Origin of the sequence: Paraburkholderia lebeckiae, from assembly GCF_050436225.1 — a bacterium.
Taxonomy (GTDB): domain Bacteria; phylum Pseudomonadota; class Gammaproteobacteria; order Burkholderiales; family Burkholderiaceae; genus Paraburkholderia; species Paraburkholderia tuberum.
Window position 1 is genome coordinate 918,461 of record NZ_JBNDLU010000003.1, and the last position, 99,161, is coordinate 1,017,621.

The following is a 99,161-nucleotide window of genomic DNA, read 5'->3' on the forward strand; positions in this document are numbered from 1 at the left end:
GCGTCGGTCCACATCATGATGCCGGGGTAGGGCAGGCCGACTTCGGCCTGCAACGCGGCGCGCTGGGCGTCGAACGCGCGGTCGAGCGCGTCGGCCGCGAGGCGCGCGGCCACGTCCGGCGCGAGCCGCACGCCGAGCGGGCAGGTGAACTGCGGCGGCTGCACGAGGATCGACGGCGCATCGCCTTTCGCTCCGGCACGCTGCAGCGCGCTGACCGGCTTGCCGCCGCCGCCCGCGCGCGCGCCTTGCTTCTTCTGCAGCCGGTAGCCGGTGAACGCGAGGATCGCCGCGAGCAGCAGGAACAGCACCATCGGAAAGCCGGGCACCAGCGCGAAGCCGACCAGCAGCAGCGCAGCGAAGTAGAGCGCGCGTGCGTTGCTGGTGAACTGCCGGCCGATGTCCTCGCCAAGCGAGCTTTGCGAGTCGCCGCCCTCGTCGACGCGCGTGATCATCACGCCGGCCGCCACCGAAATCAGCAGCGACGGAATCTGCGAAACCATCGCATCGCCGATCGACAGCACCGAGAAGCGGTTGGCCGCGTCGCCGGCCGACATCCCGTGATACGCGACGCCGACCGCGATGCCGCCGATGATGTTGATCAGCGTGATCATCAGGCCGGCGATCGCGTCGCCCTTCACGAATTTCATCGCGCCGTCCATGCCGCCGTGCAGCTGGCTTTCGACCGCGAGGCGCGCGCGCTTCGTGCGCGCTTCGTCGGGCGTCAGGATGTTCGCGCGCAGGTCGGCGTCGATGCTCATCTGCTTGCCGGGCATCGCGTCGAGCGTGAAGCGCGCGCCGACTTCCGCCACGCGCTCCGAGCCCTTCGCGATGACGATGAACTGCACGACCGAAATGATCACGAACACCACCAGCCCGACCACCAGGTTGCCGCCGACCACTAGCTGGCCGAAGCTCTCGATGATGGTGCCGGCGTCGGCATGCAGCAGGATCGACTTGGTGGACGCGATGTTGAGCGACAGCCGGTACAGCGTGGTGAACAGCAGCACCGACGGAAACGCCGACAGCGTCGCGATGTGGTTCACGTACATCGTGGCCATCAGCAGCACGACGCTGATCGTGATGTTCACGGCGAGCAGCGCGTCGATGGCGGCGACGGGCAGCGGCAGGATCATCAGCGACACGATCATGATCAGCAGGATCGCGATGCCGGCTTCGCCGGCTGCGGGCATTTTCAGTTTCAGGGTCGACATGGCGGGTTACTCCGTGAGGGCCGAAGAGGCCGATGCGGCGGATTTGGGGGGCGTGGCGGGTGGTGCGGGCGGTGAAGGCGTTAAAGCCGCTGACGCCGCTGAAGGCATCGAAGGTGTTGAAGGTGTTGAAGTGGTCGAAGCAGTCGAAGTAGTCGAAGTGGTCGATGTGGTCGATGTGGTCGATGTGGTCGAAGCCGCCGAAGCAGTCGAAGCCGCCGAAGACAGCAACCCCGACGCTGCCGCTGCCGCGGCAGAAGCCACAGGACCGCCAGCAGCCTCGCCCGCCCTCGTCACCGGCACCGCACTACGCGCCGGCTGACGCGGCGCGAGCCCATCGACCCAGCGCAGAATCGCCGCGACCACCTCGAACAGTTCCTCGGGAATCGGCTGGTTTTCCGGCACCTTGTGCAGCATGCGCGCGACGGGCGGGTTCGCGACGATCGGCACGCCGAGTTCGGTCGCATGGCGGCGCAGCAGCAGCGCTTCGCTGTCGACGCCGCGCGCGAGCACCACCGGCAGCGGGAATTCGGCCGGGTCGTAGCGCAGCGCCACCGCGTAGTGCACCGGATTCACCACCACCACGGTCGCGCGGCCGATGCCGCGCTTCGGCCCTTCCTGCGACAGCTCGCGCGCGAGCCGCTTGCGCTCGCCCTTCATCTCCGGATTGCCGTCGCTTTCCTTGTGCTCGCGCTTTTGCTCGTCCTTCGACTGGCGGTTGCGGCGAACGAACAGCCACTTCTGCAGCCGGTAGTCGAACGCGCCGATCACGACGAACACGCCGAACGCAACCGCCACGACATGCATCAGCACCGACCACAGCACCGCCACGAGTTGCGCGATCGAGTGATCGAGCGCGCTCGCCACGACCGGCAGCGAGCTTTTGATGGTCTGCCACATCACGACGATCAGAATCGCCGCCTTGATCGTCATCTTCAGGAGGTCGAGCAGCGACGTCAGCGACACCATGCGCTTGAGCCCCGAGCCGGGGCTGACCGACGCGAGCTTCGGACTCGCGGCGGCCATCGAAATCTGCATGCCGGTTTGCGGCAGCAGCGCCAGCACCGCGGCGAAGAACGCGAGCGCCGCGATGCCGATCAAAAGCTCGATCGCATGCAGCCCGATATCGGAGAGCGCGTGCAGCAGGTCCTGCATCGAATGTGCGCCGGCGGCGAACACGAGTGCGTCGTTGAGCACCGCGCGCAGCATGTCGGCGATATGCGCGGCCCCGCCCTGCAGCGCGACGAACACCGCGCCGAGGCACGCGACCTCGACGAGATCGCTGCTTTTCGCCACCTGGCCTTCCTCGCGGACCTTCCTCAGTTTCTTCTCTGATGGCTCTTCGGTTTTTTCGTCGCTCATGGTCGGGCGTCCTTCGCGTCGCGGCGCGCACACTGCGCGGTCAAGCGCGCAGCGCTCACGCGGCGAGGCGACGCGGCCACGACATGCGGCCGCCTGTATGCCACCTTAGCGATGCGGCGACGCGCAGCACCCGGCCGATGCGAAGCGCGGACGCCGCGCGCGAAGCGGGCCGGCCGACTCGCCGGCGCACACGAAGGCGCCCCTCATGGCTTCGCAATTCGGTGTGCGACTTCGTGCACGGCGCAAGACGCCCGCGGCCGACTGCGTAAGGTGGCAGTCATGACGCAAACGTCCGGCCGCGGCGACGCGTACGAAGGCCGGTGCTGAACCGAATCTGGATTGTCTGGGAGAAAGGGATGGACGTTCTGAAGCAACCGGGGCGGTGTCCGCGTGAGGCGCTTGGCGTGGTCACCGACCTGGCCGCGGCCGCTTTCGCCGCCGCGGGCGGGGCGGCTGCCGGCGCGCCGGACGTCGACGACCTCGAGCAACTGGTCGACGCACTGCACGTGCTGCGGCCGGACAACGCCGACTTCGCGTTCTTCGACGGCTGGCTGCAGATGCTGCGCCAAAACTGGGACGAGGCCGAATGGATCTTCCGGGATCTGGTGGCGCGCTCGGTGTGCGTGCCGGCCAGCCACGGAATGCTGCTGCAATGCCTGAAGGCGCGCAACGTGTTCGGCTGGCAGGACGAAGCGCGGCGCATCGCAGACGAGCAAGGCGACAGCGACGTCGGCCGCCTCGCTCGCACGCTGCTCGCGGCCGACGACCTGCAGCGCGCGACACTCGAAGCCGCCCGCACCGGGCGCTTCGTGCCGCCCGAATCCGCGCTCGCGCTCGAACGCGACGGCGACTCGCCGGCCGCGTCGGGCGCGGGCTTCGCACCCGCCGTCCATGAACTGCCGCTGACCCTGCAGTACCTGCGCATCTGACGAGAAACGCGCCGACCCTCGACCGGAGAATCGCCATGAATTCCACGCTCGCCTCGCATCTCGAACAGGAAATCAGCCGCGTGCTCGATACGGGAACGCACGGCGCCCCGTCGCAGTCGGCCGCGGAACGCTTCCAGGCGCTGCTCGCGCAGGCGCCGGACTCGCTGCCGCCGGAAGGCACGCAGGGGCTGCACGCCGTGGAGGGCGCGGGCCATCCGCCGAACATCGTCACACGCGCGGTCGAGGAACAGGCCGACTACTACCGCCAGGTGCCCAACGACGTGCTGTACATGAGCCAGCATCTGAGCGCGCTGTCGATGGAACGGCTCGCCGCTGCAGACATGACGATCCAGCTCGAAATCGCGAGCCTCAACGCCGACCTGCAGGTGAAGATGGCCACCGTGCAGTCGTCGAAGGACGCCGTCCAGACCCTGATGAAGAACCAGTGACATGAAACGAGATCCTTTAGCTGCTGCGCGCCGCAACCGCTGGCTGCGCATCGTGCCTTGCGTCGCGCTGGTCTTTGCACTGAGCGCATGTAAGAAAGAGCTGTACGGTCAACTGAGCGAAAACGACTGCAACGAAATCGTCGCGGCGCTCCAGCAATACGGCGTCGAAGCGCAGAAGGCCACGCCGGACGGCGGCAAGACCTGGTCTGTCGACGTCGACGACAAACAGATCGTGCGCGCGATGCAGATCCTGCATGCGCGCGGGATCCCCGAAAAGAAGTACGACAGCCTCGGCTCGCTGTTCAAGAAGGACGGACTCGTGTCGACGCCGACTGAGGAGCGCGTGCGCTTCATCTACGGCCTGTCGCAGGAACTCGACGACACACTCTCCAAGATTGACGGCGTCGTCGTCGCACGCGTGCAGATCGTGCTGCCGAACAACGATCCGCTTGCGCAATCGGCGCGGCCGTCGTCGGCTGCGGTCTTCATCAAGTACCGGCCGGATGCCGATGTCGACAGGCTCACGCCGGCCATCAAGAACCTCGTCGTGCACAGCATCGAGGGGCTGACCTACGACGAGGTCAGCGTCACGTCGGTGCCGGCCGATCCGCTGTCGATCGACACGCCGCCCGCGCGCAACGACGGGCTGCTGATCTACGGGGGCTGGGCGCTTGGCGCGCTGCTGCTTGCCGCGGCGGCCGCGTTCGCGGTGCTGCGCGGGCGCGTCGCCGGACCGGACGGCGGCCTCTTCGCGTTGCTGCGAAAGCGCGCGGGCAAGCGCGAGGCCGCGGGCGGCGGCGCCGACCCGAAGGTGGCCGCTTGAGCGCGGCGCGATCGGGTGGACGTGCGCGACGACGTGCGCGACGACGTGCGCGAGATGGGACCGGCATGACGACCGGACGATGAAACGAGGGTCGTGACCGGCCATCCGGCAGCACGGCGATGACGGCAGCATGGAGTATCCAATGGACGGCGAGCAGGAAGACCTGGCAGTGGACGGTACGGCGCTCGCCGAGGCGGGCGACGCGCTCGATGCACGCGACGCACACGACGCACACGACGCACGCGACACGCCCGACGCCGCCGCGCCTTCGCAACCCGCGCGCGACGCGCACACAGCCAGCGAATCGTCCGACGCGGCGGCCGCCGAAATCGCCGCCGCGCTGGCCGCGCGGCTCGTCGCGCACGATCGCTTGCGGCGCACGGTGTTCGAATGGATGCACGCCGAGCGGCTGGCGGCGTTGCCGTATGCGGCGCGCCTGGCGGCGCTCGACGGCGCGCGCACCGCGGCGCTGGCCGACGCGTGGCTCGCCGACGCGGGTCTTCCGGTGCCGGCGCTGCGGCGCTTCGCGACGCCGGACGCCGCGCTGGTGCTGCTGCCGCCGCCTGCGCTGCTGAGGGTGTTCCGGCTGCGCGCTCTGCTCGATTTCGCCGATGCGGTGCAAGGCTGGATCGACCGGCCACGCCGCGCGCTGCTGAGCGAGTGGCTGGGCGCATCCGGCACGAAGCTGCTGCTGACGCGCCGCCGCGAACTGGGCGGCGAGTCGTCGCTCGCCGCGCGTTTTGCGCGCGCGCCGAGCCTCGACGCGAGCGCCGGCGACGCGCTGGCCTGGCGCGGACTGCGGCTGTTCTCGCGCGAATGCGACTGGGATGCCGATGCGCCGCTGGCCGTGCTCCAGTTCGCGCTGCCGCCGAGCGCCGCAGCCGCACCGATCGCCACGCCGACGCCGACGCCGGCGTCGCGCGCGCACCCAGCGACGCGTGCCGCAAACGGCGCCGCCGCGCGCGCACCGAGCCTCGCTGTCTTGGCCTGCCTGCCGGCTTTGTTCGCGGAGGCGACATGGTGATCTGGCTACGCCATCCACAGTTCGAAGGCGCGAATGCGGGCGCGGGCGTCGGCGTCGAAGACGGCGTCGTGCGCGCGGCCGACCTCGGCCGGGTCGTCGACATCGACGCGGCGCTGCAGGCGATGCGCGAGCAACGCGAAGCCGAATTGGCGGCGGCGCGCGCAGAAGCGCAGGCGCTCGTCGAAGCGGCTGAGGCGCGGGCCGCCGAACTGCTCGCGCAGGCCGACCAGCAATACGAAAGCGCCGAGCGCGACGGCTACGAAGCGGGCCTGCGCGCGGCACTGACCGACTGGCACGAGCGCGTCGCGCATGCGCCGGAGGCCGACGGCCGCACGCTCGACCAGCACCGGCGCGATCGCCTCGCGGAACTCGTCGCGCTGGCGGTCGAGCAAATGATCGCGACGAGCGATCCGGCCGACGTGTTCCGGCGCGCGGCCGCCACGCTCGAACAGATCGTCGCGGACGGCAGTCCGCTCGACGTGCATGTGCATCCGGCCGATCTCGATGCGGCCCGGCGTGCGTTCGGCGACATCGCGCGCGGCTGGCGCGACGCAGGCTGCGCGGTGCGGCTGCGCGTGCACGCCGACGCGGCGCTCGACGCGGGCAGTTGCGTGTGCGAGAGCGACCTGGGAACGGTCGACGCGAGCCTGTCGCTGCAACTGGACGCGATGCGCGCCGCGTTGGCCCGCGCGGTCGACAGCACCGCCGACTGGAACGCCGTCACCGCCGACCGTTATGCGGCCCCTCACCCGGAGGAAATGCTGGATGACCATTGACCTGCTGGCCCAGCCGCCGCGCGAAGGCGCGGACGACGCACGGGAGGCCCGCCGCTTCGCCGGCCTCGCCGACGCGATCGAACGCGAGCTGCGCGCGCGATCGCGCCCGCCTGCGTGCGGCAAGATTCAGGAAGTGATCGGCACGCTGATCAAGGTGGCCGGCCTCGAAGCCACGCTCGGCGAACTGTGCGAATTGCGCTCGCCGCAAGGCGAGCTGTTGCAGCGCGCCGAAGTGGTCGGCTTCTCGCGCGAAATCGCGTTGCTGTCGCCGTTCGGGCGGCTTGGCAGCGTGTCGCGCGAAACCCGCGTGATCGGCCTGAAGCGGCCGCTCGCGCTGCGGGTCGGCGACAAGCTGCTCGGGCGCGTAATCGATAGCCTCGGCGAGCCGGTCGACGGCAAGGGCGAGCTGGAATGCGACGACTGGCGGCCGGTGATCGCCGACCCGCCGAATCCGATGGACCGCCCGGTGCTCGATACGCCGCTGCCGACCGGCGTGCGCGCGGTCGACGCGATGATGACGCTCGCCGAGGGCCAGCGCATGGGCATCTTCGCGCCGGCCGGGGTCGGCAAGAGCACGCTGATGGGGATGTTCGCGCGCGGCGCCCGCTGCGACGTCAACGTGATCGCGCTGATCGGCGAGCGCGGTCGCGAAGTGCGCGAGTTCTGCGAGCAGATTCTCGGTCCCGACGGGATGGCGCGTTCGGTGGTGGTCTGCGCGACGTCGGACCGCTCGTCGATCGAGCGCGCGAAGGCCGCGTACGCCGCGACCGCGGTCGCCGAATATTTCCGCGACCGCGGGTTGCGCGTGCTGCTGATGATGGATTCGCTCACGCGCTTCGCGCGGGCGCAGCGCGAGATCGGCCTCGCGATGGGCGAGCCGCCGACGCGGCGCGGCTTTCCGCCGTCGATCTTCGCCGAACTGCCGCGTCTCCTCGAACGCACGGGCCGCGCCGAGCGCGGGTCGATCACCGCGCTCTATACCGTGCTGGCCGAGGACGAATCGGGCGGCGATCCGATCGCCGAAGAAGTGCGCGGGCTGCTCGACGGCCACATGATCCTGTCGCGCGAGATGGCCGCGCAAAACCGCTATCCGGCCATCGACGTGACCGCCAGCCTGTCGCGCGTGATGACGCAGGTGGTGAGCCGCGAGCACGTCGCGCTCGCCGGCCATATCCGGCGCCTGATGGCGCGCCACCACGAAGTCGAATTGCTGCTGCAGGTGGGCGAATACCAGGCCGGCAGCGATCCGCTTGCCGACGAGGCGATCCGCAAGATCGACGTGATTCGCGGATTTCTCGGCCAGCCGACCGACCTTCTGGTCGACTTCGACGAGACGGTCGGCCTGCTCGGCCAGATCGCGCAAGGTTAGCCGGGCGCCCGATGAAAGACCGCCGTTTGATCGCCCTCGAACGCGTGCTGTCGCGCCGCCGCGCGCACGAGCGCAAGCTCAACGCCGCGCTGGCCGCGCGCCGCGACCAGGTGCTCGCGCTCGAAACCGAGCTATCGGCGCGAAGCGAAGCTGCGGGCCGCGAAGCCGGCGAACTCCGGCGTCAGGACGGCGACATCGACGCGATGATGGCCGGCAGCACGTTCCGCGCCGATCAGTTGCTGATGCTGCGCGAGTACCGCGCGGTGGCGGCGGAACGGCACGCCGCGCTGGCCGCCGAGGCCGAACGCGCGCGCGGCGCGCTCGCCGACGGCGAAGCGGCGGTGCAGGCCGCGCGCGGCGAGATTCTGCGCAACCGCGCGCGGGTCGACATCTACGCGAAACGCCGCGACGCGCTGGTGCGCTCGCTCGCGCTCGCGCTGGAAGACGACGCCGACGAGGAAGCCGCCGAGAATCGCCGGCCTCAGCCGCGGCCGTTTTGAGCCGCGCCCGAGCACAACACCCGTTAGCAACCCAGAACGTTTACCGAACCGTCAGCGATAGAGCGATGAGCGAGATTACTTTCGAAACCCTGATGTCCGGCCACCATCTGGTCGGGTACTTGACGCTGCTCGCGCTGTGCAGTGAACGCCTGATGGTGCTGATGGTGGTGTTTCCGCCGACCTCGGACAACGTGCTGAGCGGCCGCGTGCGCACCGGCCTCGCGCTGCTGTGGAGCAGTTTCGTCGCATGGGGGCAGGGCAGCGCACTGGAGAACAAGAGCGCGCTGATCCTCGTCGGGATCGGTTTGAAGGAGGCGTTGATCGGCATCGCGCTCGGCTTCGCGGCGTCGACGGTGTTCTGGGCCGCCGAGAGCGTCGGCACGTATGTCGACGACCTGACCGGCTTCAACAACGTGCAGATGACCAACCCGAGCCAAGGCCAGCAGACGTCGCTCACGTCGACGCTGCTCAGCCAGTTTGCGATTGCCGCGTTCTGGCTGCTGGGCGGCATGACGTTTCTGCTCGGCGCGCTCTATCAGTCGTATGCGTGGTGGCCGCTCGCCGACCTGACGCCGGTCGCCAGCCACGTCCTCGAAAGTTTCGTTTTGCAGAAGACCGATTCGCTGATGGAGATCGTCGCGAAGCTCGCCGCGCCGATGATGCTGATGCTGCTCCTGATCGACATCGGCTTCGGCTTCACCGGCAAGGTGTCCCAGAAGCTCGATCTGCATTCGATGGGGCAGCCCGTGAAGGGCGCGCTGACGATCCTGATGCTGGCGTTGATGGCGGGCGTTTTCATCGACCAGGTGCGCGATCAGCTGTCGCTGAGCGGCATTGCCGACGACGCGCGCGCGCTCGCAGGCGCACATGGCGATACGTCGACGCATGCGCGTTGACCTGTCGGCCGTGGCCATTTCGATCGACGGCTGTTGCACGGAGAAATCTGGATGAGTGAGCTGTTGGACTACGTCGACCATGACGTCGTGGCGGGGATGATCGATGTGCTGTGGGCGGGCGCCCATCTGGACGCGTTGACGGACCTGCACGATCTGCTCGGCGCGATCGGCGTGCTGCGGCCCGATGCGGTCGCGCCGCGCGTGGCGATCGCGTGGTGGCACGTGCGCGCGCGCGCGTGGGACGAAGCGCTCGCCGAGCTGAGCCGCACCGAACGGGAGGTCGACTTCCCATCGCTCGGCAGCGCGCTGATGGCGGTCTGCCTGTACGCGCGCGGCGAGCCGGCCTGGCGTGCGTACGCGCACGCGGCCGTGCGCGCGGGCGACGACCCGACGGCGTTGCGCACCGCGCAGGCGCTGCTGGACGCGCCGGGGATCGCGCGCGAGCGGGCCGGCGCGCCGCAGCGGCGGCTGCGGCTGGTGCACGGCGCGGCATGAGCGTGGAAATGGGCGTCTCGTGCAGCAGACAGCGCCGGTTCGCGTCGCGTTCGTTTCGTTCGCATCGGCGCGGCCGCGCAACGCCGGATGCGCGAGACTGGCTGCGATGAACGAAATGCCCCGGCCGCCGGTCGCGAATGCGGGAACGGGTACGGGAACGACAGCGGCGCGCTGCCGCGCGGGCATGGCTTCCATGGGCGGGACTTAGGCAGGCGAGGATATCGTGAGTGATACGGAATGCAGGGATGACGTTGCGGGCGGCTTGACCAAGGTGCTGTGGACCGCGTCGCAACTCGACGACGAATCCGACTTCGACGATCTGCTCGAAGCGATTCGCGTGCTCCGGCCGCGGTGGAGCGGCGTCGGCACCGTGATGGCGTGGCGCTATGTGCGTCGGCGCGCGTGGATCGACGCGCGGCGCGTGCTCGAAGACGACGTGCCGGAGGCGAGGCGCTCGGGCCTGCATGCGGCGTTGATGGCCGTCTGCCTGTTCGGCCTCGAAGATCCGCTGTGGCACAGCTACGCGCGCAGCGCGGCCGAGCAGCAGGAGAACCCCGACGCGGCAGGCATCGGCAATCGCCTGCTCGAACAGGCGGCGCGCCTCGAAGGGCGCAACGCGCCGCGCGTCGAACCGCGCGCGCCGGCCGCCAGCAGTGCGCCCGGCACGCACGACGGCGGCGGCTTCACCGCACCGATGTCCTGGATGCGAGCCTGACGCTCGCGTTGCTTGCTGCCGGCGCAAGATACGAATTCGCGAGCGGCTGCGGCCGCTTCGCGCATCGCGCGGTCGTCCGAAACGCGCGGCGATCCGGCAGCATTTCTCGTCCTGCCTGAGGTGTCGGCGCCGGCGAATTAACGCCGGCTCGCCCGCGCCATTCCCTCCGATACGCCTCACATAACGGCGGCGTGCAGCGCAAGCCCGATGCGCCGCCGCGCACATCGCGCGATGCCGTGCGATTGCCGTCGAACGTCCAGTTGTTCTGCGCTGTTTTCGCGTTGGTGCTGCTTTCGCGTTTCCGCAGCAATGTTCGCGTCGGCGCCCGGATGGGCTTCGGGCGGCTCCTACACTGAACCCGTCAACGTCTCATCGACGAGGTCGGGCGAGTGCCCGGCGGTTGTTTCTCGACACATCCCACGTCACTTCACTGCACAGGAACGAACATCATGTCCGGTATGAGCACGATCAACGGCAACTACGGCCTCCAGGCCACCGACTTCCTGCCCAATGGCGGGATGACCGCCAACGGCGGCAATTCTGGCGCGACCGAAGTCATGGAAGAGATCATTGCGATGCTGAGCCACGCGCTGGCGCAGTTGCAGCAGGGCGGCCAGGGCGGCGGCACGTCCAGCGGCGGCACGCCGACGACCGGCACCACCGGCGGCACGGGTGGTACGGGTGGTACGGGCGGCACGGGCGGTGCAACGACGATGAACCCGCAGAGCGCGTCGGGTGCGCTGGCCGGCTACATGGGCACGAACGGCAACGACTCGCTCAACATGAACGATCTGTACAAGCTCGCGCAGGGCCAGGCGGCCGGCGGCAACGGACAGACGCCGTCGCCGGCAGTCCAGCAGGCCGCGCAGTACATGATGTCCAACCCGGGCGTGTTCAATCAGATCGAGACGCACGACGTGGCGGGCGCCGACGGCAAGTCGGGCATCGCCAACTTCCAGAACGCCGCTCAGGGCGATTTCCCGATTTCCGCGCCAGGCAGCACGTCGACCACCGGGTCGAGCGGCACGTCCCCGTCCCTGCCGACGGCGACGACGCCCGCCACTACGCCGACGAGTACCGGCGCGAGCACCCAGCCTGCGATGAACCAGCAGACCGCATCGGGCGCGCTCGCCGGCTACATGGGCACGAACGGCAACGGGTCGCTCGACGTGAACGACCTGTACAAGCTGTCGCAAGGCCAGGCGGTCGGAGGCAACGGCCAGAAGCCTTCGACGCAGGTGCAACAGGCGGCCCAGTACATGCTGGCAAACCCGAGCGTGTTCAACAAGATCGAGACCAACGACGTGGCCGGCGCCGATGGAAAGTCGGGCATCGGCAACTTCCAGAACGCTGCGCAGGGGCTCGTTTGAGCAACCGATAGCGAAGCGCGGGGCGCATTGCTGAAAGGCAGCGCGCCGACGCTTTACCAAAGCAAGCGGCCGTACGGCGAACATCGTCGTACGGCCATTTTTTTGCGGCGGGGGGCGGGCGGCATCGAAGCGCCCGTCGTTCACGCGCTGGCAGTGATGACTAACGGTTGAATCGGCGTGCTAATGCTGTGCGTTGCGCGGTTGCGCTGCGCCAGGTTAAATGGGAATGCCAACGCTGTGGAGCGCGGTTGCGCGCTCCACAGCGTTGTTCCACCCCGCCTACGGCCCGACGCGGTGCCGCATCGCCTCGTCGAGCGGGCTCCATTCGATCAGCGTGACGAAGCCGTCGGCGGCCGCGATCACCACCCAGCGGCGGTACTCGTGCACGACGGTGCCGGGCGCAAACTCATGCGCTTCCTGCCACGCGGTGGCGCGGCGCACGAACACCCGCTTGCCGTTGAGCGGCGCGATGCATTCGATCAGGCCGCACGCGCGCACCGTCCGCATCAGTTCGGCGACCGGGCGCGTGTAGTCGAGCGTGCGCTGCGCGTCGGTCAGACGTGGCCAGTAGCTGCCGCCGCTTTGCGGCCGGCTGTCCGCCCACAGCGCGGCGAAGTCGGCGGCCACGCGGCTCGCGAGCCGGCGTGCCGACATCTGCAACTGAAGCTGCAGCGTTTCGTGCCACACGTCGGCGTCTAGCGCGAACGAGTCCTCAGCGAGGATGTCGCCGGTATCGAATTCGGCCGCGATGCGATGGCAACTGACAGCCCACGTGCGGCGGCCTCCGAGAATCGCCTGCATCAGCGGATGGGGGCCGCGCCCCTCGGGCAGCGGCGCCGGATGAAAATTGATCGCGTGACGCAGATAAGGCTGCCAGTCGGGCACGCGCCACGGATAGCCGGCGACCACCAGCACATCGCAATGCGCGTCTGCGAGGCGGCGCAGATCGTTTTCGTTTAGCCGCGACATCTGCACCGGAATGCGTGCGCGGTGCGCGCGGGCCACCACTTCGTCGTGGAAGTCGAGCCGGTGATCGACCGGCACCGTGAACAGGGCGACCGGCTCCCAGCCGGCCGCGACGAACGCGTCGAATACGCCACACCAACAGTCGAAGCCGACAAAAGCAAAACGCATGACAGGACGCTCCCGGACAATGCATCAGATGACGCGGATGCCGCGAGCGTAGCGCGCGCTCACGCGTGCGTTGCGCGCGCATCCGAAGCGCGGTGCGGGCGCGCGAAGCGGCGTATGCTTTCGCACGCGGTGCCGCGAGGTCCAGCCGAAAGTCCGCCCGAAGTTCGGGCCGAACCCGCCGCACCACGCGGCCAGGCATTCACGACCGTTTGCCGAGCTGCTGCTTGATGCCGGCCTCGGCCGCCTGGTTCGGATCCGACTTCTTCAGCCCGGGCTGGCCGATCATCGCAGCGACCGCGTCGCGGTGATTGGGCGTGGCCGGCACGCCGTCGCGGGCATCGCGCGTCGCGAGTTCGGCCTTGGCCATTTTCGCGAGCAGCAACGCGGCGTCGCCGTCCGCGTACCCGGTGTCGGTCAACAGCGTATGCGACGCGACGATGCGCGGGTCCGTCGCTACCGCTTCGATCGCGCGCTTTTCGCGCCGCGCGCGCGTGAGCCCGAGTTCGTCGGGCACGGCGGCCAGTGCGCGCAGCATGTCGCCATCGGCCTGCCCGAGTCCCCCGCCGACGATGCTGCGAATATGCCTGGCCACGAGGTTCATTTCGGCTTCCCTGTAAGCCTTGCCCTTGCCGGTATCGATGTGCCGGCCGGCCGCGAACCGCGTCCCGAAGCTGCGCTGTGAAGCCACCGCACGCTCGGCGTTGTCGTACAGGTGGCGGTAGACGCCGGCCACTTCCGCGGCCGAATACTGGTGGCCCGTGTCGCGCTCGATCTGCTGCAGGTCCCGCTCGAAGCGGCCCGCGTCGCGCTTCACGCGCCGGTCCACTTCGGCGGCCTTTTCATCGCGCAGGTTCTGGCGTCCCTCGACGAAGGGCTTTTTCAGGTCGAGCGCTTCGCGCAACGCGTTTGTCGCGTGGCCGCTCACCACCATCGGCAGCAGCGCGCCGTGCGAGCCGCCGATCAACAGCCCGCTGCCGACGAGACCGATCGCCGACGTCGTCGCCTGGTACAGCGCGCCGTTGCGGCGCTTGCCCTGGTTCTCGGCGATGCTCATCACCGTCAGCACGTCGCGCGCGTGTTGCGTGAACGGATGCGCGTCGTCGCGCGCAATGCGGCCGAGCTTCGCGCGGTCGTATTCCCATTTGCCGCCGCGCTCCGTGAGCAACTGGTTTTCCGGCAGGCTCGGATCGTGCCGGGCCTCGGGCGTGGCCGGGTCGGGCGTCGGATTGGGCGTCGTCTTGCGCCGCGCCGCTTCGGCGGCGGCATCGCGGAACTGCTGCACGTCAACGGCCAGCATTTGCCCGAGCTTGTTCGCATAGCGCTGCTGGACCGTGTGCGCCGCGATGGCCGTGCTGCCGTGCGCGGGCAGATTGACGAGATCGGTGAGTGGCGCCGTGTCGTAGTTGAAGTGACCGTGCACGCCGGTGCTGATGCCGTTCATCGCGTCCTTCAGCGGCCTTTTGCTTGCGAGCCGGGCCGGCGTCATGCCCTTGCGGTGCACGCCGAACTTATCGGCGAGACGCTTGATGAAGGCGCCGCTGTCGCCGCGCGCCGGCACGAATGCGCCGATGTCGTCGATCGCATCGCCGGCAGCGGATGCGATTGCTTTCGCGGCGCGGCGCGGCAGCGTCGGTGCGTTCGGCTGCGGTGGCTCGGCAGTCAGACGGAGCGCGGTCAATATCCAGTGCGCGCGCTGTCCGCGCGGATGCCCGGTGTCTGCTGCGATCTGCCGGAGTTTTTGCGTGTCGTAGCGGGCGATGCCGTCGCGGCCGCGCGTCACGTAGCGGTTCTCCGGGTTGCGCAGATCGTATTTGGCCTGCGCGGCGCGCTGCTCGTCCACTGTCAGGTCGGCCAGCATGTCGGGCGACAGCGCGCGGCCGATGCCGTCGCGAATCGCTTCGTCGTGCGCGTCGGCGTCTTCGCGCAGCAACCCGCTCAGCTGCTGCGCATTGCGTTCACGCAGCCGCTGCTGCGTGACGGGACCGTGGCTCGGTGCGGGCGCAACCGAATCGTCTGCGGGCGGCGTCGATGCGGTGCTGGCGGAGTGGGTCGACGCCGCTGGTCTGCCGGTGCCGCTGAGGTCATTGGACGAAGACTCAGCCGCAACGCTCGGCGACACCTGCGCAAGCGGCGGCGCCGACCCCGAGCGCGTCGCCGCCAGGTCCGGCATCGACAACCGGCTGACGGGCGTGCGCGGCGCAGCGCCATCGGCCTGCGAGGCCGACGCGCGTCGCGCGGGCTTCGGCGACGCGTTCAGATTGTCGAAGATGCCCCGGCCGGACGGCGCGGTCGGCGGCGTGCGTGGCTGCTGAGCCGGCGCGACGCTCGACTCGCGCGGCGCGGTATCGAGCGGTTCCGGTGACGGGCGCGCAGACGTCGACGCGATGGAAAAGTTCGAGGACATGTCGGTGCGCTGAGTGATCGATCGATGCCATCGACTATCGTCGATTCGTATGACGTTACGATGTTCAACAGTCAATTGGCGGCAATCACGTATCGGTCATCGAACGAGACACGCGCGCGTTGCATCGCGCTGCAGCGAGAGAGGGAAAGGGCGGGAAAAAGAAAAGACCCCGCGTGGACGCGACGGACGCGGCATGACGAACGACGCGTCAAAAGCGCAGCGTTACGCGGACCGCGTGAGCTTAGCCGCGCGACGACGCCACGTGCGAATCGGCATCGGCGATCGGATGCCGACGACGCCGGCGCGGCTGCTTCGACAGCCGATGAACGATGCGTCCGTCTCGCGTGCCGACCACGGGCCAGCCGTTGCGACGCATGAATTCGAGGCACACCGCGTTGTCCGCCGCGACCTCGACCAGCATCTCAGCCTTGAGCGCGAACAGCCATTCGAGCGCCGGGCGCAAGAGCAGCGCCCAGCGCCGGTGCCACGCCGGCAGCACAGCGATATGCGCGGCTTCGCCGTCGAACACGATGCCGCCGATCGGATCGCCGTCGTATTCGAAACCGATCGACGGACAGTCGCGATAGCGCGCGATGAAGTATTCGCGCGTCACGATGCTCAGTGCGTGCGCGTCGCCGGGCCGTGTATAGCGGCTCGCGTCGGCGTCGTAGTAGACGCCGAGGTCGACGCGCGGGGCGAGCCGCAGATGCTTCATCGCAGCAGCGCGTGAATGTCGTCGGCTTCAGAGCAGCCGAGCAGATTGCGCATTGCGCGGCGCACGTGCGGACTGGGGTGGTCGCGTCCGGCTTCGGCATAGCGGTGCCAACCCGGATCGTTCAACCGTCGCAGGCAAAGCGCCTTTAGATGCGGGCACTCGTCGTCGGGCAGTCCGTTGACGAGTTGCCACGCGTCGCGCGCGTGGCCGCGCTGGATCGCGATCAGCACCGGGAAAATCAGCAGCTTGCGCGTGTGCGGATAGTCGGTGTTGAGCGTGTCGAGCAACGTCTGCGCGTCGTCGAGGCGGTTCGCGCGGAGCGCGTCGACGAGCGCCTCGGCAAGCGGCGCTGCGCCGGAAAGGGTGGACGTCTGCATCGCGTGGGCCGTCGCGTCAGACCTTCAGGAAGCCCGGCTTCATCCCCGCGGGCAGCTTCTCGCAGAACTCCTTCGTGCCGGCGAGGTCTTCGAGGCTGATGCCGTCGTCATCGCCTTCCTCCTCGTCCTTCCCGCTCTTGATGCCGCACTCTTCGAGCGCGCCATCGAGCAGATTGTTGGCCGCGCTCGATTCGAGTCCTTCCGGCGTCAGCTCGACCGCGCACGACGCCGTCTTGATGCCGCCGGTCACGAGGTTCTTGCCGCCCGCCGCCATTTCCTTCGGGTTCAGCGTCAACGCGCCGGCGGCGAGTTCCGCGCCGCCTTCGACCATCTTGCCCACGCCCTTGGCGACGCCTTCGACGGCCTCGCCGATGTCCTTGAAAACGCCGTGCACTGCTTTGTCGAGGAGACCCATGAGATTCACCGTTTGCCGATCAGTTCGATTGCGTGCCGGCCGGATCGCACGGCACGCCGGCTCCATGCCGGACGCCTGCGGGCAATGGTAGGCAAACGGCGATGCGGCGCCGCTGTCCAAGCGAAGACGCGGCGCGCGGTGCGAAGCGGCGGTGGAGCGGCAATGAAGCCGGCCCGAACGAGGAGCCGGCAAGATCGCGAACCGTATACCGTCGATATGATTGCCCTGACCACTACGGTACGGACGTGTAGAAACTGATCTTGCCGCCTGCGTCGTCGATGATTGCAAGGAGTCCGCATTGCGAACATGTCGCAACCACAGGCCACTGAGCGACGATGCGGTCCAAAAGAATCCCAACATTTCTCGAGTTGGCCGCGACGTCAGTAAGCTCTTCGGGGACGCGCAACCGCAAGCCGCGTCCTTCATATAGGTTCTTGCGGATCACCGCGCCGAATCGACATTCAAATTTGCTTGCCATGAACGGCGACGAGGGTATGCTTTGCTTCGACAGGTATGCCAGCCAGCGCTCGCTTGGCGCAGGTCGGACCTCCGTCAAGATGCCTTCGCGAGGCGCTTACAGCGGCCTTGCCTCGCTGGCGGGTCGCGCGCATCCTGCCGTCTCGCCCAACGCCAAGGAGACAGACATGCCCGTGCCCAAGGTCAAGCTCTCGGACTCCGCGGCGTTCCGTTCGGTCCTGTCCGAGCAGGAGTGGAACAACGTCTCGAACCTGTTCGCCACGCGCGGCAAGGCCTGGCCCGAGCACGAGACGCTGCTGAAGGAGCAGGCGTCCGAACCCGACGAGTCCGCGTTCCATTCAATCCCGCGGCATGGTCCGCAGACCGGGTGGGAATCCCAGCTCATCCGCCTGGTGACCGGCCGCACGCCGGACCAGCCCGAAGACCCGATGGGCGTGAAGGACGCGGTCGAGAAGTACCGCAGGAAGGAAAGTCTGCCGCTCAGGGAGCGCGGCAAGATCCGCTACGCGAAGGCCAATTCGGTCGGCGCCTTCCTTTCGCCCGAGGTGGAAATGGCGGCCATCACGCTAGCCCGTGCCAAGGCGGATCCGCTGATGAAATACCGCTACGCGGAGACCACGGCTGGGAACGCCACCCAGTGGCAGCCCTTCGACTACATCGATGTCGTCGTGAGGCCGCCCTACGGGCTGGCCGGCGTCAGCTTCTATCGCAGCAAGAACGCGACGAAGCTGGTCGAGAGCGATGCCGTGCAGGCGATCGAGGACTTCGTCAACAGCCGGCGCATCACCCGCAGTGCGAGCGCAAAGCAGAGCGGGCGCACCTGGGAGCGCACGCGCGACATCCTGCATGGGATGGACGAAGAGGGCCGGGAGAACTACCCACACTACCGCATGGCGGCCAAGCGCGACTTTGGGTTGCGCTTCACTAGCATGCAGGACCTGCTCGACCACCTGGAAGTGAGCGCGATCTGGATGAAGTACGTCAACGTCGCGCTGCGCCTCATCGGCAATGCCTGGCTCGTACACACGGCCTATGCGGTAGGCGGCGTCTCTTATGTCGCCACCGGCGACGCCGTCGGCGACGTGAAGCAGACGTTCGCGGCCAAGCTCAAGTGCGAGCCAACGGTGAAGTCGGGCAAGTGGACCGGCAAGCTCAAGACGACCGAGACCGGACCCGAGGTCTTCATCAATCCCGCCAGCCTGCTGTAAGGGGGCGGGTCGCCCGCCCCCCTGCACGCGCAGCCTGGACGCACTCGTCGACTCCCCCGCGGCCACGAGGCCCGGGCGGCTCGAGCCACGTTGCGGACCGCGGCGTATCTGGTGCACCACGTCATCCCGCACACCCTGGCGCAAATTTCTGCACGCACCAAGCGGAAACGCGGCGCTGCGAACCGGCCGGCCGCGCCGCGGAGGGCTGCGACGCGCCCGGGGCGGTGAGCCCGGCGAAACCGTCGCGGGCATGGCGGCGGTTCTGCGCGAGCACAGCTTGCATTCGGTCTGCGAGGAGGCGATGTGTCCGAACATCGGCGAGTGTTTCGCGCAGCGCACCACGACATTCATGATCATGGGAGGGATCTGCACGCGGCAATGCGCGATCTGCGTGCCCACGACGTCGACGTGCTGACAATCGGCCAGTATCTCGCGCCGTCGCGGTTTCACATGGCGGTGCGGCGATACGTGCCGCCCGCGACTTTCGACATGCTACGCGACGAAGGTTTGAAGATGGGGTTCATGGAAGTGGCGTCGGGGCCGCTCGTGCGTTCGTCGAATCACGCGGATCGGATCGCGGGAATGCTCTGAATGCATGTGTGCCGGACCTTTGATGGCGCAATCCGATGAATACCTCCCCGTAACCTCGGCTTTTCGAACGATTGACCGCCGGGGAAGTGCTCGACAATTCGTAGGTATGCGAGGCGAGTCCCAGCGCGGGGCCGCCTCCCGAACGACGAAACGGTATTCGTCACCAAGTGCACTTTGTCGAGGCAGGCATGTCAAGCAACATTACGATCACGGACGAGCTCGTCGCTGAAATCGCAAACCGGATGGCCGAAGAGGGCGAGAAGGTGTCTCCGGTAGCCATCTGGTCCGAAGTCCATACAGGCTCGGTGGTCGCGGTGGCAGCGGCATTGCGCAAGTGGCGTGAAACGCGCGCCCCGCGGGTGCCGCAGGTCGTCGAACGTCCTGCGTTGCCGGAAACCGTGACCGACACCATGCGCGATGCGCTCGACCGGCTGTGGAGCTCAGCGCAGGATGAAGCTGAACGCGCAGTGGCGCGACGCCTCGCAGCGATGCGCCAGCGTGTCGACGACGCCAGCAACGAGCGCGACGACGCGCTCGCGGAACTGCAAGCCACCGTCCAGGAACTCGATGCGCTGCAAGTCCAACTGGATAAGATGACGAGCGCCTACGACGAGAAAGTCGACGCAGTAGCCGGGCTCGAAGAGGACATTGCGCTCGCGGTGCAACGGACCGACGCGGCGGAGAAGCGCGCGCAGGAACTTGCAGAGCGCGTTTCGCTCCTCGAAGCGGAACTGCAGAGCGCGGAACTGTCCGCGGAGCGCGGAGCGGTTTCGCACGAGGAGACCGACGCCGTGGGCGAGGGCGAGGTGGCGAACGAGTCGGCTGGGTCAGTCGTCGAAACGCCGGCCGACGAAACGGAGCGTGCGGCGCTGGAAGCGGCGCATTCCGAAGCGGTCGCTCGTCTTCAGAGCGAGCTCGAAGCGATTCGCGCGGAACTGCAGGCCGAGCAGGAAGCGCACGCGGCCCGCCAGGAAGAGGTCGCGGGCGCGCAGGCTGAACGGAATGCCGCCGCACTTGAATTGCAGAATGTCCAGACGCGGATCGCCAGCCTGACCGATGAGCGCGATGCGGGCGCCTCCGAAATCGCGAGACTTTCGGCCAGCCTGTCCGAAGCGCAGGAGCGTGCCGACGCGGAGCAGCAGCGCGCGGCCGAACTGGCCGAAAGCGCGATGGCGAGCGAGAACGTCGCGGGCCTGGAGTCGGCGTCGCCGGTCAGTGCCGACTCTCAGCAGCTCGAGGCATTGAAGGCGCAGATGACGCGCGACGCGGACGCGCATGCCGCCGCAATTGCCGAAGCGCGGGAGACCGTCAGGAAATGGTCCGACTACTCGAACGCACTGAAGCAGCAACTGGCTCAGGCGAATGAAAAAATGGTGGTCGTCCTTGCCCGCGGCGCAGGCGAAGCGACATTGAGCCGCCGGCTTGCCGCTGAACTGGCCCAGCTCAAGCCGGAGCATGAATTGCTGCGCAAGGAGATTCAGCAGCAGGTGATCGTCGAAACGATCAGCGGTCAACTCGAGAAACAAGGCTACCGCTACGACGAGAAGACGGGTGCGGTGTCGAAGCTGAACACCGAAAGCTCGCCAGCGTGACGGGATCGTTGATGGGGTGGGAAGCCGGTGCCGTCGCATCGCGATGCAACCGTTCTCCTGGGTCGTTACCGGTGCACCCATATGCGACTTGCTGTCGTCGATCGAAGCACCGGTCGCAAGCTCAGTCAGAAGAAGTGCTGCACGCCAACGCGCACCGACGCCTGATCGCTGCGCGACGACGGCGACAACGAGAGCAGCGCCGCTTGCGCGCCGCCACCCGCGTGCTGATAGGTCAGCTCGGCGTAGAGCATGGTGCGCACCGAAAGGTGATACAGGTTCGAGAGACCGGCGCTCGTGTAGGTCTTTCCGTCGAACCACGTGCGGTAGCCGCCGAGCAGCACGGTGTCGAATGGCGTGACGTTCCAGTCCACGCCTAACTCAGTTGTCGTAGCACGCGTTGAATCCGTATCGCTGGCGATTTTCACCGTATCGACGACAGCGTGAAACGCCCATTGGCGATTGGGTATATACGTGCCGGCCACACCGAAGATCTCGGTATTGCGCGCCTTGAATGGCGTGCCGCCGGTAAGGTCCTGTCCTAGGAAACTGGCGTAGCCAAGCGACGTATTGAAGGCGTACGACTTGTTGCGGGTGTCGCTGTATACCGCGCCCAGTTGCAGCGCCGAGGACTTGTAGAGGAGCGCGCCGCCAACATAGCGGCCCTGTCCCGTCGAAGGATCGGTGAAGCCGTACATCGCGCGCGCCGACACTCCATGCCACGGATTGCTTGCGTACTTCACAGTGTTGTTCACTGGGGTGACCGCATCGTTGTCGATGTTGGCGGGGCGGTACAGCAAGTAGTTGTACTGGACAGCGCCGTTCGCGTTGGGCAGAAGCACATCGTCGGTCAGATCCCACTGCCTGCCGAGTGTGAGCGTGCCCCAACGGTTGTCGGAAAGCCCGACGAAGGCCTTGCGGCTGAACAGTACGCCCGAAGTGGCGAAAGCGCCCGTATTCGAGAAGAAACCGTTCTCCAGCTGGAATACGGCTTTCGATCCACCCCCTAGATCTTCCGAGCCTTTGAAGCCGAACTGGTCGGGCACGCTGATCGGCCCCATGACGACTTGCGAACTTCCCTTCGCATTGGTCACGTAGCCAACGCCTTCATCGATGCTGCCGTACAGCGTGACGCTGCTTTGCGCATGTGCGGACGATGCTGTCACACCCATGCACAACACCAGACAACTCAACGAAACATAAGGGGTACTGATTGCGGATGCGAAAGGATTAGGTAACGGTCTCATGCCGATGGCAGGTAGGGGAAAAGAAGAAGGAGGAGATCAGGTCGCAGGCCGGTTTGCACCGGCTCTGCGGCGTGTCATGCGTGGCGCGGCCTGCACAGAGCGATGGCGAGCGCGGCGACGAGGGCCGATGCGGCGAAGGCGATGAAATTCAGGCGCACGTCGAGATGCGACGCGGCGAACCACGCGCCGAGCATCGGCCCCGCCATCGCGCCGATCCGGCCTATGCCGACTGCCCAGCCCGTCGCGCTCGCTCGTGCGAACGGCCGGTAGAAGCTTGCGATATAGCCGAGCTGCACCATCGCCACCCCGATACTGCCCAGCCCGGCGAGCGCCACCAGCGCGTAGTTCGTGAACACGCCGCCCCTCACCGTCAGTCCGCAGATCGCGAGCGCGCCGATCACGTAGCCGCCGACGATCGTCTTGCGCGGGCCGAGCCGATCACCGACGCGGCCGATCAGAACGCCGCCGATCGCCGAGGAAAGCATGAAGACCGCCAGAAACGACAGGCTCGAGCCGAGGTCATAGCCGAGCTTGCGCATCAGTTGCGGCAGCCAGGTGCCGAGCCCGTAGATCACGAGTACCGCGGCGACTTGCGCGAGCCACAGACAAAGCGTCGACCACCAGTTGCCGTGCGAGAACACCTCGCCGAACACGACGCGCAGCGAAGGCTTGGCCACCGCCTCGACGGGAATGCTGTCGAGCGACGCGATCGACAGGCCGAGCCGTTGCGCGAGCTCATCGGCCTCGCGTCGCTTGCCGCTCGCCATCAGATAGGCGAGCGACTCGGGCAGCAGCTTGATCAGCACGGGAAGGGCGAGCAGCGGCAACGCGCCTACCGCGACGACGAAGCGCCAGCCATGCGACGCGAGAAACGCCATCCCGATCACAGCGGAAACCAACGCTCCGATCGCGTAGCCCGAATACATGATGGCGAAATTGAGGTTGCGCTTGGGCCCCGGCGAGTATTCGACTGTGAGCGCCGCCGCCGCGGAAATGACGCCGCCGAGGCCGAGTCCACCGATGAAGCGCATCACGCTGAAAATGAACGGCGTGGGCGCAACGGCCGCGCCCAGCATCGACAGCGAGAACAGCGCCACGCACGCAATCAGCAGACGTTTGCGGCCCATCAGGTCGGTCAGAACGCTGATGAAATACGAGCCGAACAGCGTGCCGAACAGCGCCGCGCTACTCATCGCGCCGACTTCGATCGGCGTGAGCTTCCACACCGGGTCGGCGAGCATCGACGGAACGATAGTGCCCATGACGCCGATGTCATAGCCTTCGGTCACGATCGTAAGGAAACAAAGGGCCAGCACGCGGCGCGTGGTGCGCGCGGGCGGGTCGAGTGCGAGTGCGAGAGGACTTTCGGAGATGGCCGCCATGGGATGACTTTTTCGAACGAACTACCGGAAAGATCAGGCAAGCACGATGCCAGTCCCTCGTGGATGACCTCGTGGCCGAAAGCGCGGATCACGTGTCTATCCGCGCTTTGTGCGGCTTGCCCGCCCGGCGCAGGCGGAAGCTGTTGTCTGCGCTCGAATACAGAATGACATTCTATTTTCGAGGCGTCAAAGATTTCAAAATAAATTTAGGCGTGGTTCGGGAAAATCCTGGGTCGAGGCCGCGTCGCCCGCTCAGCTTACGTCATGTCGCGGCGCCTCACCCAATAGCAGCGTGGTCATGAGCGCGGTGATGCGCTGGATGTCGCGGTGATCGCCGATACGCTGATTGATCACGAAGCCGTCGAACGCCATCCAGATCACGTGAGCGAACAGGTCGCCGCCGAGGGCCGCGACGCGCTCGGCGGGCAGCGCGTCTTTGAGGAGTTGCGTGAGGAAATTCTCGACCGATACGAGCAGATTGTTCGGTTTCGCGAGACCCGCGGGCGCGCTCGCGAGTGCGTCGATCAACGAGTTCGCAAAGGCGTTGTCGGCGGCCGGGATGTCGTCCCAGATGCCCACCAGGATGCGCTCGATCTTCCTGCGCGGACCGTTGAGCAACGCCACTTCGCTGCGCAGCCGATGCAATTGCTCGATCAGCCAGGGCTCGTAGATTTCATAAAGGATGACGAGCTTGGAGTCGAAGTACACGTACAGATTGGCGACCGTGGTGCCCGCGAGACGGGCGATTTCGGTCATCGTCGTCGCTGAATAACCCTTTTCGCTGAAGGCGTTGAACGCGGCCGTCAAAATGGCTTCCCGCTTGACGGCTTTTTTGATTTGCGGCACTTGAGGGCTCTCTATCGGAAGGGCGGTGGTCGGTTCGGGGCATTCTATCAAGCCGCCACGCCCACGCCGGTGCGTGTCGGACGCTGCCGACCGCGACTTCCATTTCGATACGGCCTTGCTGCTGAAAGAGGCTGCGTGCGGCTTGCGCGATCAACTCATGCTTCCCGTGTTTCATTACATCGCTCCCGTCCGGATTCGCGCGGACATGCCCCCGCGTTTCGCGAAATCAGCAAAAGACACTTGACGATCAAAATTTTTCAAAACAGAATACTATTCATTAATAAACGACATTCGTTTTTGAGGTGAAGCTATCGTGCCCACGACCTTGCTGTCCCCCGAAGTCCCCGCGCCTGCAGGCACGCTGACCGGCCGGTATCCCGAACTCGGCTCCGGTCCGATCCCGGTCGAGCCGTACATTTCGCCGGAGTACTACCAGCGCGAGAAGCAACACATCTTCAAGAAGACGTGGCTGCAGGTCGGTCGGGTGGAGGAGATTCCGAAGCCGGGCGACTACTTCGTGAAGGACCTCGCCGTGTGCGACACGTCGATCATCGTGGTGCGCAATCGTCAGGGCGAGATCCGCGCCATGCACAACGTGTGCGCGCACCGCATGAACGAGATCGTCTACGACAAGTGCGGCAACACCCGCAAATTCTTCTGCAAGTTTCATGGCTGGGCCTACGACCTCGACGGCAAACTCACGGGTGTGCCCGACGAGAAGTGCTTCTTCGGTCTCGATCGCGAGCAGTTCGGCCTCTCGCGTGTGGCGTGCGAAGTGTGGCAAGGCTTCATCTTCGTGAACATGGACCCGAATCCACCGGTCTCGCTCGCGGATTACATGAGGCCGATGTTCGGCGACATCGAGGGCTATCCGTTCGATAAGCTCACCGCTGGCTTCGGCTGGCAAACGGTCGTCAACTGCAACTGGAAGCTCGCGCTCGACGCGTTCCAGGAGGCGTATCACGTCGCCTATGTGCACGGCAATTCGATCGCGGACGCGATCGACAAAAGCGACAACGAAAGCATGCCGCCGCTCGACGCGCTGTGCGGCGAATTTCATCGGCGGCTCTCGCTGGCGGGCAACCAGAAGTCCGTCTATGGCAACCCGAAGGCGGTGACCGAGGGCGGCGCCGCCGCGCAGAACGCGTTGTCCGAGCAGGGACATAAACGCCCGATCGCGGCGGCGGCATTGCGCGCGGGTATCGGCAGCGCGAAGCACGCGTTTGCGCTCGATGCGCTGCCGTCAGGCGTGAACTGGACCAGGAGCCCGAACTGGCTGTTCGACATGAACATCGTGTTCCCGGACTTTTATGTTTCGCTGCGTCCGAACTATTGCCAGGCGTACAACTTCCGTCCGATCTCGCACAACCAGACGCTCGTCGACGCACGCGTGTACTACCCCGAAATGACGACGCCCGGCGGCCGCTTCTTCCTCGAATACATGAAAGTCGCGCTGCGCGACGTGCTGCTCGAAGACTTCAGCACGCTCGAACGCACGCAACGCGCGGCCGAAACGGGCGCGAAAAAAGTGATGGTGTTGCAGGACAACGAACTGCTGGTGCGCCACGCGTATCACGTCGTCGAACGGATGCTGGCGCAAGGCGTCGCGGCCGATGCGACGGTTTAACCAGGAATCGAACATGAGCACCGCAATGCCTACCCAGCCGGTCAATATCGTCAGCAGAAAAGCGCCCGCCGCCCGCACATTGCCCGCGGGTTTCGAGTCGCTCGCGCCGTTCATCGACATCTGGGCGCTCGAGACCGAAACCGCACGCAACTCGCAACGCCATGCGGTTGGCATGGAAGCCATTCTTGCGTTTCGCGACGCGATCCTGCCGCAGGTCGACGACGTCGTCGCATATCTGAACGGCTACGCGCTCGCGACGCTCGACGAGCATCCCGAAGCGATGACCTTGATGTACCTGCTGCTGTCGCTGGCCGAGATCGCGCCTGCAATCGAGTTTTACAACCAGCCGGCCGTCATCGACGGATACGAGTCCGCGCGTTTTCGCGCCGACGAGACTTTTGTCATGCGTCCGCTGCCCTGAGCGTTGACGCGATCGGCCGGTGCGTCCGGTCTGAACCTGAAGGAGACAGCAAATGGCGAAATGCCGCGTGTTTGGCATCGATCACGGCCTGAAGACCGTGGTCGAAAACGGCCTGTACATGAAGACGATGATCGGCGCGACGATGAGTGTTGCGGTGATCAAGTTCGTCGAGCAGGAGGGCACGAATCTGCCCGCGAAGGCGCACGATCACGGCGAGGAAGCGTCGCTGCAGGTGCTCGGTTCGTGCTCGATCTTCGAGGTGCGGCCGGACACGCCCGACGTCGAGCGCACGCTCGCGCAAGGCGACGCGATGATCATTCCCGCAGGCCTCAGTCACTACGGCAAGAACTGCTACGGCGCGCAAGGCGTGAGCATGCGCTTGAACGTGGTGTCGCCGCCGCGCGCGGAATATGGCGCGCAGGACGACACGCCGTATTACCCGCTCGCCAATCGATGATGAGGGACGCAAATGAATAATCGCGCTGACAATCTGGCCGGCGACATCGCGCAATGCACGGCAGTTCAGGCGGGTGAGCGCTGGCGCGATCCGCACGCGGCGAGCCAAACGGTGCGCGCGCAAGGCGCGCTGTTGAGCACGGAGTTCGCGGTGTTCGAGCCGAGCGAAGTGCGTGACGAGGCAGCGGGAGCGCGCGGCGAGGAAGTCGTCGCGATTCTCGAAGGCCAGTTCGAAATCGATGCGGCCGGCGAACATTACCGGCTCGTCGCGGGCGAGGCGATCCTGATTCCGCCGCGCGAGCCGCGTCGCTTTACGTGCATCGGCGCCAAGGGCGTGCTGTATCGCGCCGGCACCAGTGTGTGAGATCCAATCATGAAGCACGATCCATTTGAACCGGATGACGTGAAGCACATCGTCGTCGTCGGCGCGGGCCATGCTGGCGGACGCGTCGTGCAGCATCTCGTGTCGCTGGGCTTCGCGGGGCGCATCACGCTCGTAGGCGATGAGCGTCATCCGCCCTACGAGCGGCCCGCGCTCTCGAAGGAATGGCTGACGAGCGAAACCGAGCCGACGCTCGCGGCGTCGCCGCTCGTTCTGGCGCCCGCAGCGTTCTGGGAGCCGTCGGCGTTGCGCGATGCGCGCATCGACCGCCTGCACGAACGTGCGGTCGCGCTCGATGCGACTGAGCGCGTGCTGACACTCGCGAGCGGCACCCAGGTGCGGTTCGATCGCCTGGTCGTGGCGACGGGCGGCGCGCCGCGCGACGGCGCGATTCCCGGCGCGAACCGGCCCGGCGTACACCTGCTGCGCACGGTCGACGATAGCCTCGCGCTGCGCCGCGCGCTGCGCGAGAGCCGTGGCCTCGCCATCATCGGGGCAGGCGTGATCGGCATGGAAGTGGCGTCTTCGGCGCTCGAGCTCGGCGTGCCGGTGACGGTGCTCGAAGCGGGCGAGCGCGTGCTCTCCCGCTGCCTGTCCCCCGTGATGTCCGAGTGGCTGCTGCGCGAGCATCGTGCGCGCGGCGTGCGGGTGGAACTGGGGGTCGCCGTCGAGTCGATCGCGGACGCAGCGCAAGCGGCGCAACTTGCCACCGACGGCACGCGCTATGTCGTGCGTTGCAAACTCGTCGACACCGCGCAAACGCGATCACGCGAAGCCTTCGACGTCGCCGCCGACACGATCCTGATCGCGATCGGCGTCGATTGCGCGCCGGCGTTTCTCGCGGGCACGGGGCTCGCGGGACGCCAGGGCGTCGACGTCGACGAAACCTGCCGCAGTCCGCATGCGCCGTGGCTTTACGCGGTCGGCGACGTCGCACATGTGCTCGATGGCGAGAGAGAGCGCGGTGGTCTGCGTCAGGAAACGTGGCGCAATGCCGAGAACCAGGCGCTCGCGGTCGCGCAGACCCTGATCGGCCGCGCGCAGGGGTATCGCGAAACGCCATGGATGTGGACCGATCAGCTCGGCAACAACATCCAGGTCGTCGGCCAACCCGATCCGCGCGACGAGGTCGTGCTGCGCGGCGAACCGGGCGCCGGACCCTGCGCGGCGCTGAGCGTGCGCGACGGTCGCATCGTCGCGGGTGTGCTCGTCAACGCGGGCCGTGAGCGGCGCTTCCTCGAAAAGCTTGTCGCCAGCGCGATGCCCGTGGACGTCGCGCGCCTCGCGGACCCCGGCACGTCGCTCAAGGAGCTTGCCGCATGAGCGCGATCTCGATGGGAGTGGCCGACGCACGTACCCGCAACGACACGCACACATACAGCGGCGCGCAGATGGCAGCGCTCGCGGCACGCGTCGAACGGCTCGAAGCGATCGAAGCGATTCGCGCGCTCAAGGCGCACTACGGCGCGCTCGCCGACGCGAAGTACGGTGGCGACTACCGCAAGCTCGACCGCGAAGCGCTCGCGGACATCGCACGCCAGCAAGCGGCCTGCTTCACCGGCGACGCCGTCTGGGCGGGCGGCAACGGCTTCGGCGGCGACCTCGTCGGACGTGAAGCGATCGAGCGCTGGTTTCTCGACTCGCCGTGGCGCTTCGCGATGCACTACTACGTCAGCGAGACGCTCAAGGTGGATGTCGCGCGCGGCGTGGCGCAGGCGAACTGGCGGCTGATGCAGGTGGCGCTGCGCGAGGACGCGGACACGCGCGCAGGGGCGGTGTGGCTGGGCGCGGTCACGACCGAACACTACCGGCGCGACGCGGCGAGCGGCCTCTGGTTGATCAGTTACATGAAATTCGAAGCGCTCCACATGATGACCCTGGCGGATGGGCCGCTGCCGATCGCCAGCAATTTCGCGGACCTCGACGCGCAGCGCGTCGACCGCACCGAGGACAATCAGTCATGACAGAAGTCATTGCGTCGCCCTGTGCGACCCGTACGGATTCTTGCCGCGGTACTGTCGCGCTCGATATCGCCGAGCACGCGTGCCGCGTGCTGCAGAACATACCCGTCAACGCGGAGTATCGTCACATGATCGTCGCCGCGCCGATCGGCGCCGCGCTCGCGCAACCGGGCCAGTTCTTCCATCTCGCCTGCCCGCCGGGCGCCGCGGGCACCTCGTTTCTGCGCCGGCCGATGAGCGTCTACGGTGCCGATCCGCTGCGGCACACCGTCGAGTTTCTCTACAAGGTGCAGGGTATTGGCACGCAAGGGCTGGCGACGTTGCGGCCAGGCGACACGCTCGATGCGCTCGGACCGCTCGGTCGTGGCTTCGAATTGCCTGAAGAGACGCGCCATGTCTTGCTGCTGGCGCGCGGGGTAGGCCTTGCGACGCTCGCGCCACTCGCGGCGCATGCCACCGCGCGGGGCGCGTGCGTGAGCGCCGTGCTAAGCGCGCGCAGCCAGTCCGTGGTGATGTCCGCCGAGCGTTTGCGCGTGGCGGGCGCGACGGTTCATATCGTCACCGACGAAGACGGCAGCAGCGATCCCGCGCGCGTCGAAGCGCAACTCGAAGCGCTGCACGCCGAAGCGCCGTTCGACTTCCTGTCCACCTGCGGCTCGAACCGGCTTCTGATGCTGCTCCAGAAGCTCGGCAAGTCGTGGGGCGTGGCGGGACAAACCGCGATCGAGCAGCACATGGGTTGCGGAATCGGCTCGTGCTATGCGTGCGTGCGTCCATTCCGCGCGCATGCCGATTCCGACCGTCTGACCTTCCGGCGCGTGTGCTGGGAGGGCCCCGTGTTCGATTTGCAGGAAACGACATCATGGTAGATCTGAGCGTCAAGGTGGGCGGACTCACGCTCGCCAATCCCGTCATGCCCGCGTCCGGCACTTTCGCGGACGGCAACGCGCGCGTGTTCGATCTCAATTGCCTCGGCGCGATCGTCACCAAGACGATCACCGCCGACATTCGCGAAGGCGTGCCGCCGCCGCGGGTCGCCGAGTTCAAGGACGCGACGCTGTTTTCGATCGGCATTCCGAGCAAGGGCGCCGACTATTACATCAATACGACGGTGCCGTTCTACCAGCGCTATACGCCGCCGATCGTGGGCAGCATCTCCGCGAATTCGGCGGCCGAGTTCGGCGAGCTGGCGGGGCGCATCGGTACGAGCGGCATTGCGGCGATCGAGGCGAACGTGTCGTGTCCGAACCTGAAAAAGAACGGCAAGGCGTTCGGCATGGACCCCGAGGCGACGTATCAGGTCGTGCGCGCGATGAAGTCGAGCACCCGCGTCCCCGTGTGGGTCAAGATGACGCCGAACGCCGGCAACCTGGTCGAAGTCGCGCTCGCCGCGCAAGCCGCCGGCGCCGATGCACTCGTGTGCTGCAACGCGATTCTGGCGATGGCGATCGACGTGCGGACCTTCAGGCCGCGCGTCGCGAACGTGATGGGTGGCCTGACCGGCGCCGCGACCAGGCCGATTCTGCTGCGCATGGCCCACCAGTGCGCCGAGGCCGTCGAGATTCCCGTGATCGGCTGCGGCGGCATCAGCACGGCGGAAGACGCGATCGAGTTCATGCTCGCGGGCTGCGCAGCGGTCCAGGTCGGCACCGCCAACTTCATTACGCCGAATGCGATGCCGCGCGTGATCGACGGGCTGCGTGCGTTCTGCGAGCAGCGCGGTCTCGCGCGCGTCGCGGACCTGATCGGCGCGATGCAGCGTCATGACGTGATCAATCTGCAAAAGGACTATGCGCTATGAAGGTCATTCCTATTGCCTCGATATGCGGGCGCACGGTTCGCGCGCCTGCGCACGCGCCTGAGGCGGCGCTCGCGAGCGGCGGGGCGCCGGCGCTATCGATGGCCGCCGACGCGTGGCGTCTGGTCGGCGAGCTCGATCGGTGTTTTGACGGTAACGATTGTCTGGGCGTGACGATCGACGCCGTGAAGGTCGGCTTGTTTCGCGTCGCCGGCGAAATCCATGCGCTCGACGATATCTGCACGCACGGCAACGCGTTGCTGAGCGAGGGCCTGCTCGACGGTCATGAGATCGAATGTCCGTTGCACGCTGGCCTCGTCGACGTGCGCACGGGCAAGGGCACGACCGCGCCGATCGTGCGCGATACGCGGCGCCATGAGGTCCGGATCGACGGCGGCAATCTCTACGTTCGGCTTCGCCGCTGAGACGATGAGCTTTTTATCGACTGCAACCAAAACCGCGCGCGGGCCGAAAATCGCCGTGATCGGTACGGGCGGCACATTTGCGATGCACGCGCGTGGCCCGTTCGACTGGGTCGAGTATTCGGAAAGCGGCGTCGTGCATCCGATCGACACCCTGCTCGCGACGCTCGGCGAGCTCGCGCCCGACGTCGAACTGCTACCCGTCACGTTTCGCAGCCTCGGCAGCGTGGCGATCCAGCCGGCGGACTGGGTGGAACTTGCTCGGCTGATACGGCACACGGCGCTCGCCGATCCGTCCATCACAGGGTTCATCGTGACCCACGGAACGGCGACGCTCGAAGAAACCGCGTGGTTCCTGCAACTCGTGCTCGACATCGCGCGGCCGGTGATCGTCACGGGAGCGCAGAGGCCCGCAAACACCGCGGGCAGCGACGTGCTCGCGAACCTGCGCGGCGCGATTGCGGCAGCGCGCGATCCGCTGAGCGCGGCACACGGCGTGCTGGTCGCGATGGACGGCTGGCTGTTCTCGCCGCGCGACGTGACCAAGGCGGCCAGTTTCGAACTGAACGCGTTCGAGTCGCCGGGCTACGGTCCGCTCGCGCGCATCGAGCCCGACGCGCGTGTTGCGTGGCGGCGCGGTGCGATTGCAACGCGTCGCGGTAGCGAATCCGCATGGTTCTCACGAGCGCTGCTGGAAGCGGATGCGCCATTCGCGCTGCCGCGCGTCGATATCGCGATCTCGTATGCGGGTGCCGACGGTGTGACGATCGACGCGCTGGTCGCGGCAGGCAGCGCCGGCATCATCAGCGCGGGACTGGTGCCGGGACGGCCGGCAGCAGCCGAGGCGGCCGCATATCGAAAGGCGGTTGAGGCCGGTGTCGTGGTCGTGCAGTCGAGCCGCGCGGCGCGTGGCGTGGTGCCGCCTCAGGCGTTTCTGGCACGCGACGGCGTAGTCGCGGGCGGCGATCTCGCGCCGCACAAGTTGCGCATTGCGTTGATGCTCGCACTCACGTTCGATGGCGATTCGCGAGCCGATTTCGCGCAACGGCGCGAACGCATTCAAACCATTCTGCTCGCGTTGTGAACGCTTCGGCACGCAAGGAGGCATTTCGAATCATGCAGTTCTCTTACCTCGTGACCTGGGTGCATCCGGACCCGGCGGCATGCATCAGCGCCGACGACCTCGAACGCATCGCCGCGATCGTCAACTCGACGCCCGCGCTGCGCCGCTCCCGCCTTTACACGCCGGAATCCGCCGACGATTACTACACGCGGGACGGCGCGTCGCCGATCTTCGCGATGCAACTCGACTACGACTCGGTGTTCGATCTCGAAGCGCCGATCGCGGCAGGCGGCCATTTGCAGGCGCTCGCCGCGGCCAATTTCGCGAGCCTCGCCGGATGCCGCGTGGAGCAGCAGGCGATGCTGCGCCGTCCGTTTCCGGTGGCCGATGCCGACGCGCGCGTGCCAGCAGGCAGCCTGCCATGCCAGTTCCTCGTGCACTACCCGGGCCACGCGCTCGACTTCGACGAGTGGATCAACTACTACCTCACGCATCATCCGCAGATCATGTTCGACTTTCCGGGCGTGCGCGAGATCGAGATTTTCACGCGCATCGACTGGCTCGACGCGATGCCATGGACGCGCGTGCACTACATGCAGCGCAACAAGCTGATGTTCGACAGCGCACGGGCGATCACCGAGGCGATGCACTCGCCGGTGCGCCACGCGATGCGGCAGGACTTCGAACGATTTCCGCCGTTCGAGGGCAGCAACATCCATCATCCGATGGCGGCGCGCACGACCTTCTTCGACTAACGCGATTCGCAAGGGGCAAACATGAGCATCGGGTTCGGTCATCTCGCGCGTATCGGGCATCTGTACCCGTCGGGTGGACTGTGCGACTTCGAGATTCAGGCGATGGCGCCCGACGGCGTGCAATTCGTCACGACGCGTTTGCCGTTTCGCGACACGTCGATCGAATCCGATCGCACGTTGATCGACGACATCGAACAGCACGCGCAACTGCTCGCCGACGCGAAGGTCGACCTGATCGCGACGAATTGCACGGCCGCAGGCGTCGTGAACGGCCCTGACGCGATCAATGCACGGGTGACGGCAGCGACGAACATCGCGGCGGTCACGACGATCGAGGCCGTGCTCGCCGCGTGCGACGCGCTGGGGGCGAACAAGCTGGGACTCGTGACGGCTTACGGCGAACGCGTCGTCGCGGCGGAGCAGGCATTTTTCGAGCAACGCGGGCTGAGTGTCGTCGCCGAAGCGAGCCGCGCGTGCCGCACGCCTTTCGAGCAGGGCACGGTGCAGCCCGAGGTCTGGTCCGACATCGCGACGCGACTACCGGGCGATTTTGACGCATTGCTGATCAGTTGCGCGGGCATTCGGGTGAGCAGCGTGATCGCTTCGATCGAGACGGAAATCGGACGCCCGGTGATCAGCAGCAATTCCGCGCTGTTGTGGTACTGCCTGAGGAAGCTGAACATCTCTGCGAAGTCGCCGGGATATGGCGTTCTGTTAAGCGATTGAGACGGTCCCTCTGCTGGCCGCACCACTTTCACGGTTTCTCCCGTTGCCTGCTGCACCTGGCGCGCCAGGGCGCGATATCGGCCGCATCTCGCGCGTGGCGGAGCACCTCGAATATGGAATGGTGGGCATCAATACCGGCCTGATTTCCAACGAAATCGCGCCGTTTGACGGCGTGAAGCAGTCGGGTCTCGGCAGGGAGGGCTCGCACTACGGGATCGATGATTACCTCGTGATCAAGTACCTGTGCATGGCGGTTTGACGCCGGTCCGATACTCAGCGTGCGGCACGGCCAGGCGTAGAATTGCGGGCGCGGCGGCGAGTCCATTCGTCGCCGGACCGGAGACCGATGGCTGATGGAAATCAAGTGGATCGAAGACTTCATCGCGCTCGCCCGCTATCAGAGCTTTTCCCGGGCGGCGGAGTTTCGCAACGTCACGCAATCGGGTTTCAGCAGACGGATTCAATCGCTCGAACAATGGGTCGGCGCCGATCTCGTCGATCGCAGCGGCTTTCCGCCGACCCTGACCCCGGCAGGGCAACTGTTTCGTGACGCGGCCGAAGACATCCTCGACAAGCTGTTCGACACGCGCGCCATCATTCGCACCGAACAGCGCATCGCCGGCACGAGCCTGCAGATCGCAGCCGGCCACACGATCGCGCTCAACTTCCTGCCCGCGTGGCTGCGCACGCTGTCGAAGCATGTCGGCGAAGTGCGCGCGCGCGTGATTCCGGCGAACGTGCACGATTCGATACTGATGCTGGTCAACGGCAACTGCGAGCTGATGTTCGCTTATCACCATCCGCAGCTGCCGTTGCATCTCGATCCGACCAGGTACGAATGCGTGACCGTGGGCGTCGATACTTTCATGCCGGTATGCAGGCCCAATCAGCGGCTTGCGCACGTGTACCGTCTGCCCGGCGTGATCGAACATCCGATGCCGTTCATCGCTTATACGGAGACGAGCTACTTTGGGCGCTGCTTCGCGTTGCTGATGGAGCAGAGCAAAGCGTCGCCCGCCTTGCATCTTCACTATGAATCCGACATGGCCGAGGTCGTGAAGAAGCTCGTGCTGGAAGGCGAGGGTGTCGCCTGGCTGCCGAAGAGCTCGATCGCCGCCGAACTCGACAGTGGCCAGCTTGTCGCCGCCGGCCGCTCCGAATGGCAACTGGAGCTGGAGTTGCGCGTGTATCGCGACCTCACGAACCGCACTGAACTGCTCGATACGCTGTGGCGGCATCTGCGGGCCTCGTCGGGGTCAGCCGAATAGCGCTGATAGGGTTATCCCGCGTTATGCGAAACTTGCATAGCCGTATGCAACACTAGCATTCACGTCTTTTCTGCCGTCTCTAGAATTCCGTCCAGTCACAAATAATCTCAGGACGGAGACACATGAAGAATCGGCTTACCCTCTACATCCTCGCCGGCATGCTGCTCGGCGTGGCCGTCGGTTATGTCTGCCATCGCACGGCGGCCGATGCCGCGCAGGCGAAGGAGATCGCCGGCTACTTTTCGATCGTCACCGATATCTTCCTGCGGCTCGTGAAGATGATCATCGCGCCGCTCGTGTTCGCCACGCTCGTGTCAGGTCTCGCTGGCATGGAAGGCACGAGCGACGTGCGCCGCATCGGTCTGCGCTCGATCGCGTGGTTCCTGTGCGCGTCGCTGTTCTCGCTCGCGCTCGGCCTCGTGCTCGCGAACCTGCTGCAACCGGGCGCGGGCTTGCACATGACCCAGACGAGCGCTGACGTGGCCACCGGCCTCAACACGTCGAGCCTGAACTTCAAGGACTTCGTCACACACGCGTTCCCCACCAGCATCGTGGATGCGATGGCGCGCAACGACATCCTGCAGATCCTCGTCTTCTCGGTGATGTTCGGCATCGTGCTCAGCGTGATCAAGTCCGACCCGCGCGTCGCGCCGCTGATCGCGGGCGTCGAAGGGCTCGTGCCCACCATGCTGAAACTGACCGACTATGTGATGCGTCTCGCGCCCGTCGGTGTGTTCGGCGCGCTGGCATCGGCGATCACGGTGCATGGCCTCGACGTGCTGACGACGTACGGCAAGCTCGTCGCCAGCTTCTATACGGGGCTCGCGCTGCTGTGGGCGGCGCTGATCCTTGCCGGCTACGCGTTTCTCGGCAAGCCGGTCTGGGCCTTGCTCAAGGCGATCCGCGAACCCGCGATGCTGGCATTCTCCACCGCGAGCAGCGAGGCGGCGTATCCGCGCCTGACGGAGAAGCTGGAGGAATTCGGCGTCGACAAGAAAGTGGTCGGCTTCACGTTGCCGCTCGGCTATGCGTTCAATCTCGACGGCTCGATGATGTATCAGGCCTTCGCCGCGATCTTCATCGCGCAGGCGTTCGGCATCGACATGCCGATCGGCACGCAGATCGTGATGCTGCTCGTGCTGATGGTGAGCAGCAAAGGAATGGCGGGTGTCGCGCGCGGCTCGGTGGTGGTCGTCGCGGCCGTGGCGCCGATGTTCCATTTGCCGCCATCGGGCGTCGTGCTGGTGCTCGCGATCGACCAGATTCTCGACATGGGGCGCACGGCGACCAACGTGATCGGCAACAGCATCGCGACGGCAGCCATCGCGAAGTGGGAGGGCCAGCGCGTGACGCGGCAGGAACGCAGCACGGCGATGCCGACGGCTTCGTTCGGCCAGCTCGAAGGCGAGACGAAATGAGCGGCATGGACGCAACGGCTGCCACGAGCGCGCGCAAGTTCGGCGTGGTGGGCGGGCTCGGCCCGCTCGCGAGCGCGGACGTGTTCTTCAAACTGATCAAATCGACACCGGCCACGCGCGACGCCGAGCACTTCGATGCGATCTTCGAGCAGCAGCCGTTTCGCAGCGCCGATGCCGATAGCGAGACGTTGACGCAGCGCAAGCTGTACGTCTTCGATCTGATCAGCAGCTTCGAGCAGCGCGGCGTGACGACGGTCGTGCTGCCGTGCTTCCTGAGTCACACGTTCATCGACGAGCTGAAAGCCAATTCGCCGCTGCAGATCGTCGACATGATCGATGCGGTGCGCAGCCACGTGCGCAGAAGATTTCCCGCGGTGCGCCGCGTGGGCGTGCTCGCGTCGGCGCATACGCGGCGCAGGCGCCTGTTCGAGCAGTACTTCGCGGCGCCCGAGTTCGAAGTGATCCACCCGCGCAACGGCGAAGGCATCGATTTCGTCACCGAGGCCGTTTATGGCGAGGATGGCGTGAAGAGCGGCAATCTGCGTGGCCGTCCGGCCGAGTTGCTGCGGGCGGCGTGCGAGGACCTGATCGAACAGGGCGCCAACGTCATCGTGCCAGGGCTCACCGAGATCGCGCTGGTCGCGGACGAACTCGGTGCGTTTCGCGTGCCGCTCGTCGATTCGAATCTGGCTTATGCGCAGTACGTGGTGTCCGGCCAGTACCACACGCCCGAGACGATCTTCAAGGTCGGCGTGGTGGGCGGCGTGGGTCCGGCGGCCACCGTCGATTTCATTCACAAGATCGTGCGCGCGACGCCCGCGCGGCGCGATCAGGACCACATCAAGCTGCTCGTCGAGCAGAACCCGCAGATCCCGGATCGCACGGAGAATCTGATCGGCGATGGACCCGACCCGACCATCTCGCTCTATGCGACCTGCAAGAAACTCGAAACGGGCGGCGCGGATCTGATCGCGATCCCGTGCAATACGGCGCATGCCTTCGTCGAGCGGATACAGCCTTATCTCGGCGTGCCGATCGTCAATATGCTGACGGTGACGGTGCGTTATCTGCGCGAGTCGTTTCCCGCGCTGCGCTCGGTCGGCGTGCTTGCGACTTCCGGCACGCTCGCGAGCGGCGTCTACGAAAAGGCGCTCGAATCGCACGGCTTGCGGCAGGTCGTCCCGGCACCCGCGCTGCAGGCGCGCGTGATGGACGCGATCTACGGCAAGGAAGGCGTGAAGGCCGGATTTACGGCGGGGCGGTGCCAGCAAGACCTCGCCGCGGCGATCGACGGGCTTATCGCCGACGGCGTCGAAGTGATCGTTCTCGGCTGCACGGAACTGCCGCTGCTGATTCGCGAGCCGTATGTGATCGGCGCGAACGGCGCGCGCGTGAACGTGGTCGATCCGACCGACGTGCTCGCGAAGCAGTGTGTCGCCTGCGCGACAGTGCCGCCTCGATAACCCAACCGCATCACCCAGTCAATGCGACGGACCTGCACACGAGGTGTGCCGGATGACCCCGCTCGCCTGTCGATTTCAGAACCTGAGAGGTAATCATGCTTGCACCGACCGAACGTATCGAACACGACCTTCTCGGCGATCTCGCCGTGCCCGCGACCGCGTACTACGGCGTACACACGCTGCGCGCGCTGCAAAACTTTCCCATCACGGGTATTCCGATCTCCGTGTATCCGAACCTCGTCAACGCACTGGCGAGCGTGAAACAAGCCGCCGCGCTCGCGAATTACGATCTCGGCCTGTTGAGCGCAGTGAAGATGCAGGCCATCGTGCATGCATGCAGGCAAGTGCGCTCAGGCACCGCGCACGAGCATTTCGTCGTCGACGTGATTCAGGGCGGCGCGGGCACGTCGACCAACATGAACGCGAACGAGGTCATCGCCAATCTCGCGCTCGAACATCTCGGGCAACAGCGCGGCGAATACGCGGTTCTCCATCCGAACGAGGACGTGAATCTCGGCCAGAGCACCAACGACGTCTATCCGACCGCGCTCAAGATCGCCACTTACGCGGGCATCATGCAACTGGTCGACGCGATGGGCGTGTTGCGCGCATCGTTCGAACGCAAGGCGGTGGAATTCGGCAACGACCTGAAGATGGGCCGCACGCAGCTTCAGGACGCCGTACCGATGACGCTCGGCCAGGAGTTCAGCACCTTCGCTGTGATGCTCGGCGAAGACGAAGAGCGGCTGAAGGAAGCGGCCCAGCTCATCTGCGAGATCAATCTCGGCGCGACCGCGATCGGCACCGGCATCAACACACATCCGGGATACGCGCAGCTTGCATGCAGGCACTTGAGCGAAATAACCGGTATCGCGTTGACCACGTCGCCGAATCTGATCGAAGCGACGCAGGATGTCGGTTCGTTCGTGCAGCTCTCCGGCGTACTGAAGCGCGTCGCCGTAAAACTCTCCAAGACCTGCAACGATCTTCGCCTGCTTTCGAGCGGTCCTCGCGCGGGCCTCGGCGAAATCAACCTGCCGCCGGTGCAGGCGGGTTCGAGCATCATGCCGGGCAAGGTGAATCCGGTGATTCCGGAAGTCGTCAACCAGATCGCGTTCGAAGTCATCGGCAACGATGTGACGGTGAGCTTCGCCGCCGAAGCGGGGCAGCTCCAGCTCAACGCGTTCGAGCCGATCATCGCGCACAGCCTGTTCAAGAGCGTCGCCCATTTACGCGCAGGGTGCCTCACGCTCGCGTCGAAATGCGTCGACGGCATTACCGCGAATCACGAGCGGCTGCGCGCGATCGTCGACAGCTCGATCGGCATCGTGACCGCGCTGAACCCGTACATCGGCTATACGCACTCGACCGAAGTCGCGAAGGAAGCGCTTGCGTCGGGCAAAAGCGTCGCGCAGATCGTGATCGACAAAGGGCTGTTGAGTCAGGCGCAGCTCGACGAGATTCTTCAACCCGCCATGCTGACGCAACCAAGAAAGTTGTCGTCGGCGGCATGAGCGACGAAGGTTGTTCCGGTCACAGGTCGCGTGCATACGCACGCGACTCTTTTAAACGATGGAGGAGTGAAAGATGAACGGCAACACGATCAATCGAAGAGCAAGGCGGCTGTGCGGTTCGGCGGCACTGCTGATCGCGGCACTTGCCGCGGGTACCTGCGCACAGGCTGCCGACGCGCCATCGCAACAGGCAAGCGCCGTCACGGCAACGCCGCGTGTTCTGGTGCTGGCCACCGGCGGTACGATCTCGGGAACCGCCGATCCCCGTTCGGCGATCGGCTACAACTCGGGCAACGTGAAGGGGCAGGAACTGGTGCGCGGCGTGCCGGGCATCGAGAAGCTCGCGAGCATCAGCGCGGAGCAGATCTCGAACGTCGGCTCGCAGGACATGAACGACAAGATCTGGTTGCAGCTTGCGCGGCGGATCGACGAGGTCTTCGAGCGGAACGAGGCCGACGCCATCGTGATTACGCACGGCACCGATACGATCGAGGAGACGGCGTTCTTCCTGAGCAACGTGCTGCGCTCCGACAAGCCAGTGGTGCTGGTCGGCTCGATGCGACCGGGCGGTTCCGCGAGCGCCGACGGTCCCGGCAATCTGTACGAAGCCGTCGAAGTGGCGGCGAGCCCGCAGTCGATTGGCCGAGGCGTGATGGTCGTGATGAACGACCAGATTCACGCGCCGCGCTGGATCACCAAGACCAATACCACGGCGGTACAGGCGTTCGCGTCGCCGAATGCCGGCGCGATCGGTTATGTCGATCCGGCCAGCGTGCGCTTCGTGATGCCGGCGGTGCAATCGACGCGCGCTGCGCTGAGCCTGCCCGCGAGTGGGCAATTGCCGCGCGTCGATATCGTCTACGCGCATAGCAACATGGATGGCCGCCAGATCGATCATGCGATCGCCGATGGCGCGAAGGGCATCGTCGTCGCCGGCGAAGGCGATGGTGACATGTCGAAGGAAGCCCTCGCGGCGCTCGACCGCGCGGCGGCAAAAGGCATCGTGGTGGTTCGCTCGACGCGCCTGGTGTCGGGGTTCGTGAACCGCAACGTCGAGGTGGACGACGACAAGCGCGGTTTCGTCGCATCGCTCGATCTGAATCCGCAGAAGGCGCGATTGCTGACGCAATTGCTGGTGGCCAACGGCGTGACCGATCCGGTCAAGGTACAGCAGGCGTTTAGCGGGACGTGGTGACGGGTTGGGGGCGCCGCCGGTCAGGGGCGCTGCCGCTTATAAAGCCGCGCGTAATGCCTCGTCGGCAACGGCAAGACGCAACGCAATGGTCTTCACGAGAAACCGATGCAACTGTTGCGCTGTCGCCGGATCCTGCTGTTCGAGTTCGAGCAGCCGGGAGATCGACAGGCGGTACACGCGCGTCGGTGCCTCGGCAATCACATCCGCGCTGCGCTGTTGCTGCGTGTACACCGCCATTTCCCCCACGACCGTACCCGGGCCGAACGAGCGCAGACGCGCCGAGCGGCCATCGGCGAGCGGCAGCGAGATCGCGACACGTCCTTGCTCGACGAAATACAGCGCGTCGCCTGGCTCGCGATGACGAAACAGCGCCTGCCCCGAAAGCAGATCGTGCACCTCCAGACACGCGATCAAGCCGTTCAACGCGCCGGCCGTGAAATGCGGCTCGAGCATCGCCCGCAGATCGCCGCCATGCGCGATCGCGAGCGAGTTCGACGCAAGCAGTTTGTCTTCGATCCATTCGAGACCCGCATCGAGCGTATCGAATTCATGAATCTTCAGATTGAGCGTGCCGGTCTTCACGAGCAGATCGCGCGAGCGCGGCGGCAGCGCGGTCAACACGAGGTCCACGCTTCTTGCGGCGCAGAGCTGCCTGAGTTTGACGAAGCTGATGGATACGGATGCATCCATGCCATGTGTCGCCGCAAAGTCGAGCACGACGAAGCGGACCTGCGACGGATTCCCGGCGCCGAATCGCTCGCGAAGGCGCTGCAGAATCGAATTGGCCGTGCCGAAGAAGAGAAACCCTTGCAGGCACATTCCGCATACCTGGGGGCCGATTGCGCGCAGAGCCTGGGTGTCTTCGATGCTGCGCTCAACATTCGAGGTCCGCGCGCGCAGGTCGAACTCCATGCGTATGCAGCCGACCCGACCGTAGAGCAGCGTGAACATCACACATGCTGCAACGACGCCCGCCCCTACGCCGACGATCACGCCATACGCCGCGATAGTGCCGAGAATCACGGGCACGAGCAGATACTCATACCAGTTGAGCTTGGTCCAGGCGCCCGCGAGCCAATGCACGAGCAAGCGCAGCCCCATGAAGAGCTGAAGGCCGACCAGCACCGGCACCGGAAAGAGCGCCACGATGCCCGGCGAAGTGGCGAGCACGACCACACACGCGAGCGAGGCGAACACGCCCGCCACCCTGCTCGTCGCGCCCACCCGCGCGTTGAGCATCGAGCGATTGAACGACTGGTAGCCGACCATGCCGCCCAGCAGTCCGCTCGCGAGATTGGCGAGGCCGGCGGCGCGCATCTCGCGATTGAGGTCGACGTCCTCCCCGGTGGCCGCGCCGATTGCCGTTGAATTCATCAGGATCGTCACGGCCGACACCGAGGTCACCACCAGACTCTCGGGAAGATGCGCGCCGACCGCCGACCAGTCGATGCCGCCCCGTCCGAGCCTCGCGGCCAGGTGCAACTCCGGCAGCCCGGATAGGTGCAGCTTGACGCGGGGCAGCAGCAGACCCATGCCGCGCGCGTCGTCGATCGAAACTCCGGCAACCTGCAGCAGAACGTAGAAAAGCACGACGCCGAAGGCCAGCGTGAGCGGCAGCGCGGCAATGTGCTGCCACGTGCGCATCAGTACCGTGGCCAGCACGCCGACGACCAGCGCCGGAACCCATGTGAGCCAGTGAAGGTGCGTGAGCAACGCGAGCGTGTGCCACTGCAGCGGCTGGCCCGTCAGCACGCGGAACGCTCCGGCGAGCAGCAGGTAGCCCGTGCCCGCGAGAAATCCGCCGAGCACCGGATAGGGCAGGAACTGCAAGGAGCGGCTGCGCTTCGACGAGCCGATCGCATAGAGCACGATGCCCGTCATGAGCGAACAGAGCGCGATGGCGATCAGCACAGTGAGGATCAGCGTCTGCGGTGAACCGCCGTCCGCGCGCACGCTGCTGGCCACCCCCGCCGCCACGCCCGCGAGAAAGGCTGCGGCGTTGCTGTCGGGGCCGCCAATATTGACGCGCATCGAACTCGTCAAGGCGATCACGAGCGCCGTGACGACGCAGCTCACGAGCGCGGTGGGCACGCCCAGCATCGCGTAGCGGGCAAGATCGGCGCTAAAGATCATCGTGCCGAGGCTCATCGCATAGCACAGCATGACGAGCGCCGAAACGGCGCCAGCCGCCACGTCGCCTGGCAGACCCGCCAAACGCGAGCGCAGCGGAATCTCGGAGACGGAAATGGTCTTGCCCGGCTTCACGTGGATTCCCGGTCGAATGCAAGGGCGCCGTGAGGCGCGCCAGCCAGTATCCTGCGCGGCTCGAACGGCTGTCAAACGCGATGCAGCGTGCTTATCGGACACCTACACTGGTTATTCATCGGCCCCGTACCCGGCGTGCTCCACGCAAAGGCCGTGCAACTCCGGGCCGTTCACGCCAGCGGCCGGCACGCGCGCTATTCGTCTGAGCTTTTGCCGCGGGGCCACGCATCGGAGGCGGGGCGACGAACATGGATATCGAGAAATGGCTGCGGGACCTCGGGCTCGAGCAGTACGCCCACGCGTTCGCGGCAAACGACATCGACATGTCGCTGCTCGCGCAGCTGACCGACGTCGACCTGAAAGAGCTGGGGGTACAGTCGCTCGGCCACCGTAAGCGCATTCTGGCCGCGGCGGCAGGCGCCCTAACGGCAGCCGCGCCGCTACCGCCCCAGACGTCCGCCGACACCGACGTGCCCGCGGACGAGCGCAGGCAGGTCACGATTCTGTTCGCCGATCTCTGCGGCTACACGATGCTGTCCCGCTCGCTCGATCCCGAAGACTTGCGCGCGCTGATCGGACGCTACACGGCGCTGGTCGACGGGATCGTGCTCGCCTATGGCGGCACGATCGACAAGCACATCGGCGACGCGGTGATGGCGCTGTTCGGCGCGCCCCGCTCGCACGAGACGGACACGCTGCGCGCCGCCCGTGCCGCTCTCGACATTCACGACGGCCTGGCGCGGCTGGCCGCGCAGACCGGGCGGCCGTTGCAGGCGCATATCGGCATTGCGAGTGGCGAGGTCATCGCGGGCGCGCTGGGCCGCGCCGACGCGCAGGACTACACCGTGCATGGCGATCCGGTGAACCTGGCCGCCCGGCTCGTGGCAGCCGCGGCCGCCGGCGAGACCTGGATATCCGACGACGCGGCGCGCACGCTCGGCGACGCCGCCAGTTGCGAAGCAATCGGCGAGCGGCGCTTCAAGGGCATCGACACGCCGGTGCGGGCATGGCGGCTCGTCGCGCTTGGCAGCGAGCCCGTCAGGACGAGCCGCAGCCGCTTCGTCGGACGCGAAGCCGAGCTCGAACAGTTTCACGGCATCCTTCATGCGTGCACGGCAAGGCGAGCAGGGCATGTCGTTCATGTGCGAGGCGAAGCCGGGATCGGCAAGACGCGCCTCGTCGACGAGATGCGCCGCCATGCGCAGGCACAGGGCTTCACGCTCCATCGGACCCTCGTGCTCGATTTCGGCGTCGGCAAGGGCCAGGATCCGGTGCGGACCATCATTGGAAGCCTGCTCGGATTACCGGCTGGTGCATCGAGTGAAGCGCGGCAGGCCGCCGCCGCGCAGGTCGCGACCCAAGGTATCGTCAAGGCCGAGCAGATCGTGTTTCTGCACGACTTCCTCGATCTCCCGCAGAGCGCCGAATGGCAAACCATCTACGAGGCCATGGACCACGGCGCGCGCAAGCGCGGCAAGCAGGCGCTCGCCGTGAGGCTGACCGAGGACGCTTGCGCCCATGCGGCCACGCTCATCGTCGTCGAAGACCTGCATTGGGCCGATTCCGAAGTCATCGGTTACCTGTCGGCGTTCGCGTCAGGCATTGCCAACGGCACGGGCCTGCTGGTCACGACTTCGCGCGTGGAAGGCGATCCGATCGATGCAGGCTGGCGCGCACGTTGCCGTGACACCCCGTTCGCCACGATCGACCTCGGACCGCTTCGCAAGGACGAGGCCCTGAGCCTGGCGGGCAATTTCATCGATGCGACCCAGCGCGTCGCGCTCGCCTGCATCGAGCGCGCGGCCGGCAACCCGTTGTTTCTCGAACAACTGCTGCGCAACGCTGAAGAAGGCAGCGGCGGCAACGTGCCCGCGTCGATCCGCAGTCTCGTGCTCGCGCGGATGGACCGGCTCGCGCCCCGTGACCGCCTGGCGTTCCAGGCGGCCGCCGTGATCGGCCAGCGTTTCGACCTCGCGCTGCTGCGACAGCTGGTGGACGATCCTGGCTACGTCTGCGACGGCCTGCTCGTCAATGCACTCGTGCTGCCGGAAGGCGAGGACTTCCTGTTCGCCCACGCATTGATCCAGGAGAGCGCCTACTCGACGTTGTTGCGCGCGCGCCGCCGTGAACTTCATCTGCGCGCGGCCGAATGGTTCGCACAGAGCGATGTCACGCTGCACGCCCAGCATCTCGACCGCGCCGAAGACGAGCACGCGCCGCACGCCTACCTGGGCGCGGCGGCCGCACAGCGTGCCGCCCATCGTTTCGAAGCCGCGCTGCGGCTGGCCGAGCGCGGCATCGAAATCGCGCAGTCGGAGGCGGACCGCCATGCACTGAGCTGCTGCAAGGGCGAACTTCAGCGCGACCTGGGCGACATCGCAGGATCGATCGTGACGTATCGCACCGCACTCGCCGCCGCGGCCGACGACGCCGCCCGTTGCGACTGCCAACTCGGGCTCGCGGAAGGTCTGCGTGTCAGCGAGGGTCTCGACGAAGCACTCGGCTTACTCGCGCAAGCGCAAAAGATCGCGGAGCGAGACAACCGGCTGGCCGAGCTTGCAAGCCTCCACTATCTGCGCGGCAACATTCTCTTTCCGCTCGGCAAGATCGACGCCTGCAGCGCCGAGCATGAGCGCGGTCTTGCCTACGCGCGACGCCTCGGTCTGCCCGAGGCAGAGGCTCGCGCGCTCGGCGGCCTGGCGGATGCGGCGTATGCGCAGGGGCGCATGCGGACCGCGTTCCATCATTTCAGCGAATGCGTAGCGATGAGCCGCGAACACGGGTTCGGCCGCATCGAGGTTGCCAATCTGTCGATGCAGGGCTTCAGCCGCATTTATCTGAACGACGCGAGTCAGGCTCGCGAGGACGCAATCGCCGCCGCCCGCGCCGCCGAGTTGATCGGGCAGCCTCGCGCGCAATTGCTGGGGGAGACGCTGGGGGTGTTCGCCTGCCAGGAACTGGGCGATGCGCAGGCGGCCAGCAAGCATCTGGTGCAGGAAATGCGTGTGATCCGGCAATTGGGTGCGCGCCGCTTCGAAGCGCAGAATCTGGAGATGCAGGGTCGCCTGTTACTGGACGAAGGATGCCGTAGTGAAGCGGTGAAGGCGCTGCGCGAAGCACTCGCCATCTCACGCGAGGTAGGGACTCAGTTTTCCGGGCCAAAGGCCTTGAGCGCACTGAGCCGCGCGGTTGACGATAACGGCGAGCGTATGCGGCTACTGGCTGAAGGCGAGGCGCTGTTGCGCCTCGGCGCGGTCGGCCACAATCACCTGTGGTTTTACCGCGACGCCATCGAAGCGATGCTGGGGGCGGGCGATCCTGCTGGCATGCTGCACTACGTGGACGCACTCGAGGCCTATACACAGCGAGAACCGTTGCCGTGGTCCGAGCTTTTCGCGGCGCGTGGCCGTGCGCTCGCACTCGCGCTTCAGGCGCCGCTCAGCGAAACCACACGACATGAACTCCTGCGGCTGCGAGAGGCGCTGCAGCAGGCCGGCTTTCGCAATTACGTGAGCGCGGTCGAAGCGGCCCTTGCGGCTTGAGGCACACGCGTAGCCGATCCTCAGCGTGGCGCGGAATCGTCGTCGGGCGGGTCCTTATGGACGACCTCCATGTCGATGGTGCGGCCGTCGTCGCCGTGCGCGACCGTCTGCCGGCGCAACGCGCGCATCTTCCACCACAGATACCCGACGGCGATCGTGCCGACCGCGAACAGCACGGCGAACAGCACGATCGACAGCATCGCGGCCACCACGAACAGGATCGCGCTCAGGGCGACGGTCAGCAACCGGCCGAACCAGCCGGGGCCGCCGATCCGGATCCCTTTCTCATATGTCACCCGCCGCGGCGGCGGTCTGTCGTTTTGCATCGCTCGTCTCCCGGCCGCCGTCCGGCGGATGATGCGGGTAAGTCCTCATGCGTGGTCATTATGCAGGATGCGAACCGCTAACGTCGCCGGCGCGGCTCAGCGTATAGTCGACTGACGTGATTAAGAAGCCCACGCGTTGGCTCGTTTAACTTCGGTAGTAAGTTGCCGCTCGCCAATGCCGACAGGCGTGGTGTTTAGCGTGCAGGCCTTCTCTGTCTACCCGGTTGCACCCTGCCAGGGGACGTTATGAAATCCGCCGGTTTTCAGTTACCTCGGTTGCCCGCGTGATCATGCGACGCCTGCATCTGCTCGAAATCGAAGACCAGCCGTGGTGCCCACGGGCGATCCGTGACGGCGGGACGGACTGGCTGCATTTCCTGGCCAATACCCACAAGGGTTTCAACGTCATCGCGGGCAAGCTGCGCGAAGCGATGCGGCGGGTCGGCAACGACCGGATCGTCGATCTATGTTCGGGCGGCGGCGGCCCGTGGCAGACGCTTGCACCGTTGCTCGCGCAGTCCGGACGCGTGACGGTGCAGCTGACCGACTTCTATCCCAATCGCGCCGCGTACGAGCGCGTATCCGCCGGGGCAACCAGCCGCGTCGCCTATGTGAGCGAACCGGTGGACGCGATGGACGTGCCATCGGGATTCGACGGCGTGCGCACGATGTTCAACGCTTTCCACCATTTCCGGCCGGACGATGCGCGGGCGATCCTCGCCGACGCGGTGACGAAGCGCCGCGCGATCGTCATCGTCGAAGGTGCCGACCACCGGCTGCTCGGTGTTGTGTTCATCCTGGTGATGCCGCTGATGATGCTCGCGCTGACTCCGCTGATCCGACCGTTTCGCTGGTCGCGACTAGCGCTCACTTATGTGCTGCCGGCTATCCCGCTGCTGTGTCTGTTCGACGGCATCGTGTCGATGCTGCGCATCTATAACCCCGACGAATTGCATGAGATGGTGGCGAGTATCCCGGACCAGCAGAGCTTCGAATGGGACATCGGCACACTGCCGGTGCAGGGCTCGCCGATCGGTCTGACTTACCTTGTGGGCGTTCCACGGGGACGCGCCGACTGAACGCAAGCGGGCGCCGTCGGCAGCGGCGGGCCGATCACTTGCCGGCCAGATGGTCAGGTGTCTGGTTGCTGCCCGCCGGCAGCTCGCCCATCGCCTGAAACAGCGTCGCCGTATCGGCCAGGCGCCGGCCGATCAGGCGGATTTCTTCGAGCCTCGCTGCTTCGTACTGCTGCTCGCCGCCGCGGGCGGATGCAGCGGGCAGCGCGCCGAGCCGGTGACGTGACGTGGCATCGTCGAACGCCTCGCGTGCCTCACGGGCAGCGCCGCTCGCGGCGTCGAGCGCCTGCGCGTCGTGTTCGAGCGACGCAAGCGTGTCCGCGACGTTTTCGAACGCCGCCAGCACGGTCTGCTTGTACTCGAACACGGCGGCCTCGTAGGTGTCGATTGCCGCGCGCCGCTGGGCGACGAGCGCGCCGCCATGAAAAAGCGCCTGCGACATCGTCGCGGCGATGCTCCAGATCGCGCCTGCGCCCGACAGCGCGAGCGGCCAGTTGAAGCCGCCTTGTCCCATCGAAGCGTTCAGCGTCAGGCTCGGAAACAGCTGTGCCGTCGCGACGCCGACGTCGTCTGCGGCGGCTTTCAGCGCCGACTCGGCGGCCGCGATATCGGGCCGCGCGCGCAACAGGTCCGATGGCAGCACGACGGGCAGGTCCTGCGGCAAGTGCAGGCTCGCCAGTTCGGGCTCGGGCGGCGCCGCGTCGGGCGTGCGGCCGAGCAGCACCGCAAGCGCATGTCTCGTCACCGTCAGCCGTTGCCGCAGATCGGCCACGCTGACCTCGAGCGCGGCGATGCCTTGCCGGGCAGTCGACACGTCGCCGCGCGTCAGCGATCCGAGTTCGTAATGCCGTTCGGTATCGTGAGCCTGATCGCCCGCAAGCGCGATCAATCGCTCGGTCGCGTTGATCTCGGCGCGCAACATCGCCGCCACGATCGTCGCCGTGACGATGTTGGTGGCCAATGCGCGGCGCGCGGCTTCGCGTTGATACGCGTCGATCTCGACACGCGCTGATCGGGCCGCGTTGGCTTTACGCACCGCGCCGAACAGATCGAACGTATATTGCGCCTGGACTACGCCGATGAACTCGTTGTAAAGCAGCGTGTTCGGGCCGCCGGGGACCGGAATGCCGAGATCGCGCCCGCGCGAGGCCTGCCCCACCAAATCGACCGACGGCAGCAGCGAGGCGCCGATCTGCGCCCGCAGTTGTTCGTGCGCGGCGGCCAGGTGCTTGTCGGCGGCAGCGAGGGTCGGGCTGTTGCGCAAACCTTCTTCGACGAGGTCATTCAACGCTGTCGATTCGAACAGCCGCCACCATTGCGGCACAGGCTGCGCGCCGGTGCTGAAGTGCTGCGCGACACCGAGCGCGGCGACCGTTTGCGCGGGCTGAGGCTCGACGCCGTAATGGGCGGGAGAGGGCATCGCGGGCGGCTCGCCGCCCGGACCGAACGAGCATGCGCCAAGCGCGATCGTCGCGGCCGCGCCGAACGCCGCGCGCCAACCGTGGATCGCCGCTGCCCGCGCTCGACCCGGCGCGCCAGTGAAATGCGGCGCGCTCGCGAGCGCCGGCCCGTCGACGGGGTTGCAGTCTGTGCCCACGATCAGCTCCACGTATATTCGATTGTCGGGGTCGCGGTTCGCACACCGCGTTCGAAGTGCCGCACCTTGAACGCGGTCGCGTACAGCGCGGGAACGAAGAACAGCGTCAACACCGTGGCGCCCGTGATGCCGCCCATCAGTGCGGTCGCCATCGGTCCGAAGAAGGCCGATTGCAGCAGCGGGATCAGCGCGAGCACGGCTGCCGCGGCGGTCAGCATGATCGGGCGGAAGCGCCGGACCGTGGCACCGACGATCGCATCGAAGCGCCCCTGGCCCGCGGCGATGTTGCGTTCGATCTGATCGACCAGAATCACCGAGTTGCGCATGATGATGCCGGACATCGCAATGACGCCGAGCATCGCCACGAAGCCGAACGGCTTGCCGAACAGCAGCAGTGCTGCGACCACGCCGATGAGCCCCAGCGGCGCGGTGAGCAAGACCATCAGCACGCGCGCGAAGCTGCGCAGTTGAATCATCAGCAGCGTCAGCACCACGACGAGCATCAGCGGAAGCTGCGCGATCACCGACGCCTGCGCCTTGCCGCTGATCTCGCCCGCGCCGCCGGTCTCGATCCGGTAGCCAATCGGCAGCGACGCGCGTAGCGGCGCGAGCGTCCGATCGATCGCCTGGGTCACGTCGATATCCAACGCGTTGCCGCGCACGTCGGCCTGGACCGTGATCGTCGGTTGACGGTCGCGGTCCCAGATCACCGCGTATTCGAGTTCGTTGTTGAGGTGGGCGAGCGCACCGAGCGGCACCGGGCCGTTCGGCGTCGGCATCGCGAGGTTCACGATCTCGTCGGGGTCGACCCGCTCGCGCTGGGGCGCGCGCAGATCGACGCTGATCAAGCGGTCGCGGACCCGGTACTGCGTGAACGTATAGCCCGACAGCGTCATTGCGAGGAAGCTCGCCACGTCTTCCGAGGTGACGCCGAGCTCGCGCGCCTTCTGCTGATCGATCTCGAAGCGCACCGAGCGTTCGCCGGGTTCGTCCCAGTCGAAATGGACGCCCGTTGTGCGGGCATCGGCTTTCATCGTCGCCGCGACCTTTTCCGCGATCTCCCGCACGGTGGCGAGGTCGCTTCCGCTGACGCGAAACTGCACCGGATAGCCGACCGAGGGGCCCGTCTGGAGCGGCGAAACGCGCGCGCGCACGGCGGGAAAGCTGTTTGGCAGCGTGCTCGCGAGCCAGCGTTCCAGCTTTGCGCGGTCGTCGACGGACTTCGCGGTGATCACGAGCTGCGCGAAGTTGGGCTGGGGCAACTGCACGTCGAGCGGAAGGTAGAAGCGCGGTGCGCCCGCGCCGACGAAGTCGACCAGATGATCGATCTCGGGCCGGCCGGCCAGCGTCTTTTCGAGGCGCGCGGCTTCGCGCAGCGTCGCTTCGAACGACGCGCCTTCGGGCAGCCGCATGTCGACGAGCAGTTCAGGCCGCTCGGAGCTCGGGAAGAACTGTTGCGGCACGAGCGCGAAGCCGGCCAACGCGGCAACGAACAAGGCGGCCGTGACGCCGAGCACGACGAGGCGCCGCTTCACGCACCACGCGATGCAGTCGCGCAGGCGGTCATGAAAGCGGGTGGCGCGCGGCGCCGCCACCGGGGTCCGGCGCGTCTGCGCGTCGTCGCGCCGGCGGAGCTTGCGAAGCGCGCGCCGAGGCGTCTCGCGTGCGGTGTCCTTGCGTTCGGGTAGCAGGTGATAGCCGAGCAACGGAATCAGCATGACCGCCGCGAACCACGAAGCGATCAGCGCAATCGCGGACACCTGAAAGATCGAGCGCGTGTATTCGCCGGTGGCCGATTTCGCCAGCGCGATCGGCAGGAATCCCGCCACCGTGACGAGGGTTCCCGTCAGCATCGGAAATGCGGTACTGCTGTAGGCGAACGCCGCGGCCCTCGCGCGGCCCCAGCCCTGCTCGAGCTTCACGGCCATCATCTCGACCGCGATGATCGCATCGTCGACGAGCAGGCCCAGCGCGAGGACCAGCGTGCCGAGCGAGATCTTGTGCAGGCCGATGTCGAAGCCGTTCATGCATAGCGCGGTGACCGCGAGCACGACCGGGATCGAGATCGCCACCACCACGCCGGCGCGCCAGCCCAGTGAGATGAGGCTCACGGCCAGCACGATCACGATGGCTTCGGCGGCGGCCCGCAGAAAACCGTTGACCGAATGCGAGACCGCGTGCGGCATGCTCGACACCTCGACGAGTTCGAGCCCAGCGGGCAGACGCGCACGCAATTCCGCTGTCTGCGCATCGAGCCGCTTGCCGAGCTGAATCACATCGCCGCCAGCCTGCATCGTGATGCCGATGGCGAGCACCGCGCGGCCGTGGGTGCGAACCTGCGAGACCGGCGGATCGTCGTAGCCGCGCCTGATCGTGGCAATGTCGCCGAGACGAACCAGGCGGTGATTGATGTCGATCAGCGTGTCGGCCATCGCCTTCAGGTCGGTGAACTGGCCGCTCGGACGCACGTACACGCGGTCGAACGCGGTGGTCAGCGTGCCGCTCGGCGTGACCGCGTTTTGCGCGTTGATCGCCCGCGCGAGCTGTTGCGGCGTGATACTGAGCCGCGTCAATTGCGCGTTGGGAATCTCGATCGTGATGTGCTCGTCGGGGTCGCCGAAATAATCGACTTTTGCGACCCCGGGCACGCGCAGCAGCACGCCGCGCAGTTCGTCGGCATAGTCGTGCAATTGCGCCGGCGAGAACCCGTCGCCGGCGAGCGTATAGATGTTCGTGTAGACGTCGCCGAACTCGTCGTCGAAGTAGGGCCCCCGCACGCCGGGCGGAAGCGTATCCGCGATGTCGGCCATCTTCTTGCGTACCTGGTACCACGTCTCGCGCACTTCGTTCACCGGCGCGGAGTCTTTCATCGTGAAGACGATCAGCGATTCGCCGGGACGCGAGTAGCTGCGCAGATAGTCGAGATGAGGCGTTTCCTGCAGCTTGCGGCCGATCCGGTCGGTCACCTGCTCCTCGACCTGGCGTGCGGTCGCGCCGGGCCAGAAGGTCCGGATCACCATCGCGCGGAACGTGAACGGCGGGTCCTCGGATTGTCCGAGCCGGGAATAGGCGAGCACACCGAACAGCGTCGCGAGCACGACGGCGAAGATGACCAGCGCCTGGTTGCGGATCGCCCACGCGGACAGATTGAAGCGGCCGGTATCGTCCGCTGCCGGCCGCCGCGGTCCGCCCGCTCCACCGGGTCCGCCGGGTCCGCCCGCTCCGTCGGGTCCCTGACCGAACTGCGCTCTCATGATGCGAAGTCCTCGGGATGCAACGGCGCTACCGCGCGCACGGTTTCGCCCGCGCTGACGGTATGCACCCCTTGCAGCACGACACGCTCGCCGTCGTTGAGGCCTCGCGCGACCGAGATCGTGCGGTCGTCGTAGCGGCCAACCTGGACCCGGCGCAGTTCCAGCGCCTGGTCGCCCGGCCGAACGACCCAGACGGCCGGCGCGTTGCCGTCGTGAAAGAGCGCGCTGGCGGGCAGCGTGATCGGGTCGTCCGCTTGCGCCTCGCCGGCCGCGGCGAACGTGACGGTGGCCGTCATGCCGAGGCGGACCTCGGGGCCTGGCGCATCGAGCGTCAGTTTCGCGCGATAGGTGCGGCTGCCGGGGTCCGCGGCCGGCGACAGCTCCCGCACGTGTGCCGTGAAGCGTCTGCCCGTGGCGGCCGGCAGCGAGACGCTGGCCGCGCTGCCGATCGCCAGCGCGTTCAGCAGACTCTCGGGCACGTCGCAGAGAATATCGACCTCGCCGGACCAGGCGAGATGGTAGACCGCTTGTCCCGCCGCGACGTTCTGCCCGGTATCGGCGTCTTCGGCGGTGATGACGCCGGCATGGTCCGCCGTGAGGACCGTGTACTGCGTCTGATTCTTCAGCAGCGCGAACTGTTGTAGCGCCTGATCGCGCTGCGCGGCGGCCGCCACATACGCATCCTGGGTCTGCTCGAGCTGCGCTGTCGAGATCAGCTGTTCCTGCGCCTGCGCCCGGTCGCGATCGAGTTGCTGCTCGGCGAAGGCGAGCCGATGCTGCGCCGCCATCAATTGGGCCTGCGCGCTCGCGAGGCTGCGTTGCGCGTCGTCGGCATCGAGCCGCGCGATCGCCTGGCCGGCCGTGACCGTATCGCCGAGCCGCACCTTCCGCTCGATCAGCTTGCCCGCGATGCGAAACGACAGCGGCGTCGCATAGCGCGCGTTGACTTCGCCCGGCAGCGTCGCGAGCACGGGCTTGCTGTCCCGATGCACGACCACGGCGATGACCGGGCGCGGCAGCGTCACCTCGGCTTCTTTCGCGTGACAGGCGGCGAGCGTGAGCGCGCCCGACACCGTCAGCATGATCTCGCGCCAGCGCATGCTCACGAGTGTTCCTCCAGCTCGCCGGCTTCGAACTGTGCCTTGGTCCGGCGGCGCTGCACCTTGCCGCTCGAGGTCCGCGGCAAGCTGCCCGCCTGCACGATCGCAACGTGACCGACCTGCAGGCCCGCGCATTCGGCGACCTTATGCGCGATCGCACGCCGCAGCGCCGTGGCCTCCGCCGGCTTGCCCTCGGCACAGACGACCAGTGTCTCGTCGCCGTCGCGCATCACGCTGAACGCGATGACACCGCGGCTTTGCACGCTCGGCAACTCGGCCACCGCCCATTCGATGTCCTGCGGATAGAGGTTCGAGCCGTGAATGACGATCAGGTCCTTGCTGCGGCCGCAGATGTAGAGCTGGTCGCCGGCGAGGTAGCCGAGATCGCCGGTCTGCAGCCAGCCGTCGCGGTACGCGTCGGCGCTCGCGTCGGCCTGGCCGTAATAGCCCACGGTGATGCTGGGCCCGCGCGTGACGATTTCGCCGACGCAGCGTTCGGACAACACTCGCCCGGATTCGTCGACGATCCGCAACTCGTGGCCGGGAAAGCAATGGCCGCAGCCGACCAGTTCGATCGTGCGTAAGCCGTTGTCACGCGCAGCCGGTATCGCTCGACCAAGCCCCAGCGCGGCCGCGTAGACGACATCGGTGACGAGCGGCTGGCCGTGGTCGTGAAACGTGATCGCGAGCGTTGCTTCGGCCATCCCGTAGCACGGTAGCAGCGCTTCGGCACGAAAACCGGCCGGCTCGAAGCGCGCGCAGAACTGGCGCAGCGCTTGCGCGTTGATCGGCTCGGCACCGCAGCCGGCGACGCGCAGCCGCCGCAGATCGAGGCCATCGAGGTCCTGGTCGCGGGTACGGCGAGCGGCGAGCGCGTACGCGAAGTTCGGCGCGAAGCTGATGGTGCCGCGATATTTCGTGATCGCCTCCATCCAGAGGCCGGGCCGGCGCACGAACGCTTCGGTTGCCAGCAGCACGCACGGCAAGTCGCAGATCAGCGCGCCGAGCACGCTGATGAGCCCCATGTCGTGGTGCAGCGGCAGCCAGCTGACATAGACGTCCTGCTCGCGCAGATCGATGCCGCGGGGTCCGAGGAACGCTGTCGCATTCGCGACCAGATTGCGATGCGTGACCATCACGCCTTTCGGCAGCGACGTGCTGCCCGACGTGTATTGCAGGAAGCACAGGTCATCGGGATGCAGCGTGGGCAAATCGCACGCGGGCGACTCGCCGTCGAGCAGCGCTTCAACGGTCACGATACGTTCGAGGCCGGTGTCGACGGCGAGCACGTCCTCGATGGTCTCTCTTGTCGAGTTCGACGTGAGCAGCATCCGGGCGCCTGCCGAGCGGACGATGTGACTGACGGTTTCGGCGTAACGTGTGCGGGTCCTGAAGTTCAGGCTTCCGCGCGGAAATATCGGTACCGGGACGAGACCGGCGAACGAGGCGCCGAGGAAGCTCAGGATGAACGCTTCCGGGTCGAGGACCACGAGCGCGACGCGGTCGCCCTTGTTCAGCCCCAGTGCCACGAGCTTTTTCGCGTGGTTGCGCGCCTCGCGTTCGAGCGCCTCGTAAGGATAGTAGTGCTCGTCGCCGTGCGCGGAGACAAAGCGAAGGCCTCGAGCGTCGCCGCGCGGCAGCGCTGCAACGGCATCGACTAGCGTCTGGTTCATGGTGACGGGTCCCCGGTCAATTAATCGAGATTCAGCGATCGAGCGAAGCAACGGGCGTCCAGTCGCGGATCGGCTGCAGACGGCGGCGCAGCAGCGCGATCACCTCGTCGTCGCTGCGCACCGGCGCGCCCGGCAAGCGCACGAAATGCGTGGCGAGCTTGCGGTGCTGGCGCGTGACGAGCAGCAGCCAGATCTGCGCGATGTCGATGCGATCGAACACGACCGCGTCCTCGCGACCGTACTTCTCGAGGTTCACCGCGAATTCCTTCGTGAGCTCGCTGAAGTGCGTGCCTTTGCGGACGTGGTGGTAGATGTGATAACCGGCGTTGAAGACGCGCGCATTGAAACGCGAGTCGATCGTATTGGTGCTGCTCGTGTACGGGTTGTCAGGCTGATCGGGGTCGATGAACGCGTGCTGGACCCAGTTGCCGATCATCATCATCAGCCGCACGAACACGAACGGAAACACGAACACGACGAGCGTCGCCCGCAGGTTCCAGTACGCGGCGGCGGCAACCGCCGCGTAGAACGCGACCTCACCCACGAGCAGTTGCCTGATCAGCTTCGTATTGCGCGAGCGCCACAGATAGACGGACAGATCGAGCGGCACCAGCGCGGCGAAGCGCAGGTAGTAGTGCAGAAAGCCGATGACGCTATCGCGCTGAAACCGCATCGTGGAGCTCAGGTCGCGTGGCAGGTTGTCGTCGATGTGATGCATGCCCATGTGATGGACATAGAACGTGCCCGGCGTCTGACCGAAGAACGGACACAGCACCCAGTCGAGCAGGATTTCGAGCGCCCGGTACTGCTTCCTGAAGAGCCGCCGATGCAGCGTGCAGTGGTAGCTCATCGTGAAACGGTCGCCGAACGCGTTCCAGACGAGCACGTATGCAACGCCCAGCCACCAGGGAAAGCGGCCGAGCCAATACAGCACGGCTGCGGCGGGAATGAATATCAGCGCGCACTGGAGGTAGAGCCGCAGATGCGGCAGGTCGCGACGATCGTTGAGCAGGCGGTACATGGTGGTTTCCTTCAGGGGCGGTTTCAGTGGTCAGCGGGCGGTCAATTCATGTCAGGTCGGCTCGGGCAGTTCGATCACGCCGCTATGGCCATCGACCTTGAGCTGCATGCCCGACTGCACGCGCGTGGTGAGGCCCGGAATCTGGACGACGGTCGGGATGCCGATTTCGCGGGCGACGATCGCGGCGTGGGTCAACGGACTGCCACGCTCGATCAGCAGGCCGGTCGCCGACGCGAATACCGGAACCCAGCCGGGGTCGGTCCGATAGGTGACGAGGATGCCGCCGTCGAACTCGTTCGCTTCGCGCACGACCTTCGCCCGTCCTTCGGCGAAGCCCGGCGAGCAGGGCGTGCCGCGCAGCGTCGCGCCGGCCGCGTGGGCAGGCGTCGCGCGCAACGCGGCGAGGTTCGCCGGGTTGCTGAGCCAGGCCGCCACCGGGCCATGCGTGACGAAGCGTGGCGGCAGGTCAGCCATGTCGCGATAGCTGGCATCATCGCGCTTGCGCTGCTCGATGAGCGGGCGCAGTTCGCGGTGGGAGACGGTGCCTTCGAAGCACCCGCGAATTTCCTCGAGGCGCAGATGGAAGATGTCGCGGCCCGTCGCCAGCACGCCGTCGGCGGCGAGACCCTCGCCGATTGCGCGGAACATCCGGCGCGCGACCCCGAACGCGCGCGAACGGCAAAAGCGCACGGTCTCGCGCGCCCGGATCGCGGCGCGCACGCGGCCGCGCGCGCGTGCAAAAATCCAGCGCTGTAGCGGATTGAGCCGCTCACGCAACAACGCGTCGATGCGCGCTTCTGTGGCGCTGCGATCGATCGACGCGGCACCATGCGCGAGCGTGGCCTTCAACATATCGAACAGCACGCCCGGGTCTTCGCGTAGATCGGGCTCTTCGAGCTTCAGTTCGTTGTTGCTGCGGTACGCGAAGTCGGCGAGGTAGCGCTCGATGTCGGCGACGATCTCGGGCGCGCCGCATCCGCGCAGCGCCGCATACGCAACGGCAGACGGCGTGTTGCGGATCAGCGCTTCGACCTGAGGCTTCGCCCGCACGGCTTGCGCAATCGCGCTCAGCCTGCGGACCGGCTCGATCGACTCGATGTCGTCCATGCCGCCGATCACCGCCACTTCGAGCCAGTCGGGCGCACCGGGCATCCACCGCTTGATCAGCCGCCGGACGACGCCGTAACTGAGACCGATCGCCGATTCGAGCACGATCATCATGCCCCAGCGTGCTAGCAGCGCCTGCTCGAAGCGGCAGTAGTGCGCATAGACGGCGTCGGCGGGAAGCGAGCGATAGTCGAGCGCGTTGAACTCGTCGTAGACCGGATAGAAAAACGCGCGGAAGCGCTCGACGTTGCGCTCGAGACGCGCGAAGTGCCACGCGAACTTCGTGCCGCTCAAGGCCCGGATGCAGGCGAGTCCGGCGCGCGAGCCGGTCTTGTACGGCGCGATCAGCGCGGCGAAGCTCGCCAGATCGAGCGGCTCGTCGACGCCCATCTGGACTTCCATCATCTTGCGTCCGAGGTCCTGGAACGGCGCGAGCCCGGAAAGCTTGTACCAGTGCAGCAGGTTGTAGTACATGCGCCCGTTCAGGAACGCGAGCGTCGAGCCGAGGAAGCCATCCATCTCGCGCCGCTGCTTGTGCGGAATCGCGAGCAACTGGCAGAACTCACGGAACACCTGCGCATAGACGTGCTGCGCGAAGGTGAAGGTCAGTTGCGTCGTCACGCCGGGATAGTTCTCGACGATGTTGGAGTTGTCCCACAGCTGAAATTCGCCGGTCCGCGATGGGGCCGGTGCGATCGGCGTGGTCACCGGGCGCGCCTGCAGAATCCACAGCTGGTGCTCCGCGATACACCATTCGATATCGAGCGGCTCGCCGAGCTCGCTTTCGAGCCTGCGCGCCGCCGCCACGACGCGCTCGATTTCGTCGCTAGAGAGGGCCGCTGCGTCGCGCAGCGCGGCCGGCACCTCGCGGATGTGGCGGCCGTCATGACGCTCGCGTTTTTCACCGATCACCACCTGCCTGGGCTGTCCGGTGTGGCGGTCCACGGTGATCGTGTCGGCGTCGACCGCGCCCGACACGAGTCCCTCGCCGAGCCCGTAGACAGCGCTCAGCACGAGCTCGTCGCGGTTGCCGTTGGCCGGGTTGATCGTGAACACGACGCCGCTCGTGTCCGCCTGAACGAGGCGCTGCAGGATCACGGCCATTCCAGCGCCGGCGATATCGAGTCCGTGCTGATGCCGGTAGCGCAGCGAGCGCTCGGAATACGCGGAAGCCCAGCACCGGCGTACGTGTTCGAGCGTCGAGTCGAGCCCGCGGACGTCGAGGAACGTGTCGAACTGGCCTGCGAACGAGAAGCTCGCGCTGTCTTCTTCGATGCCGGACGAGCGCACCGCGAGCGGTCCGTCTCCAATGATGTCGTGCGCGCGTGCGATGTCGCCGCGCAACGCGGCGCTGATGTCGCACGTCAGCACGGCCTCGCGGATCGCGCTCGCGATCGCGGCGGCGTTCTCAGGCGTGAAGTCGCGCAATAGCGCGGCGATGGTCTGATCGAGGCCGCCGTCGCGGCGGAATTCCGCGAAGCAGTCGGTGCCGAGAATCGCCCAGTGCGGCACCGCCACGCCGAGGTTCGCAAGCCGATGCAGCGATCGTCCCTTGTTGCCGGCGAGCCGCTCGATCGTTTCGGCCGGACTCGCCGCGGTCAGGATCAGGCGTGGCGATGCTGTCGGGGCGGCGCAGCTTTCGGCCGATTCGAATTCGCCGCGTGCGCGCGTAGTGGTGTCGAAAGTCATTGAGGTCCCCGTTGCTCAGGTGCTCGACGAAGCGAGCAGGTCTCTTGCTTCCTCGGCTGTACCGCGCCCGCCGTGAGCGGTCTGCGGGAAGCGCGCGTGCAGATGCGCGCCGAGGATGATCCAGTCGTAGGCGGCGTGGATCGTTCCGCGCCAGCCCGACGCCGTATCGAAGCTCGCCGGAAACTGCGGGTCGCCGCCGAGGTCGCGCAGACGCTGCGCGAGTTCATCGGCGAGCGCGACGTAGCGCTGTGCGTCGCGAGCCGATCCGATCGAGCACTGTTCGAGTTCGCGGATGCCGTCGATCAGCGCCGCATCGAGCGGCAGCAGCCGGATCGCGTCGAGCGTCGCTTCTTCCATCGTCGACTGCGGGGTCACGCCATGCGCGCCGAGCGTGACCATGCAGGCGGTCTGCATCATCCGTTGCAGCGCGTACTCGAGCACCTTCCATTGGCCGCGCTGGAGTGCGCCCTGGGCATCCTCGCGCGCGTTCTCGAGACCGATGTTGGCCCAGATCATCTCGAGACCCGCTTCGGCGAAGCGCCCGGCGGGCATCGGCAGCAACTGGGCACCGCTCGCGCGGCCGCCCGCGAGGCGCGCGCCGTCGATCGAAATCAACGGCGCGCGCGACACCGGCGTCGATGTCGCCTGCTGACGTGCGTGGATTTCTCCGCTGCCCTTCCAGCGCAGGCTGACGAGACCCAGCCGGCTGAAGTCCGCGATCAGCGCGCGCTGCCGGCTCGCCGCTTGCGCCTCGTCACGGCTGGCGATGGCCGTGCATGGCGTGTCGAAGGTGATCGCTCGCCAGGCCCGGGCCGCTTCGTCGTCGAGCGCAAAGACGTCGCTACCTCGCAGCACGTGGACCCGTTCGCCGATTTGCCAGGTCGTCGTGTCCTTGCCGGGGCCAATCAGCACGTTGTCGGCCATGAGGCTCACACCGTTGACGCCGAACTCGCGGATCAGCGCGACCCCCGCTGCGAGGAACCCGCTTTCGGCGCCATGCTCGCGCGGCGCGTGCAGCAGGCTCCACAGACGGCCGGCGCGGCCGGCGTCGACGGCCGCGCGTTCGAGTTGCAGCGACAGCCATTTCGGGCTCATGTAGCACTCGCCGAGGCGCGCCACGTGACTCTTCGCCGCATGAAACGCGGCGGTCCTGATCCAGGCGCGTGCGTAGTCGGGCTCGCCGAGCGCGAACATCGCCACCGCATAACGGCCGGTCTGACGCGCGAAATCCTCGAACCACAGTGCCACCGCCTCGCAGAGCGCCTCGCGGCCAAGCTCCGCTTGCAGCGTCTCGATCAACGTCCGGTTGTCGATCGGCAGCGCGCCGATAAAGCGCTGGCACCGTTCGAGCAGATTCCACGACAGGCGCGCGACCGCGCGCCGGCCTTTGCCGAGCGCTGCGCGAACCTGCGCGAGTTCGCGGCGCAGCCGCGCCGGACTCAGCAACCTGACCTCGACGCGGCGGCCGTCGATGAACAGGATGTAGGGCATCGTGGCTGGCTCTAGTCCGCGATCGACGATCGCGACGAAGTCGACGTCGGAGCGCTCGTTGCCAAAGCCTTCGGCGATCGAGCCTTCGAGAAACACGGCGCTCGGTGCCCGCTGTTCGAACTGGGCGCCGAGCGCGGCCCGCGCTTTTTGCCAGAGCTCGGCGAGCATCGGATCAGTCATCAACATGGTTAGGCTCCCTGAGCGTCAAGCCGTGCGCGGCACGAAGTAGCCCGCCGCGATCCCGTAACGAAAGATCCTGCGCAGCAGCGTTTTGCCCGTCGCCCGAGGCAGGGCCGGCAGGATCGCGGCGGTCGCATCGCGTGCAAAGCGCACCTGGCGCGTCAGGTACGACTCGTACAGTTTCACGACCTCGTCGTAGTAACGCCGCTCGAGCGGTTTCATCGCGGCGGCGTCGAAGACATGTCGCGGCACATAGCGAGGCACGTGAAACGAGGGAAACTCCGCGCAGACGTCATTGATTTCGCGCAGCGTCGTCGGCGTGCCCGAGGTCAGATGCAGCGTGCGTCCGCGTACGAGCGGAAACTTCGCCAGCGCTTCGACGACGCAGTCCGCGACCCAGTCGATCGGCACGATGTTCAGCGTCGCGCCGTAGTCGCCCGGCATCGTGCGCACGAGTCCCGCGGCCGTCAGGCGCACGACGGTGTACAGCGTGTCGAACTTGCGGATCACGCCGCTCGCCGAGTCGCCGACGATGATCGACGGGCGCAGCACCGCCGCCGGCAGACCGCTGCGCATCGCCGCTCGCACCGACTGTTCCGCGCGGTACTTGCTCTGCTCATACGGGTTGCCCAGACGCTGACCGAGTTCGAGATCGTCCTCGCTGAACACGCCGGGGCGCTCGCCGCAGACATAGGCGGTGCTCACGTAGAGCAGCGGAATCGGCGCGTCGCCGCTACCTTGCGCGAACTCGACGATGCGCTCGGTGCCGCGAAAGTTGATCGCGTCGTAGACCTCGGGCTTGCGCCCGAAGCTGGTTAGCGCGGCACAGTGGACGATCGCGCCCGTTGCCGCGCGCAGTGCCTCGTAGGTGTGTGGATCGAGCCCAAGCCGGGGCTCGGCGACGTCGCCCCGCACACATGCGAAGGTTCCGGCAGCGGGTGTGTGGCCGCCGTATGGTGTTGCCGCGAGCGGTGTGCCGTCGTTGCGGACAACCGGTCCATCGGAGCGCAAGAATGCGACGACCGGGTACCCCATTGCCGTCAGCCGGGCGATCACTTCGGCGCCCAACAGACCTCGCGCACCGGTGACGAGAACGTGCTTATCCATCGTGGGTGACCATCCAGGGTTGCGTGTCATTTAAGGAGAAGCCCGGCCAGCAGTCCGAGCTCGACGGCGACGATGAAGCGGGTGCCAGCCCAGCGTGACCGGCCCGGTCTGCTCGCGGGGCCCGGCCAGCTCGCGTTGAGCCAGATGAGCCATACGAGCGGCAGCGTTGCGGCGTAGATCGAATACGTTTGCGACAGGCTTGCCAGGCGCGAGAGCGACACGTTGATGCCGAGCGCCAGAATCAGCAGGGCATTCAGCGCGACCCGAATGGCGCGCGCCGACAGGAGATAGGGCTGCAGTCCGGTGGTGCCGACCTTGCGCGAGAACTTCCAGAATTCGTAGCCGGTCCACATCGATCCCGCTACGCACACCACGACGTAGAAACTCAGTTCGCGCCCAGCAACGTCGCGCCACAAGAAAAAGCCGTACATGAAGATGGCGAAGGGCGCGCCCTCGAAAACGGGGAGGCACAGCAGCGGGTGGGTCGGGAGCAGCCGCTTGAAGACGAACGGCGCAGCGAAGGCCAGTGCGGTGGCGGCAGCGGCGGCCGTCCTCGCGTGCCCCATGCCGGCGTTCAGCGCAACGAGCAGGATCGCGCTTGTCGCGAGGCTGGCGACGAGGCGTGTGCGTCGCGCCTCGCGTCGCGCTAACAGCGCGTGCCCGGCGGGATGGTCGCGTTCGAGGTCGTCGAGGTCGTCGATCAGGCGAAGCTGGACGAACAGCAAAAAAAACGACGCAAGACCGGCCAGCAAGCGCCAGCCCGGTTCAATGGCGACGCCGGCTATCCGTCCGTATAGCAGCAGCGAGCAGACGAACGCGCCGGCGATCGGCACCGCCTCGGCCGTTAGCGGCATGCGACCGAGCGTGTTGCCGAAAGCGGCTGCCGCGGCGGCAAGCCGGCCACGTCTCGCATGCGCGGTGGCCAGCGAAAGGCGCGGGCTCATGTGCGCATCCCCTCATTGGCGTCTATATGGACCGCCGCGTGCCGGATGCACAGGTCCACTAGCGAGCCGACCGTGAAATACGCTTCGGCGCGTTCTTCGTTCAACGCTTCTAGAGGCAGACGCTCGATGCCAAACGCCTGCTCGATTGCGACCACGGCTTCGACGAGCGACAGCGAGTCGAGGCCAAGATCGGCGATCAGCGAACTGTCGAGGTGAATCTCAGTGTTGAAGTCGCGCTGATGCTCGCGGCAGACGCGCAAAAGCTGCGTGCGTACGACTCCGAATACGGTGTTGCGCGTCGACGCATTTTTCGATGTGCTGGCCATGCTGGGATCCTTTCTGTTCACGCGTTGCTCGACTCGGCGTAGCGCCACGGCAGTGTCTGGCCGCCGGCCAGGATGCCCTGTGGATGCGCGAGCGCGACAGGCTCGATCGCCAGCTCCAGGCGGACGGTTTCGAGTGGCCGCTGCAACGCTTCTTCCCAGCGGTAGGAAAGGGGAATCCGCGCGCGCTTGCCACGCAACCACGCGCGGCGCAGAAAACGATGGACCCAGAAGTTCGGCCACCACGGCGCAGTTAGCGCGGTGCCGAGCAGACCGACGATGCGCGCGCGCATCGGTTCGAGCCCGCAATCGAATGCGAGAAGCGAGGTCTCGCCGGCCCAGTCCTGGCCATAGCCCGTCAACACGTGCAGCAGGTCATGAATGCAGCCGCTGCGCTCGATGAACCACTGACGGTCCGGGCCGGGGAGGATTTCTTCGAGGCCGGCGGCCAGCCGGCTCGCCTGCAGCAGACCATCGGCGCTGTAGCCGCTGTGCCCCATCATCGCCATGTAAGCGCGGCCGAACGAGCCCGGCGGCAAGCGCAGCAGCGTGTCGGAATCCGCGAGCGTGCCGAGCAGTGACGGCTGCTCGGCAATCAGCGCGCCGGCGCCGCGCTCGCCGAGAAAACGCTGGTACATCGCCTCCATCTGGCCGCCGTCGAGCGCGATCATCACTTCGTAGGCATGCTGAATATCGTCTACGTTCGCCCTCAATGCCTTGATCGCCCGCAAGGCGCGCGGCCAATCGATGTGGCGTCGCGCCAGCGCGTCGTCCTTCAAAGTTGCTGTCATCTGCGGCTCCAGGCAAAGATCAAGAGGGCGAGTCACGAGTGGCAATCGACCGGTGCCTCGCGATTCGGGTTCGGATACGGCAAGAAGGAATCGAGCGAGGCCGGCCACCAACTGTGGATGCTTTTTGCAGGGTTCATGCCAGCCGTGCGTCGGCAGCACGAAGGTCGTCCTCATTCCCTGCAAGAACGGAACGAAGTGCCCAGATCTCAAAAGGCGGCGCGGGTATCGCGCCGATTGAAGCGAAGTCTGCGATTTGTCGACGCACATTCGGGGCGAGCCCGTCGCAGCCTGCTGGATGTCGGCGCCGGGCCAACACGTGAAGCGCATCTGTTGGTTGCAGATCGTCTGCGGGACATTCGATGCCGGGTCGGTTCGCATGCCGACGTCCAAACGTCTAAACGTGCGAATGTATCGCGCTGCCTTTTGAAATCTGGCTGCCTGCTTGCGTCATTGCTTCTGACGAGGACTCACGTCGCGCTGCAAGAGAGTGCCTGGCACGAACCGTGCGCCAGGAGCGCGAACAATGAGTGGTGCGTATTGATGGTCGCGAAACGTATCGCTTGGGAATACTCACGAGGATGGAGGTAGAGCAATGAATCAGGCATGGAAGGCGAAAGCGGGGCAGTTCCTGCCGGGCGCGAATCTGACTGTGTTGCCGCACTGGGAGCGCGACGCGGTACCGAGCTACGATCGTGCCGAGGTCTCGGTGCCAGGGCGCCTTCACTTCGCGGTATTCGACTTTATGCAAATGGCGCCTGGCTTCGGCGGCGGCGGACTCGGCGTATCGACGAGCACGGTCGGACACCGGATCACGGTCACGAAGACGACCAACGGCGAGGGCGGCTGCGACGTCCCGAGCGGGCGGCACATGCTCGAGTTGTTCAAGCGAGCCGTCGGCTACGCACGTGACGACATCCGCGTCGATCGGGTGCGCAGCATCCAGCACCAGCACAGCGGCTTCGGCTCGAATGTCTCGTTCAATACCGCGACGCTCGCCGGCTTGAACGCGTTGTTCGGCTCACCGTTTTCGCCGCACGACATGTGGGAAATGATCACCCGCAACTACGTCGAGACCGCGAAGGATGACGAGCACGTGTATTTCGGACTGGAGACCGGCGTCGGCGAAGCGTGCCTGTTCTTCGGCGGTCTGGTCTGGGTCGACGAGAAGCACGGCAACGGCCGTTTTCTCGGCAACCTGAGTTCGGAAAACCTGTGGGTGACCACCGCCGTTGGCAACTACGACACGCTATCGACCGAAGCGCTGCGCGCCCATGGCGAAGGCGCGGACATGTCCGGCACCACCGAGGCGGGCTTCGTGCCGACACATTTTGTCGAGTGGCAGAAGCGCTACGGCCTCGCGTGGCGCAACTTCATCGAGCAGAAGTTGCGGCCGGCACTGCATCGCAACGACCTGTTCGCGTTTTTGAAGCACGGCTGGGAACTCAACAGCATGAGCAACATGAAGGTGCTCGAAGGCATTTTCCGGACCGACGTGATGCGTGAGTTCGACGAGACGATGCAACGCGAGGGCGCGGTGTACGCGGGGATGAGCAGCGCGGGTCCGGGCTTCTATGCATTCTCCGACTGCGAGGACAAGGCGAAGCACCTCGCGGCGGTGATGATGCATCGGTTCAGTGAATTCATGAGCGAGATGACGGTGGCCCGCGCGGGCCAGAAGCTGTCCATCGATGTCGCCGTCTAGGCGCATTCCTGCGAGCCCTCGCGAACCTTTCCACCGAGACCGATCGAACATGGCCAAGCGCGTCACCTTCGTCAACACGAACCAGATCAAACCGGCGATTGCGCCGATTGCGTTCGACTACCTGTCGGCGCCGATGGAGCGAGCCGGGTTCGAGCTAGATTTGCTCGACCTGTGCTTCTCGGACGATTGCGAGGCGGCCATTGCCGAGCACTGCCGCACCGCCGCGCCGGATTACTGGGGGGTGACGCTGCGAAATACCGACGACGTCTATTTTTCCAGCGGCTACAGCTTTCTCGACAGAATCAGGGACATCGTCGCGCTGCTTCGCCGCGCGCGCGCGGTTCCGGTCGTGATGGGCGGCGCAGGCTACTCGGTGATGCCGGAAAAGCTGCTTGCTTACCTCGACGCCGACTTCGGTATCGTCAGGGAAGGCGAATTCAGCTTTCCCGAGCTGCTGACCTGCCTCGAAGAAGGCAGGAGTTTCACGCACATACCCGGCGTGGTCTACCGCGATACGGCCGGGGTGCGCGCTACGCCGCTCGCCCCGAACGCATGCGGACCGCTGGCCAGCATCGGGCCTCACAAACGCGAACTGGTCGACAACCCCCACTACTTCGCCAAAGGCGGCCAGATCGGCATCGAAACGAAGCGCGGTTGCAATCGCTCCTGCATCTATTGCGTCGAGCCGCTGATCAAAGGCCGCACGGTGCGCATGCGCGAACCCGATGATGTCGTCGCCGAGATGGCATCGCTCGAAGAACGCGGGGTCAACGTCTTTCACATCAACGACTCGGAATTCAATCTGAGCGTCGCGCATCCTCTTGCGCTGTGCGCGGCCATCATCCGGCACGGGCTCGCCGGCAAAATCCAGTGGTATGCGTACGGTATGCCGCGGCCGTTTCCCGATGAACTCGCGGCCGCGATGAAAGCAGCCGGTTGCGTCGGCATGAACTTCGGCGTCGACACCGCCAGCGAAACGATGCTGAAGATACTGCGCCGCACCTTTAGCGCCCACGACATCGAGCATGCGGTCAATACGGCGAAGCGCCACGGCCTCGAGCACATCATCGAGCTGCTGTTCGGGCGCGCCCGGCGAGACGCAGGAAACCGCGCGCGAGACGATCGAGTTCATCAAGCGGGTCGATCCCGAGCGCGTTTCGGTGACGGTCGGGCTGAGGATTTTCCCCGGCACCGAGCTCGAGCAGATGATTCGCCGCGAGGGCCTGCACGTCGGAAATCCGAATCTTCACGGCCATATCGAAGGCAACGACCATCTGCTGCATCCGGTGTTCTATCTGCCGACCGCGTTGGGCCCGGACCCGCAGCGATTCATTGCCGATCTGATCGGCAATGATCGGAGGTTCTTCGGGACCAACGCGAGTCTGTTCAACTACAACGCGAACGACGCGCTGGTCGAAGCGATCGCGCAAGGCGAGCGGGGCGCGTATTGGTCGATCCTGAACCGGATCGAGAAACGCTTCGAAGCGGCCCGCGACGCTCGCGGTTGTCACCGCACGTCCGCGGACGGCGGCGATGCGGATTGGACGCCGATCGAGGTTGTGCCGATCGAGCAAAGTGCCTGATGCAGTGTGCGATGCCCGAAGCGGTCAGTCATCCAGTGGCCTGCGTACTTTCAACCCAGGAGGAGTGCATGCTTTTAGAAAACAGCCAGCCTGAGCCGTACAGGATCAAGATGGTCGAGCCGATCAGGCTGATCGACTGCGAGCAACGGCAGGCGCGGCTTGTCGGCGCCGGGTACAACGTCTTTCGCCTCGAAGCAGACGACGTCTACATCGATCTGATGACGGACAGCGGCACCTCCGCGATGAGCGCGAACCAATGGGCAGGCATCATGACCGGCGACGAATCATATGCCGGTTCCCGCAGTTTCACGAAGTTGACGCAGGCCGTGCGGGACATGCTCGGCTTCGACTACGTATTGCCAACCCATCAGGGCCGGCCAGCCGAGCACTTCCTGTTTCGGACCCTCGTGCGCCCAGGCCAGGTGGTGCCGTTCAACGCGCCGTTCGATTCGACCGAGGCACACGTATCGATTGCCGGCGGGACCGCGATACCGTGCGTCGCCGAAATCGGCTACCAGCCCGCTGTCGAGCACCCGTTCAAGGGCGACGTGGATGTGCAAAAGCTGCGCAACGTGATCGAGAGCGAAGGGCGCGACAATGTTCCGCTGATCATGGTCTCGCTGACGAACAACGCGGGCGGCGGCCAGCCGGTATCGATGGCGAACCTGCGCGCGGTGAGGGCGTTGGCCGATGAGTTTGCGATTCCGGTCTACTTCGATGCGGCGCGCTGCGCGGAGAATGCTTACTTCATCCAGCAGCGCGAGAGCGGCTATGCGAACCGGTCCGTGGCGGAAATTCTGAAGGAGCAGTTTTCCTATGCCGAGGGCTGCACGTTCAGCTGCAAAAAGGATGCGCTGGTCAACATCGGCGGCTTACTCGCGACACGGTCGCGCACGCTCTATGAGCAGGTCGTGCCGCTGCTCGTGCTGTACGAAGGTTTCGTCACCTACGGAGGGATGGCGGGCCGCGATCTCGAAGCGCTCGCGATCGGTCTGCGCGAGATGGTCGACGACCGATACCTGCAACACCGCGTAGGTCAGGTCGAACGGCTAGGGGACACACTGCTTGCCGGTGGCGTTCCGATACTGAGGCCGACCGGTGGACACGCGGTGTACGTCGATGCGGCCGCCTTCCTGCCCCACCTGCCGCGCTCGCAGTTCCCGGCCGAGGCGCTGGCTGCCGAGCTTTATCTGGAGGGCGGCGTGCGCGCCGTCGGTCTGGGCTCGTTGGCGTTCCTGAAAGAAGATCCGTCGACGGGCATGGTTAGCGCCCCGAGGCTGGAACTGCTGAGGCTGGCCATTCCTCGCCGCGTCTACACCGATAGCCACCTCGCGGCGGTTGCCGCCGCGTTGATCCGGGTCTACCAACGACGCGATGCGATCCGGGGAATGCGCATCGTCTCGGCACCGTCGATGCTCAAGCACTTCACCGCGGTCCTCGCGCCGATCGAGGCCCGTGACGAGATGCTCGCGGAGTCTCGGGAAGTTATCGTCTGAGGTGATTTCATGTCGAATGGTGTCTTCGAAACGCTCGAGCTCAAACCGCATGCTTATCCGGGGGTTCTGGTCACGTTGTGCGGTGTGGATGGGGCGGGGAAGTCGTCACTGATGGAAAGGCTCGAAAGCGCGTGCACGCGTGCGGGGCTCAACTGCGTGACGACGTTTACGCCGACCCGTCGGATCCGCAAAGATGCGGTGTTCCGGGATATGGTGGACAGCCACTGGCATACATCGGGCGCCGGTTCCGGACTCGACGTAAACCGACGGCGCGTCGACATGCTGGGCATTCTGCTGTCCATCATGGGAGACCTCGTCCAGCATCTGGCCGACACGATCGTACCGGCACTGGAACGCGGCGACGTCGTTTTCTGCGACCGCTACGTGTTCACTTCTCAGGCTGAAATCGGCACGCGTTCCGATCCCGCTGAGACTGCGCCTGTGCTCCGCAGCATCGCTGGTCATTTGCTGCGTCCCGACGTCGCCTTTGGTCTGAACGTTTCCGGCGTGACTTCACACCGTCGCGTGCGGGCAAGGAACGACGAGAACGACCAGCCGCCGCCGATGAGCTTTCTGACGCGTCAGGTGGCGGCCTATCGCGCCGTGTTCGAGGTCAACAGCGTTGTCGCGCTGGATGCGGAGCGGAGTCTCGACGAGACGTTCTGCAAGGCACTCAGTCATCTCGTGGCTATCGACCGTATTGCGGGGCGGTTGGGCTCTGTCGGGGCAGAACCTCCTACACGAAGCTTGGCGGCGTGCTGAGGCTTCGACCTGCGCCCGAGAAGCCGGATTCGGGCATCGAGGTATGCGACAAAATGCGCGTCTGGATACGCGCGTCTGACCGCGATCGCCTTGGAGCTTTGACCTTCAGGAGCAAAATGACCGTTGAACCGCACGCACGCATGCGGGGAATAGTGGGCACCGGAATGTGACGGGCGACGCTCGCGCTCATCGGGCTAGGCCGCCAACGGGACAGCGCCCGTACATTTGATTTCATCGAGGCAAACGCTGGACTTGACTCCGCTCACACCCGGAATGCGCATCAGCGTATCCAGCAGAAACTCCGACAGCGCTTTCAGGTCGTGCGCCACGACCTTGAGCATGTAATCGATATCACCCGTTACGACGAAGCATTCCTGAACCTGGGTGAGTTCCGAGATCATTCGCTTGAACTTGGACAGGTCGCGGACATGGCCTCGCTCCATCGTCACCTGGATGAAGGCCACTACGCCAAAGCCCAGCAGCTGCGCGTCGAGCCGCGTCTCGTAGCGTTTGATCACACCCATTTCCTCGAGCCGGCGATGCCGCCTCAGCGTTTGCGCGGGCGACAGTTTGATCGCCTCCGCAAGTTCGAGGTTGGAGATGCGCCCCTGGGACTGAAGAATCTCCAGTAGACGCACGTCGATACGGTCGATGTCGATTGCCTGCACTTTTATTTCCTCGTCCTCCAGTGAAATGAAATATTAATGCACAAATCAGGGTTTGTCTGCGTCTGCAAGGAAATCCAATTGCGTCGATAAAAATTTACACTGAAGCCAGATGGCGCTGCGACGACGCCGGCAAATGCGTTGAGAGCATGGTCCGAGGTCGCTACCTGCGTGGCGATTGGAGAAATTTTCTTTCATTTTTCCGACACCCGGCACCACTCGGTGCCGGTTCCTCGCCACAAATCATTCACCCTCTGCTGAACCTGAGAGATCATGGCCGACCTGTTTGACAATCCAATGCAACTCATGGGCTTCGAATTCGTTGAATTCGCCTCGCCCGTACCCAATGTCCTTGAACCGCTGTTCGAGCAGATGGGCTTCACACTGGTGGCTCGCCACCGTTCGAAGGACGTGCTGCTTTACCGCCAGGGCGAAATCAACTTCATCGTCAATCGCGAGCGCAACAGTGCGGCGGCTTACTTTGCCGCCGAGCATGGCCCGAGTGCGTGCGGCATGGCATTTCGCGTGAAGGATTCGCACAAGGCCTACGCCCGCGCGCTGTCGCTAGGGGCTCAGCCGATCGAAATCGCAACCGGTCCAATGGAGCTGCGATTGCCCGCAATAAAGGGCATTGGCGGCGCACCGCTTTATCTGATCGACCGCTTCGAAGACGGCAAGTCGATCTACGACATCGATTTCGAGTTCATCGAAGGTGTCGAGCGGCGGCCGGCCGGTCATGGCTTGCGCCTCGTCGACCACCTCACGCACAACGTCTATCGCGGCCGCATGACGTATTGGGCCAACTTCTACGAGACGCTGTTCAACTTCCGTGAGCTGCGCTACTTCGACATCGAGGGCGAATACACGGGTCTCACGTCGAAGGCGATGACGGCGCCGGACGGCAAGATCCGCATTCCATTGAACGAGGAATCTGGCAAGGGGAGCGGGCAGATCGAGGAATTCCTGATGGCCTTCAATGGCGAGGGCATTCAACACATCGCGTTCCTGACGGACGATCTGATAACGGTTATCGACAATCTGCAGATGGCAGGCGTGCCGCTGATGACGGGGCCCAACAGCTACTACTACGATGCGCTCGAGACGCGCTTGCCGGGCCACGGTCAACCGGTGGGCGAATTGCAATCGCGCGGCATCCTCCTCGACGGAACGACGGCAGACGGATCGCCGCGCCTGCTGCTGCAGATTTTTTCCAAGCCGCTGCTTGGCCCTGTCTTTTTCGAATTCATCCAGCGCAAGGGTGATGAAGGTTTCGGCGAAGGCAATTTCAAGGCGCTGTTCGAGTCGCTCGAACGCGATCAGATCGAGCGGGGCACGCTGAAGGTTTGACGCGCATACAACCCCGTTGATAGCCGCTTCAACAATACCTATTCCAGCAAGACAACGGCACCGGCGCCACAAGCGTCGGCTGTGAGGCCTCGGCACGTTTCGCCTGCCCGACCAGAGCAGGCGAAAAGCGAGGCGTGGCGTCCGAAGCACCAACCGCAGGACACAGGAGACAACATCGTGGCACACCAGCAACAGGGCACGCTACAGCGCGGCCTGAAGAATCGTCACATTCAGTTGATCGCGCTAGGAGGCGCAATCGGCACCGGCCTCTTTCTCGGCATCGCGCAGACCATCAAGACGGCAGGACCGTCCGTGTTGCTCGGGTACGCGATCGCGGGCATCGTCGCCTTCTTCATCATGCGGCAACTCGGCGAAATGGTCGTCGACGAGCCCGTTGCGGGGTCCTTCAGCTACTTCGCAGGCAAATACTGCGGCCAATTCTCCGGCTTCGTGTCCGGCTGGAACTACTGGGTGCTGTACGTTCTCGTGTCAATGGCAGAACTGTCGGCCGTTGGCATCTACATGCAGTACTGGTGGCCCGGTCTGCCCACGTGGGTCTCCGCGCTGGTCTGCTTCTGCGTCATCAACGCGATCAACCTCACCAGCGTGAAGTCGTACGGCGAGCTCGAGTTCTGGTTCTCGATCGTCAAGGTCGCGGCGATCGTCGGCATGATCGGCTTCGGCGGCTACCTGTTGATTTCGGGCCATGCAGGCCCTGACGCGGGCGTGGCCAATCTCTGGCGCCACGGCGGCTTCTTTCCGAACGGTGTGTCGGGCCTCGTGATGGCGATGGCTGTCATCATGTTCTCGTTCGGTGGACTGGAACTCGTCGGCATTACGGCCGCCGAGGCGGAAGATCCTTCGCACACCATCCCGCGCGCGACCAACCAGGTGATCTACCGGATCCTGATTTTCTACGTCGGCGCACTCGGCGTGCTGCTGTCGCTGTATCCGTGGGAAAAAGTCGTCGCGGGCGGTAGTCCGTTCGTGCTGATCTTTCACGCGATGAATAGTAACTTCGTCGCCAACGTGCTCAATGCGGTGGTGCTCACCGCCGCGCTGTCGGTGTACAACAGCGGCGTCTACTGCAACAGCCGCATGCTTTATGGCCTCGCAGGCCAGGGCAATGCGCCGCGCGCTCTGCTGAAGGTGAACGCCCGCGGGATTCCGCTCGTCGCGCTGGGTGTTTCCGCCTTGGCGACGGCCACCTGTGTGGTGATCAACTACCTGATGCCCGGCAAGGCATTTCAATTGCTGATGGGGCTCGTCGTCTCGGCGCTCATCATCAACTGGGCAATGATCAGCATCATTCATTTGCGATTCCGCGCTGCGAAAGCGCGAGCCGGTGAGACGACCGTATTCCGCAGCCTGGGTTATCCGCTCACCAACTATCTGTGTCTGGTGTTCCTTGGCGGCATTCTGGTGGTGATGTGGCTGATACCGGATCTGCGCATGTCGGTCTACCTGATCCCCGTTTGGCTCGTTGCGCTGGGCGTCGGCTATCGCTTGCGCAATCGACGCGCGGACGCCTCGGTACCGGTTGGTGTGCCGATGCGCTAGGCACCGCGTTTCTGCAACCATTTGGCCTAATCCAGGGAACCAGCATGTTTGAACACATCGATGCCTATGCGGGCGACCCGATCCTCACATTGAACGAGAACTTCGCGAAGGATTCGCGCGACCATAAGGTCAATCTGAGCATCGGCATCTATTACGACGATCAAGGCCGCTTACCGGTGATGCAAGCGGTACGCGAGGCCGAAGGACAACTACTCGCCGAGCTCGGTCCAAAGCCGTACCTGCCGATGGCGGGCTTCGCCCACTACCGCGATGTCGTGCAATCGTTGGTGTTCGGCGACGACTCGGCGGCGCGTACCGAGGGGCGCATCGCGACTGTGCAGACCTTGGGCGGCTCGGGCGCGCTCAAGGTCGGTGCGGATTTCATCAAGCGCTATTTTGCGGGCTCACGGGTATGGGTCAGCGATCCGACGTGGGAAAACCACCGTTTCATCTTCGAGCGCGCGGGATTCGAAGTCGACACGTACCCGTACTACGACGAATCGAGCGGCGGGCTCAAGTTCGAAGAGATGCTATCGGCCATCGACGGGCTGCCGGCGCGCAGCATCGTCCTGTTGCACGCGTGCTGTCACAACCCGACGGGCGTCGATCTGAACGACGCGCAATGGGTGCAACTGATCGAGGTCATCAGGAAGCGGACCGTGCTGCCATTCATCGACATGGCGTATCAAGGCTTCGGCGCGGGCATCGACGCGGACGCATTTGCGATTCGTGAACTCGTGCGCCAGAACGTGCCGGCGTTGGTGGCCAATTCATTCTCGAAGAACTTCTCGCTGTATGGCGAGCGGTGCGGCGGACTGTCGGTGATTTGCGAGTCGCCGGATGTTGCCGGGCGCGTATTGGGTCAATTGACGAGCGCCGTGCGCGCGAACTACAGCAATCCGCCGACGCACGGCGCAAAGATCGTAGCGCGTGTGTTGACGACACCGGCAATGCGGCAATCATGGCAACAGGAGCTTGCATCGATGTGCCGGCGCATCATGCGTATGCGTGCGGAGCTCCATGAACGCCTGCGCGGTAAGGTGCCGGACACGATGCTCGCGCGCTACCTCGAGCAGCGCGGTATGTTCACGTACACGGGGCTGTCGGCAGACCAGGTCGACACGCTGCGCGAACGGCACGGCGTCTACTTGATCCGGTCCGGGCGCATGTGCGTCGCCGCGCTCAATGACAACAACGTCGCGACGGCTGCGGAGGCCATCGCGAGGGTCATCTCGCGGGCAGGCGATTGAGACTACTGCCGCAAGCTTGAAGCCGCGGCTGGACACGCGATCAGTCCGGCTAACGTGCGCGCGATGGCGGATCGGTTCCAGACCGACGTCGAAGCCGTCGCTTGCGCTCTCGAGGCGGTGCGCGGCATGGAATTCGTCTTTTTCAGTTTCGTCGCGCGCTCGCGTTGCCGCTGTGCTTGAGCGTCGGATCGAGCAACGAACCCTTGACGTCGAGCGAAGACGCTTGCCCGAGCTTCGCGTAGTCGTTCTCGAGCCATACGTCCGCCACTTCGCGGCCACGCTCGAAGAGCGTTTTGAGCAATGACCAGGACGTGCTGCTCTTGGAAACAAAACCGAACTTCGCGAGAAAATCGTCGTCGCGAATCAGGTGGAACCTCACGGGCTTGAAGCGGCTTTTGCGCGCCGCTTCCTCGCCGACCGAGTCGAGCACACGGTTGACCGCTTCGATCGCGTTGATCTCCAGTACGACGGACGCGTTGAAACCGATTTCATTGAGCCGGTCGAGAATGCCGCGCGCGTCTTTAGGCGGCATGTCGTGGCGCACGAACGGATTCGCGAGGACCAGGATCAGGTCCTGGGCATGGGGGATCAACGGTGCCAATGGCGGGTTGCCCAGATAGCCGCCATCCCAGTACGGTATGCCGTCCACGCTCACGGTGCGAAACTCGCTCGGCAGGCATGCGGAAGCGCGCAACACGTCAATGGAAATCTCGGGGCGGGTGAAGATTGCGCGTTGGTTGGTTTGTACGTCGGTTGCGCAAATGAACAGTTGCGGGCCATCGCGCGTGGTATTGAGCGCGGCGAGCTCCTGTGCGGGGAGGGCGGAACGAATCACCGGCCCGAGCGGATCGCGGTAAAACGGATTGCCGTATGGCGAGGCGACGAGTCCCACGGCCTCCAGCATGATGGCGGCGGGATTCCAGTCGATATTCCAGCCGCCGAATGGCCCGGGTTCGGAAAAGCCGAGGAGCGCGTTGCCCGCCAGCGCGCCGGCGCGCGATACCGCTTCCCAGAAGGCGCGCAGCATGTCGCGTGCTTTCGTCGCTCCGCTGGTTGCGAGACCCGCCGCGCACAGCGTCGCATTGATTCCGCCCGCGCTTGCGCCGCTGATCGCCGCGATATCGAGTGGCATTGCCTGCGACGAAGCCTCCAGCAGACGGTCGAGCACACCCCACGTGAAGGCGCCGTGCGAACCGCCGCCTTGCAGGGCAATCGCGACTTTGGGGCCGTTCTGTCGCGTCGAGTTCCGGGGTTCCTCCATCGCCATGGCTCCTTCGCGTCTTCATCGCGTTCCCGGCAATCTTACGCGCACGCGACGATACTTGCGTCGGAAACGTCGAGCTTTTAGTGATTCGTCCTGTCCCGCATGCCATGGCGGATCGCCTTGGATACTGCGATACTATTTATCGTCGCGCGCTGCGTAACCTACTAAAACGGTCCATGACAAAGAGGTTGACTGACACAAGCCGGTGGTCCAGGACGGCATCGGGGGCTCACAGCTTTCGTCCGGGGGTACCTCGATGAATCGGGATCTCGATCTGGATTCCCGAGGCGCGATCACGCTAAACGGGTTGGCGCGCAGGCTGGGGCGTACCCGCGAGCAACTGATGCATCGCTGGCTCGCCGAGACCTCGGAGCAGGGCGCGTACACCGATGCGGACAGCGGGCAGGGACTCATTGGCTGTTTTGCCTATATGCTGGCCGAAGTATGCGCCGCCCTGCTGGTCGCCGAGAGCGACGCGTCACTATCCGCGCATGTGGCTGTCGCGCACCCCGGCAGGTTCTGGCCAAAGGGCTGGCGGGTCACGGATCTGTTTCGCAACATCGATCTGATGCAGCACTTTCTGAAAGACGAGATCCGCGCGTATTTCGGTCCGGTTGCGGCTTCCGTCGACGTTCACATGCGAGCACACGACATCGTCGAGCGCACGTTTCGCGCGATGATCGAAAGCGCCATCGAGGCGCAAATGCAACGTCAGGCGGCCGAGGTGGCGGCGGCGCAGGACAGCCTGCACACGGCGCTGACCGCGCTGAAGCTCACGGAGGAGCGGCTGCGTGTCGCGACGAGCGCGGCCGGTATCGGCATCTTCGAGTGGTGTGGCGCCTCGCGACAAGGCGTGTGGGAAAACCGCCAGATGTACGAAATCACCGGGCAGCCCGAGGCGAGGGGGCCGTTGACGGAAACCGAGTTCATGACGTCGGTCGTTCATCCGGACGATGCCGAACTGCTGAAATGCCATTTTCAGTCCCGGCTGGTCTCCGGCGAGCCGGTGCATGTCGCGTTCCGGCTGTACCGCGTAAGCGACCGCGCGCTCAGGACCGTCGAAATGTTCGGGTATCTGCGTTCGCCCGTTCAGCAGGACGATTACACGTTCATTGGCAGCTTGTGCGACGTGACGGAGCGGACCGATGCGGAGGCGAAATTGCGGGACGCCGATCGCCGCAAGGACATCTTTCTGGCCACGCTCGCGCACGAGCTGCGCAACCCGTTGGCGCCCGTGCGTAACGCCGCGCATCTGCTAGGCAACAGCGCGGGAGCCGATCCCGCCAAACGTGAGTGGCTGCGGAATGTGATCGAACGCCAGACCGGCCACCTTTCGCATCTGATCGACGACCTGCTCGATGTATCGAGAATTACCACGGGCAAGATCGAGTTGAAACGCGAGGTCTTCGATATCAGGCTGGCACTCGACCACGCTCTGGAGATCACGATGCCGGGGGCGTTGCAGCGGCATCACGACATCGTGCGTCTGCCGCTCGCGCACCCGGTGTACGTCCACGGTGACCCGGCGCGGATCACCCAGACATTTTCCAATCTGCTGGATAACGCGATCAAATACACCGACGATGGTGGCCGGATCGTGGTATGCGCGACGCTCGTCGGCCAGGAAGTATCCGTTACCGTGTCGGACACAGGCACGGGTATTTCGGGCGACGCACTGCCTCACGTGTTCGATCTGTTCGTACAGGGTTCCTGCCACGGCGAGCCGTCCAGGGGCGGTCTTGGGATCGGGCTCTCGGTGTGCAAGACGTTGACCGAGATGCACGCCGGGACCATTGTCGCCAGGAGCGAAGGCAAGAACAGAGGCAGTGAATTCGAAATACGTCTACCCGTTTGCCAGGGCAGCAACCAGCAGGCGAAGGACGGTGCCGAAGCAGGTCGAACGCCGTCCGATCCATTGCGTGTTCTGATCGTCGACGATAACAGCGATGCCGCGCTGTCGCTCGCCATGATTCTCGACGCGCACGATGTGCGCACCGCACACAGCGGGGAAGAAGCGCTTCAGATTGCCGCTGCCTTCGAGCCGCAGATCGTTTTCCTTGATCTTGGTCTGCCTGGAATCAGCGGCTATGAGGTTGCGCGTCGGCTGAGGGATCGTCAGGAGGCCGGCAAGCCCCTTGAAATCGTCGCCGTGTCGGGATACGGACAGCCCGAAGACGTGGCTCGCTCTGCGGGGGCGGGGTGTGATAGTCATCTCGTCAAACCCGTCGATATCGAAGAACTGCTCGCGATCATCAGGCGAATGACCAGCGAAAATCCGGCCACCGCGTAGTTTTCGATCGATCCTCTTTGTGCGAGGCGGCATTCTGGGGCGACGACGAAAAGCACTGTTCGGATTTCGCCGCTTATCAGTCGAATTCCGCGCGGGAACGACGTAGTAATTTTCGCAGTGCTCTACCATCAGTCCATCCAGGAGGTAGTGATGTCACGGACTGTCAGGATTGCCGAGGCCGGTGGGCCCGAAGTGCTTCGATTCGTCGACGAATCGGTCCGCGGCCCCGGCCGCGGTGAAGTTCGCATCAACGTGAAAGCGATCGGTCTCAATCGCGCGGAATCGATGTGGCGCACCGATCAGTACATCGAGCCCGTCCGCTTTCCGGCCGGGCTCGGGTACGAGGCGGCCGGCATCATCGACGCGGTGGGCGAGGGCGTCGGCGGTTTCGCGCCCGGAGACGAGGTCAATGTGATCCCGTCGTTCTCGATGAATCGGTACTTCACCTACGGTGAAGTCATCATCGTGCCGGACCATGCAGTCGTCAGGCACCCGAAATCTCTTTCCTTCGCCGAGGCCGCGTCGGTGTGGATGATGTTCGTCACCGCATATGGCGCGCTGATCGAAGATGCAAAGGTGGGCGCCGGCGACTATGTCGTCATACCGGCCGCTTCGAGCAGCGTTGGACTGGCAGCGATCCAGCTAGCGAATTACGCGGGGGCGACGTCGATCGCGGTCACGCGCCATGCTGGCAAGCGACAGCAGTTGCTCGACGCGGGTGCCGCACACGTGGTCGTGACGGACGAGTCGGACCTTGTCGAAGCGATCATGCGGATCACGGATGGGAAGGGGGCTCGCGTCGCATTCGATCCAGTCGGCGGCCCGAACTTCGCGAAACTGATCTCGGCGCTGTCCTTCCAGGGGATCGCGTATCTGTATGGCGCGCTAGACGAACGTGCCACGACGCTGCCCGTGCTGCAGATGATCGCCAAAATGATTTCAGTGAAGGCGCACAACCTCTGGCTGACGAGTGGCGACCCGACGCGCCGAAAGGCTGCGGTGGAGTTCGTGCTCAAGGGGCTCGAAAGCGGCTCGCTAAAGCCGGTCATCGATCGCACCTTTGGGTTCGGCGACATCGTCGACGCGCACCGCTACCTCGAAACCAACGGGCAGTTCGGAAAGATCGTGGTAACGGTGTAGCCCGCGAACCGACATTGAGGTGAGGCAACGCGCTGCTTTCCCGCTTGATATTGTTGCTGGCCGCGTTCGCTCAAGCGCGGCCATCGCGAAGTGCTGAGTTCCAGTTCATGCAGCATGTGGCGGCGTTGGGGTAGCGCATGACATGGCGATTCTTCTGTCGGATCGCGCATGCCGGCGTCGGTCTGGCTGTCGCGCGACCTTCATCGCGGGCCCATCGGTACCGCTTCCACGCGTGTCAGGACACCACATCGGCCAGCGGCCGCCTCGGCGCATGACTGACGCGCGGGCCGCGGCCGACGCGGAGCAGAAGCTGCGGAGTCGCCTCCGTTCCCAGCAGCGTCCGGAGCCGCTCGCGCAGCGGGGCCACTTCGATCGGCTGGTTCAGGTAGGAAGCGGTCAGTCCCACGGATGCCGCGACCAGCAGCATCCGCTCGAGCGCCTGTCCCGCGGCGAGCCATGCCTCGCGGTCGTCGCGCATCGTGACGATTCCGACCATCAGCGGCGAGCCTTGCACGAGGTGCTGATGCGTAGCGGGCTGTCCCGCGCCCACATCGAATACGCGGACGGCCAGGCTGACGAGCGGCGCCGCGAAGTCGAGCAATGCTCCGACAGCGGTACCGTATGCCGGCATGCCATCGTCGCGCCGGCGCGGGTGGATCCAGCTGGCGAGCTCGCGCCGGAAGCGTGGGTCCGCGAACTGCGCGTGATCGGCGTCGGCGATCAGTTGCGCAAGCGCCTCGCGCGCGGTCGTTTGCTCCACGCAACAGGCAATCGCGCCCTCGTCGTCGCAGGCGTCGCTGAGCTTGCGTTGCAGTTCCGCCGGAACGGCTTCGTCGACGAACGGCGCACGCGTGGTCACGCGCGCTGTCAGCGCTTCGAAGAGTTCGTGCAGGTGGGGATCGCGAGGCCCGTCGCGCGACACGCTCACGAGCGCCACGATGTCGGGGTCGGCTTCCGATGGAAACAGCGTGATCGCATAAGCGAGACCGAGACGACACAGCGCCACGCGAAGATTGAGCAACGCCGCGCCGCAGCTCATCAGAAGTTCGCGATCGAAAGGATCGACCACGGGAAGCGCGCGCATGCGGTCGGCGCAGATCTGTACGGTCTCGCCGTCGACGATGAACCGCCACGGTTGCGTGTTGTGATTCGACGGCGCGAGCACCGCATAATGCAGCGCAAAGCGCAGTTGCTGTTCCAGTGGCGCGGAGGCGTGGAAGTGCGGTTCGCCGATTTCCCACGCGTCATGTTGGGCGGCATCGTTCATCTCGAAGTCTCCTTTCGGATCGTTCCAGCGAGCACGCGGTTCGTGTCGTCATCGTGTCGCCGGATACCGTGGCAGGTTTGAGGCAGGTCGACGTTTCAGATGTCTCGCGTACGCTTTGCTTTGCGCGGGTCTCGCAGCGCGGAAGCGCTACAGGTCGTTTCCGTCGTCGAACAGTTTATGGCGGATCGCATAGCGAACCAGCCCGTTCTCGTTCGGCATCTGCATTTTTTCGAGGATGCGCGTCTTGTGCGTGCTGATCGTCTTCACGCTGACGCATAGTTCGTTGGCGATCTCGGTGATGCTCTGGCCTTCGACCAGGCGCCGGAACACGTCGAATTCGCGATCGGACAGCCGCTGGTGCGGCAGCGCGTCGGCAGGCTCGTTCAGGTTCTGGGCAAAGCGTTCGGCCATCGCGAGGCTGACATAAACGCCCCCTGACGCGACCTTCGTCACCGCGCCGACCAGTTCCGCACTCGCGCTTTCCTTGGTCAGATAGCCGGACGCGCCCGCCTTGAACGCGCGCACCGCGTATTGCTGCTCGGCGTGCATCGTCAGCACCAGAATCCGCAGGCCGGGTTTTTCCTCCTTGATCTGCTTGATCAGTTCAATGCCATTGCGCCCCGGCATCGACAGGTCGAGCACGAGCACGTGGGCCTGCGTCGCGCGAATTAGCGCGATCGTCGTCGCGCTGTCGCAAGCTTCGCCGGCCACTTCGAAGCCGCTCGCCTGCTGCAGGATATGGCGCAGTCCGTCGCGTACGAGCGTGTGGTCGTCGGCCAGCAACACCTTGATCATGGGGTGATCTCTCCCGGTTGCATCCATTGCCAGGGGGAAACCTGACCGCAATCGCAAAGTCCGCGCTTTGCGCGGTATCGATCTGCATGGAGTCGCCGAGCATCGGCGCGTGTTCGCGCACGCCGATCAATCCGAACGGCATTTTGTGACCGCTGGCTCCGACCGTCTCGCGATCGGCGTCTCGTTCACGATCCATTATCCGCTATCCGTGGCGGGCAGTCGGGCCGTTTGTGTGAGATGTCACTTCGGCCACCCGTGTTCGACGCGGACGCGACCTCGATCACGCGCGCAGATCAATGACCCCGCTTCGCGTCGGAACACGATCAGCGTGTCGCAAACGGCGCTGACTGCATCAGTGCAAGCACGGGTCGCCAGAACGCGGGGGAGTCGAACGCCGCCATCGGTACCGCGGTGTCGAATGACAAGGTCAACGCCTGTTCCGCGGGCGTCAGTGCGTCAGCGCTCGCGAGTTGACGCGCGAGCGTCGCGGTGTCGGCATCGGATAGATCGCGCGGACCATGCCGGCGCGCTTCGATTCGTTGCGCGAGCACCGTTGGTTCGGCACGAAAGTCGAGAATGCGGGCCGGTACGCCAAGCCGTTGGGCGAGCGCGAAAAACGTGTCGCGGTGACGGAACTCGAGAAAGGTCGCGTCGACGATCGCGCTGTGGCCGCTTTGCAGCACGCGGTGCGCGAGTCGAAGAAGGTGGTCGTAGATCGCGTGACGTGCAGCTGGCGTGTAGCGTTCGGCGCCAAGCGAGGTTTGCGCGTCGGGCGAGGGCCGCAGACGCTTGCGTTCGGCATCGCTCGACACTCGCACCGCGCCGCACAGGTCCGCAAGGGCCCGGCTCGCGACCGATTTTCCAGAACCGGAGTAGCCATGACACAGCAGCAAAACGGGTCCCGGCTTCTGCGTTTGCGCCCGTGCCACCTCGAGGTAGCGCAGGGCCGGCTCCGGGATGGCGACGTTGCGGCCCGCGACGTATCCCGCTTTCAGGCACGCGACCCACGCCCGCACCAGCGCGCGATAGGCGACGTACAAAGGCATCAGCGACAGCGCCGCATAATCGCCCGACGTTTCGAGCCAACGGTTCAACAGTCGATTGGCCAGACGGGGCTCCGCTCGCGCGCACAGGTCCATCACGAGAAACGCGACGTCCGCTGCGACGTCGATCCAGCGGAGCGCATCGTCGAAGTCGATACAGTCGAACATCGCGATTGCGCCGCGCCAGCGGACCACGTTGTCCAGATGCAGATCGCCATGGTAGCCACGCACGAAACCCTCGGCGCGGCGCCGGTCGATCAGCGGCGCGAGTTGGTCGAGTTGTCGCGCGCACCACGCGACAATGCCGGGCAGCGCGGGATGGCTGCAATTGGCCAGCAGCGCCGCGTTGATCGTTTCGATCTGCGTTCGCACCAGCGTGGCGCTCCCGTAGCGCGACGACGGCGCGTTGCGGGGCGCCCTCAGGTGATAGTCGGCGAGCCGCTTCGCCGCGCCGTCGATGTCGCGCGGCGTCAGTGCTCCCTTCGCCGCGAGACTCGAAAAGAGCATCGCCTCGTCGAAGCGGCGCATCTTGACCGCGTGATCGACGGTCACGCCGCCGTCCCCGAACGTCAGCACGCCGGCGTGGCGCGCAATCGGCAGCACGCCGGCGTAAATACCTTGCGCGAGTGGCCGGTTCAGACGGAGCTGGGCTTCGCAGCAGCGCTTGCGGGTCGCGGTGGCGGTAAAGTCCGCGAAACCCGGGGCGACGGGTTTGATGATCTTGTACGCGAAGCGCCCGGCGAGATACACGATGGATATGTGCGTTTCGACCCGGACGATCCTGCCCGCCGGATGATGGTACGTGCCCGGCCTGCGCAGCGTCGCGTCGAGTCCGCGCACGCTGCGGCGCGCGGCGCGGACCCGGTTGGCGAGATGCTGGATGCCGCGCATGCCTGCATTGGCGCGTGGTGAAGAAAGCTTGCGGCTCCGTGGCGAACTCATGCCGTACTCCACCTCGCGGGCAGCTGCGCGCCCACTTCTTCGTGGCGACCGCTCAAGTCGACCGAGCCCGCGACAACCGGGCCGGAATTCGCGACGAGCGGCACGCCGGGCGCGCGTTCGACGATCATGCTGCGGCCGCCGAAACCAGCATGACCTTGACGGCCTCGGCGAGCGCATTGACGCCATTGAGCAGCAATTGCCGGGCGTCATGGTGAAGCACGAGCGTCTCATTCGACACGGTTGACCTTCGCCTGGTGGGACGGCCGGCGCCCGCCTTGCGCGCGAGCCGGAATCGTCTACTCATTTAAGCCATCGGGTATGGTAACCGGTTTGATCTTTATCAAGGAGGCGGTAGCCGGGCATCGCCAGTCGGTCGGCAACTGCCTGTACGCTTCCATACGAAATGGAGCGTGGGTCACCGATTGACCGCAGTCAAGCCGCGTGCGATCGTGGCAGCAACGCGCCGGTGGAGCAGCGGATGAAGCGATTCGATATTTTCAATGGCGATGCCGACGGCATCTGCGCGCTGCATCAGTTGCGGCTCGCCGAGCCTGCCGACACCATCCTGATCACGGGAGCCAAGCGCGAGATAACGCTTCTGCAACGCGCGAACGCGCAGCCGGGCGACAGCGTGACCGTGCTGGATATTTCGCTCGACTCGAACCGCGAGCCACTCATCGCGTTGCTGGATCTTGGTGTAAAGATCGACTATTTCGATCATCATTTTCCCGGTCCCATCCCCGCACACGCGCTGCTAACGACGCATATCGATACGTCACCGGATAAGTGCACTGCGCTGATCGTGGACCGCCATCTGCAAGGCCGGTACACGCGATGGGCGGTGGTCGCGGCCTATGGCGACAACCTGCATCGGGCAGCGCATCGGGCCGCCACTGCGTGCGCGGTGAACTCGTCCGATGAGCACAAACTGCGCGAACTCGGCGAAGCGATCAACTACAACGCCTACGGGGAGAGCGTCGTCGATCTTGCCGTCGATCCTGTCGAGATGTATCGCGCCATTCAACCCTATTCGGACCCGCTCGAGTTCATTGCGTCGACCAGCGTGCTGCCCGAACTGCAGGCGCGACGAACGGAAGACCTCGAGCTGGCCCTGGGACTCGCGGTAATGCGGCGGCTCGCCAATGGAACGCTGCACATTCTTCCCGACGCGGCGTGGGCGCGGCGCGTGCGAGGCGATTTCGCCAATCTCGTCGCGCGACGCGACCCGGCGCGAGCACACGCGGTGCTGACGGCCCGCGCCGATGGCCGATACACGGCGAGCGTACGGGCTCCGCTCGATTGTCCGCGAGGCGCCGACGTCCTTTGCAGAAAGTTCGGAGGAAACGGCAGGGTCGCTGCCGCCGGTATAGACGGGCTCGATCAAGCGCGGCTCGACGAATTCGCGGCAGCGTTCAGCGTTGCGTTTTGCCGCGACGTTCGTGGAGCGGGTGACCGGTAATTCACCGCTGCATGGCAATCGGCAGTGCGAATTCGCCAGGTGACGCATGAAGCGCAAGGTAGCGGCCGCGGAAGCATGCCCCGGTATCGGCATCGCCGGGAGAGCCGTGAAAACTTCTCCGTTCAGGAGGAACGCTTGATGCGGCCGATGATGGCATAGTGGGTTCGGCAACGCGCACTGACGTTGCGGAGGAGGAAAAGCGATGGTCAACGTGTTTCGCGACCGCGCCGACGCTGGCAGACAGCTGGCCCACGCACTGCGCGACTATCAAGATCGCGGCGATCTGGTGGTGCTGGCTCTGCCGCGCGGCGGCGTTCCTGTCGCGTTCGAAGTCGCGCGGGCATTGCATGCCAGGCTCGACGTTCTCGTCGTCAGAAAGCTTGGGGCGCCTCAAGACGAGGAACTGGCGATGGGCGCCATCGCGACGGGGGGCGCCCTTCATCTGGAAAGGTCGGTGCTTCGCGAACTGCAAATCAGTGACGCCCAATTGGCCGACGTGATCGCGCGCGAAACAGCCGAACTCGCGCGCAGGGAACTGGCGTACCGTGGGGAATGCCCGCCGGTGCCAGTACAGGGCAAGACCGTGATCGTGGTCGACGACGGCATCGCGACGGGGGCGTCGATGCATGCGGCGCTCGACGCACTCGGCAGCAGACATCCCGCTCGGATCGTGGTGGCGGTCCCGGTGTCGCAATCCGATGCGCGCACGGCATTCGAAGGAATCGCGCACGCGTTCGTGAGCGTGCTGCAGCCGGATTGGTTGATGGGGATCAGCGGGTTCTATGTGGATTTCGACCAGACGACCGATGAAGAAGTCCGCGCCTGTCTCGCCGTCGCGCGCGGTTGGGAGCCCGAGCAGGGCTCGGACTCGGCCGGATGACGGCGCAATGAAGGCAGACACGGCGGCGGGCCGTGTCGAACATGGGGCATCTATCGACGGCTCACGTTCCGACCGACACGTACAAGAGCACGATCGGCGCCTTCGAACCATTTGGTGTCGCCGAGCGTAATGGCGCGCCATAGGTGCAGCGCAAATCCACGAATCTCGACCATTGGACGCGCACGCCCGCGCCGACGCCCGCGAGCAGACCGGGGTTATTTTCGGCTGGCTGGTCGATCGTGCTCCATACGCGGCCCGCATCGAAAAACACAAAGGGTTGCACGACTGCGTTGCTCGCGCCGAGCGAGATCGCAGGCGTGCGCACCTCGGTCTGAATGTTCCAGCCGCGATCGCCCAGCGTGACGTATGGGTCGTAGCCTCGCACACTGGACTCCCCGCCGAGTCCCATCTCCTCGCTCGGTAATAACGTGTTCGGCGTCCACTGAAACGTTCCGTTCGTGATCAGCGTGAAGCCAGCCCCAAGCGCGGTGGCACGAGACGCAGTCAACTGCATATAGATGTAGCGGGCCGTCGCGCCCTGCCGCGCGGCGTTAAATGCCTCGTCCTGATTGTTGCCATCCAGTCCGCCCGGACTGGCGAGGAGTGTCGCCGTGGCGTGCGCCGTGCCAGCCTCGGTCGTTTTGCTGATGTCGTATGACAACACGAACTGATGTATATGCGTATTCGAGTTGAAAACCTGGGAGCCGCCAAATTCCAGATCGTTGTTGCTGCGCTTGAAGTCGTATCCGATCTGGATCAGCTGTGTCGTGTCCGTGATGGTCGGCAGACGCAAGTCGTAGCGAAAGCTGAGCTGCGCAGAAATGCCCGTTTGCCCATACGTGTCGGGCAACCGTGGCGTGCTCTGCGCGTAGACGCCGAACAACTCGATACTGTCGAGCCAAGGCAGCGGCGCCGTGTAGTTCAGCGCGTGCGCGGTGAAGCGGGCGCGGTTCGGGCGGCCTTCGATATTCGGATTGCCGCTGAAAAAATCGTTGCTGGCAGTGAATTGGTAGGCGATCTGCTGATCGAGACCGAGCAGCTTGCCGTAGCCTATGCCTGCAAAGAACCGATCACGGCCGAGGTCCGGCACGCCTTCATTGTCGTAACCCGCGCTTACGCGAAGCGGCAACCGGTCTTCGGTTTGCAACACGACGTCGGTCGTATCGGCGGCATCACCGGGCGCAAAAACAGCATCGACCCGTCGATAAGGATTCGCGTTGAGCACCGCAAGTCCCTTCGAGACCGCCGATTGCAGGATCGGTCCGCCGGGCTCGAGCGGCATTTCACGTTCGAGAAGCCTGCTCGAAAAGTAGGTGTTGCCGCTGGCGTGAACCCGACCCAGTTTGAATTCGGCAATGGCGATACGCACGACACCGGAGCTGACGTCCTGTTCCGGTACGTAGACGTCGACGAGCGGCTTTCCCGCCGCCCGATAACGCGCGACCACGGCGCGGCGTATCTCGGCGAGGCGGCCGAAAGTCAGCGGCTTGTCGAGGTCCGTGGCGAAGCTCTGCAGGAAGGCGGCGTCGAGTACGGGCAGTCCTTGCGCGACGATACGACCTTGCTGCCTCGGCGATACCGCCGCGGACGAGCCGGCCGGTTCGAAGATGAGCCCGGCAAGCCGCTCAACAGCGATCCGTGCGGACTCGGCCTGCGCTTCTGGGGAGGAGGGTGACGACGCGCTTCGCGGCGCCTGCGGTGCGGGTTGCGGCGCGAGGTCGCGCCATGCCTGCGCCGCTACTGGTGAGGTCTGCATGATGCCCGCAATGCACGTTGCGATCATCAGGACAGCAGTGCGGACGGCGGATCGCGGTTTCATCGATCGCTTATATGCAAAGCGCTGTGCCTATTGGCTGCCTGGCAGCAGGCAGCGGTGACCAGCAAGCCGCCGCCCTCGACCCGATGTCGCGCATGCAATACGAACCTTCCGTCGTTCATGGCGATACCTATTAACGGGTGTGGTGCATCGAGTGCGGAGCCGCACCTCGAAATTATTCTAGTCGAAGCGCTTGCAGAGTTTTCAAAAGCGACCCGAACCCTCTTCGCACCTTGCGAATGGTAGGGAGGAAACATTTGGCAAGGGTTTCCACCATATGTACTGGCCCGCATCTTGTCTTTACGCTTCAGACTTGTCATACAACCGCCGCCATGACGATTCTCTCATGCGCCTACAACTATTTGTCCGGAGGGGACTCCATGTCCAAGCTGTCGTGCGATCTTGATAAAAATGCGCCCGCAACGGGCGACACCTTGCGCATTTCGCGCCGTGGCTTCATTGGCCTGGGAGGCGCGCTCGCCGGCAGCGCACTCCTGCAGGCTTGCGGCGGCGGCAGCGGAGTTTCCGCTTCCGCGGCAGGCGGAAGCGGTAGTTCCACGCCAGCGACGGGAAGCACGCCGTCAACGGCTGCGGCCGACCCGATCTGGGGTCCCAACGGTTCAGCGACGAACATCATTAATGCGCTGCAGAAAATCACGCAGAGCGCGTTCCCGGCCGTCGATTTCCAGGTCGAACAGTACGGTGCGCAACCGTGCGCGGTCATTGCCCAGGCCAACCCCTACACCGGCAGTTCATCGCCCCTGAGCACGGGGGCCGGCGCGACCAACGCACCGGGATCGTTCGATTCACGTCCCGCTTTCCTCGCGGCAATCGCGGCCTGCAGTGCAGCCGGTGGCGGCCGGGTCGTGGTGCCGGCGGGCACGTGGTATTGCGCGGGTCCCATCGTGCTGCAGAGCAACGTCAACTTCCATCTGAGCGCGAACTGCACGATCTATTTCAGCCCGAATCCTGCCGACTATGCGAAGGACGGTCCGGTCAACTGTGGCGCCAACGGCAACCTTTACTACAGCCGCTGGCAGGCGAACGACTGCCTGAACTTCGGCTCGCCCGTGTACGCGCGAAATGCGAACAACATCGCGCTGACTGGCGAAGGCCCGACATCGGTGCTGAACGGTCAGGCGATGACGCCGTTCGCCGGAAGCGGAAACACCAGCACTTGCTGGTGGACCTACAAGGGTTCCAGCGGCGCATACGGCTGCGCGGGCTCGACCACGCCGTCTCAGGCCTATACGAACCCGAACAACGTCGATCTGATGGTGGTCGCCCCTACCATTTCGGCCTCGCTCTATACGCTATTGACCAATCCGGCTACGCCGTGGCAGCAAGACCAGAACTACCTGCCGGCGCTCTCCGAAGCGGGCGTGCCGGTCGCGCAGCGAATCTTTGGTCTCGGCCACTATCTGCGGCCGTGTATGGTTGAGTTCATCGGTTGCACGAACGTGCTGATGGAAAACTACCGAACCAACAACACACCGTTCTGGCAGCATCATCCGACGGACTGCACGAACGTCGTGATCCGTGGCGTGACAGCCGACAGTATCGGACCGAACAACGACGGCTTCGACCCCGACGCCTGCAACACTGTGCTGTGCGACAGCGTAACGTTCAACACCGGCGACGACTGCATCGCGATCAAGTCAGGCAAGGATCTCGACACGGAGTACGGACCCGCGCAGAACCATGTGATCCAGAACTGCATGATGAATAGCGGTCACGGCGGCATTACGCTCGGCAGCGAGATGGGTGGCGGCGTGCAGAACATCTACGCGCGCAATCTGACCATGCTCAATCAGTTCTGGGCAACGAATTCGCTGAACATCGCGATCCGTATCAAGACGAACATGAACCGTGGAGGCTATGTCAAGAACTTCTACGTGAATGGCGTCACGCTCCCGCACGGCGTGAGTCTGACGGGTGGAGGCTACGGCAGCAAGATGCTGACGGGCAGTCCAATCAACGGCACCGTGCCCATCGGTGTGGTCACCGCAACAGCCGCCAACCCGTCCGCGTCTCAAGGCGGCCTGATCACGTTCGATTGCGATTACCAGCCTGCCGCCGATGCGATTCGCACACGCCCCGCGCTCATTGACAACGTCAACATCACGAACGTCAATGCTTCGAACGTGACATTGGGCAGTACAACCGGCTCCTGTTTCCAGGCCATCGTTGCACAAGGTCCAGTTGCGTTCGACTACAACGGTCCGGCGCCTGCGCCGACCGTACCGGCAATCACGGGAGTGACGATTTCCAACTGCGACTTCGGCACGCCTGTGGCGGCAGGCCCCGCGAACGCCAGCACGCCGGGTCCGATCTACCTCTACAACGTGCACGACATTACGTTGCAGAACGTGATCATCGCTGGGCAGACGCTCAATCAGACGCTGTCGGATCCGCGTTAAACACGACGCACCAAAGAGCGGCGAGGCGCTGCTCTTTGGCGTCGCACAGCTAAAGTGAAGTCGTCGCGCCGGGGGCACTCAAGACGAGCCACTTTGCAGCTCGCTCATCAGGCTCGCCGCGTAGGCCGGAATATTCGCCGCTGGCTGTGGCGCGGCGAAATAGTATCCCTGAACGATCTCGCAGCCGGCCTCGGCAAGGAAAGCCAATTGTTCCGCTCGTTCGACGCCTTCCGCGACGACTTCGAAACGCAAATTGCGGGCGAGTGCGATGATCGCACCGATAATCGTCTCATCCGCGAGACTGCTGCCAATGCCGCGGATGAACGACATGTCGATCTTCAGACGGTCCGCGTGAAAGCTGCGCAGGTAAGCCAGGCTCGAGTAACCGGCGCCAAAGTCGTCGATCGCTATGGACACGCCAATGTCGTGCAGGGCGCGCAGCGTGGGCAGGGCGCCCGGTGCAACCAGGCCTCCTTCGGTAATCTCCAGTTCGAGCCGGTCCGCGGCCAATTGTGACGCGGCAAGAGCACGACGCACGACGGCGCCGAAATCACTCGGCGGCCGAAACTACCCGCTGCACTGGCCACGCGAAAGATGCCGCCCTTGCACTGTCGAGCCCCATCAGGAAATCGGCGTTCGCCTGGATGTGCACTGCTTGCAGCGTCTCGATGTCATCGCGGGCACGCAGGGCGTGAATGCGCTCCGCGTCGGACCGCTCATGCCAAATAAGCGTGTAACCAATGCCGAAACCGAAAATGATGAGGCCAGTCAACACCAGTGCGACGGTGATGATCAGTTGCCGGTCGACGCCATGTCGCCGCCTCCACCGGCCAATAACGCCAGCGATGCCTAAACTCGAAATATATTGCATCGGTCAAGAATCAGCGCGCGCACGAGTACATAACATTGATACTCGACGGCGGCGTGGCTGTGCGTCAGCATCTTTTACCGGTTACTGCGCGCGGTAACCGGGCTATTGTCTCCTCGATGGTGATATCGGCAGCAATACGAAGAACTTGAGAATGACTTCGCAAGCGCCGCGCGACCGGGTGCATACCGCGCCGCCTGGCTGGACGGAGAAGATTTGAGACGTGAGCCGCCATCAGCTCGAGATTTCGCCAGGAGTTTGCGCGTAGAATCCTTTCACGAATCCAATACGCCAGCGTCCGGCCAGCCATGCATGCCACGTCACGTTACGATGCATCTGCGTGTGTTATCCACTGGCTTGCCGTGTCGCGGTGGTGCCTACCGTTCGTCGATGGGCACACATCGGGAGCGCTATAGTGAAAAGCTCTGCCACACGCTACGGTTCGATTGCCCAATTCCTCCACTGGTGCACGGCAATTGTCGTGCTCGTGACGTTCATGTATGGGCCCGGCGGATCCGAACAGCGCGTCTACTCTTCGGTGCACGAGTTCGATCGGCGACTGCACGAGACTTTGGGTTTGTGCGTGTTCGCGCTCACCCTCATCCGCCTGCTGTGGCGAGCGTACGACACGCGTCCCGAGACACCTCCAATTTCCCGCTGGATGGCTGTTATGGCAACAACCGTTCAATGGATGCTGTATCTGCTTCTCCTCGCGCTACCGCTTACCGCCGTCTCGGGCGCGTGGCTCGAAGGGCATCCGCTGACGCTGATCGGCGGTTACGATATTCCGCCTTTACTCAGTAGTTCGCATGGAGCAGGCTCAGCCCTCGCATCGCTGCACGCGTGGCTCGGCGACGCCATTATGTGGCTTGCGGGGTTGCACGCATTCGCGGCTATTTTTCATCATGCCTTCCTTAAAGACGACGTCCTGATCGCGATGCTTCCACGCTGGTTTCCGGCGGGACGGGCACGTACTGGCCGATAAGCCCCGAATGCCACGAGGCGAGATTGGGCGACGATGGTCCTTGGCTGAATCGAAAATCGGCAAACCGTCTTTGGGAGAGACGATATTGCCGCTGGCATCATGGTCGAGCCTCGTCCTGGTCACGTCGAGCATCGCCATCACGGCCACTGGAATCGTACGTTCACCGAAGGTATATCCGTTCAGCTTGAACATTCGACCGTACGGCATCAGTTCGGGAAACTGTCCGCCCGCGTGAGATGCCACGCAGCTTTGCCCTGTTTGACGGGCAAATATAGGCAGCGCTCGAACTACCGCTAGATCTTCATGCGCTGCAGAACGCGGTCGCCGGCGACGAACTGATGAAACATCGCCGCTGCGATATGCAGGCAGATCACGCCGAACAGCACCCAAGCGAGGACGCCGTGAACATCGCCCATCGCATGTCCGAATGACGAACCCGGTGCCGACAGTGAGGGTAACGAAACAAGTCCGGCGAGGCGGACTGTCTATGTGCGCGACGAAGCGTTGATCCAGCCGAGCAGCGGCACCAGCACGAGCAGCACACACAGCGCGAGGTGCGTGACCTTCGAAGCGGCGCGAAACAGCGGCGGCAGGTTGTCCGGCGGCGACCGGTGAGTCGCACGCCACAGCTCGCGGCACGCCATCGCAGCGAGCAGTGCGGTGCCCACGCCAAGGTGCCAGGCGATTTCGCCGTCCGGCACGGTATCGCGGTGCACGTCCGGCATCGTCCAGCCGATCACAAACTGCGCGGCAACCAGCCCGACGACGAGCCAATGGAGCAAACGTGCGACCATGTCATAGCGGGGTTCAGTGGAGACAAGCGTAGGGGCCCTGTGAGGTGGATTCAGTCGAAACAGATCGAATACGGCCGTGCCTGAAGGCCAGGTCAAGGGCCAGTCGCCAAGGCCGCCTGTCTGTGCCGTTCCAACCACTCGAAGACGGCCATTCCCGCGATCATCGCCGCCACGAACGCCCACGCTTTCACCGACCCGAGTCCGAGCGCGACCAGCGCCGGGCCGGGACAGAACCCTGCAATTCCCCAACCGACGCCGAACGCGAGGCTGCCCACCATCAGCCTTCGCGTGACGTGCGTTGACGCGGGAATCTGCATCGGCAATCCGAGCAGCGACTTGTCGCGGCGCTTCGCGATCGCGAAGCCGATTGCTGCGACAGCTACCGCGCCGATCATCACGAACGCGAGAGACGGGTCCCAGCGTCCGGCGAAATCGAGGAAGCCCAGCACTTTGGCGGGGTTGGCCATGCCAGACAACAGCAGGCCGAAGCCGAACAGCAGCCCGCATACGAATGAAACGACTGTTGCCATCCTAGGCTCCGAGAAGATGTCGCACGATATAGACGGTGACGAAGCCGGCCGCCATGAACGTCGCCGTCGCTACGAGCGAGCGCGTGGCGCCGCGTGAAATGCCGCACACGCCGTGTCCGCTCGTGCAACCGCTGCCATAGCGGGTGCCGATGCCGACCAGAAAGCCGGCCGCGATCACGGCCGGCCACGACGCGTCGACGGTGATCGCGACAGGCGCACCGACCGCGCGCGCGAATACCGCGGCGGCGACCAGCCCGGCAACGAAGGCGACGCGCCATGCGCCGTCTCGCCTGGTCCAGCGCAGCAGGCCGCCGACTATCCCGCTGATTCCGGCGATGCGGCCCAGCAAAAGCACCATCGCCGCAGCCACGGCGCCGATCAGCAGGCCTCCGCACAGGGACGCGAGCGGGGTGAAATGGTCGAGATCGATCATCGTTCAGGTTGACTGTCGTGTGAGTTGGAGGGAAGCGGCAGCGCTCACATCAGCGCCGCTTTGACCAGCAGGCCGAGCGCCACGCAGACGAGGATGCTCGCAAAGCCCAGTTGCACCTGACGCGCGGCGATGTGATGCGACGCAAGCCGTCCGCTGAGCATGCCGGCGGCGGTGGCGCCAGTGAACCACAACGCGACTTCGAGCGGAAGCGTTGCGCCGTGCGTGGCCGTCGCGAGAACGCCGCCACTGCCGACGAGTGCGATGACCATCAGCGAAGTCGCGACGATACCGTGCATCGACACGTCCGTTAGCTTGCGCATCATCGGCACGATGATGAAGCCGCCGCCGACACCTAGCATACCCGTCATCAATCCCGTCAGCGAACCGGTGGCCGCGAGCGCGGCTGCGGTCGGCAAGTCCAGCGAAAGCGGCCGGTCGCAGGGTCGATATGCGCGGCGCGCAATCGTCTGACGCAACAGCCGGAACGCGACCACCAGCATGACCGCGCCGGTCAGCCCGAGAATCGCGCCGACCAGCTCGCCGACAGTGGCGTGATCCGCGCCGAACACTTGCCGCAGGCGGTCCGCGACAGGGCTTCCGGCGGTGGTCAGGATTCGCTGGCCGTGCGCGTGGGCTTGCCGCGCAAGCTGACCGATGCGGAGCTCGCGCGCGCAGCGGCGCAATTTCGCGGAAAACGCAGTGAGCTTGCCGCGCGCCTGGGATTGAGCGAGCCCACGCTTTATCGCCGGCTCAAAGCGATCGCGGGCGGTGAGGGGGCCTAACGTTTCCTCGGCGTGGTGGGGGAGCGTTCACATCTTCTCCCCCTCGGACGGTCAGTGGCTTAGCTGCAAGTGAAACTGCTTGCCGAGTTCACGTCTCCGCTGGTATAGCGGGCCACCTTCGGATACGCGCAGAGAGGACGCGTGCGCCCGGCACCCCAGCTAGTCGGCACCTCGCTATTCGGTATCGCGTTGGTCGTGTCGCGAGCCGTTGCGATGACCCGGTTCGGCGCTTGCCCTTGCTCGACCCATGCCACCATAGGCGTCAGCATGTCGAACTGATCGGCCGTCGGACCGCCGCTGCAGTGGTTCATCCCTGCTACCGTGAAGAGCCGGGCGAAATTGCTCGCGTCACCACCACTAGCCGTGGACAAGCGCTGATACCAGTCGGTCGTATCGTTCGACGAGAACACTGGATCGCTCGTCCCGTGATAGACGATCAACTTCGCGCCCCGGCTCCTCAGACCGCTCAAATCAGTCTCGCTCGGCGGGGTCATGAATGACCACGAAGACTCGGAGTAGACACCGCTCGTTGCGAAGATCTTCGGCGCATCACTGTCCATGTTGAAGTTCAGAGCGTAGGCGCCGATGGAACTGAGCAGCGAAGCGCTCTGAGGCGGTGACGTAAATACAAAGGCCGCCGCGGCCGGGTCAAGGCTGATGGAATTGCCTTGCTTCCACGCGGCCCAACCTGATCCGTTGACACCGACGTCATACGGAAAGCTCGCATAGAGCGCAGTGCCAGCGCTATTTTTCGCCCCAGAGAAAATATTTCCAACGGCTTGCTTTTGAGCCGCCGTAAGACAGGTGCCATCGCGCCCATTGCTCGAACATGTCGGTACGTCCGTGGCCAGGTCGAAGCTCGCCTGGCACGCTTTGATGTCTTGTACCATCCCGTCCGCTACACCATCCAGCGAATCGCACTTCGCGACGATCTTCGACGCGATGAGCTGCCTTTCAGCAGTCGTCAAGCCGGTGGCGATATCGGCAATTCCGGCCGACGTTTTGGCGGTCGCGACGGTAGCTAGCTGTTGTGCGCTCCACATCTGCCCGATCGCCGCCTTTGGCAAATGGAAGCCGGGGTCGCCGGCAATGATGCCGTCGTAATCCGCGAAAGACCTGGCTGCCGCCACCATCGCATGACGGCCGCCGTTCGAGCAACCTTCGAAGTAGCTGCGGTCGGGGCCCTTGCCATATGCCAACCTGATCACCTGCCTGGCCATTGGCGTGAGCGTAGCAACGGCGTTATAGCCATAATCGAGGCGCGCCTGGGGATCGAGACCAAACAGCGGGTTTTGCGACCCGGAATGACCTGCATCCGAACTGATCACGGCGAAGCCCATGTTTAGAGCGTTGTTCAGCGGGCCCCCGCCACTGAGCACCCCCGTCGCCGATGTCACATTACCGTCGAGACCACCGTTGGCCTGATAGAAAAAGCGACCATTCCACGCGATAGGTAGCCGCATTTCAAAACCAATCGCATAAGTTTGGCCGTCAACGGCGCTCGTGCGTTGATTCATTTTCCCTTCGATCACGCAATGTTCGGGCACGGACTTTCCCGCCACCGTGAGCGTTCCGGCCGGCACGTCGGTAACGGACGTGAACGTCGTGGCCGCAAACGTCAACCTGGCGGCGAGCGCGCTGCAGTTCCCTGACAGCGTCGCGGGTTGTGCTGCGGAAAGCTGAGGCAATTGTGTCGCACTGGTGGAGAGCGAGTCGGACCCGCCGCCGCAGGCCGCCAGCATCGCGGACACTGCCGATACGCACATAGCAATTGAAGTTCGTTTCATTCTCGCGCCCTATCAGAACAAGTGTTTAATGCCGACCATCACGCCCGTTTGACCCATGCCCGCGCCTGGCGTGGTCCCACCGCCGCCGCCGCTGACCGAATAGCGCGCCTTCGCGCTGTTCGCGAGATACGCAGCCTGCGCATAGACCGACGAACGCTTGCTCAGAAAATAGGTGGTGCGTAACGTTCCCATCGTGGCGCGGGTATCGTGGTCGCTATTGATGATCCGAAACACTTCGCCATCGAGGAGGAACGCAGGCGTGACCATGTACGAAGCGCCCAGGAAGAACAGATTCGAACGGATATTCGGTACTGTCGGCGACTGGGTCACTACGCGGCGTCCAATCCAACCTGCGCCGATCTTCGCGCCTGCGTACTGCGCATAGGCGCTCAGTTGGGTACGGGCGTCCTTGTCCGCGGCGTTGATGAGAGGTGTCGGCGCAATTCCGTCGAAGAAGTTGGCGGCTGCGGTCGCGCCGCCGCGTTGCTCCTCGTACGACGCAGCCGCGCCGAAATATTGAGAGTCGTACTTGAGCATTGCGGACCAGTCGCGGCATTCCGTGGCGTTGCCTGGAACCGAGCCGGTACAGGTTCCTTGTCCCGGCGAGTTGCCGGTACCCGCCGCGTCCCGTCCGAATGAATAGCCCGCGCCCAGCGTAAAGCCCTTGTACGAGCCAAGATAGGTGATGGAGTTGTCGGCGCGTGCGTTGGGCACATAGGCATCCAGGGAGCCCATGCCGTAAATGTCCGGACCGATGATGTCGGCGCCCTGAACCGCAAGATAGGTCATCGTGTACTGACGGCCGAACGCGAGCGTTCCATACGGGCTTTTCATGCCGACGAATGCCTGGCGTCCAAACAGCCTCCCGCCCTGTCCAGAACTGCCGTCGCGCACGTTAAAGCCGCTTTCGAGCGTGAAGACAGCGCTGTAGCCGCCGCCTAGATCTTCGTTGCCGCGCAGCCCCCAGCGTGATGGGAACTCTCCGGTAACGGATGGCATGCGAAAGACGCTGTCGCCCTTCGCGTTCGCGTGCGAGACATACTCGATCCCCGTGTCCACGATGCCATACAACGTGACGCTTGATTGCGCAAAGGCTCCAGTGCTCAGCGCGCATAGCGCACCGAACATGAGAACGTGAGTCGACTTCAATTGCATGGTGATGTCTCCAGACCAGTTGTATGTTTTTTTGTTGAACTGCGGTTGAGGGATCTTCGGGTTTCAGGCGATTGCAGCGATGAGCGTTGACGGGGATGCTGGCCCCGGTCGCCATTGATGCAATATCAGGCCGGCTGATATAAAGAACAAAATAAAGCGCGTCTTGGAAGACGCGCCTGTCGGTCGCGATAGTTACGTATTTGATATCAGGTATCCTGACAACGCAAGCATGAAATGTTCGGTAGATACCCTATGCAGCGGGATGGATGCGAGGCGAGCATTGATCGGTGACGGCCGCCCTTCCGACGAGCAGCGCAAACTGTACGAGCTCGCCTACGCGCAGGTCCACTTCAATATGGACGCTCGCTGGCTCGCTGGTGTCGCCCACGCTGGCGCTGCGCATGCGGTGGGGCGAAGCTTGCCCGCAGGCCATCCTGCGTATCGAGCGCGATGTGCTCGAGCGTCATGCACAGCGTCATTTCGGCGACGCGGCGCGTGGAGCAATCGAATTCGAGCCAGAATTCGCACTGACGTCGGAACAGGGGGAGTGCCTGATGCAGTTGCTGCCGATGCTCGTGGAAATCATGAGTACGCAGGCGGGCTCTGGTGCAAATAGGTGGTGTGGACAAGATTTTCGTATAGAAAGGATACCTCATGAAACAGACAGGACGGCCTTCCAGGGTGCGGGTGCAGCGGTATCTTTGAGGCCGAGCTTCCCGAGACTGAATTGGCCTTTGCGAATACGGTGTACCAACTCAATACCTGAGAGAGTGATCGCTGCGTTTCTGAAACTTTGAGGCCGAGCATGACTTTCGTCCGGTGCGATGCCGCGTAACCATCAAGCGTGATGGTCTTCGGTGGCTGGCCTTGATGTTTGATTACCTTCCTGAAAAAGGCTTTTGCGGCCTTCACGTCGCGCCTGGCGCTGAGCATGAAGTCTACCGTCTGGCCCACCCGATCCACCGCTCGATAAAGATAGACCCACTTGCCGCGCAGCTTGAGGTAAGTCTCGTCGACACGCCACGTCTGGCCAGTAGGCCTACCAAAGCGGTTCCACCGTTTGACGAACTCCGGCGCAAAGCGCCGCACCCAGCGCAGGATCGTCGGGTGCGCCAGCGACAAACCCCGTTCCGCCATCATTTCGACCAGATCGCGCAGGCTAAGCTTGTAGCGCAGGTACCGGCGAACACACAGAATGATCACATCGCGGTCAAAGTGACGGCCTGCGAACAGTTCGTCAAGGCTCTTCGGCTTGCTCGTCGTCGGCTCTCAATTCGTTCAGCCCGATACCTTAACCGACTTGCCCCCGCGCTGTTTGCACAGAGCCGGTCGAACGCCCTTTCGATGCGTCCGCAACAGAAAGGAGCACAGAAGCCGCCCTCCGACAGGGATACAGCATCAAGAAGTGGCTGATGTTACCTTTTCAGGCCGATTTGGTAATGAAGAACGGCTTATACCGCCCTATTATGTGCGCTAATTTGCCACTCCCCCGGGCAGCCGATACGGGGGATTCTTTTTCCGGAGCAGTGATGTACGCAGACAGTATTGATAAGTTCTCGAAAGCCGGTGCGTATAAAGTGTCGGTCGTTCTCCGCTCGCCGCTCACTTTCCTTATCGGCGCGGCAATGGCTGGCGCCTATATCGGGTTCGGCGACATTCTTATGTTTTCAGTTGGCTCGCATGTCGATCCAGCTTATGTGCACCTCATCATGGGCGGGGTTTTCGCGTGTGCCCTCACCATCGTGGTATTCGCTGGCTCCGATCTGTTCACCGGCACAGCGATGTATATGCCGCTTGCTGTATTTCGGGGTGAGACCGGCGTAGGTGGCATGCTCCTGGTGTGGGTGACATGCTGGATCGGCAACCTGATCGGCGCTGTCGTGCTCGCGG

Annotated in this window: 85 protein-coding genes and 7 pseudogenes (1 of these 92 cut by a window edge); 51 read left to right on the forward strand and 41 right to left on the reverse strand. The window is 65.0% G+C overall.

Going from position 1 to position 99,161, the window contains the following annotated elements; translation table 11 throughout:
• Both OKW45_RS38950 and OKW45_RS38955 read right to left on the reverse strand, forming a co-directional pair.
• Positions 1-1,211, reverse strand: partial view of an FHIPEP family type III secretion protein gene (locus OKW45_RS38950; RefSeq protein ID WP_429473942.1) — the 5' portion only. It extends 736 nt beyond the left edge of the window; only the first 1,211 of its 1,947 coding nucleotides appear in the window; its start codon is at positions 1,209-1,211; the stop codon falls past the left edge of the window.
• Positions 1,212-1,217: 6 nt separating this feature from the next.
• Complete coding sequence (locus OKW45_RS38955; RefSeq protein WP_429473943.1) at positions 1,218-2,570, reverse strand: EscU/YscU/HrcU family type III secretion system export apparatus switch protein; 1,353 nt, start codon at positions 2,568-2,570, stop codon at positions 1,218-1,220.
• 404 nt (positions 2,571-2,974) lie between these two features.
• On the opposite strand from OKW45_RS38955, the gene OKW45_RS38960 reads away from it, so the two are divergent.
• The 11 genes from OKW45_RS38960 to OKW45_RS39010 all read left to right on the forward strand — a co-directional run bounded on the left by OKW45_RS38960 (position 2,975) and on the right by OKW45_RS39010 (position 11,916).
• The gene (locus tag OKW45_RS38960; RefSeq protein WP_503129167.1) at positions 2,975-3,499 is read left to right on the forward strand and encodes an HrpB1 family type III secretion system apparatus protein; all 525 of its coding nucleotides are present in this window, start codon (positions 2,975-2,977) and stop codon (positions 3,497-3,499) included.
• A 35-nt stretch (positions 3,500-3,534) separates the two neighbouring features.
• The gene (locus tag OKW45_RS38965; protein WP_429473945.1) at positions 3,535-3,948 is read left to right on the forward strand and encodes a serine kinase; all 414 of its coding nucleotides are present in this window, start codon (positions 3,535-3,537) and stop codon (positions 3,946-3,948) included.
• 1 nt (position 3,949) lies between these two features.
• Positions 3,950-4,771, forward strand: coding sequence for a type III secretion system inner membrane ring lipoprotein SctJ (sctJ, locus tag OKW45_RS38970; protein WP_429473946.1), 822 nt, complete (start codon positions 3,950-3,952; stop codon positions 4,769-4,771).
• Positions 4,772-4,913: 142 nt separating this feature from the next.
• Complete coding sequence (locus OKW45_RS38975; protein WP_429473947.1) at positions 4,914-5,795, forward strand: type III secretion protein HrpB4; 882 nt, start codon at positions 4,914-4,916, stop codon at positions 5,793-5,795.
• On the forward strand, positions 5,789-6,571 hold the full coding sequence (gene sctL / locus OKW45_RS38980) for a type III secretion system stator protein SctL (protein ID WP_018422071.1): 783 nt from the start codon (positions 5,789-5,791) through the stop codon (positions 6,569-6,571). Before OKW45_RS38975 ends, sctL begins: the two co-directional genes overlap by 7 nt.
• The gene (gene sctN, locus OKW45_RS38985) at positions 6,561-7,940 is read left to right on the forward strand and encodes a type III secretion system ATPase SctN (RefSeq protein ID WP_429473948.1); all 1,380 of its coding nucleotides are present in this window, start codon (positions 6,561-6,563) and stop codon (positions 7,938-7,940) included. Before sctL ends, sctN begins: the two co-directional genes overlap by 11 nt.
• Before the next feature lie 11 nt (positions 7,941-7,951).
• Positions 7,952-8,440 (forward strand): type III secretion system protein, encoded by a 489-nt coding sequence (locus tag OKW45_RS38990; protein ID WP_429473949.1) that lies wholly within the window; start codon positions 7,952-7,954, stop codon positions 8,438-8,440.
• A 65-nt stretch (positions 8,441-8,505) separates the two neighbouring features.
• Positions 8,506-9,336 (forward strand): type III secretion system export apparatus subunit SctT, encoded by an 831-nt coding sequence (gene sctT, locus OKW45_RS38995; RefSeq protein WP_018422068.1) that lies wholly within the window; start codon positions 8,506-8,508, stop codon positions 9,334-9,336.
• 51 nt (positions 9,337-9,387) lie between these two features.
• Positions 9,388-9,831: an HrpB1 family type III secretion system apparatus protein gene (locus tag OKW45_RS39000; RefSeq protein WP_429473950.1), complete on the forward strand. Its 444-nt coding sequence runs from the start codon at positions 9,388-9,390 to the stop codon at positions 9,829-9,831.
• Positions 9,832-10,054: 223 nt separating this feature from the next.
• Entirely contained in the window at positions 10,055-10,546 is a 492-nt protein-coding gene (locus OKW45_RS39005; protein WP_026226085.1) for an HrpB1 family type III secretion system apparatus protein, read from the forward strand.
• 449 nt (positions 10,547-10,995) lie between these two features.
• The gene (locus tag OKW45_RS39010) at positions 10,996-11,916 is read left to right on the forward strand and encodes a hypothetical protein (protein ID WP_429474056.1); all 921 of its coding nucleotides are present in this window, start codon (positions 10,996-10,998) and stop codon (positions 11,914-11,916) included.
• 279 nt (positions 11,917-12,195) lie between these two features.
• Here OKW45_RS39010 and OKW45_RS39015 read toward each other — a convergent pair whose 3' ends face one another.
• The 6 genes from OKW45_RS39015 to OKW45_RS39040 all read right to left on the reverse strand — a co-directional run bounded on the left by OKW45_RS39015 (position 12,196) and on the right by OKW45_RS39040 (position 17,439).
• A complete protein-coding gene (locus OKW45_RS39015) occupies positions 12,196-13,050 on the reverse strand; it encodes a methionyl-tRNA formyltransferase (RefSeq protein ID WP_429473951.1) in 855 nt (284 codons plus the stop codon).
• Between the two features lie 199 nt (positions 13,051-13,249).
• Complete coding sequence (locus tag OKW45_RS39020) at positions 13,250-15,454, reverse strand: hypothetical protein (RefSeq protein ID WP_429473952.1); 2,205 nt, start codon at positions 15,452-15,454, stop codon at positions 13,250-13,252.
• A 241-nt stretch (positions 15,455-15,695) separates the two neighbouring features.
• Positions 15,696-16,169, reverse strand: a complete 474-nt coding sequence (locus OKW45_RS39025; RefSeq protein ID WP_429473953.1) for a GNAT family N-acetyltransferase — start codon at positions 16,167-16,169, stop codon at positions 15,696-15,698.
• A complete protein-coding gene (locus tag OKW45_RS39030; RefSeq protein ID WP_429473954.1) occupies positions 16,166-16,546 on the reverse strand; it encodes an HrpB1 family type III secretion system apparatus protein in 381 nt (126 codons plus the stop codon). The genes OKW45_RS39025 and OKW45_RS39030 overlap by 4 nt, the downstream gene beginning before the upstream one ends.
• A 16-nt stretch (positions 16,547-16,562) precedes the next feature.
• Entirely contained in the window at positions 16,563-16,961 is a 399-nt protein-coding gene (locus OKW45_RS39035) for a hypothetical protein (RefSeq protein WP_429473955.1), read from the reverse strand.
• Between the two features lie 232 nt (positions 16,962-17,193).
• Positions 17,194-17,439 (reverse strand): hypothetical protein, encoded by a 246-nt coding sequence (locus tag OKW45_RS39040; protein ID WP_429473956.1) that lies wholly within the window; start codon positions 17,437-17,439, stop codon positions 17,194-17,196.
• Positions 17,440-17,605: 166 nt separating this feature from the next.
• Between OKW45_RS39040 and OKW45_RS39045 the strand changes: the two genes are divergently transcribed.
• The 3 genes and pseudogenes from OKW45_RS39045 (at position 17,606) to OKW45_RS39055 (ending at position 20,829) form a co-directional block, all read left to right on the forward strand.
• Positions 17,606-18,646: a hypothetical protein gene (locus OKW45_RS39045; protein WP_018422056.1), complete on the forward strand. Its 1,041-nt coding sequence runs from the start codon at positions 17,606-17,608 to the stop codon at positions 18,644-18,646.
• Between the two features lie 235 nt (positions 18,647-18,881).
• A pseudogene (locus OKW45_RS39050) lies at positions 18,882-19,237 on the forward strand (lipoyl synthase); the annotation flags it as partial.
• Between the two features lie 188 nt (positions 19,238-19,425).
• Positions 19,426-20,829: a DNA-binding protein gene (locus OKW45_RS39055; RefSeq protein WP_429473957.1), complete on the forward strand. Its 1,404-nt coding sequence runs from the start codon at positions 19,426-19,428 to the stop codon at positions 20,827-20,829.
• A gap of 125 nt (positions 20,830-20,954) precedes the next feature.
• On the opposite strand, the gene OKW45_RS39060 is transcribed toward OKW45_RS39055, so the two are convergent.
• The 3 genes from OKW45_RS39060 to OKW45_RS39070 all read right to left on the reverse strand — a co-directional run bounded on the left by OKW45_RS39060 (position 20,955) and on the right by OKW45_RS39070 (position 24,301).
• On the reverse strand, positions 20,955-21,998 hold the full coding sequence (locus OKW45_RS39060) for a porin (protein WP_429473958.1): 1,044 nt from the start codon (positions 21,996-21,998) through the stop codon (positions 20,955-20,957).
• A 149-nt stretch (positions 21,999-22,147) separates the two neighbouring features.
• Entirely contained in the window at positions 22,148-23,455 is a 1,308-nt protein-coding gene (locus tag OKW45_RS39065) for an MFS transporter (RefSeq protein WP_429473959.1), read from the reverse strand.
• Positions 23,456-23,707: 252 nt separating this feature from the next.
• Positions 23,708-24,301: a TetR/AcrR family transcriptional regulator gene (locus OKW45_RS39070; protein WP_429473960.1), complete on the reverse strand. Its 594-nt coding sequence runs from the start codon at positions 24,299-24,301 to the stop codon at positions 23,708-23,710.
• 313 nt (positions 24,302-24,614) lie between these two features.
• Between OKW45_RS39070 and OKW45_RS39075 the strand changes: the two genes are divergently transcribed.
• The 18 genes and pseudogenes from OKW45_RS39075 (at position 24,615) to OKW45_RS39160 (ending at position 40,770) form a co-directional block, all read left to right on the forward strand.
• Positions 24,615-25,928 (forward strand): aromatic ring-hydroxylating oxygenase subunit alpha, encoded by a 1,314-nt coding sequence (locus tag OKW45_RS39075; protein WP_429473961.1) that lies wholly within the window; start codon positions 24,615-24,617, stop codon positions 25,926-25,928.
• Between the two features lie 13 nt (positions 25,929-25,941).
• Positions 25,942-26,349: a hypothetical protein gene (locus OKW45_RS39080; protein ID WP_429473962.1), complete on the forward strand. Its 408-nt coding sequence runs from the start codon at positions 25,942-25,944 to the stop codon at positions 26,347-26,349.
• Between the two features lie 52 nt (positions 26,350-26,401).
• Positions 26,402-26,806, forward strand: coding sequence for a cupin domain-containing protein (locus tag OKW45_RS39085; protein ID WP_018422048.1), 405 nt, complete (start codon positions 26,402-26,404; stop codon positions 26,804-26,806).
• Positions 26,807-26,818: 12 nt separating this feature from the next.
• Complete coding sequence (locus OKW45_RS39090; protein WP_018422047.1) at positions 26,819-27,169, forward strand: cupin domain-containing protein; 351 nt, start codon at positions 26,819-26,821, stop codon at positions 27,167-27,169.
• 9 nt (positions 27,170-27,178) lie between these two features.
• Entirely contained in the window at positions 27,179-28,510 is a 1,332-nt protein-coding gene (locus OKW45_RS39095) for an NAD(P)/FAD-dependent oxidoreductase (RefSeq protein ID WP_429473963.1), read from the forward strand.
• Positions 28,507-29,151: a nuclear transport factor 2 family protein gene (locus OKW45_RS39100; RefSeq protein ID WP_429473964.1), complete on the forward strand. Its 645-nt coding sequence runs from the start codon at positions 28,507-28,509 to the stop codon at positions 29,149-29,151. Before OKW45_RS39095 ends, OKW45_RS39100 begins: the two co-directional genes overlap by 4 nt.
• Positions 29,148-30,017 carry a dihydroorotate dehydrogenase electron transfer subunit gene (locus tag OKW45_RS39105; protein WP_018422044.1) on the forward strand — a complete coding sequence of 290 codons (870 nt, stop codon included), beginning with the start codon at positions 29,148-29,150 and terminating at the stop codon, positions 30,015-30,017. Before OKW45_RS39100 ends, OKW45_RS39105 begins: the two co-directional genes overlap by 4 nt.
• The gene (locus OKW45_RS39110) at positions 30,011-30,949 is read left to right on the forward strand and encodes a dihydroorotate dehydrogenase (protein WP_018422043.1); all 939 of its coding nucleotides are present in this window, start codon (positions 30,011-30,013) and stop codon (positions 30,947-30,949) included. Before OKW45_RS39105 ends, OKW45_RS39110 begins: the two co-directional genes overlap by 7 nt.
• Positions 30,946-31,371, forward strand: coding sequence for a non-heme iron oxygenase ferredoxin subunit (locus OKW45_RS39115; protein WP_429473965.1), 426 nt, complete (start codon positions 30,946-30,948; stop codon positions 31,369-31,371). Before OKW45_RS39110 ends, OKW45_RS39115 begins: the two co-directional genes overlap by 4 nt.
• A gap of 4 nt (positions 31,372-31,375) precedes the next feature.
• Positions 31,376-32,452: an asparaginase gene (locus OKW45_RS39120; RefSeq protein ID WP_429473966.1), complete on the forward strand. Its 1,077-nt coding sequence runs from the start codon at positions 31,376-31,378 to the stop codon at positions 32,450-32,452.
• A gap of 32 nt (positions 32,453-32,484) precedes the next feature.
• Positions 32,485-33,186, forward strand: a complete 702-nt coding sequence (locus tag OKW45_RS39125; RefSeq protein WP_429473967.1) for a hypothetical protein — start codon at positions 32,485-32,487, stop codon at positions 33,184-33,186.
• A gap of 21 nt (positions 33,187-33,207) precedes the next feature.
• Entirely contained in the window at positions 33,208-33,912 is a 705-nt protein-coding gene (locus OKW45_RS39130; RefSeq protein ID WP_429473968.1) for a maleate cis-trans isomerase family protein, read from the forward strand.
• Between the two features lie 70 nt (positions 33,913-33,982).
• A pseudogene (locus OKW45_RS39135) lies at positions 33,983-34,171 on the forward strand (aldehyde dehydrogenase family protein); the annotation flags it as partial.
• A gap of 94 nt (positions 34,172-34,265) precedes the next feature.
• A complete protein-coding gene (locus OKW45_RS39140; protein ID WP_090811571.1) occupies positions 34,266-35,180 on the forward strand; it encodes a LysR substrate-binding domain-containing protein in 915 nt (304 codons plus the stop codon).
• Between the two features lie 122 nt (positions 35,181-35,302).
• Positions 35,303-36,598 (forward strand): dicarboxylate/amino acid:cation symporter, encoded by a 1,296-nt coding sequence (locus OKW45_RS39145; RefSeq protein ID WP_429473969.1) that lies wholly within the window; start codon positions 35,303-35,305, stop codon positions 36,596-36,598.
• The gene (cuyB, locus tag OKW45_RS39150) at positions 36,595-38,061 is read left to right on the forward strand and encodes a cysteate racemase (RefSeq protein WP_429473970.1); all 1,467 of its coding nucleotides are present in this window, start codon (positions 36,595-36,597) and stop codon (positions 38,059-38,061) included. Before OKW45_RS39145 ends, cuyB begins: the two co-directional genes overlap by 4 nt.
• 95 nt (positions 38,062-38,156) lie before the next feature.
• Complete coding sequence (gene aspA, locus OKW45_RS39155) at positions 38,157-39,575, forward strand: aspartate ammonia-lyase (RefSeq protein ID WP_429473971.1); 1,419 nt, start codon at positions 38,157-38,159, stop codon at positions 39,573-39,575.
• A 73-nt stretch (positions 39,576-39,648) separates the two neighbouring features.
• Positions 39,649-40,770, forward strand: a complete 1,122-nt coding sequence (locus tag OKW45_RS39160; RefSeq protein WP_429473972.1) for an asparaginase — start codon at positions 39,649-39,651, stop codon at positions 40,768-40,770.
• A 36-nt stretch (positions 40,771-40,806) separates the two neighbouring features.
• Here the strand turns inward: OKW45_RS39160 and OKW45_RS39165 are convergent, their stop codons facing one another.
• Positions 40,807-43,035 carry a SulP family inorganic anion transporter gene (locus OKW45_RS39165; protein WP_429473973.1) on the reverse strand — a complete coding sequence of 743 codons (2,229 nt, stop codon included), beginning with the start codon at positions 43,033-43,035 and terminating at the stop codon, positions 40,807-40,809.
• A 248-nt stretch (positions 43,036-43,283) separates the two neighbouring features.
• On the opposite strand from OKW45_RS39165, the gene OKW45_RS39170 reads away from it, so the two are divergent.
• A complete protein-coding gene (locus OKW45_RS39170) occupies positions 43,284-46,577 on the forward strand; it encodes an adenylate/guanylate cyclase domain-containing protein (protein WP_429473974.1) in 3,294 nt (1,097 codons plus the stop codon).
• 20 nt (positions 46,578-46,597) lie between these two features.
• Here the strand turns inward: OKW45_RS39170 and OKW45_RS39175 are convergent, their stop codons facing one another.
• A complete protein-coding gene (locus tag OKW45_RS39175) occupies positions 46,598-46,903 on the reverse strand; it encodes a hypothetical protein (RefSeq protein WP_429473975.1) in 306 nt (101 codons plus the stop codon).
• 290 nt (positions 46,904-47,193) lie between these two features.
• Here OKW45_RS39175 and OKW45_RS39180 point away from each other — a divergent pair, with 290 nt between their 5' ends.
• Positions 47,194-47,982: a class I SAM-dependent methyltransferase gene (locus OKW45_RS39180; RefSeq protein ID WP_429473976.1), complete on the forward strand. Its 789-nt coding sequence runs from the start codon at positions 47,194-47,196 to the stop codon at positions 47,980-47,982.
• Between the two features lie 34 nt (positions 47,983-48,016).
• Here the strand turns inward: OKW45_RS39180 and OKW45_RS39185 are convergent, their stop codons facing one another.
• The 11 genes from OKW45_RS39185 to OKW45_RS39235 are packed head-to-tail and all read right to left on the reverse strand — an operon-like array spanning position 48,017 to position 64,256.
• Positions 48,017-49,576, reverse strand: coding sequence for an efflux transporter outer membrane subunit (locus OKW45_RS39185; protein WP_429473977.1), 1,560 nt, complete (start codon positions 49,574-49,576; stop codon positions 48,017-48,019).
• Between the two features lie 2 nt (positions 49,577-49,578).
• The gene (locus OKW45_RS39190; protein ID WP_429473978.1) at positions 49,579-52,830 is read right to left on the reverse strand and encodes an efflux RND transporter permease subunit; all 3,252 of its coding nucleotides are present in this window, start codon (positions 52,828-52,830) and stop codon (positions 49,579-49,581) included.
• A complete protein-coding gene (locus tag OKW45_RS39195) occupies positions 52,827-53,930 on the reverse strand; it encodes an efflux RND transporter periplasmic adaptor subunit (protein ID WP_429474053.1) in 1,104 nt (367 codons plus the stop codon). The genes OKW45_RS39190 and OKW45_RS39195 overlap by 4 nt, the downstream gene beginning before the upstream one ends.
• Positions 53,931-53,932: 2 nt before the next feature.
• A complete protein-coding gene (locus OKW45_RS39200; RefSeq protein ID WP_429473979.1) occupies positions 53,933-55,603 on the reverse strand; it encodes a fatty acyl-AMP ligase in 1,671 nt (556 codons plus the stop codon).
• A gap of 31 nt (positions 55,604-55,634) precedes the next feature.
• The gene (locus OKW45_RS39205) at positions 55,635-56,624 is read right to left on the reverse strand and encodes a fatty acid desaturase (RefSeq protein ID WP_429473980.1); all 990 of its coding nucleotides are present in this window, start codon (positions 56,622-56,624) and stop codon (positions 55,635-55,637) included.
• A 51-nt stretch (positions 56,625-56,675) separates the two neighbouring features.
• The gene (locus OKW45_RS39210) at positions 56,676-59,420 is read right to left on the reverse strand and encodes a phosphoenolpyruvate synthase (RefSeq protein WP_429473981.1); all 2,745 of its coding nucleotides are present in this window, start codon (positions 59,418-59,420) and stop codon (positions 56,676-56,678) included.
• Between the two features lie 15 nt (positions 59,421-59,435).
• Positions 59,436-61,097 carry a nucleotidyltransferase domain-containing protein gene (locus OKW45_RS39215; protein ID WP_429473982.1) on the reverse strand — a complete coding sequence of 554 codons (1,662 nt, stop codon included), beginning with the start codon at positions 61,095-61,097 and terminating at the stop codon, positions 59,436-59,438.
• 18 nt (positions 61,098-61,115) lie between these two features.
• On the reverse strand, positions 61,116-62,198 hold the full coding sequence (locus OKW45_RS39220) for an SDR family oxidoreductase (protein ID WP_187615755.1): 1,083 nt from the start codon (positions 62,196-62,198) through the stop codon (positions 61,116-61,118).
• 26 nt (positions 62,199-62,224) lie between these two features.
• Positions 62,225-63,142, reverse strand: a complete 918-nt coding sequence (locus tag OKW45_RS39225) for a hypothetical protein (protein ID WP_429473983.1) — start codon at positions 63,140-63,142, stop codon at positions 62,225-62,227.
• Positions 63,139-63,468: an acyl carrier protein gene (locus OKW45_RS39230; RefSeq protein WP_429473984.1), complete on the reverse strand. Its 330-nt coding sequence runs from the start codon at positions 63,466-63,468 to the stop codon at positions 63,139-63,141. The genes OKW45_RS39225 and OKW45_RS39230 overlap by 4 nt, the downstream gene beginning before the upstream one ends.
• A 17-nt stretch (positions 63,469-63,485) precedes the next feature.
• Positions 63,486-64,256: a Coq4 family protein gene (locus OKW45_RS39235; protein ID WP_429473985.1), complete on the reverse strand. Its 771-nt coding sequence runs from the start codon at positions 64,254-64,256 to the stop codon at positions 63,486-63,488.
• A gap of 592 nt (positions 64,257-64,848) precedes the next feature.
• On the opposite strand from OKW45_RS39235, the gene OKW45_RS39240 reads away from it, so the two are divergent.
• The 5 genes and pseudogenes from OKW45_RS39240 (at position 64,849) to OKW45_RS39260 (ending at position 69,799) form a co-directional block, all read left to right on the forward strand.
• Complete coding sequence (locus tag OKW45_RS39240; RefSeq protein ID WP_429473986.1) at positions 64,849-65,958, forward strand: hypothetical protein; 1,110 nt, start codon at positions 64,849-64,851, stop codon at positions 65,956-65,958.
• A gap of 133 nt (positions 65,959-66,091) precedes the next feature.
• Positions 66,092-66,967 (forward strand): annotated as a pseudogene (locus tag OKW45_RS39245) (B12-binding domain-containing radical SAM protein); the annotation flags it as partial.
• A 151-nt stretch (positions 66,968-67,118) separates the two neighbouring features.
• The gene (locus tag OKW45_RS39250; protein WP_429474057.1) at positions 67,119-67,541 is read left to right on the forward strand and encodes a hypothetical protein; all 423 of its coding nucleotides are present in this window, start codon (positions 67,119-67,121) and stop codon (positions 67,539-67,541) included.
• An 11-nt stretch (positions 67,542-67,552) separates the two neighbouring features.
• Positions 67,553-69,037 (forward strand): tryptophanase, encoded by a 1,485-nt coding sequence (locus OKW45_RS39255; RefSeq protein ID WP_429473987.1) that lies wholly within the window; start codon positions 67,553-67,555, stop codon positions 69,035-69,037.
• A 9-nt stretch (positions 69,038-69,046) separates the two neighbouring features.
• A complete protein-coding gene (locus OKW45_RS39260) occupies positions 69,047-69,799 on the forward strand; it encodes a dTMP kinase (RefSeq protein ID WP_429473988.1) in 753 nt (250 codons plus the stop codon).
• Between the two features lie 194 nt (positions 69,800-69,993).
• On the opposite strand, the gene OKW45_RS39265 is transcribed toward OKW45_RS39260, so the two are convergent.
• A complete protein-coding gene (locus tag OKW45_RS39265; RefSeq protein WP_429473989.1) occupies positions 69,994-70,467 on the reverse strand; it encodes an Lrp/AsnC family transcriptional regulator in 474 nt (157 codons plus the stop codon).
• 270 nt (positions 70,468-70,737) lie between these two features.
• Here OKW45_RS39265 and hppD point away from each other — a divergent pair, with 270 nt between their 5' ends.
• The 3 genes from hppD (at position 70,738) to OKW45_RS39280 (ending at position 74,621) form a co-directional block, all read left to right on the forward strand.
• Complete coding sequence (hppD, locus tag OKW45_RS39270; RefSeq protein WP_184011854.1) at positions 70,738-71,811, forward strand: 4-hydroxyphenylpyruvate dioxygenase; 1,074 nt, start codon at positions 70,738-70,740, stop codon at positions 71,809-71,811.
• 177 nt (positions 71,812-71,988) lie between these two features.
• The gene (locus OKW45_RS39275; protein ID WP_429473990.1) at positions 71,989-73,371 is read left to right on the forward strand and encodes an amino acid permease; all 1,383 of its coding nucleotides are present in this window, start codon (positions 71,989-71,991) and stop codon (positions 73,369-73,371) included.
• A gap of 44 nt (positions 73,372-73,415) precedes the next feature.
• Entirely contained in the window at positions 73,416-74,621 is a 1,206-nt protein-coding gene (locus tag OKW45_RS39280; protein WP_429473991.1) for an amino acid aminotransferase, read from the forward strand.
• A 142-nt stretch (positions 74,622-74,763) separates the two neighbouring features.
• Here the strand turns inward: OKW45_RS39280 and OKW45_RS39285 are convergent, their stop codons facing one another.
• Positions 74,764-75,882, reverse strand: coding sequence for a patatin-like phospholipase family protein (locus OKW45_RS39285; protein ID WP_429473992.1), 1,119 nt, complete (start codon positions 75,880-75,882; stop codon positions 74,764-74,766).
• A gap of 259 nt (positions 75,883-76,141) precedes the next feature.
• Here OKW45_RS39285 and OKW45_RS39290 point away from each other — a divergent pair, with 259 nt between their 5' ends.
• Positions 76,142-78,175, forward strand: coding sequence for a hybrid sensor histidine kinase/response regulator (locus tag OKW45_RS39290; RefSeq protein WP_429473993.1), 2,034 nt, complete (start codon positions 76,142-76,144; stop codon positions 78,173-78,175).
• Positions 78,176-78,325: 150 nt separating this feature from the next.
• Positions 78,326-79,315, forward strand: coding sequence for a zinc-dependent alcohol dehydrogenase family protein (locus tag OKW45_RS39295; protein ID WP_429473994.1), 990 nt, complete (start codon positions 78,326-78,328; stop codon positions 79,313-79,315).
• Positions 79,316-79,550: 235 nt separating this feature from the next.
• Here the strand turns inward: OKW45_RS39295 and OKW45_RS39300 are convergent, their stop codons facing one another.
• The 5 genes from OKW45_RS39300 to OKW45_RS39320 all read right to left on the reverse strand — a co-directional run bounded on the left by OKW45_RS39300 (position 79,551) and on the right by OKW45_RS39320 (position 83,666).
• On the reverse strand, positions 79,551-80,582 hold the full coding sequence (locus OKW45_RS39300; RefSeq protein ID WP_429473995.1) for an Acg family FMN-binding oxidoreductase: 1,032 nt from the start codon (positions 80,580-80,582) through the stop codon (positions 79,551-79,553).
• A 147-nt stretch (positions 80,583-80,729) separates the two neighbouring features.
• Positions 80,730-81,377, reverse strand: coding sequence for a response regulator (locus OKW45_RS39305; protein ID WP_026226073.1), 648 nt, complete (start codon positions 81,375-81,377; stop codon positions 80,730-80,732).
• 323 nt (positions 81,378-81,700) lie between these two features.
• Positions 81,701-83,362, reverse strand: a complete 1,662-nt coding sequence (locus OKW45_RS39310; RefSeq protein ID WP_429473996.1) for a bifunctional aminoglycoside phosphotransferase/ATP-binding protein — start codon at positions 83,360-83,362, stop codon at positions 81,701-81,703.
• Positions 83,359-83,490, reverse strand: coding sequence for a hypothetical protein (locus tag OKW45_RS39315; RefSeq protein WP_429473997.1), 132 nt, complete (start codon positions 83,488-83,490; stop codon positions 83,359-83,361). Before OKW45_RS39315 ends, OKW45_RS39310 begins: the two co-directional genes overlap by 4 nt.
• Positions 83,487-83,666, reverse strand: coding sequence for a hypothetical protein (locus OKW45_RS39320; RefSeq protein WP_429473998.1), 180 nt, complete (start codon positions 83,664-83,666; stop codon positions 83,487-83,489). Before OKW45_RS39320 ends, OKW45_RS39315 begins: the two co-directional genes overlap by 4 nt.
• 174 nt (positions 83,667-83,840) lie before the next feature.
• On the opposite strand from OKW45_RS39320, the gene OKW45_RS39325 reads away from it, so the two are divergent.
• Both OKW45_RS39325 and OKW45_RS39330 read left to right on the forward strand, forming a co-directional pair.
• Positions 83,841-84,821: an acetyltransferase gene (locus tag OKW45_RS39325; RefSeq protein WP_429473999.1), complete on the forward strand. Its 981-nt coding sequence runs from the start codon at positions 83,841-83,843 to the stop codon at positions 84,819-84,821.
• A 202-nt stretch (positions 84,822-85,023) separates the two neighbouring features.
• The gene (locus OKW45_RS39330; RefSeq protein ID WP_429474000.1) at positions 85,024-85,701 is read left to right on the forward strand and encodes a phosphoribosyltransferase; all 678 of its coding nucleotides are present in this window, start codon (positions 85,024-85,026) and stop codon (positions 85,699-85,701) included.
• Positions 85,702-85,762: 61 nt separating this feature from the next.
• Here OKW45_RS39330 and OKW45_RS39335 read toward each other — a convergent pair whose 3' ends face one another.
• A complete protein-coding gene (locus OKW45_RS39335; protein WP_429474001.1) occupies positions 85,763-87,484 on the reverse strand; it encodes a ShlB/FhaC/HecB family hemolysin secretion/activation protein in 1,722 nt (573 codons plus the stop codon).
• A 413-nt stretch (positions 87,485-87,897) separates the two neighbouring features.
• Between OKW45_RS39335 and OKW45_RS39340 the strand changes: the two genes are divergently transcribed.
• On the forward strand, positions 87,898-89,937 hold the full coding sequence (locus OKW45_RS39340; protein ID WP_429474002.1) for a glycoside hydrolase family 28 protein: 2,040 nt from the start codon (positions 87,898-87,900) through the stop codon (positions 89,935-89,937).
• A gap of 78 nt (positions 89,938-90,015) precedes the next feature.
• Here the strand turns inward: OKW45_RS39340 and OKW45_RS39345 are convergent, their stop codons facing one another.
• Together OKW45_RS39345 and OKW45_RS39350 are read right to left on the reverse strand one after the other, a co-directional pair.
• Complete coding sequence (locus OKW45_RS39345; RefSeq protein WP_429474003.1) at positions 90,016-90,474, reverse strand: EAL domain-containing protein; 459 nt, start codon at positions 90,472-90,474, stop codon at positions 90,016-90,018.
• A gap of 13 nt (positions 90,475-90,487) precedes the next feature.
• The gene (locus tag OKW45_RS39350) at positions 90,488-90,808 is read right to left on the reverse strand and encodes a hypothetical protein (protein WP_018421984.1); all 321 of its coding nucleotides are present in this window, start codon (positions 90,806-90,808) and stop codon (positions 90,488-90,490) included.
• Positions 90,809-91,220: 412 nt separating this feature from the next.
• Here OKW45_RS39350 and OKW45_RS39355 point away from each other — a divergent pair, with 412 nt between their 5' ends.
• Positions 91,221-91,790 carry a cytochrome b gene (locus tag OKW45_RS39355; RefSeq protein WP_239499148.1) on the forward strand — a complete coding sequence of 190 codons (570 nt, stop codon included), beginning with the start codon at positions 91,221-91,223 and terminating at the stop codon, positions 91,788-91,790.
• A gap of 293 nt (positions 91,791-92,083) precedes the next feature.
• Here OKW45_RS39355 and OKW45_RS39360 read toward each other — a convergent pair.
• From OKW45_RS39360 to OKW45_RS39375, 4 genes and pseudogenes are all read right to left on the reverse strand, one after another.
• A pseudogene (locus tag OKW45_RS39360) lies at positions 92,084-92,584 on the reverse strand (cytochrome b).
• 92 nt (positions 92,585-92,676) lie between these two features.
• Positions 92,677-93,114 (reverse strand): DUF6691 family protein, encoded by a 438-nt coding sequence (locus OKW45_RS39365; RefSeq protein ID WP_429474004.1) that lies wholly within the window; start codon positions 93,112-93,114, stop codon positions 92,677-92,679.
• A gap of 1 nt (position 93,115) precedes the next feature.
• Complete coding sequence (locus tag OKW45_RS39370) at positions 93,116-93,547, reverse strand: YeeE/YedE family protein (RefSeq protein WP_429474005.1); 432 nt, start codon at positions 93,545-93,547, stop codon at positions 93,116-93,118.
• 44 nt (positions 93,548-93,591) lie between these two features.
• A pseudogene (locus tag OKW45_RS39375) lies at positions 93,592-94,158 on the reverse strand (sulfite exporter TauE/SafE family protein); the annotation flags it as partial.
• 18 nt (positions 94,159-94,176) lie between these two features.
• Here OKW45_RS39375 and OKW45_RS39380 point away from each other — a divergent pair.
• Positions 94,177-94,329, forward strand: a complete 153-nt coding sequence (locus tag OKW45_RS39380) for a helix-turn-helix domain-containing protein (protein WP_429474006.1) — start codon at positions 94,177-94,179, stop codon at positions 94,327-94,329.
• Positions 94,330-94,388: 59 nt separating this feature from the next.
• Here OKW45_RS39380 and OKW45_RS39385 read toward each other — a convergent pair whose 3' ends face one another.
• Both OKW45_RS39385 and OKW45_RS39390 read right to left on the reverse strand, forming a co-directional pair.
• Positions 94,389-96,116: a tannase/feruloyl esterase family alpha/beta hydrolase gene (locus OKW45_RS39385; protein ID WP_429474007.1), complete on the reverse strand. Its 1,728-nt coding sequence runs from the start codon at positions 96,114-96,116 to the stop codon at positions 94,389-94,391.
• A gap of 12 nt (positions 96,117-96,128) precedes the next feature.
• The gene (locus tag OKW45_RS39390; protein ID WP_429474008.1) at positions 96,129-97,271 is read right to left on the reverse strand and encodes a porin; all 1,143 of its coding nucleotides are present in this window, start codon (positions 97,269-97,271) and stop codon (positions 96,129-96,131) included.
• A gap of 401 nt (positions 97,272-97,672) precedes the next feature.
• On the opposite strand from OKW45_RS39390, the pseudogene OKW45_RS39395 reads away from it, so the two are divergent.
• Positions 97,673-97,810: pseudogene (locus OKW45_RS39395) on the forward strand (AraC family transcriptional regulator); the annotation flags it as partial.
• Between the two features lie 113 nt (positions 97,811-97,923).
• Here OKW45_RS39395 and OKW45_RS39400 read toward each other — a convergent pair.
• Positions 97,924-98,504 (reverse strand): annotated as a pseudogene (locus tag OKW45_RS39400) (IS6 family transposase).
• A gap of 296 nt (positions 98,505-98,800) precedes the next feature.
• On the opposite strand from OKW45_RS39400, the gene OKW45_RS39405 reads away from it, so the two are divergent.
• On the forward strand, positions 98,801-99,161 hold a 361-nt coding region (locus OKW45_RS39405), incomplete at its 3' end, for a formate/nitrite transporter family protein (RefSeq protein ID WP_429474009.1).

What these genes read in the sequence shown, in the direction of transcription:
- OKW45_RS39080 (WP_429473962.1), top strand. Translation starts at nt 25,942, where the DNA reads ATGAGCACCGCAATGCCTACCCAGCCGGTCAATATCGTCAGCAGAAAA.
- OKW45_RS39090 (WP_018422047.1), top strand. Translation starts at nt 26,819, where the DNA reads ATGAATAATCGCGCTGACAATCTGGCCGGCGACATCGCGCAATGCACG.
- OKW45_RS39160 (WP_429473972.1), top strand. Translation starts at nt 39,649, where the DNA reads ATGAACGGCAACACGATCAATCGAAGAGCAAGGCGGCTGTGCGGTTCG.
- OKW45_RS39335 (WP_429474001.1), bottom strand. Translation starts at nt 87,484, where the DNA reads ATGATCGCAACGTGCATTGCGGGCATCATGCAGACCTCACCAGTAGCG.
- OKW45_RS39015 (WP_429473951.1), bottom strand. Translation starts at nt 13,050, where the DNA reads ATGCGTTTTGCTTTTGTCGGCTTCGACTGTTGGTGTGGCGTATTCGAC.
- OKW45_RS38975 (WP_429473947.1), top strand. Translation starts at nt 4,914, where the DNA reads ATGGACGGCGAGCAGGAAGACCTGGCAGTGGACGGTACGGCGCTCGCC.
- OKW45_RS39295 (WP_429473994.1), top strand. Translation starts at nt 78,326, where the DNA reads ATGTCACGGACTGTCAGGATTGCCGAGGCCGGTGGGCCCGAAGTGCTT.
- sctJ (WP_429473946.1), top strand. Translation starts at nt 3,950, where the DNA reads ATGAAACGAGATCCTTTAGCTGCTGCGCGCCGCAACCGCTGGCTGCGC.
- OKW45_RS39175 (WP_429473975.1), bottom strand. Translation starts at nt 46,903, where the DNA reads ATGCAAAACGACAGACCGCCGCCGCGGCGGGTGACATATGAGAAAGGG.
- OKW45_RS39000 (WP_429473950.1), top strand. Translation starts at nt 9,388, where the DNA reads ATGAGTGAGCTGTTGGACTACGTCGACCATGACGTCGTGGCGGGGATG.
- OKW45_RS39060 (WP_429473958.1), bottom strand. Translation starts at nt 21,998, where the DNA reads ATGGGTGTGACAGCATCGTCCGCACATGCGCAAAGCAGCGTCACGCTG.
- OKW45_RS39255 (WP_429473987.1), top strand. Translation starts at nt 67,553, where the DNA reads ATGCCCGAAGCGGTCAGTCATCCAGTGGCCTGCGTACTTTCAACCCAG.
- OKW45_RS39055 (WP_429473957.1), top strand. Translation starts at nt 19,426, where the DNA reads ATGTCAAGCAACATTACGATCACGGACGAGCTCGTCGCTGAAATCGCA.
- OKW45_RS39095 (WP_429473963.1), top strand. Translation starts at nt 27,179, where the DNA reads ATGAAGCACGATCCATTTGAACCGGATGACGTGAAGCACATCGTCGTC.
- OKW45_RS39105 (WP_018422044.1), top strand. Translation starts at nt 29,148, where the DNA reads ATGACAGAAGTCATTGCGTCGCCCTGTGCGACCCGTACGGATTCTTGC.
- aspA (WP_429473971.1), top strand. Translation starts at nt 38,157, where the DNA reads ATGCTTGCACCGACCGAACGTATCGAACACGACCTTCTCGGCGATCTC.
- OKW45_RS39330 (WP_429474000.1), top strand. Translation starts at nt 85,024, where the DNA reads ATGGTCAACGTGTTTCGCGACCGCGCCGACGCTGGCAGACAGCTGGCC.
- OKW45_RS39190 (WP_429473978.1), bottom strand. Translation starts at nt 52,830, where the DNA reads ATGAGAGCGCAGTTCGGTCAGGGACCCGACGGAGCGGGCGGACCCGGC.
- hppD (WP_184011854.1), top strand. Translation starts at nt 70,738, where the DNA reads ATGGCCGACCTGTTTGACAATCCAATGCAACTCATGGGCTTCGAATTC.
- OKW45_RS39020 (WP_429473952.1), bottom strand. Translation starts at nt 15,454, where the DNA reads ATGTCCTCGAACTTTTCCATCGCGTCGACGTCTGCGCGCCCGTCACCG.
- OKW45_RS39230 (WP_429473984.1), bottom strand. Translation starts at nt 63,468, where the DNA reads ATGGCCAGCACATCGAAAAATGCGTCGACGCGCAACACCGTATTCGGA.
- OKW45_RS39010 (WP_429474056.1), top strand. Translation starts at nt 10,996, where the DNA reads ATGTCCGGTATGAGCACGATCAACGGCAACTACGGCCTCCAGGCCACC.
- OKW45_RS39215 (WP_429473982.1), bottom strand. Translation starts at nt 61,097, where the DNA reads ATGTTGATGACTGATCCGATGCTCGCCGAGCTCTGGCAAAAAGCGCGG.
- OKW45_RS39390 (WP_429474008.1), bottom strand. Translation starts at nt 97,271, where the DNA reads ATGCAATTGAAGTCGACTCACGTTCTCATGTTCGGTGCGCTATGCGCG.
- OKW45_RS39240 (WP_429473986.1), top strand. Translation starts at nt 64,849, where the DNA reads ATGAATCAGGCATGGAAGGCGAAAGCGGGGCAGTTCCTGCCGGGCGCG.
- OKW45_RS39065 (WP_429473959.1), bottom strand. Translation starts at nt 23,455, where the DNA reads ATGGCGGCCATCTCCGAAAGTCCTCTCGCACTCGCACTCGACCCGCCC.
- OKW45_RS39040 (WP_429473956.1), bottom strand. Translation starts at nt 17,439, where the DNA reads ATGGCAAGCAAATTTGAATGTCGATTCGGCGCGGTGATCCGCAAGAAC.
- OKW45_RS39085 (WP_018422048.1), top strand. Translation starts at nt 26,402, where the DNA reads ATGGCGAAATGCCGCGTGTTTGGCATCGATCACGGCCTGAAGACCGTG.
- sctN (WP_429473948.1), top strand. Translation starts at nt 6,561, where the DNA reads ATGACCATTGACCTGCTGGCCCAGCCGCCGCGCGAAGGCGCGGACGAC.
- OKW45_RS39180 (WP_429473976.1), top strand. Translation starts at nt 47,194, where the DNA reads ATGCGACGCCTGCATCTGCTCGAAATCGAAGACCAGCCGTGGTGCCCA.
- OKW45_RS39220 (WP_187615755.1), bottom strand. Translation starts at nt 62,198, where the DNA reads ATGGATAAGCACGTTCTCGTCACCGGTGCGCGAGGTCTGTTGGGCGCC.
- OKW45_RS39200 (WP_429473979.1), bottom strand. Translation starts at nt 55,603, where the DNA reads ATGAACCAGACGCTAGTCGATGCCGTTGCAGCGCTGCCGCGCGGCGAC.
- OKW45_RS39045 (WP_018422056.1), top strand. Translation starts at nt 17,606, where the DNA reads ATGCCCGTGCCCAAGGTCAAGCTCTCGGACTCCGCGGCGTTCCGTTCG.
- OKW45_RS39305 (WP_026226073.1), bottom strand. Translation starts at nt 81,377, where the DNA reads ATGATCAAGGTGTTGCTGGCCGACGACCACACGCTCGTACGCGACGGA.
- OKW45_RS39145 (WP_429473969.1), top strand. Translation starts at nt 35,303, where the DNA reads ATGAAGAATCGGCTTACCCTCTACATCCTCGCCGGCATGCTGCTCGGC.
- sctL (WP_018422071.1), top strand. Translation starts at nt 5,789, where the DNA reads ATGGTGATCTGGCTACGCCATCCACAGTTCGAAGGCGCGAATGCGGGC.
- OKW45_RS39310 (WP_429473996.1), bottom strand. Translation starts at nt 83,362, where the DNA reads ATGAGTTCGCCACGGAGCCGCAAGCTTTCTTCACCACGCGCCAATGCA.
- OKW45_RS39110 (WP_018422043.1), top strand. Translation starts at nt 30,011, where the DNA reads ATGGTAGATCTGAGCGTCAAGGTGGGCGGACTCACGCTCGCCAATCCC.
- OKW45_RS38965 (WP_429473945.1), top strand. Translation starts at nt 3,535, where the DNA reads ATGAATTCCACGCTCGCCTCGCATCTCGAACAGGAAATCAGCCGCGTG.
- OKW45_RS39370 (WP_429474005.1), bottom strand. Translation starts at nt 93,547, where the DNA reads ATGATCGATCTCGACCATTTCACCCCGCTCGCGTCCCTGTGCGGAGGC.
- OKW45_RS39170 (WP_429473974.1), top strand. Translation starts at nt 43,284, where the DNA reads ATGGATATCGAGAAATGGCTGCGGGACCTCGGGCTCGAGCAGTACGCC.
- OKW45_RS39205 (WP_429473980.1), bottom strand. Translation starts at nt 56,624, where the DNA reads ATGTACCGCCTGCTCAACGATCGTCGCGACCTGCCGCATCTGCGGCTC.
- cuyB (WP_429473970.1), top strand. Translation starts at nt 36,595, where the DNA reads ATGAGCGGCATGGACGCAACGGCTGCCACGAGCGCGCGCAAGTTCGGC.
- OKW45_RS39130 (WP_429473968.1), top strand. Translation starts at nt 33,208, where the DNA reads ATGAGCATCGGGTTCGGTCATCTCGCGCGTATCGGGCATCTGTACCCG.
- OKW45_RS39260 (WP_429473988.1), top strand. Translation starts at nt 69,047, where the DNA reads ATGTCGAATGGTGTCTTCGAAACGCTCGAGCTCAAACCGCATGCTTAT.
- OKW45_RS39290 (WP_429473993.1), top strand. Translation starts at nt 76,142, where the DNA reads ATGAATCGGGATCTCGATCTGGATTCCCGAGGCGCGATCACGCTAAAC.
- OKW45_RS39125 (WP_429473967.1), top strand. Translation starts at nt 32,485, where the DNA reads ATGCAGTTCTCTTACCTCGTGACCTGGGTGCATCCGGACCCGGCGGCA.
- OKW45_RS39385 (WP_429474007.1), bottom strand. Translation starts at nt 96,116, where the DNA reads ATGAAACGAACTTCAATTGCTATGTGCGTATCGGCAGTGTCCGCGATG.
- OKW45_RS39225 (WP_429473983.1), bottom strand. Translation starts at nt 63,142, where the DNA reads ATGAGCCCGCGCCTTTCGCTGGCCACCGCGCATGCGAGACGTGGCCGG.
- sctT (WP_018422068.1), top strand. Translation starts at nt 8,506, where the DNA reads ATGAGCGAGATTACTTTCGAAACCCTGATGTCCGGCCACCATCTGGTC.
- OKW45_RS39210 (WP_429473981.1), bottom strand. Translation starts at nt 59,420, where the DNA reads ATGACTTTCGACACCACTACGCGCGCACGCGGCGAATTCGAATCGGCC.
- OKW45_RS39300 (WP_429473995.1), bottom strand. Translation starts at nt 80,582, where the DNA reads ATGAACGATGCCGCCCAACATGACGCGTGGGAAATCGGCGAACCGCAC.
- OKW45_RS39140 (WP_090811571.1), top strand. Translation starts at nt 34,266, where the DNA reads ATGGAAATCAAGTGGATCGAAGACTTCATCGCGCTCGCCCGCTATCAG.
- OKW45_RS39280 (WP_429473991.1), top strand. Translation starts at nt 73,416, where the DNA reads ATGTTTGAACACATCGATGCCTATGCGGGCGACCCGATCCTCACATTG.
- OKW45_RS39100 (WP_429473964.1), top strand. Translation starts at nt 28,507, where the DNA reads ATGAGCGCGATCTCGATGGGAGTGGCCGACGCACGTACCCGCAACGAC.
- OKW45_RS39315 (WP_429473997.1), bottom strand. Translation starts at nt 83,490, where the DNA reads ATGATCGTCGAACGCGCGCCCGGCGTGCCGCTCGTCGCGAATTCCGGC.
- OKW45_RS39325 (WP_429473999.1), top strand. Translation starts at nt 83,841, where the DNA reads ATGAAGCGATTCGATATTTTCAATGGCGATGCCGACGGCATCTGCGCG.
- OKW45_RS39030 (WP_429473954.1), bottom strand. Translation starts at nt 16,546, where the DNA reads ATGCAGACGTCCACCCTTTCCGGCGCAGCGCCGCTTGCCGAGGCGCTC.
- OKW45_RS38955 (WP_429473943.1), bottom strand. Translation starts at nt 2,570, where the DNA reads ATGAGCGACGAAAAAACCGAAGAGCCATCAGAGAAGAAACTGAGGAAG.
- OKW45_RS39025 (WP_429473953.1), bottom strand. Translation starts at nt 16,169, where the DNA reads ATGAAGCATCTGCGGCTCGCCCCGCGCGTCGACCTCGGCGTCTACTAC.
- OKW45_RS39350 (WP_018421984.1), bottom strand. Translation starts at nt 90,808, where the DNA reads ATGCAATATATTTCGAGTTTAGGCATCGCTGGCGTTATTGGCCGGTGG.
- OKW45_RS39365 (WP_429474004.1), bottom strand. Translation starts at nt 93,114, where the DNA reads ATGGCAACAGTCGTTTCATTCGTATGCGGGCTGCTGTTCGGCTTCGGC.
- OKW45_RS39120 (WP_429473966.1), top strand. Translation starts at nt 31,376, where the DNA reads ATGAGCTTTTTATCGACTGCAACCAAAACCGCGCGCGGGCCGAAAATC.
- OKW45_RS38990 (WP_429473949.1), top strand. Translation starts at nt 7,952, where the DNA reads ATGAAAGACCGCCGTTTGATCGCCCTCGAACGCGTGCTGTCGCGCCGC.
- OKW45_RS39195 (WP_429474053.1), bottom strand. Translation starts at nt 53,930, where the DNA reads ATGCGCTGGCGCGAGATCATGCTGACGGTGTCGGGCGCGCTCACGCTC.
- OKW45_RS39235 (WP_429473985.1), bottom strand. Translation starts at nt 64,256, where the DNA reads ATGACAGCAACTTTGAAGGACGACGCGCTGGCGCGACGCCACATCGAT.
- OKW45_RS39035 (WP_429473955.1), bottom strand. Translation starts at nt 16,961, where the DNA reads ATGGGTCTCCTCGACAAAGCAGTGCACGGCGTTTTCAAGGACATCGGC.
- OKW45_RS39340 (WP_429474002.1), top strand. Translation starts at nt 87,898, where the DNA reads ATGTCCAAGCTGTCGTGCGATCTTGATAAAAATGCGCCCGCAACGGGC.
- OKW45_RS39320 (WP_429473998.1), bottom strand. Translation starts at nt 83,666, where the DNA reads ATGAGTAGACGATTCCGGCTCGCGCGCAAGGCGGGCGCCGGCCGTCCC.
- OKW45_RS39285 (WP_429473992.1), bottom strand. Translation starts at nt 75,882, where the DNA reads ATGGAGGAACCCCGGAACTCGACGCGACAGAACGGCCCCAAAGTCGCG.
- OKW45_RS39115 (WP_429473965.1), top strand. Translation starts at nt 30,946, where the DNA reads ATGAAGGTCATTCCTATTGCCTCGATATGCGGGCGCACGGTTCGCGCG.